Source organism: Rhizobium sp. KNZ14-9A (assembly GCF_056755015.1).
This window is the reverse complement of the sequence record NZ_JBPGXB010000004.1, coordinates 1-114,885: the sequence shown is the minus strand read 5'-3', so window position 1 is coordinate 114,885 and position 114,885 is coordinate 1. Positions and strand designations below refer to the sequence as shown.

Annotated in this window: 102 protein-coding genes and 2 pseudogenes (1 of these 104 only partly in view); 42 read left to right on the top strand and 62 right to left on the bottom strand. The window is 60.2% G+C overall.

Features of this window, described 5'->3' with window-relative positions; all coding sequences use genetic code 11:
• The 5 genes from ACR9ZQ_RS30980 to ACR9ZQ_RS30960 form a co-directional block, all read right to left on the bottom strand.
• Positions 1-1,755, bottom strand: the 5' portion of a protein-coding gene (locus ACR9ZQ_RS30980) for a xanthine dehydrogenase family protein molybdopterin-binding subunit (RefSeq protein ID WP_481429538.1). It extends 504 nt beyond the left edge of the window; only the first 1,755 of its 2,259 coding nucleotides appear in the window; the start codon lies at positions 1,753-1,755; the stop codon falls past the left edge of the window.
• Positions 1,752-2,240: a (2Fe-2S)-binding protein gene (locus ACR9ZQ_RS30975; protein WP_481429537.1), complete on the bottom strand. Its 489-nt coding sequence runs from the start codon at positions 2,238-2,240 to the stop codon at positions 1,752-1,754. Before ACR9ZQ_RS30975 ends, ACR9ZQ_RS30980 begins: the two co-directional genes overlap by 4 nt.
• Positions 2,237-3,541 carry a c-type cytochrome gene (locus ACR9ZQ_RS30970; RefSeq protein ID WP_481429536.1) on the bottom strand — a complete coding sequence of 435 codons (1,305 nt, stop codon included), beginning with the start codon at positions 3,539-3,541 and terminating at the stop codon, positions 2,237-2,239. The genes ACR9ZQ_RS30975 and ACR9ZQ_RS30970 overlap by 4 nt, the downstream gene beginning before the upstream one ends.
• 174 nt (positions 3,542-3,715) lie before the next feature.
• Entirely contained in the window at positions 3,716-4,930 is a 1,215-nt protein-coding gene (locus ACR9ZQ_RS30965; RefSeq protein WP_481429535.1) for an MFS transporter, read from the bottom strand.
• A complete protein-coding gene (locus ACR9ZQ_RS30960) occupies positions 4,927-5,787 on the bottom strand; it encodes an MBL fold metallo-hydrolase (RefSeq protein ID WP_481429534.1) in 861 nt (286 codons plus the stop codon). Before ACR9ZQ_RS30960 ends, ACR9ZQ_RS30965 begins: the two co-directional genes overlap by 4 nt.
• A gap of 182 nt (positions 5,788-5,969) precedes the next feature.
• Between ACR9ZQ_RS30960 and ACR9ZQ_RS30955 the strand changes: the two genes are divergently transcribed.
• Complete coding sequence (locus ACR9ZQ_RS30955; RefSeq protein ID WP_481429533.1) at positions 5,970-7,466, top strand: mechanosensitive ion channel family protein; 1,497 nt, start codon at positions 5,970-5,972, stop codon at positions 7,464-7,466.
• A gap of 159 nt (positions 7,467-7,625) precedes the next feature.
• Here ACR9ZQ_RS30955 and ACR9ZQ_RS30950 read toward each other — a convergent pair whose 3' ends face one another.
• The 14 genes from ACR9ZQ_RS30950 to ACR9ZQ_RS30885 all read right to left on the bottom strand — a co-directional run bounded on the left by ACR9ZQ_RS30950 (position 7,626) and on the right by ACR9ZQ_RS30885 (position 21,802).
• Positions 7,626-8,645 carry an XdhC family protein gene (locus ACR9ZQ_RS30950; protein ID WP_481429532.1) on the bottom strand — a complete coding sequence of 340 codons (1,020 nt, stop codon included), beginning with the start codon at positions 8,643-8,645 and terminating at the stop codon, positions 7,626-7,628.
• A gap of 150 nt (positions 8,646-8,795) precedes the next feature.
• A complete protein-coding gene (locus ACR9ZQ_RS30945; protein WP_481429531.1) occupies positions 8,796-9,335 on the bottom strand; it encodes a hypothetical protein in 540 nt (179 codons plus the stop codon).
• Between the two features lie 51 nt (positions 9,336-9,386).
• Positions 9,387-10,067, bottom strand: coding sequence for a YoaK family protein (locus ACR9ZQ_RS30940; protein ID WP_481429530.1), 681 nt, complete (start codon positions 10,065-10,067; stop codon positions 9,387-9,389).
• A 107-nt stretch (positions 10,068-10,174) separates the two neighbouring features.
• Positions 10,175-11,155, bottom strand: coding sequence for an alpha/beta fold hydrolase (locus tag ACR9ZQ_RS30935; RefSeq protein WP_481429529.1), 981 nt, complete (start codon positions 11,153-11,155; stop codon positions 10,175-10,177).
• A 119-nt stretch (positions 11,156-11,274) separates the two neighbouring features.
• A complete protein-coding gene (locus ACR9ZQ_RS30930) occupies positions 11,275-12,675 on the bottom strand; it encodes an alginate export family protein (protein ID WP_481429528.1) in 1,401 nt (466 codons plus the stop codon).
• Positions 12,676-12,730: 55 nt separating this feature from the next.
• On the bottom strand, positions 12,731-13,636 hold the full coding sequence (locus ACR9ZQ_RS30925) for a glyoxalase (RefSeq protein WP_481429527.1): 906 nt from the start codon (positions 13,634-13,636) through the stop codon (positions 12,731-12,733).
• Positions 13,637-13,640: 4 nt separating this feature from the next.
• Entirely contained in the window at positions 13,641-14,087 is a 447-nt protein-coding gene (locus tag ACR9ZQ_RS30920) for a DoxX family protein (RefSeq protein WP_481429526.1), read from the bottom strand.
• Positions 14,088-14,098: 11 nt separating this feature from the next.
• Positions 14,099-15,985, bottom strand: coding sequence for an amidohydrolase (locus tag ACR9ZQ_RS30915; RefSeq protein ID WP_481429525.1), 1,887 nt, complete (start codon positions 15,983-15,985; stop codon positions 14,099-14,101).
• Positions 15,986-16,013: 28 nt separating this feature from the next.
• Complete coding sequence (locus tag ACR9ZQ_RS30910) at positions 16,014-16,283, bottom strand: XapX domain-containing protein (RefSeq protein WP_007814401.1); 270 nt, start codon at positions 16,281-16,283, stop codon at positions 16,014-16,016.
• Between the two features lie 30 nt (positions 16,284-16,313).
• The gene (locus tag ACR9ZQ_RS30905; RefSeq protein WP_477924987.1) at positions 16,314-17,021 is read right to left on the bottom strand and encodes an alpha/beta hydrolase; all 708 of its coding nucleotides are present in this window, start codon (positions 17,019-17,021) and stop codon (positions 16,314-16,316) included.
• Positions 17,022-17,147: 126 nt separating this feature from the next.
• Positions 17,148-17,804, bottom strand: coding sequence for a hydrolase (locus ACR9ZQ_RS30900; protein ID WP_113324810.1), 657 nt, complete (start codon positions 17,802-17,804; stop codon positions 17,148-17,150).
• A 243-nt stretch (positions 17,805-18,047) separates the two neighbouring features.
• Entirely contained in the window at positions 18,048-18,944 is an 897-nt protein-coding gene (locus ACR9ZQ_RS30895; protein ID WP_481429524.1) for a helix-turn-helix domain-containing protein, read from the bottom strand.
• A 101-nt stretch (positions 18,945-19,045) separates the two neighbouring features.
• Positions 19,046-19,447, bottom strand: coding sequence for an AraC family transcriptional regulator (locus tag ACR9ZQ_RS30890; RefSeq protein ID WP_481429523.1), 402 nt, complete (start codon positions 19,445-19,447; stop codon positions 19,046-19,048).
• Between the two features lie 813 nt (positions 19,448-20,260).
• Positions 20,261-21,802, bottom strand: a complete 1,542-nt coding sequence (locus ACR9ZQ_RS30885; protein ID WP_481430950.1) for a Na+/H+ antiporter — start codon at positions 21,800-21,802, stop codon at positions 20,261-20,263.
• Positions 21,803-22,216: 414 nt separating this feature from the next.
• Here ACR9ZQ_RS30885 and ACR9ZQ_RS30880 point away from each other — a divergent pair, with 414 nt between their 5' ends.
• Positions 22,217-22,879, top strand: coding sequence for a hydrolase (locus ACR9ZQ_RS30880; protein ID WP_481429522.1), 663 nt, complete (start codon positions 22,217-22,219; stop codon positions 22,877-22,879).
• On the opposite strand, the gene ACR9ZQ_RS30875 is transcribed toward ACR9ZQ_RS30880, so the two are convergent.
• Complete coding sequence (locus ACR9ZQ_RS30875; protein ID WP_481429521.1) at positions 22,824-23,147, bottom strand: LysE family transporter; 324 nt, start codon at positions 23,145-23,147, stop codon at positions 22,824-22,826. The two genes, ACR9ZQ_RS30880 and ACR9ZQ_RS30875, sit on opposite strands and share 56 nt — an antisense overlap.
• Positions 23,148-23,700: 553 nt before the next feature.
• Here ACR9ZQ_RS30875 and ACR9ZQ_RS30870 point away from each other — a divergent pair.
• The 6 genes and pseudogenes from ACR9ZQ_RS30870 (at position 23,701) to ACR9ZQ_RS30845 (ending at position 28,668) form a co-directional block, all read left to right on the top strand.
• On the top strand, positions 23,701-24,303 hold the full coding sequence (locus ACR9ZQ_RS30870; RefSeq protein ID WP_481429520.1) for a tetratricopeptide repeat protein: 603 nt from the start codon (positions 23,701-23,703) through the stop codon (positions 24,301-24,303).
• Positions 24,304-24,398: 95 nt separating this feature from the next.
• Entirely contained in the window at positions 24,399-25,454 is a 1,056-nt protein-coding gene (locus ACR9ZQ_RS30865) for a sensor histidine kinase (protein WP_481429519.1), read from the top strand.
• A gap of 70 nt (positions 25,455-25,524) precedes the next feature.
• Complete coding sequence (locus ACR9ZQ_RS30860) at positions 25,525-25,914, top strand: response regulator (protein ID WP_481429518.1); 390 nt, start codon at positions 25,525-25,527, stop codon at positions 25,912-25,914.
• A 261-nt stretch (positions 25,915-26,175) separates the two neighbouring features.
• Positions 26,176-26,611: pseudogene (locus ACR9ZQ_RS30855) on the top strand (AI-2E family transporter); the annotation flags it as partial.
• Between the two features lie 86 nt (positions 26,612-26,697).
• Entirely contained in the window at positions 26,698-27,561 is an 864-nt protein-coding gene (locus tag ACR9ZQ_RS30850) for a transglutaminase family protein (protein ID WP_481429517.1), read from the top strand.
• Between the two features lie 423 nt (positions 27,562-27,984).
• Positions 27,985-28,668 carry an IS6 family transposase gene (locus ACR9ZQ_RS30845; RefSeq protein WP_481430949.1) on the top strand — a complete coding sequence of 228 codons (684 nt, stop codon included), beginning with the start codon at positions 27,985-27,987 and terminating at the stop codon, positions 28,666-28,668.
• Between the two features lie 52 nt (positions 28,669-28,720).
• Here the strand turns inward: ACR9ZQ_RS30845 and ACR9ZQ_RS30840 are convergent, their stop codons facing one another.
• The 3 genes from ACR9ZQ_RS30840 to ACR9ZQ_RS30830 are packed head-to-tail and all read right to left on the bottom strand — an operon-like array spanning position 28,721 to position 34,364.
• Entirely contained in the window at positions 28,721-31,822 is a 3,102-nt protein-coding gene (locus ACR9ZQ_RS30840) for an efflux RND transporter permease subunit (protein ID WP_481429516.1), read from the bottom strand.
• Positions 31,819-32,937 carry an efflux RND transporter periplasmic adaptor subunit gene (locus ACR9ZQ_RS30835; protein ID WP_481429515.1) on the bottom strand — a complete coding sequence of 373 codons (1,119 nt, stop codon included), beginning with the start codon at positions 32,935-32,937 and terminating at the stop codon, positions 31,819-31,821. Before ACR9ZQ_RS30835 ends, ACR9ZQ_RS30840 begins: the two co-directional genes overlap by 4 nt.
• Complete coding sequence (locus ACR9ZQ_RS30830; RefSeq protein ID WP_481429514.1) at positions 32,937-34,364, bottom strand: efflux transporter outer membrane subunit; 1,428 nt, start codon at positions 34,362-34,364, stop codon at positions 32,937-32,939. The genes ACR9ZQ_RS30835 and ACR9ZQ_RS30830 overlap by 1 nt, the downstream gene beginning before the upstream one ends.
• Before the next feature lie 147 nt (positions 34,365-34,511).
• Between ACR9ZQ_RS30830 and ACR9ZQ_RS30825 the strand changes: the two genes are divergently transcribed.
• The 3 genes from ACR9ZQ_RS30825 to ACR9ZQ_RS30815 all read left to right on the top strand — a co-directional run bounded on the left by ACR9ZQ_RS30825 (position 34,512) and on the right by ACR9ZQ_RS30815 (position 37,259).
• Entirely contained in the window at positions 34,512-35,198 is a 687-nt protein-coding gene (locus tag ACR9ZQ_RS30825; RefSeq protein ID WP_481430948.1) for a response regulator, read from the top strand.
• 2 nt (positions 35,199-35,200) lie between these two features.
• The gene (locus tag ACR9ZQ_RS30820) at positions 35,201-36,484 is read left to right on the top strand and encodes a HAMP domain-containing sensor histidine kinase (RefSeq protein WP_481429513.1); all 1,284 of its coding nucleotides are present in this window, start codon (positions 35,201-35,203) and stop codon (positions 36,482-36,484) included.
• Positions 36,485-36,548: 64 nt separating this feature from the next.
• A complete protein-coding gene (locus ACR9ZQ_RS30815) occupies positions 36,549-37,259 on the top strand; it encodes an IS6 family transposase (protein ID WP_481430947.1) in 711 nt (236 codons plus the stop codon).
• Positions 37,260-37,609: 350 nt separating this feature from the next.
• Here the strand turns inward: ACR9ZQ_RS30815 and ACR9ZQ_RS30810 are convergent, their stop codons facing one another.
• Positions 37,610-37,966, bottom strand: a complete 357-nt coding sequence (locus ACR9ZQ_RS30810) for a hypothetical protein (RefSeq protein ID WP_310381453.1) — start codon at positions 37,964-37,966, stop codon at positions 37,610-37,612.
• A gap of 567 nt (positions 37,967-38,533) precedes the next feature.
• Between ACR9ZQ_RS30810 and ACR9ZQ_RS30805 the strand changes: the two genes are divergently transcribed.
• The gene (locus ACR9ZQ_RS30805; protein ID WP_310381451.1) at positions 38,534-38,887 is read left to right on the top strand and encodes a hypothetical protein; all 354 of its coding nucleotides are present in this window, start codon (positions 38,534-38,536) and stop codon (positions 38,885-38,887) included.
• Positions 38,888-39,139: 252 nt separating this feature from the next.
• Here the strand turns inward: ACR9ZQ_RS30805 and ACR9ZQ_RS30800 are convergent, their stop codons facing one another.
• The 4 genes from ACR9ZQ_RS30800 to ACR9ZQ_RS30785 form a co-directional block, all read right to left on the bottom strand.
• Positions 39,140-39,364 (bottom strand): hypothetical protein, encoded by a 225-nt coding sequence (locus tag ACR9ZQ_RS30800; protein WP_481429512.1) that lies wholly within the window; start codon positions 39,362-39,364, stop codon positions 39,140-39,142.
• Between the two features lie 286 nt (positions 39,365-39,650).
• Entirely contained in the window at positions 39,651-41,033 is a 1,383-nt protein-coding gene (locus tag ACR9ZQ_RS30795) for an MFS transporter (RefSeq protein WP_481429511.1), read from the bottom strand.
• A 69-nt stretch (positions 41,034-41,102) separates the two neighbouring features.
• Entirely contained in the window at positions 41,103-42,626 is a 1,524-nt protein-coding gene (locus tag ACR9ZQ_RS30790) for an aldehyde dehydrogenase (RefSeq protein WP_481429510.1), read from the bottom strand.
• 13 nt (positions 42,627-42,639) lie between these two features.
• Positions 42,640-43,272, bottom strand: a complete 633-nt coding sequence (locus ACR9ZQ_RS30785; protein ID WP_481429509.1) for a GntR family transcriptional regulator — start codon at positions 43,270-43,272, stop codon at positions 42,640-42,642.
• 136 nt (positions 43,273-43,408) lie between these two features.
• Between ACR9ZQ_RS30785 and ACR9ZQ_RS30780 the strand changes: the two genes are divergently transcribed.
• Entirely contained in the window at positions 43,409-44,209 is an 801-nt protein-coding gene (locus tag ACR9ZQ_RS30780) for an alpha/beta fold hydrolase (protein ID WP_481429508.1), read from the top strand.
• A 475-nt stretch (positions 44,210-44,684) separates the two neighbouring features.
• Here the strand turns inward: ACR9ZQ_RS30780 and ACR9ZQ_RS30775 are convergent, their stop codons facing one another.
• From ACR9ZQ_RS30775 to ACR9ZQ_RS30725, 11 genes are all read right to left on the bottom strand, one after another.
• On the bottom strand, positions 44,685-44,900 hold the full coding sequence (locus ACR9ZQ_RS30775) for a hypothetical protein (protein ID WP_481429507.1): 216 nt from the start codon (positions 44,898-44,900) through the stop codon (positions 44,685-44,687).
• Between the two features lie 85 nt (positions 44,901-44,985).
• Positions 44,986-45,810, bottom strand: coding sequence for a hypothetical protein (locus ACR9ZQ_RS30770; RefSeq protein ID WP_481429506.1), 825 nt, complete (start codon positions 45,808-45,810; stop codon positions 44,986-44,988).
• Positions 45,811-46,016: 206 nt separating this feature from the next.
• The gene (locus ACR9ZQ_RS30765) at positions 46,017-46,901 is read right to left on the bottom strand and encodes an intradiol ring-cleavage dioxygenase (protein WP_310381438.1); all 885 of its coding nucleotides are present in this window, start codon (positions 46,899-46,901) and stop codon (positions 46,017-46,019) included.
• A gap of 7 nt (positions 46,902-46,908) precedes the next feature.
• On the bottom strand, positions 46,909-48,663 hold the full coding sequence (locus ACR9ZQ_RS30760; RefSeq protein WP_481429505.1) for an FAD-dependent oxidoreductase: 1,755 nt from the start codon (positions 48,661-48,663) through the stop codon (positions 46,909-46,911).
• Entirely contained in the window at positions 48,656-49,771 is a 1,116-nt protein-coding gene (locus tag ACR9ZQ_RS30755; RefSeq protein ID WP_481429504.1) for a branched-chain amino acid ABC transporter permease, read from the bottom strand. Before ACR9ZQ_RS30755 ends, ACR9ZQ_RS30760 begins: the two co-directional genes overlap by 8 nt.
• Positions 49,772-49,780: 9 nt before the next feature.
• On the bottom strand, positions 49,781-50,644 hold the full coding sequence (locus ACR9ZQ_RS30750; RefSeq protein ID WP_481429503.1) for a branched-chain amino acid ABC transporter permease: 864 nt from the start codon (positions 50,642-50,644) through the stop codon (positions 49,781-49,783).
• Positions 50,631-51,353, bottom strand: coding sequence for an ABC transporter ATP-binding protein (locus ACR9ZQ_RS30745; protein ID WP_481429502.1), 723 nt, complete (start codon positions 51,351-51,353; stop codon positions 50,631-50,633). The genes ACR9ZQ_RS30750 and ACR9ZQ_RS30745 overlap by 14 nt, the downstream gene beginning before the upstream one ends.
• Entirely contained in the window at positions 51,353-52,072 is a 720-nt protein-coding gene (locus ACR9ZQ_RS30740; RefSeq protein ID WP_481429501.1) for an ABC transporter ATP-binding protein, read from the bottom strand. Before ACR9ZQ_RS30740 ends, ACR9ZQ_RS30745 begins: the two co-directional genes overlap by 1 nt.
• A 51-nt stretch (positions 52,073-52,123) precedes the next feature.
• Positions 52,124-53,404 carry an ABC transporter substrate-binding protein gene (locus ACR9ZQ_RS30735; protein WP_481429500.1) on the bottom strand — a complete coding sequence of 427 codons (1,281 nt, stop codon included), beginning with the start codon at positions 53,402-53,404 and terminating at the stop codon, positions 52,124-52,126.
• A gap of 51 nt (positions 53,405-53,455) precedes the next feature.
• Positions 53,456-54,517, bottom strand: coding sequence for a maleylacetate reductase (locus ACR9ZQ_RS30730; protein WP_481429499.1), 1,062 nt, complete (start codon positions 54,515-54,517; stop codon positions 53,456-53,458).
• Positions 54,514-55,389 (bottom strand): dioxygenase family protein, encoded by an 876-nt coding sequence (locus ACR9ZQ_RS30725; RefSeq protein WP_439018378.1) that lies wholly within the window; start codon positions 55,387-55,389, stop codon positions 54,514-54,516. The genes ACR9ZQ_RS30730 and ACR9ZQ_RS30725 overlap by 4 nt, the downstream gene beginning before the upstream one ends.
• A gap of 98 nt (positions 55,390-55,487) precedes the next feature.
• On the opposite strand from ACR9ZQ_RS30725, the gene ACR9ZQ_RS30720 reads away from it, so the two are divergent.
• Both ACR9ZQ_RS30720 and ACR9ZQ_RS30715 read left to right on the top strand, forming a co-directional pair.
• A complete protein-coding gene (locus tag ACR9ZQ_RS30720) occupies positions 55,488-56,438 on the top strand; it encodes a LysR family transcriptional regulator (protein ID WP_310381419.1) in 951 nt (316 codons plus the stop codon).
• A 293-nt stretch (positions 56,439-56,731) separates the two neighbouring features.
• Positions 56,732-57,502 carry a class I SAM-dependent methyltransferase gene (locus ACR9ZQ_RS30715; RefSeq protein ID WP_481429498.1) on the top strand — a complete coding sequence of 257 codons (771 nt, stop codon included), beginning with the start codon at positions 56,732-56,734 and terminating at the stop codon, positions 57,500-57,502.
• 366 nt (positions 57,503-57,868) lie between these two features.
• Here ACR9ZQ_RS30715 and ACR9ZQ_RS30710 read toward each other — a convergent pair whose 3' ends face one another.
• Genes ACR9ZQ_RS30710 through ACR9ZQ_RS30695 form a run of 4 tightly spaced genes read right to left on the bottom strand, consistent with a single transcriptional unit; the run spans position 57,869 to position 62,930 of the window.
• A complete protein-coding gene (locus tag ACR9ZQ_RS30710; protein WP_481429497.1) occupies positions 57,869-59,398 on the bottom strand; it encodes an ABC transporter substrate-binding protein in 1,530 nt (509 codons plus the stop codon).
• 27 nt (positions 59,399-59,425) lie between these two features.
• The gene (locus ACR9ZQ_RS30705; RefSeq protein ID WP_310381410.1) at positions 59,426-60,253 is read right to left on the bottom strand and encodes an ABC transporter permease; all 828 of its coding nucleotides are present in this window, start codon (positions 60,251-60,253) and stop codon (positions 59,426-59,428) included.
• Positions 60,250-61,221 (bottom strand): ABC transporter permease, encoded by a 972-nt coding sequence (locus tag ACR9ZQ_RS30700; RefSeq protein WP_481429496.1) that lies wholly within the window; start codon positions 61,219-61,221, stop codon positions 60,250-60,252. Before ACR9ZQ_RS30700 ends, ACR9ZQ_RS30705 begins: the two co-directional genes overlap by 4 nt.
• A complete protein-coding gene (locus ACR9ZQ_RS30695; protein ID WP_481429495.1) occupies positions 61,221-62,930 on the bottom strand; it encodes an ABC transporter ATP-binding protein in 1,710 nt (569 codons plus the stop codon). Before ACR9ZQ_RS30695 ends, ACR9ZQ_RS30700 begins: the two co-directional genes overlap by 1 nt.
• A 275-nt stretch (positions 62,931-63,205) precedes the next feature.
• On the opposite strand from ACR9ZQ_RS30695, the gene ACR9ZQ_RS30690 reads away from it, so the two are divergent.
• From ACR9ZQ_RS30690 to ACR9ZQ_RS30660, 7 genes are all read left to right on the top strand, one after another.
• Positions 63,206-63,919: an SDR family NAD(P)-dependent oxidoreductase gene (locus ACR9ZQ_RS30690; protein WP_481429494.1), complete on the top strand. Its 714-nt coding sequence runs from the start codon at positions 63,206-63,208 to the stop codon at positions 63,917-63,919.
• A 22-nt stretch (positions 63,920-63,941) separates the two neighbouring features.
• Positions 63,942-65,255 carry an NAD(P)/FAD-dependent oxidoreductase gene (locus ACR9ZQ_RS30685; RefSeq protein WP_481429493.1) on the top strand — a complete coding sequence of 438 codons (1,314 nt, stop codon included), beginning with the start codon at positions 63,942-63,944 and terminating at the stop codon, positions 65,253-65,255.
• Positions 65,256-65,292: 37 nt separating this feature from the next.
• Entirely contained in the window at positions 65,293-67,347 is a 2,055-nt protein-coding gene (locus ACR9ZQ_RS30680; protein WP_481429492.1) for a hydantoinase/oxoprolinase family protein, read from the top strand.
• Positions 67,344-68,996, top strand: a complete 1,653-nt coding sequence (locus ACR9ZQ_RS30675) for a hydantoinase B/oxoprolinase family protein (RefSeq protein ID WP_481429491.1) — start codon at positions 67,344-67,346, stop codon at positions 68,994-68,996. Before ACR9ZQ_RS30680 ends, ACR9ZQ_RS30675 begins: the two co-directional genes overlap by 4 nt.
• A gap of 35 nt (positions 68,997-69,031) precedes the next feature.
• Positions 69,032-69,454 carry a RidA family protein gene (locus tag ACR9ZQ_RS30670; protein ID WP_047522366.1) on the top strand — a complete coding sequence of 141 codons (423 nt, stop codon included), beginning with the start codon at positions 69,032-69,034 and terminating at the stop codon, positions 69,452-69,454.
• A gap of 132 nt (positions 69,455-69,586) precedes the next feature.
• The gene (locus ACR9ZQ_RS30665; RefSeq protein ID WP_310381396.1) at positions 69,587-70,414 is read left to right on the top strand and encodes a DeoR/GlpR family DNA-binding transcription regulator; all 828 of its coding nucleotides are present in this window, start codon (positions 69,587-69,589) and stop codon (positions 70,412-70,414) included.
• 58 nt (positions 70,415-70,472) lie between these two features.
• Positions 70,473-71,549 carry a LacI family DNA-binding transcriptional regulator gene (locus tag ACR9ZQ_RS30660; protein ID WP_481429490.1) on the top strand — a complete coding sequence of 359 codons (1,077 nt, stop codon included), beginning with the start codon at positions 70,473-70,475 and terminating at the stop codon, positions 71,547-71,549.
• Positions 71,550-71,871: 322 nt separating this feature from the next.
• Here ACR9ZQ_RS30660 and ACR9ZQ_RS30655 read toward each other — a convergent pair whose 3' ends face one another.
• The 7 genes from ACR9ZQ_RS30655 to ACR9ZQ_RS30625 all read right to left on the bottom strand — a co-directional run bounded on the left by ACR9ZQ_RS30655 (position 71,872) and on the right by ACR9ZQ_RS30625 (position 79,103).
• Positions 71,872-72,315, bottom strand: a complete 444-nt coding sequence (locus ACR9ZQ_RS30655) for a YybH family protein (RefSeq protein WP_310381392.1) — start codon at positions 72,313-72,315, stop codon at positions 71,872-71,874.
• Positions 72,316-72,399: 84 nt separating this feature from the next.
• Complete coding sequence (locus ACR9ZQ_RS30650; protein ID WP_310381389.1) at positions 72,400-73,245, bottom strand: carbohydrate ABC transporter permease; 846 nt, start codon at positions 73,243-73,245, stop codon at positions 72,400-72,402.
• A gap of 6 nt (positions 73,246-73,251) precedes the next feature.
• Positions 73,252-74,190 (bottom strand): carbohydrate ABC transporter permease, encoded by a 939-nt coding sequence (locus tag ACR9ZQ_RS30645; RefSeq protein WP_310381387.1) that lies wholly within the window; start codon positions 74,188-74,190, stop codon positions 73,252-73,254.
• Positions 74,191-74,287: 97 nt separating this feature from the next.
• Entirely contained in the window at positions 74,288-75,541 is a 1,254-nt protein-coding gene (locus tag ACR9ZQ_RS30640; RefSeq protein ID WP_310381384.1) for an ABC transporter substrate-binding protein, read from the bottom strand.
• Between the two features lie 542 nt (positions 75,542-76,083).
• Positions 76,084-77,229, bottom strand: a complete 1,146-nt coding sequence (locus tag ACR9ZQ_RS30635) for an ABC transporter ATP-binding protein (protein WP_481429489.1) — start codon at positions 77,227-77,229, stop codon at positions 76,084-76,086.
• A 131-nt stretch (positions 77,230-77,360) separates the two neighbouring features.
• The gene (locus tag ACR9ZQ_RS30630) at positions 77,361-78,299 is read right to left on the bottom strand and encodes a PfkB family carbohydrate kinase (RefSeq protein WP_481429488.1); all 939 of its coding nucleotides are present in this window, start codon (positions 78,297-78,299) and stop codon (positions 77,361-77,363) included.
• A 3-nt stretch (positions 78,300-78,302) separates the two neighbouring features.
• Positions 78,303-79,103: a beta/alpha barrel domain-containing protein gene (locus tag ACR9ZQ_RS30625; RefSeq protein WP_310381376.1), complete on the bottom strand. Its 801-nt coding sequence runs from the start codon at positions 79,101-79,103 to the stop codon at positions 78,303-78,305.
• 232 nt (positions 79,104-79,335) lie between these two features.
• Between ACR9ZQ_RS30625 and ACR9ZQ_RS30620 the strand changes: the two genes are divergently transcribed.
• Complete coding sequence (locus ACR9ZQ_RS30620) at positions 79,336-80,097, top strand: DeoR/GlpR family DNA-binding transcription regulator (protein WP_037097941.1); 762 nt, start codon at positions 79,336-79,338, stop codon at positions 80,095-80,097.
• Between the two features lie 156 nt (positions 80,098-80,253).
• Positions 80,254-81,288, top strand: a complete 1,035-nt coding sequence (locus ACR9ZQ_RS30615; RefSeq protein ID WP_481429487.1) for a LacI family DNA-binding transcriptional regulator — start codon at positions 80,254-80,256, stop codon at positions 81,286-81,288.
• On the opposite strand, the gene ACR9ZQ_RS30610 is transcribed toward ACR9ZQ_RS30615, so the two are convergent.
• Both ACR9ZQ_RS30610 and ACR9ZQ_RS30605 read right to left on the bottom strand, forming a co-directional pair.
• Positions 81,276-82,229 (bottom strand): alpha/beta hydrolase, encoded by a 954-nt coding sequence (locus tag ACR9ZQ_RS30610; RefSeq protein WP_481429486.1) that lies wholly within the window; start codon positions 82,227-82,229, stop codon positions 81,276-81,278. The two genes, ACR9ZQ_RS30615 and ACR9ZQ_RS30610, sit on opposite strands and share 13 nt — an antisense overlap.
• Positions 82,230-82,238: 9 nt before the next feature.
• Entirely contained in the window at positions 82,239-83,387 is a 1,149-nt protein-coding gene (locus tag ACR9ZQ_RS30605) for a Gfo/Idh/MocA family protein (RefSeq protein WP_481429485.1), read from the bottom strand.
• A 252-nt stretch (positions 83,388-83,639) separates the two neighbouring features.
• Here ACR9ZQ_RS30605 and ACR9ZQ_RS30600 point away from each other — a divergent pair, with 252 nt between their 5' ends.
• From ACR9ZQ_RS30600 to ACR9ZQ_RS30575, 6 genes are read left to right on the top strand one after another with little or no spacing between them, the layout of a single operon-like run.
• On the top strand, positions 83,640-84,461 hold the full coding sequence (locus tag ACR9ZQ_RS30600; RefSeq protein WP_481429484.1) for a sugar phosphate isomerase/epimerase family protein: 822 nt from the start codon (positions 83,640-83,642) through the stop codon (positions 84,459-84,461).
• A gap of 10 nt (positions 84,462-84,471) precedes the next feature.
• On the top strand, positions 84,472-85,548 hold the full coding sequence (locus ACR9ZQ_RS30595) for a Gfo/Idh/MocA family protein (RefSeq protein ID WP_310381360.1): 1,077 nt from the start codon (positions 84,472-84,474) through the stop codon (positions 85,546-85,548).
• A complete protein-coding gene (locus ACR9ZQ_RS30590) occupies positions 85,548-86,369 on the top strand; it encodes a sugar phosphate isomerase/epimerase family protein (RefSeq protein ID WP_481429483.1) in 822 nt (273 codons plus the stop codon). The genes ACR9ZQ_RS30595 and ACR9ZQ_RS30590 overlap by 1 nt, the downstream gene beginning before the upstream one ends.
• Positions 86,366-87,199: an alpha/beta fold hydrolase gene (locus ACR9ZQ_RS30585; RefSeq protein ID WP_481429482.1), complete on the top strand. Its 834-nt coding sequence runs from the start codon at positions 86,366-86,368 to the stop codon at positions 87,197-87,199. Before ACR9ZQ_RS30590 ends, ACR9ZQ_RS30585 begins: the two co-directional genes overlap by 4 nt.
• Complete coding sequence (locus ACR9ZQ_RS30580) at positions 87,196-87,915, top strand: ribulose-phosphate 3-epimerase (RefSeq protein WP_481429481.1); 720 nt, start codon at positions 87,196-87,198, stop codon at positions 87,913-87,915. The genes ACR9ZQ_RS30585 and ACR9ZQ_RS30580 overlap by 4 nt, the downstream gene beginning before the upstream one ends.
• The gene (locus tag ACR9ZQ_RS30575; RefSeq protein WP_310381349.1) at positions 87,915-88,859 is read left to right on the top strand and encodes an ROK family protein; all 945 of its coding nucleotides are present in this window, start codon (positions 87,915-87,917) and stop codon (positions 88,857-88,859) included. Before ACR9ZQ_RS30580 ends, ACR9ZQ_RS30575 begins: the two co-directional genes overlap by 1 nt.
• 242 nt (positions 88,860-89,101) lie before the next feature.
• Here ACR9ZQ_RS30575 and ACR9ZQ_RS30570 read toward each other — a convergent pair.
• Positions 89,102-89,212, bottom strand: a pseudogene (locus tag ACR9ZQ_RS30570) (SAM-dependent methyltransferase); the annotation flags it as partial.
• Between the two features lie 663 nt (positions 89,213-89,875).
• Positions 89,876-90,361 carry a GFA family protein gene (locus ACR9ZQ_RS30565; RefSeq protein ID WP_310381346.1) on the bottom strand — a complete coding sequence of 162 codons (486 nt, stop codon included), beginning with the start codon at positions 90,359-90,361 and terminating at the stop codon, positions 89,876-89,878.
• Positions 90,362-90,769: 408 nt separating this feature from the next.
• Here ACR9ZQ_RS30565 and ACR9ZQ_RS30560 point away from each other — a divergent pair, with 408 nt between their 5' ends.
• Genes ACR9ZQ_RS30560 through ACR9ZQ_RS30535 form a run of 6 tightly spaced genes read left to right on the top strand, consistent with a single transcriptional unit; the run spans position 90,770 to position 97,123 of the window.
• Positions 90,770-91,948: an acyl-CoA dehydrogenase family protein gene (locus ACR9ZQ_RS30560; protein ID WP_481429480.1), complete on the top strand. Its 1,179-nt coding sequence runs from the start codon at positions 90,770-90,772 to the stop codon at positions 91,946-91,948.
• Positions 91,949-91,959: 11 nt separating this feature from the next.
• The gene (locus ACR9ZQ_RS30555) at positions 91,960-93,318 is read left to right on the top strand and encodes an LLM class flavin-dependent oxidoreductase (protein WP_481429479.1); all 1,359 of its coding nucleotides are present in this window, start codon (positions 91,960-91,962) and stop codon (positions 93,316-93,318) included.
• A gap of 10 nt (positions 93,319-93,328) precedes the next feature.
• Positions 93,329-93,670 (top strand): DUF3088 domain-containing protein, encoded by a 342-nt coding sequence (locus ACR9ZQ_RS30550; RefSeq protein ID WP_481429478.1) that lies wholly within the window; start codon positions 93,329-93,331, stop codon positions 93,668-93,670.
• Between the two features lie 12 nt (positions 93,671-93,682).
• Positions 93,683-94,915, top strand: a complete 1,233-nt coding sequence (locus tag ACR9ZQ_RS30545) for an acyl-CoA dehydrogenase family protein (RefSeq protein WP_481429477.1) — start codon at positions 93,683-93,685, stop codon at positions 94,913-94,915.
• Positions 94,912-96,237: an LLM class flavin-dependent oxidoreductase gene (locus ACR9ZQ_RS30540; RefSeq protein WP_481429476.1), complete on the top strand. Its 1,326-nt coding sequence runs from the start codon at positions 94,912-94,914 to the stop codon at positions 96,235-96,237. Before ACR9ZQ_RS30545 ends, ACR9ZQ_RS30540 begins: the two co-directional genes overlap by 4 nt.
• A 34-nt stretch (positions 96,238-96,271) precedes the next feature.
• Positions 96,272-97,123, top strand: coding sequence for an NADPH-dependent oxidoreductase (locus tag ACR9ZQ_RS30535; protein ID WP_481429475.1), 852 nt, complete (start codon positions 96,272-96,274; stop codon positions 97,121-97,123).
• 27 nt (positions 97,124-97,150) lie between these two features.
• Here the strand turns inward: ACR9ZQ_RS30535 and gcvA are convergent, their stop codons facing one another.
• Positions 97,151-98,161 carry a transcriptional regulator GcvA gene (gene gcvA / locus ACR9ZQ_RS30530; protein ID WP_113320719.1) on the bottom strand — a complete coding sequence of 337 codons (1,011 nt, stop codon included), beginning with the start codon at positions 98,159-98,161 and terminating at the stop codon, positions 97,151-97,153.
• 299 nt (positions 98,162-98,460) lie between these two features.
• Here gcvA and ACR9ZQ_RS30525 point away from each other — a divergent pair, with 299 nt between their 5' ends.
• The gene (locus ACR9ZQ_RS30525; protein ID WP_481429474.1) at positions 98,461-100,068 is read left to right on the top strand and encodes an ABC transporter substrate-binding protein; all 1,608 of its coding nucleotides are present in this window, start codon (positions 98,461-98,463) and stop codon (positions 100,066-100,068) included.
• A gap of 14 nt (positions 100,069-100,082) precedes the next feature.
• Positions 100,083-101,702: an ABC transporter substrate-binding protein gene (locus ACR9ZQ_RS30520; RefSeq protein ID WP_481429473.1), complete on the top strand. Its 1,620-nt coding sequence runs from the start codon at positions 100,083-100,085 to the stop codon at positions 101,700-101,702.
• A gap of 65 nt (positions 101,703-101,767) precedes the next feature.
• Here the strand turns inward: ACR9ZQ_RS30520 and ACR9ZQ_RS30515 are convergent, their stop codons facing one another.
• From ACR9ZQ_RS30515 to ACR9ZQ_RS30485, 7 genes are all read right to left on the bottom strand, one after another.
• The gene (locus ACR9ZQ_RS30515) at positions 101,768-103,186 is read right to left on the bottom strand and encodes an FAD/NAD(P)-binding protein (RefSeq protein ID WP_481429472.1); all 1,419 of its coding nucleotides are present in this window, start codon (positions 103,184-103,186) and stop codon (positions 101,768-101,770) included.
• Between the two features lie 131 nt (positions 103,187-103,317).
• Positions 103,318-104,562, bottom strand: coding sequence for an acyl-CoA dehydrogenase family protein (locus ACR9ZQ_RS30510; protein ID WP_481429471.1), 1,245 nt, complete (start codon positions 104,560-104,562; stop codon positions 103,318-103,320).
• Positions 104,563-104,634: 72 nt separating this feature from the next.
• Complete coding sequence (locus ACR9ZQ_RS30505) at positions 104,635-105,693, bottom strand: aldo/keto reductase (RefSeq protein WP_481429470.1); 1,059 nt, start codon at positions 105,691-105,693, stop codon at positions 104,635-104,637.
• Between the two features lie 12 nt (positions 105,694-105,705).
• A complete protein-coding gene (locus tag ACR9ZQ_RS30500) occupies positions 105,706-106,641 on the bottom strand; it encodes an ABC transporter ATP-binding protein (RefSeq protein ID WP_481429469.1) in 936 nt (311 codons plus the stop codon).
• Positions 106,619-107,614 (bottom strand): ABC transporter ATP-binding protein, encoded by a 996-nt coding sequence (locus tag ACR9ZQ_RS30495; RefSeq protein WP_481429468.1) that lies wholly within the window; start codon positions 107,612-107,614, stop codon positions 106,619-106,621. The genes ACR9ZQ_RS30500 and ACR9ZQ_RS30495 overlap by 23 nt, the downstream gene beginning before the upstream one ends.
• Positions 107,614-108,618, bottom strand: coding sequence for an ABC transporter permease (locus ACR9ZQ_RS30490; RefSeq protein WP_310381308.1), 1,005 nt, complete (start codon positions 108,616-108,618; stop codon positions 107,614-107,616). Before ACR9ZQ_RS30490 ends, ACR9ZQ_RS30495 begins: the two co-directional genes overlap by 1 nt.
• A complete protein-coding gene (locus ACR9ZQ_RS30485; protein ID WP_113320712.1) occupies positions 108,615-109,604 on the bottom strand; it encodes an ABC transporter permease in 990 nt (329 codons plus the stop codon). The genes ACR9ZQ_RS30490 and ACR9ZQ_RS30485 overlap by 4 nt, the downstream gene beginning before the upstream one ends.
• Before the next feature lie 281 nt (positions 109,605-109,885).
• Between ACR9ZQ_RS30485 and ACR9ZQ_RS30480 the strand changes: the two genes are divergently transcribed.
• From ACR9ZQ_RS30480 to ACR9ZQ_RS30465, 4 genes are all read left to right on the top strand, one after another.
• The gene (locus ACR9ZQ_RS30480; protein ID WP_439018415.1) at positions 109,886-111,490 is read left to right on the top strand and encodes an ABC transporter substrate-binding protein; all 1,605 of its coding nucleotides are present in this window, start codon (positions 109,886-109,888) and stop codon (positions 111,488-111,490) included.
• A gap of 27 nt (positions 111,491-111,517) precedes the next feature.
• Positions 111,518-112,696 (top strand): LLM class flavin-dependent oxidoreductase, encoded by a 1,179-nt coding sequence (locus tag ACR9ZQ_RS30475; protein ID WP_481429467.1) that lies wholly within the window; start codon positions 111,518-111,520, stop codon positions 112,694-112,696.
• A gap of 13 nt (positions 112,697-112,709) precedes the next feature.
• Positions 112,710-113,747: an ABC transporter substrate-binding protein gene (locus ACR9ZQ_RS30470; RefSeq protein WP_481429466.1), complete on the top strand. Its 1,038-nt coding sequence runs from the start codon at positions 112,710-112,712 to the stop codon at positions 113,745-113,747.
• Between the two features lie 12 nt (positions 113,748-113,759).
• On the top strand, positions 113,760-114,885 hold a 1,126-nt coding region (locus ACR9ZQ_RS30465; RefSeq protein ID WP_481429465.1), incomplete at its 3' end, for an acyl-CoA dehydrogenase family protein.

Sequence of the window (114,885 nt, the reverse complement as noted above, 5' to 3'; positions counted from 1 at the left end):
CGCATCGGTCGCCGTTTGAATGACCTGGCGCGCCCGGAGGTCAGCCATATGATTCAGTCGAAGATCGAGCGGATCGATATTGCCGGCAAGTGCCAGCTCGTCGAACATGCTTTCGATCGAGAAGACGTTGAGGTGTGCTCCGAGCGAACGCAATGCCGAGACCCTGATCGGCATGTCCTTGATGAAGTGATAGAGGACATTCATGTTCGGCAGGTCGTAGAGCGGATTGGAATTGCGGCTTCCGTCTCCTTCCGGCATCGGGATCTCCTTGCCTTCGGGCTGCGGAAAGCCGGGAACGATCTGGTTGCCGACAAGAACACCGCCGGCGCCGACCGGTCGATTGTTATGCGGGTTGCTCCAGACATCGTACTTCCAAGCCACGATGCGGTTGGAGGCATCAAGACCGGCTTCGACCTCGGTGACCATGCCCGGACCGAGCGGCTCCCAACCGAACTCCTGTTCTCGCATCCACTGCAATCGCACCGGTCGGCCGGGAACCGTCATGGCGATATAGGCAGCCTCGGCGGCGACGTCATCCGCGCCATTCTGGCCATAGCAGCCGGAGCCTTCGACGTGGATCGCGCGGATTTTCTCAATGGGCCGGCCGAGCAGTTCGGCCGCGACGCGGCGCACGTCATAGGTCCCCTGGCTATGGGTCCAGATGATCAAGAGATCGTCCTCGAGTAGGGCGATTGCGCAGGAGGGGCCGATCGAGCCGTGACTGATCCATCGACGCGTGTAGCGCGCCGACAGCGTCTTGAGGGGCACAGCGGTGGGATGGGCGACATCGAGAATAACGATGTCGCGGGCCGGAAGTGCCTTCAGCGTGTCCGTAACGCTGCCGGTCGGAAACGGCGCCCCTGCCGGCTCGTAGTCGGATGCCTGGAGCCTGCGCATCAGTTTGATCGCGTCCCATTCCTTCTCGGCGACGATGGCCGCGAAATCGCCGTTCTGCACAAACTTGACCACCTTCGGCATCGCCTCGATCTCGGCTGCCGGTGGCAGCTTCAGCCGCGTCCTCTCGCTCGGGCCGCGCAGCAGACGGGCATGCAGCATGCCGGGCAAGCGCATATCGTGAAGGAAAGCCTGTCCGCCGGTCGTCTTGGCGGGAATGTCGAGCCGCGGCAGGTTCGTGCCCATCGTCCGGAACTCAGATTTCTTGCGAAGCGGCGCATGAGCAATCGCCTCGATATGCAATGAGAGCGCGGCTGCGACCTCACCATAGGAAACCACCCGGCCATCCGGCACAGCAATTTGTCCATTCCCGATCGTCGAGAGCTTCTCGGGCTCGACCTGTAACTTTTCCGCCGCCTTCCGCAGGAGCACCATCCGTACATTGGCCGCCGCGTTGCGGATTGCCGTTCCACTATCCTGCATTGAATGGCTGCCCGCCGTCAGTCCCTCGTCGGGCGTGCGCGCGGTATCGACCGTCACCATCGTGACCGAGGCCGGCGGCAGATCGAGTTCTTCCGCCGCGACCTGCAACAATGCAGTCCTGATGCCCTGGCCGAGCTCGGCCTTACCGGTGAAGACGGTCGCATGGCCCTTTTCGTCGAGCTGGATCCACGAATCGAGATAGGGCCAGTTTTTCAGGCTGCCGGGAAGATCGGGAGCGACGGTCGCGGGTCCTGCTCCTCCTTCGCCACCACCGGCGAGCTGGGCGAAGACCGGAGGCGTCAGTGCGAATGCAACGGCTATGCCGCTTGCACTGAGGAAGGAGCGTCTGGTCAGCCCGGGATTTTGAACAGCGTTCATTGCGAGCCTCCCGCCACAGAAGCGAGGGAAAGCTCGCGGCTGGCGCGATGCACCGCCCTCAATATTCTGGCGTGCGTTCCGCAACGGCAGAGATTGGGTTGCATGTGCACGCGAATCTCCGCCTCGGTCGGCGACGGGTTCCGATCGAGCAGAGCCTGGGCACGCATGATCATGCCGGCGATGCAATAGCCGCACTGTGCAGCCTGTTCGTCCTGGAAGGCTTTCTGGATGACATTCGGCTTTTCGACCGTGCCGAGCCCCTCGATGGTGCGCACCTTCCGGCCCGCAAGCAGGCCAATGGGCGTCAGACAGGAGAAGATAGGCTTGCCATCGACATGCACGGTGCAGGCGCCGCATTGCCCAAGACCGCATCCATATTTGGCACCGCTCAGCTCGAGCTCGTCACGGAGCACGTAGAGAAGCGGCGTATCCGGATCGGCTTCCGCCTCGTGACCTTCACCATTGACGTTGATCGAAATGGTCATTCCGCATTCTCCTTGCGTATATCGCCGACCACGGCTTCCAGGTTTGGCCATGCCGGCTTGTCGGTGAAGCGCGCACGGGCATAAGCGAGCAGGTCGGCAAGCTGGCGGTCAGTCATGGTGTCGGAAAAGGACGGCATATACGCACCTTTTTCCCCTGGCGGCGCGATCCCCTGCAGTAGCGTCTGCACGGCGTTCCTCGGATCATCGGCTCTGAGGTCGGATGCGGATGAAAGAAGCGGCCGACCGTTGACGTTCATCGGCGCACCTGGTGCGTGACAGCCGGAGCAGGCGCCTTCGAAGAGAAGATCGGCCTCTGGATGCGCGGCAGCGGCGGTTGAATGGCTCTCATTCCCCGCCACAACGGCGACTGCGGACGGAGTGGCCTCCCCAGATGGATGCATCCGGGAATCGACGTAGACGGCGATCGCCCTGACATCGGCATCGTTGAGGCGGGAGAGACCTTCGGCGACAGGCCCCATCGGGCCGCCGGCTGCGCTGTGTCCACGATCGGACCCTGTCTTCAGGTAGGCGAAAAGGGAATCCACATTCCAGAGCGCAGCGGAGGGATTCGTTTCGTCGAGGGCGGGCGCGTTCCAGCCCTCTGCAACGCCGCCGGCAAATTCACGCCCCCTCTCCTCGCCGCCGGCGAGATTGCGTGGCGTGTGACAGCCGCCGCAATGGGCAAGTCCATCCACCAGATATTTGCCCCGGTTCCATTCGGCGTTCTCGTTCGCCTGGCGTTCGAACTGTGTCTGCCGTAGGAAAAACAGCTTCCAGCCGGCGAGCAGCGGCCGGAATCCGAGGCCCGGAAGCAACTGGTTATCGGGAGCCTGCTGGGAGACAGGCTGGCGGGTCATCAGAAATGCGTAGATTGCTGCCAGGTCGTCGTCGTTGACATGGGTAAAGTGCTCGTAGGGCAAAGCCGGATAGAGATGGCTTCCATCCTGGGCGACACCTTGCCTCATGGCGCGGCTGAACGCGGCGAGCGACCAGGTGCCGATGCCCGTCTTCTCGTCAGGGGTGATGTTGTTCGAGAACAGGGTGCCGAACGGCGTCGGCAAAGCGCGCGCGCCAGCGAAAGGCGCGCCATTCGGCGCCGTGTGGCAGACGATGCAATCGCCGACGGTAGCGAGCTGCTCGCCCTTTTCGACGAGACTGCGATCGAAACTCGAAGGGGATGGACGCGCGATTTCGGGAATTGCCGGCTCGTAGGCGATCCCGGCGGCAAGCCCCAGCCCTGCAACGACGGCGATAGATGCGAACGCGGCTCCGATTGCCAGATGTCGCTTCGAAAGTTTCATGTGGAGTGCTTCGCTTTTGTAAACGTTGCGTTTATCTCGCGCGTCGGCCTCGGATGCGTCTTGTCGCGACGACCGGCTTTTTGGATAAATCGACTGACCCTCAAGGCTTTCGCCTATCTGAAGACGGCAAGGCGAACCTTGCGGTTCGCCTTGCTTCGTATCCACAGGGAAGAGTCAGTGCGTCCCTGCCTTACGCGCCTTGCGGCCGGCGACGGCGCTTCTGACTGCATCGAGAAGGAGCGTCACCAATGCCAGCGTTGCGACCGTCGCCACTCCAATATCCACTGCGGACGAAAGGCTCGCCCATGTCGCGATCTTGCCCAGCAACAGTGCCACGACGGCCTGGGCCAGGTAAGCAACGAGGAACAGCGCCGAGAGCGTGGCGCCTCTGTGCGTCACGGGCGCCGAGGCGTTGATCAGCGAAAGTCCCCCGAGGAGGAGCAGGCTGTAGGCCATTCCGCTGCCGATCTGGGCAACGGTAAAGAAGACAAGCGAGTGAAGAACCGCGGCGAGCGCCAGCAACCCGGAGGAAACAATGGCGATGGCACTGCCCGCGAGCATGATCCTGCTCGGCTTGGCGCCTCGTGCCGGCACGGTGGCGATGGCGGAAGAAATCGCGAAGAGCGCGATGGTGCCGCCGTTGACGAGAGCGTTTTGGGAGGCAATGACGTCCCGCGCCACCTGCGCACCAAGAGAAAGCGTCATAGCGCCGAGCACATATGAGGCCGTTACCGCTGCAGTCGCCGTCACGAAAGTCGCAAACAGCCCATTGGGAATGGCGGGAGTCCTCGGCCGCCAACGGCCAGGCGGCCGCGACGCCGTGTGGTTCGGGAGCATCCAGGTCGCAACGATAAGCGCGGCAAGGACGGCGACCAGAACGGCGAAGTTCAGTCGCGTCGGCAGCGGCGCATATTCGATCAGCGCACCGCCGACAAGGGCCGCGCCGATCATGCCGAAGGCCTGGGCAGCAGCCGTCGCGCTCGCCGCCTGTGCCGTCCGGCCCGGCGCGCTGAACTCGACCACGGCAGCGGCCGATGGCCCGGCAGCTAAACCGACACCAACACCCATGAAGGCCCTGCCGATGAATATCCAATCCACATCGGGCGCGAGCGCGAAGATCAGCGTGCCGGCGAGTGAAGCCGCAAGACCGAGCAGCATCGCTTCCCTTCGCCCGATATAATCGGACACATTGCCGAAAGCCACGAGCATGAGGACGACGAAGACCGGATAGACGGCGAAGATCGCCGTCGTCGTGAATGTCGTCAGATGCCATTCCTGCGCATAGAGCGGATAGGTCAGCGCCGGAGCGGCGCTGGTCCAGATGGTATGGGCGACGACCGCTGTGGCCGTCAGGAAGCTCGCTTGTCTTTCGAAAACCTTGCGGCTCATGACTGGGCCTCCGTCACAGGGCGCAGCCTGAAGCTATCGCCCTCCTTGCGGACGGTCCCGACGCCGGGATAGGCCCAGTGATAGCCGAGCAGCACGGCGTTCTCCCGCAAGGCCTGCTCGAGCAATGCCCGACGCGTCGTCCTTGCGTGCGCCGGATCCATGTCGAAGCCGAAGCTCCAGTCGGGGTGCTCGAAGGAAACGATGTGGCTGGCGGTGGCGTCGACGGTAATGATCAGCGGGACCTCACCATCGACGACAATCGAGATATGGCCTGCCGTGTGTCCAGGTGTCGAAAGGACCCTGAGGCCGGGAACGACTTCGTCTCCGTCTTCGACGAAGGTCACCCGATCGGCGATTGCCTGCAGATCGCGCCGGGCACCGGCGACAAAGGGCTGGACCGCCTCAGGCAAGGCATCTGCCTTTTCACCCATCCAGAAGTCCCACTCCGCGCGGGTGATATAATAGCGCGCATTCGGAAAACGCTGCGAACCGTCATCGCGCAGCATGCCCCAGATATGATCGGGGTGGGCGTGCGAGATGATGATCTTCGTCACATCGCCGGCCTTGACGCCGACGGCGTTGAGGTTCGTTTCGAGTTGCCCTTCGCTCGGTTGGAAACGGGCGCCCGCGCCGACATCAACGAGAATGACGTCATTGGAGGTGACAATGAGCGGAATATTGGATTGGGCATCGGCAATGTTGTCGGCGCCGTCCATCCGGGCGACAACGTCTGCCCGCTGGTTGTCGGAGGCTTCAGGGGCGAAGATTTCGCCGGCGAGCGCGATCGGGCCGTCGGAGAGCACCGTGATATCAAAAAGACCATGCTTGAAGGTGTGGAATGCAACTGGCGTGTTCATTGCCGAACTCCTATGTTTCGATGAACAAGATGTCGGCGAATTCGCTTGAGATTGAAATTGTCTACGTGGACTATGCATTGTTCACTATTAATGAACGATATCCTGCTAAACTTCGTTGAAATCGCCAAGACGCCATTCGAGAAATGGTGCTAGCAACAGTCGGCTGCTGGTTGGGCCTTCCGATGCAATTTCTTCTTGATCCGATTACGCAATTTCTGGTTCTCATCATCGTCCTCACGGTGGCGTATTGGCTGCTGCCCAGGCATAGGGCGGTCCGCTTTGCTATCGATGTCGCCTTCTTCATCGCGTTGACGGCTATCCTGCTGTCGACCGGCGTCGCGCCCTACTCCGCGGCGATCTCTTCGCCCGACCTGCGGTACCGTTTGTTCTACGGTCTCGCAAAAGCGATCTGGTGGCTCGGCGGGGCGATGATGCTCGTCAGCTGCATCAAGCTGTTCCTGATCTTCGAGCGACGCCCTCGCGAAGCGCGGTTCGTCCAGGACCTGATTGCCGGGATCATCTATGTCGGGGCTGCCCTTTCCATCGTGGCTTATGTGTTTGGCGTGCCTGTCGGCACGCTGATCGCGACCTCGGGTGTCTTTGCTATCGTCCTCGGTCTCGCGCTGCAAAATACGCTTTCCGATGTCTTTTCCGGATTTGCCCTCAATCTTGGCCGCTCTTACAGCGTCGGCAACTGGATCATTCTCGAAAACGGCGTCCAGGGTCGTGTTATCGAGACTAACTGGCGTGCGACCCACCTCTCCAACGCCACGAACGACCTCGTCGTCGTTCCGAACAGCGCGCTCGCAAAATCACAGTTGGTCAATCTCAACAGCCCCGACGAGACCCATGGCATCACCATGTCGATCAAGCTCGTCCCGACGCGGCCGCCGGCGACCATGGCGAGATTACTCGAGACGGTTACGCTGGCGAGCAATCATATCATGCGTGTTCCAGACCCCCTGGTCTCGATCGTCCGCCTCGCCAAGGAGACCATAGAGTTCGAGTTGGCCTTTCGCATTCGCGACATATCCGAGACGACAGTGGCAAAGAATGAAATCTACGATCTGGTATATCGGCACATGCTGGCGGCTGGTATCCCGCTCGCATCTGATGTCCCGTTCAGTGTCACGCCCGCATTCGAGTCTCCAATCGTTCCCGGACAAGAGTCCGAGACGCCACTGCAGCTCATGACGATACTGCCGCTTTTTACTTCCCTCACCGACAGGGAGCGCGAAACGCTCGCGAAAGCTGCTGTCCGGCGCAGCTACGCAAGAGGGGCGGAAATCATCGCCCAAGGAGAGCGCTCGCCGGCATTGATGCTTGTTGAAAGCGGCGTAGTGCAAGTCGTCCGGCAAGAGAACGGTCGGGACGTCGAGCTCAACCGACTTTCGCCTGGTGATATTTTCGGCGAACGCGGCCTCCTGATCGGCGCCGAAGAGCCCGGTCGTATCGTTGCACTGACGCCGGTCATTACCCGCGAGATCGGAAAAGACCAGCTCTGCGAGGTCCTGCAGGAGCGTCCGGTTCTGGCTGAAGATATCGGCGCAACGCTCGTCGACAGGCTCGAACAGGAGAAGCGGCTGCGCGGAGACAAAAGCGTGCCCCCGCAACATGCGCAGACATTGGCAAACCGCATCCGCCACATCTTTGATCTGTCGCATTCAACGACAGTGTGACCGAAGAGGAACAGGTCGGACCGCGTGCGTTTCCGATCACGAACGCTGGTCGCCGGTCCACATCGAAATCCACGAAATCAACCGCGGATCGAAGCGCCGGACGCTGGAGCAAGAAGTGAGGCGAATGCCCAGGTGAGCGGCGATGGCTTTTCCATCGTGTCAAATTCCACATGCGCGCCCCTCAAAGGACTGCCATGCCTCGATCGCAAGTGAGGAAACGGACCACTCGGTCGGGCGCTCATCGCGAACCAACCGAAACCTCGGGATCTGCGCTGCCTGCTCCGCGGCCATGACTTGCGATAGGATGGATAGCGCGACGTCGGAAGCAGACTTGGCGCCCGAAACAAGGCCTGCCGGGGCTTTCAAACGGCTCAGCTGCCTTTCGCCGACACCCGTGTTGCGCAGCATAGAAGCGCGCTTTTCCGCCGTTCGCCGGCTTCCCATGGCACCGACGTAGAAGGCATCCGTCGCCAGCGCACCCGCGATCAGCCGTTCCTCCCAATCATGGTCGTGAAAGAGGAAGGCAATCGCGGTTCGTTCGTCGATCGCAATTGTTGGTGCGGAGCGGCTCATCGTCAACGTGGTGATGCGATCTGGCGGAAGGCAGGAATGCTCTGCCGTGGCAAGATCGTTGGTCAGCAGATGAACGTCAAAGCCCGAAAAGGATGCGAGGCGACCAAGCGAAGCGGCCGCAGCCCCTGCCCCGGCGACGACGAGCCGGCGTTGCGGATAATATTCCACCGCGGCAGATTGGGCCGGCGCGTCAGGCAACCCGAGTTCCATGCGCGCCGGAACACGGGCCGAAAGCCTGATGTCGATGGCCGCGAAGGAGGAGGCTTCCTGTGTCACGTCAAAAAAGAGATCGACTGCAGAACCACATGGTAACTGCAGATCAAAATAGCGCGATCCCTTGCCGTAGCGCACGATCCTGTTCTGCCCAACGTGGAGCGTATCGAGCGCTTCCGAGACGATTGCGCGCTCCAGGCAGCCCCCCGATACGTAGCCCGCCCATTCCCCGGTTTCCGCGACCGCCATCTGGGCGCCGAGCGGACGGGGAGAGGAACCATCGATCGACAGTAGCGTAATGATGGCCACCCGACGGCCCTGCGCCGCCTTCTCCGCGGCGAATCCTATGACATAATCATCGAATTTGCAGCGTTCACTGCTGAATGCCTGCATGGGATCCTCCGAGAGCCAAGATGCGCAAGTCGGTGGCGCATCTCCCGGCTGCGGTTGTTCAGGCGTTGGTGTTGCGGAGTATCTCGAAGAGGAACCACACCCGTCGCTCGCCCTCGTCGACTATTACCGTCTTGTGGAACGAGGAGTTTGTTAAGCAGCGATCGCGTGCTTTTCCCTCGCGCGTTGCGCTATACTCTCGGCGAACAGGGGTGTCTCGCCCTTGTTGTGATTGGAAGATGCTTCCGAACGAGCCTTCGCCGCGTCGGCGAAATTGATATGATTTTTCTCGCAATAGGCCAGAAACACGTCGGTGGCATATGCCCGTACATGGTTCGTGTACTCGCAATGTCCAGCTTCGATCGGCTTGACGCTGAGCTCCCAGATCACCTGCACCGTGGTGCGACCATGGGCTGTCATGACATCCGAGATAGAGACCATCTTGCAATAATTGGGCTCAGCGACCTCGGCGACATAGTGCTGGATCACCAGGCTCCCGCCGATCGTTTCCACATTGATCGACATCCGACGACCATCGTCGGTCCAGGTGGCGCCGGCGGCGATGTGGTCGGGGGAGCAACGCTGATATTCTGCATCGGGCAAGTTGAACAGCCAATCAGCAATATCGACCTTGTCGGCGCCAACATCGATGACGTGGCTGTAGCTTGAATCGGACATCTGACGATCAGACATTTTATTCTCCTGCGGGTTCGACATGTGGTGCGTTTTCTTGGTGCGTACCAATCAATCGCCTTCGGGCGTTTCAACATGTGCAACGAGTGCCAGGGCCGCCAGGATGGCAGGGACGACAAAACTCCAGACGGGCGAAAGAATGAACGCCAGCGCCGCGATGGCACAGCCCAAGGCGAAGACGACAACGGCGAGCACCATCCGCTTCAGACGTGAGTAGGCTGCAGCCGTGCTCTCCGAATGCCCGCCCGTGACGATATCGGCAAGGTCGAGCATGATCTGGGTCGTCGTTCCGGTCATCAGGGTCGATGGCGGAGACTTCGCCAGATGAACGCGATGAATGCCGTTCTGCACCGCCATAGCGGCAACAAGGACCATGCCGATCGCGAAGGCCCGGGAACTGTTCGGATCGCCGAAGGGACCGTAAGTCAATGCGATCGCCGCGGCGACCACGAGCAGAATCAGCTTAACGGCGAGAAGAGGACGCAGGACCGGTTGGCCGCTCCGCTGCAGCGCCAGCCCGACGATTCGCGCGGCGAATACGACGACACAGAAGACCGGAAGTGCGAGGAGCTTGGACAGGGTGCCCCCCGTGCCTAGCGCTATCGCTGCGCCCAAGGTCACGAAGTTGCCGGTTACGTGGGCGGTGAACAGCCCTCCGAGCGCCAGGAAGCCGACAGTATCGACATATCCCCCGTTGAAGCTGAGGAGAAGAGGAAGCGGAACGGCTTTCATTAACGGAGCTCCTGGAGACCTTGGTAAAGTGCCCGGGCGCGTCGGGCACTGCTTTCGTGGCGGCCTGCCGCCGGCTTGGAGCTTGGCGGCAGGCGGGACCGTGCTCGTTAGGCCTTGATGAAGGCGAGCAGGTCCGGATTGATGACGTCGGCGTGGACCGTCAACATGCCGTGTGGGTAGCCGTTGTAGACCTTCAGCGTGCCGTTCTTGAGGAGCTTGACGGAAAGCTCGGCGGAATCGGCGATCGGAACGACCTGGTCGTCGTCGCCGTGCAGGACAAGGGTTGGGACCGTAATCTTCTTGAGATCCTCAGTCTGATCGGTTTCGGAGAAGGCCTTGATGCCGTCATAGTGGGCCTTGGCGCTGCCCATCATGCCCTGGCGCCACCAATTCTGGATCACGCCCTGATAGACAGTCGCGCCCTCACGATTAAAGCCATAGAACGGGCCGGTGGGGAAGTCGACGAAGAGCTGCGCACGGTTGTCGGCGACCGCCTTGCGGATGCCGTCGAAGACTTCCATCGGCAGACCGCCTGGATTGGTTTCCGTCTTCAGCATCAGCGGGGGAACGGCGCTGACCATAACCGCCTTGGCGACGCGGCCCTGGGGCTGGCCGAACTTGGCGACGTATCGAGCGACTTCGCCGCCGCCGGTCGAGTGGCCGATATGGACGGCGTTCTTGAGGTTCAGGTGTTCGAAAACCGCGGATGCATCGGCTGCATAATGATCCATGTCGTGACCGTCGCTGACCTGCGAGGAGCGGCCGTGACCACGGCGATCATGAGCGACGACGCGATAACCGTGCTGAACGAAGAACAGCATCTGCGCGTCCCAATCGTCCGAAGACAGCGGCCAGCCATGATGGAAAACGATCGGCTGGGCGTCCTTCGGACCCCAATCCTTGTAAAAGATCTGTACGCCGTCTTTGGTTTCGACGAAGCCGGTGGTCATGGGCGGTATTCCTTCAATCTTTGTCGGGGTGGTAGTGGAAAAGGCAAGAGATGGCATTGCTATCGCAGCGGAAAGGGTTGCGCCGGCCAGCAATGTTTGTCTGCGGGAAAACATGATCTCGATCGGGTTGTCAGACATCTTGGTAACCTTTGGGGTGGACGTTGATTTCATAGCCTGTGAAGGGCTGACACCTCTTGTCCGATACTCGTCCTATTTGGACAAAGCTTGGGTTACGCCGGCCCGCGCCCGCAAGCCGGTCACCAGACGAAGTTCAATTGAGCTCCAAGGTAATTGCCGTCATGGCCGCCGGCATTGCGGATGGCATCGCCGACCTCATAGTGAACGGCCTCGACGGCGCCTGTCAGATTTACGCTGAAGGCGTAGTCGAGTCTGACCTGCCCGTAAGCCCCGGACCACGCGCCGCCGCGACCCGCCGTTCCTGCGAGAGCCTGATTGGGCTGGACGTAAATCGCGTCCGCTGTAGTTTGCCGCCACTGGAGACCGACCGCCGCCATAAGCGTCATCTTATCCGTCGGCTTCACTGTGATCGAAGGTTTGAGGTGTATGAGGTTTGCATAGCCGGTGTAGCCGGCGAGCGTAAAATAATAGCCGTTTGGAAAGAGAGGATTGAAGGTTCCGACAGTGCCGTCGCCGGCATTGCGGTCTCCTGAAGCCATATCGAACTGCAGGCCCAGCCGAGGTGTCCAGGATGAACCGTCGAAAGTGTAGCCGGCGCGCGCACCGATCGCCCAGGCACGGATATCCTTGTCGCCGACGGAACCTAGCTGCCCCATCCCCTCGATATCCCAATCGAGGCCATTCGAATTGCCGGCGAACCGAGTATCGAAGATATGCCGGTCTTCGTCTCCCGATCCGTCCAGATAATGCGCTTCATGTTTCTGATAGAGCGAGTAGTAGGCAGAAAGTTCGTTGGCTCCCAGGACCTGCCGTTCCACGCGCAAAGTGCTGAAGCGGAAGTCTCCATTCGACGTATCGTCGAACGCCTCGTTGTTGCTATATTGGACTGGCTGGCTGGCGAAACCGATGAAGCGCCACGGGCCCGTTTCCCAATCTGCCCACACTGCATCAAAGGACTGTCGCACATTCGGCCCGTCGCGTGAGGAGACGAATCGCTGCAGGTCGAAAGCAAAATCCTGCCGACCGATGCGCGCCTTGAAAGTCCCTGCATCGAAATCATGTGAGTAAGAGACGAACGCCAGTCGCAGATCCACCTTGTCGGCATCCGTTGGGCCGACCGATCTTTTCCAGAATGCTCGATCATCTTCGAACTGGGTGAATATCTGCCAGTCTTCGAAGAGATGCAGATCGATGTGGAACTGAGCCCGCTGAATCAAATAGCTATCGCCCTCGACACCGCCGATTCCGAAGCCCGGAGTGTGGTTGGTCTCGAATCGCTCGCGGAGGTTCGCCCCGAATGACACGTAAGTACCGGGATCGGAAATGGACAGCGGGACATATTTCAGGCCATCGAGCGGCTGCGTCCTGAGCGCTGGATCGGCCAAAGGAGACCAATCCTCTTGCCAGCGGTTGCTCTTGATCGCCGGCCGCTTGGCAGGTGCCGACATGTCGGCAGCACTTGCCGCCGTCGCCGACAGAGTCAGCAGGACGGCGGTTGAAACTAGGTAACGTTCCATCATTTACGCTCCCCGTTAGGACCGAGCGACCGCGCTCGACGCGGCCGCAACATCGTCGTCAGGGCTTGGCACCGGAATGAATCTCCGCAACATAGCCGCCCGGAAATTCCACCATGGCGGCCCGACGGTCGCCTGATTGATAGGGTTCAACGAGGATCTTCGCGCCGCTGTCCTTCGCCTTCTGAAGAGTGCCCTCGAGATCGACGACCTCATAACCGGTCATTTCATGCCCGTAGGGGACGGGCAGGTGCCCATCGGTGACAAGGGCGGTCATCTTCCCGAAGACGGATTCGATGCGGATACGGCGGAATGTATCGTCCGGACGGCCGATCTCGACTCCCGGTGCCTTTTTTTCGTCGGAGACCACGGTGCCCTTCGAGAAGGCAACGAAATCCTTGACGAAAGCGGATACAGCGTCGGGCGAGACATAGACACGGTTTTCCGGAACGGTCTCGAAGGCGGCGTAGTTCGGCTTAGTCGAGTGCCAGTAAAGCTGCATGTTTACCCCGCCCGGCCATTGGATGACGGTGTCACGGCCGATCGGATCGGGAAAGCTCTGGACGATGACGCTGGCGCCGGCGGCACGGGCTGCGGCAAGCGCCTTGTCCATGTCGGTCACCAGATAACCTGTCCGCTCAAAGCCGAAAGGATAGGGGATCGGCGTCTTGAAGCCGAATAGGGATACCGTGCCGACTGGAGTCTGCAGGAGCTGCGATGTCGTGCTGCTCGGCGTCGGCGTCACGGTCGCAACGACTTGCTTGGTGCTGGTTCCGCCGAAGGTCGCAAGGAAACTCTGGACGAAGGCATCCACCTTGTCGGGATCCACATAGACATGCGTCGTGTCGTATTGCGCACCGACGCCGAATTGAGATTTAGCAGCGCGGGCGGCGGCAGGGCTCGACGCGAGCGGAAGGGCTGCGAGTACGGCAAGCAACCCGATAGTACGGAGTGAGCGGGATATCATATCGTCAAACCTTCGTTTTCAAGACAAAACGGGAATTCAGATCGAGCCAGGCGACCAGAAGGAAGCCGCCGACAAGGCCCAGATGTTCGAAGAAGGAATTGGCGGCCATGAAGCGCTCCATTCCATCAGGCAATTCCCAGAAACGCAGGGCGAGGAAGGTGGCCATCAGTGTGAAGCCACCGAGGGCGAGTGCGCCCAGCCAACGGAAAAAGCCGGTCAGAATCATGAGTGAGGCGGCAAGCTCCAGGATGATGACGAATACCGCAAAGAGCGGGGCAGGCGAGAGGCCGAAATGCGTCATCTCACCGATCGCGGCCGGAAAGTCCGTGAGCTTGTTGAGGCCGCCCTGCAGATAGGCGGCGCAGAGGCCGAGGTAGGCGATGAACCGCATGAAGGCGGCGCCGAAAAGAGGGCGGGCGAGGGACGCAAATCGGATTTCAAGGGCATGCATGGCATCGATCCTCAGACGGCCCAGCAGGCGCAGCCGAGCGCACCCCAGAAGCTCTTGAGATCGGAGACCGGTGCCTTCGAACCCCAGGCATTGGCGTGGGCATGGCCGTGGACATTGCAATCATTGGCGCAGCCGCAGGCGGAAATCAGCTGGCGGTGCAACGAGTTCTTGCCGGCGCCCTCAGGCTCACCCCAGGCGGCATATCCACCGAAGGCGCGTACCGGCGACCAGTCGGGCATGGCGGGCGGAACCGGGTTATCATCGAGCTCGGCGAAGTGGCCCGCGCCATAGACGATCTTGCCGCCGACCATGGTCAGCTCCGACGTAAGGAAGGATATTTCCTCTTCGGCGCAGGCAAAGAAATCCTTGTCCGGCACGATGAGATCGGCGAACTGGCCTTTCTCGATGCGGCCCTTCTTGCCTTCCTCGTTGGAGAACCAGGTGACGTTTTCGGTCCACATGCGCAGCGCCGTTTCGCGGTCCAGGCAGTTCCGGCGCGGATAGATCGCCATGCCGCCGACGGTGCGGCCCGTGATCATCCAGGAGAGCGACACCCAGGGATTATAGGAGGCAACGCGGGTGGCATCGGTGCCGGCGGAAACCTTGACGCCTTTTTCCAGCATGCGGGCGACGGGTGGGGTGGCCTCGGCAGCCCCCACGCCGTAGCGCTCGACGAAATATTCGCCCTGATAGGCCATGCGGTGCTGCACGGCGATGCCGCCGCCGAGTGCGGCGATACGGTCGATCGACTGCTCGGAAATCGTCTCTGCATGGTCGAAGAACCAGTTGAGGCCTTCGAGCGGGATATCCTGATTGACTTTCTCGAAGACGTCGAGCGCGCGGCTGATCGTCTCGTCATAGGTGGCGTGCAGGCGCCAGGGCCAGCGGTTTTCGGCGAGTACGCGCACGACCTCTTCCAGCTCGCCTTCCATTTCCGGCGGCATATCGGGGCGCGGCTGGCGGAAATCCTCGAAATCGGCAGCGGAAAAGACCAGCATTTCGCCGGCGCCGTTATGGCGGAAGTAATCTGTGCCCTGCTTGTATTTCACCGAAGCCGTCCAGTTCAGGAAGTCTTCCTTCTCCTGCTTGGGCTTCTGGGTGAAGAGATTATAGGCGAGGCGGACGGTCATCTGGCCGTCATCGGCAAGCTTCTGGATGACGGCATAGTCATCAGGATAGTTCTGGAAGCCGCCGCCGGCATCGATGACGCCTGTTACGCCGAGGCGGTTCAGCTCGCGCATGAAGTGGCGGGTGGAATTGACCTGATAGTCGAAGGGCAGTTTCGGACCCTTGGCGAGCGTCGAATAGAGAATGCCGGCATTCGGTTTGGCAAGCAGCAGGCCGGTCGGGTTGCCTTGGGCATCGCGGGTGATCTCGCCACCGGGCGGGTTTGGCGTGTCCTTGGTATAGCCGACGGCGCGAAGGGCTGCGCCATTCAGCAGGGCACGATCATAGAGATGCAGGATGAAGACCGGGGTGTCGGGCGCAACCGCGTTGATCTCGTCGATGGTCGGCAGGCGCTTCTCGGTGAACTGATGCTCGGTGAAACCGCCGACGATTCGCACCCATTGCGGTGCAGGTGTGATCGCCACCTGGCGCTTCAACATGTTCATCGCGTCTGCGAGCGAGCGCACGCCATCCCAGCGCAGCTCCATGTTGAAGTTCAGACCGCCTCTGATGACGTGCGTGTGGTTATCGATCAGGCCCGGAAGAACACGTTTGCCTTTGAGATCGACCACCTTGGTGTCCGGCCCCTTGAGCGCCATGATCTCGGCACCGTGGCCGACGGCGAGGAACCTGCCGTCCTTGACGGCGACGGCGCTGGCGGTCGGATTGGAGCGGTCGAGCGTGGTGATCAGCCCGTGATGCAGGATGAGGTCGGCGGTTGCGTTTTCCATAATCTTCGTCCTCGAGCGAGAGCAGGTATCAGACCTTGTCGGAAGGCTTGATGTCGGCGGGATTTGTGCCCTTGGGCAAATGGCCGAACATGTGTGGCTTGATCTGATGCAGCCACGAGACTGCGGCCGGCTCTTTGTTGATAATCGTCTTGGCGAAGGGAATGATCTGTTCGCCGACAAGGATGCCCAGCAGACCGACAAGCGCGATCACAGGAGGAGCCGGCGAACGGACGTTCAGGAGGCTGTAGACAATGCCGACGAGAAGGCCGGCGCCGAGGGAGAGGAGGTAGATTTTCATGGAAGTTGTCCTTTCTGATCTATTCGACGATTAAAGCCCGGTCGCCTCGGAAACCGCCTCAAGGATGACGGAGACGATCGCCTCCGGTTGCGAAATCAATGACATGTGGCTGGCTTTGATCTCGGTCGTACGAGCATTAAGCTTCTTCGCCAATTCCCGCTGGAGCTCCACGCTGACTGCCCGGTCTTCACTCGAAATCACGTACCAGTTCTTGCGGTCCGTCCAGGCGGCCTTGGTCACCTTGTCGGAGAAAGTGCCTGCACCGAGCGGCGGCTGGGTGGCCGCAAGGACTCGTGCATCCTCTTCCGGCAGATCCTGCGCTACCGCGTTGATCCAGCCGTTTGCGCTCATCATGTAGCTGCCGCTGCGGTCAGGACTGACCTCGCTAAGACCTGGAGGGGCGGGATGGGCAGCAACCTGGTCTCCGGTCGATTGGCCGGCGTCCGGTGCGAAGGCCGCGACAAAGACCAGAGCCTTGACCTTCGGGTCGTTGCCTGCTTCCGTGATGACGGTTCCTCCCCAGCTGTGGCCGGCGAGAATGACAGGCCCGTCAATCTCGTTCAGCACATGGCGGGTTGCCTCGACATCCGCCAACAGAGATGTCGTTGGATTTTGCACGGCGACGACGGAAACGCCCTGCTTCAGCAAAAGGGAAATAACTGATCTCCAGCTCGATGCGTCCGCCCATGCCCCATGCACGAGAACGACGGTCGTATTGTTCGATGGTGAGGCGGTCACGATGAGCTCCGTGCGCATGACTGAATGGGAATGGCCGGTGCCGTGGCGCGAGCGAAGTGCGCCACGGGAAAAAGACCGAAGAATTGGTCGCTGCAAAGCACTGCGTGCCGGCAGCCAGTTCGCCCCTCAATGACCTTCGGACGCGCCGAACATCGTCTTGGCGTAGATGATGCCGAGGCCGTAGGCGCCGCCGAACTTCTTGGCGATACCGGTGGTCATGTCGTAGGTCTCGGTCCGTGCCCAGTCGCGCTGAAGCTCGAGCAAATACTGGAGAGACGTCATCGGCTGTCCGCCGGCCTGAACGATGCGATCCATTGCCCGGTTATGCGCTTCGTCGGAAACGTCGCCGCAGGCATCGGCCAGGACGAAGACTTCAAAACCCTGTTCGATGGCCGACAGCGCCGGGCCGACGATGCAGACACCGGTCCACAGGCCGGAAAGCACGATGCGCTTCTTGCCGATGCGATTGATCTCCTCGATGACGGCTGCATCTTCCCAGGTGTTCATCGACGTGCGGTCGAACAGCTTCTGACCGGGAAACGCATCGGTGATTTCGGAGAACATCGGGCCGGAGAAGCTCTTTTCGGCAACCGTGGTCAGAATGGTGGAAACGCCGAAACCCTTGGCGCCATGGGCGACGAGAGCGGCATTGTTCCGGAGATTGACAGCATCGATGCTCTTCGTCGCAAAAGACATCTGCGACTGAAAATCGATCATGATCAGCGTATGATCCTTCGGCGTGAGAAGCTTCGAGCCCGGCGTCGGTGTCGCGTTTACAGTCATTGTGTTTCCTCAAAAGCGTTGAGCTGACGGTGCGTCGGCAGTCAGCTAAATTGCGTTGACGGGACGGATCATGCCCGCTGCCGACGCAACCTTCTTGTCGCTAAAAAGGATGGTTTGGATGTTCGAACTGTCTCGGCGGCTGGACCTCACACAGGAACCGAAATGAAGACGAGCCCTGCTCCGAGACGAGATCTGACGGGAAAACTTCGCGAAAGCGCGAGCTTCGGGCCGGCCGCGATTTTATTAAGTCTTATCGCCGAGTTTCAAGCGCTTCCGCCGACGCCAGTTGCCAGGGGGCTCTCCCGCAATATCCGAAAACACTCGCGTGAGATGGCTCTGATCGGCGAAACCGCACGTCGTGGCGACCTCTTGGATCGAAAGGTCAGCAAGCAGAAGATCTTTGGCCTTTGAAACTCGATACTCCATGACCCAACGGTATGGTGTCCGGCCGAATGTCTCCTTGAACGCCCTGTTAAAGTAACTGCGGGACAGGCTGCAGAGTTGGGCGAGTTCGGTGATCGAGACCTGCGTGAGGGCGTTCGCAACCAGGAACTCGAGCACCCTTTTTTCCTGCCATGGCGCCAAAACGCCATTCCTGCTCGTCGGAAAATACTGGCTGGCATAGGTGTGGGTCAGATGCGTCAACAGAACCAGGCTAATTTGCTCAAAGAACAATTGGTTGGCCTCATGTCGGTTGACGAGATAAGGCAAGACGGCCTGAGCAAGGCCAAGAATGACGTCGTCCCTAGTACCGGGCCTACAATCGAACCCGTCGAATTGCGGGCGGCCTATGTCCTCCAGGAAAGTGCGCACGAAAGAGAGCGGGATATTGAATCGCAGATTATCGAATGGCGAGAGATGATGGCACTGCCATTCATTTCTGAGGTCGGTGATAGCGATCGCACCTTTCGGATGCCCGCCTTCGAAAATGAGCTCGTCGTTTTTCCAAAGGCGGTGCATTCTGAAATCGGTCAACTGAGTGATGACGGAGACTGCCTCCTCGCGTTTGCTCGGTGGAGCGATCGGAAGATCGTCCTTGTCGTAGCACAGACGGGTGATCGTGATAGCCGACGCTTTTATCGTCCATTGACCAGGAACAGGCGTTCGAAGCGCACTACCGCCTTCCAATTCTCTCTTCAATGTCCACTCCGCCAAACCCACCCGTACCAGCCTCAACGCTACGCTGTTTTATGGTAGATTCCAACGATTTTTTTACGAAACAGCTTTCGACTTGGTTTCAATCAATGAAGCCGGCCAGTACGCCAGACAGCCGGCGTCATGCCTGTCTCGCGGGAGAAGACCTTCGTGAAATGACTTTGATCGACAAAGCCGCAGGCGTCGGCGATCGCCTTCAACGGGAGGCTGCTGTCGCGAAGAAGATCTTTAGCGGCATCCACCCGCGCGTGCATGAGCCAGCGATGGGGCGTAACTCCGGTCACCTTCTTAAAACTCTGCGAGAAATGATTGGCAGAAAGACCCGCGGCCGCGGCAATGTCTGCCACGCACAATTCGCGGGCAAGGTTGTTCCTCATAAACTCTTTCGCCAAAGTTTCACGGTTGTAGGGCAGGATCGTTTCGTCGCTGCCAGCCTCCGTCTTACCGATGGGGTCCTCGATCAGATGTGAGCAGATCGCGATTGCCAAGTGCTTCAGGAGCGCCTCCCATGAACCGGTCTCTCGACCAAAGAGGGAAATGACGATGTCGGCGAGATTGCTTAAAACCGGATCCCTCTCACCCCGTCGACACCGCAGCTCGAGTATCGAACTTGCCCTAGACAGGTCCCCGACCTCCTCTATGAGGGCCTTTGGCAACAAGAAGGTAACCGAATGAAGGTCCGCGTATAAGACGATCGACGCTCCTTCGGAAAGGTCGACAAGGCAAACCGATCCCCGCTCGAACTTGTGGGGCAATGTCCTGGTCCCGTCCGGGAGGATGTCGCAATGATGAGCCTCCTTGGTGTACACCATCAGGAAATAGGCGTCGCAAACGGGAAGGGAAACGATCGGCCTCTCACCGTCGGTGACATCCTTTGCGATTCTCGTGACGCAAATAGATGAAGCCCTGACAGGCACCGCATTGAGCGACGCGGCTTCGGGAAGGCCGAAATACGGGCCGAGCGTTTTCAGTTGAATATGGTCCAGCTCAATCCCCTCCCTCCAAGATGCCTCCGCGCTTTAGCATCCATGAGAACATTCCGACTCCGGCAGACCATATAATTCTGCTGAACAGCTGCGCAACGCCTATTCGCGTGAAAATAGGTTTCAATCGCAATGAGAAACCAGTGTCACGGCAATCATTCCATTTATCTTGGACCATCCTACGGCTACAACCGAAAAGATCCGAACGCGAAAAGTTGGTCTGAGGGAGGATTGAGTTTCAGCTTGCGGCACGATGTCGGCTCCACAGGCGCCAGCGGCGCAAACAGCAAACACATGAGCCATTTGAAACGCGGCGGATCACAGTCTGTTCTCCGCAGCGATCTCTTGCAGGTCGAGTTCGTGTTCGAGGTCCCGCATGACGCGGTCGTGGATTTCGCCGGCCCTGTGCATCCGCAGGATTTCGGCCCGACCGGCCTGAAGCACCTCGAGAACAGCCTTGAAGTGGTCAGCTTTAATGCTCTCATGCGTGTCACGGTCAGCTTCATACTGGGCGGCAACCTCGGCTCGATGCCGGTACTGTTCGAGCAGCCGGGGATGCCGCTCGATGCCATGCTCCTTCCGTGAGCACTCTTGGATCGCACGATATTGAGCTTCCGCTACGCGCCTCCAGGCGGAGGCCTCATTTTCACGCAATTGCTGTTCTTCGTCGGGGCTGGCCAAGTCGAGTAGGGCGGCGAGCGGGGCCAAAGTCGAGCCCTGAACCAGAACCGTGACGATGATCACGGCGAACGCGGCAATAAGGACGAGGTCCCTCCCCGGCATCTGTTCCGGAAGGGACAATGCGCCTGTCAGCGTCACCACGCCGCGCATACCGGCCCAACTGATGATCGTCGCAGTCGCAAATGAAAAAGGCCTTTTGCGCCTGCTGCCTCGCCATAACAGGACGCGCTTCAGTGTGCCGGTTCCGAGCAGCCAAACGAAGCGTGCGATGATCACGGTCAAAACCACCGCCGAGATCGGAATAGTGACATCGCCGATGCCGTGCCCGCCTTCGGAAACGCGATCGAGAACACCCTGAAGAGAAAGGCCGACGAGAATGAAAAGCAAGGACTCCGACAGAAAGACCAGCGCCTTCCAGAACGCTTGCGCTCGCACCCGGGTCGAGGCCGAAAAGCTCTCATGCTGGTGGAACCCCAGAATGAGACCCGTCGTAACCGTCGACAGAACGCCCGAACTATCGAGGCGCTCGGCGCCGGTGTATGAAATTGCGGCGAGCAGAAGCGTTGCCGTAATGATCAGCTCGCTATCACGCAGCCTGCGGATGACCCAAACACCTATCCAGCCGACGACAAGACCGACGACTACCCCTCCGGCCGTCACCCAGGCGAAGGAGCCGATCGCTTCGGGAATACTGAAGCTGCCGGTCAAGGCGGCTGCGACGGCGAAGCGTAACAGGACGAGGCCGCTGGCGTCGTTGACCAGACTCTCCCCTTCGAGAAGCGCCGAAATCCGGGTTGGAAGGTGGAGCCTCTCGAGAACCGCTCCCGCGGCAACGGTGTCAGGCGGTGAGACGATTGCGCCCAATGAAAAGCCCACTGCCCATGGCAACTGAGGCAATAACAGGTGGAATACGACCCCCACGATCAATGTCGTGAATACGACCGCTCCCAGCGCCAGGGAGGCGATCTCCGCGAAGTGCTTTTTGAATTCGTGCCAGACTGTGAAATAGGCTCCGCTCATGAGGAGCGGCGGCAGGAAGATCAGCATGACCATTTCCGGATCGATCCTGATCGTAGGAACGCCAGGCGTGACTGCAAGGACGACGCCACCGACAATGAGAGCGGCAGCCGGCGGCAGACGCAAACGCCGTGCGACCAGTTCAAGCACTATCGTTGCCATCAAGAGGAGGACGAGAAATTCATATGTCGATTCAGCTGACATTTCGTTCGGAACTTGCTTTGCTTCGGTTCTTGTATTGCGCCGGAAAACAGCCGAATGGTCTCGGCCAGGTTACATCGCATCTGCTACTATTTACCGAGAAGCCGTCCTTTGGATTGGATGATAATACTGCGGTTGGAAATTCTGACCGATAAGCGGCCGGCCCAGCAAAAGGACGCATGCCCTGCCCGGCGGAACAATCCTTCTCGATTGGGCGCCCACGGTTCGAGACGCGATCGAATCCGCTGTGAGGTTGGCACGAACGCGGTCGAGAAGTGGGAAGATGATACTCCAAACGGCCATAGTGCGATCCAAGAAGCCGGGCGACGGATCAACTAGCCTCTTCCCATTCAAGAACGGAGAATTGGAGCCCCTATGGCTAACTTGCCTTTGACTACACCGCATGACTGCGCGCTTCTTTTGATCGATCAGCAGGCTGGCCTCGCCTTCGGGGTCGAGTCGATCGCTCGTCAAGCCCTCCTTGGAAACGTTGTGGCGCTGGCGAAGACAGCGAAACTGTTCGAGCTGCCGATCATCGCCTCGACATCCGCCTCAACCGTCTACAGCGGCCCAATCATGCCGGCGATCCAGGCCGCGATCGGAGACGTGAGATCGATCGAGCGCCGGAACATGAATCTTTGGGAAGATGAGGCCGCACGAGTCGCCGTCGTCACCTCCAGCCGTAAGCGTCTCCTTGTTTCCGGCCTTCTTACCGAGGCGTGCGTTTCCTTTCCGGTTCTGTCCGCCCTCGCAGAGGGCTATGATGTTTCTGTCGTCGCGGACGCCTGTGGTGGGCTGACGTCGGAAAGTCATGCTCTTGCATTGCGGCGAATGGAGGCGGCCGGAGCAACGATGACGTCCTGGATTCAGGTCCTCCTCGAGCTTCAGCGAGACTGGACAAGACATGAAACCTATGCCGGAGCGAGAGGCATTGTTGAAGCCCACGCCGGCGGCTACGGTATTGGACTCTCATACGCTCGCGCTATGATTCATCCGCCGCAGGCCGAACTACCGCCGGCAATACCCAGATCGCCCTGAACGACATCCCGGCGAAATAGATCAGCGCGACAAGACCACCCCAGGATAGAATGGTGGACAGACAATCTGCTGACCGGAAGGACGAGGATCCGAGAAAGACAGCCGCCGAGACCAAGACGACATAGCTACCCAGAACCAGCGAGGCGACCGTCACGATACGACCCCGGGCGATCCCCTCCCGCAGCAGCATGAGATTGTTGGGACCCACGGATACGATCGAAGTAGCCCCCATTGCCAAGCCGACATGCAGCGCGCTCATGTCGATCATCTTTCGATTCCCCTAGTCAGATGAAGTTGCAGGGCCTCGGGAGATTGCTTGACGATGCAAGTTTCGATTTCGAAACCCTGAAACCGTGAAATCGGCCGCAAGGGAGGGTTTTCGAACCCAAGGTCGGTGCGTAGATGATCGGTCAAAGAGGATACGATCCGCGATGAGTGCTGTTGGTGCGAGCGACGAAACTTTCTTGCCAGCGCCGTTAGAAGGGAACGGCAGATCACTCCAGGATGCAGACTTGGATAGGTGCGAAACGTCAATACGATATCCGACATATCAATCTCCAGCGATCAAGCTCTTCGATGCTGAAAGTATTCAGCCGCGCAGGTTCGCCGTCCTGTAGTGTCAGCGATATTGCGATGATATTTTTCTGAAAGAGCGCCGTTCCACAGTGACCTTAGGACGCCTGCCACGAACGCTTTGTTTCGACGTGACACTGTCAAGTCCGTTTCGTATCATTCCGCCCGGGGCACGACGTGAACAGGACGACATGCGAGCATGGCGGCAGACGACCGCGCCGACGGGCAGCCTTCAGAGCTACGCACATATGATCAAAGGCATCGCCCTCATCCGACAACATGGCGACGGCTTCATCGAGGCGGGAAGGATCGAGTTGCTGCAGGCGGCAAGCATTGATCCCGACTCCGGGCTGATACAAGCCTATCTTGCCCTTGCCGAGGCAATGATCGCGCGCTACCGGCCAGGCGAAATTCAGGCGCTGCGTGCGGCGCGGGAACGCGCCGTCCATGCGACCGCACCGGCCCCGGACGAAGCCCGATGCTACCGGACACTCGCAATCATTCTCAGCTATCTGCGGGAGTTCTCCGCCGCGGAGGCGCAATATGAACGGGCGATCCAATTGAACCCCTACGATGCAGATACACTCGCCCAACCCGGATTCATGCATGCAATGAGGGGTCACCCTGACGAGGCACTCGAGCTGATGGCCCGCGCCGTCCAGCTCAACCCGTTCCACCCCGGTTGGTATCATTCCGATCGCAGTGCTCCGCTGTACATGCTGGGGCGCTATCGAGAAGCGGCGGAAGAGCTCGAGCGATTGCCGCATCTGACGGCATGGCATTCAGCCCGCGTTGCGGCGAGCTATGCCATGCCGATTAAGTGTGGTGTTGATCCGTGGTCAGCATGCTAGTGTATTTTAGAGCGTCAGTTTAAGGTTTCTGTTGGCGACGTTCCTGCCGAGTGATGGCTCGCTGCGCGAGTTTTCGGCCCATGAGGGCCATTTCCATGTCAAAAGAAGAACCGATTGTCCATTTCGAGGCCGCGAGTACGCTTGCCGTGGTGGTCTCGTCGAACGAGCCGTTGCTTTTCCTGTCGGCGGACCAGAAGATTATTGCAGCCAGCACATCGTTCTGCCGCACCTTCGAGATCGATCCAGCGACAATTCCCGGCAGAGCGCTCAGTGGGCTCGGAAACGGCGAATGGGCAATGCCGAAGCTTGCATCGCTCCTGAAGGCGACAGCGTCCGGGAGTGCAAGGATCGAAGCCTACGAGATCGGCCTCAAACGGCCCGACCGGAAGACACGTCAGTTGATCGTCAACGCGCAGGTTCTGGACGACGGCGACAAGGACCATATCCGGTTGCTGGTGGCCATCACCGACGTGACTGACGCGCGTGCCGAAGCGAAACTGAAAGACGATCTCGTCCGGGAGAAAGCAATCCTCATTCAGGAAGTCCAGCACCGGGTCGCAAACAGCCTTCAGATCATTGCGAGCGTTCTCATGCAGAGTGCCCGTCGGGTGCAGTCCGAGGAAGCGCGCGGACATCTTCACAACGCCCATAGCCGGGTCATGTCGATCGCGGCCGTACAGCGACAGCTCTCAACATCACCTGGCGGCATCGTCGGACTCCGCAGCTACTTCACGCAACTTTGCGAAAGCCTCGGCGCATCGATGATTGCCGATGAGGACCGGCTCTCGATTTCGGTGACAGTCGATGACAGCGCCGTCGACGCGGACGTTTCCATAAGCCTGGGACTGATCGTGACGGAATTGGTGATCAACGCCCTCAAGCACGCCTTTCAGAAGCAGGAAACTGGCAGGATCGTAATCGATTATCACTCGACAGGCACTGACTGGACCCTCACCGTCACCGACAACGGCGTCGGCATGGCCGCCGGTAGCGATGCACCCAAGCCCGGCCTCGGCACCGGCATCGTCGAGGCGCTTGCCAGGAATCTGCAGGGCGAAATACAGTTGAGCGATGCCAGCCCTGGAACCACCGTGACAATCAGTCATCGCGGCAACGCCGACCGTCGAACCAGAATTCCGGCGGCGGCATAGGAACTTATCTCTCACTGAAACGCTAATCCAAGCCAGGGCTTTCCCGGCTCATACAAAAACCGAGTGACATATGTTTAATGGCAAGGCGGTCGTCCTGGTGGTCGAAGACAGCGCGATCATTCGAATGGGCGCCGTCGACCTGGTCCAATCTGCAGGCTACGAGGCGCTTGAAGCAAGCAATGCCGACGAGGCAATTCGTATCCTGGAGTCCAGAGCCGACGTCGACCTGGTGTTCACCGACGTACAGATGCCGGGAACGATGGACGGCATCAAGCTATCCCACTACATCCGCAATCGATGGCCGCCAGTGAAGTTGATCGTTGCTTCCGGCAAGGCAATACTCGAAGAGAGCAATCTTCCTGAGGGAAGCCGGTTCTTCTCAAAGCCTTACAGCAATCATGCCATCGCAGACGCAATGGCAGATCTGCTTTCGGGCGACTTTAGTATTCCCGCCGCATAAGGAGCCGCCTCAGCTGTCCTGTGCTAAATTCTCTTGTATAGCTGGTAGGAAAAGAGACCGGCCAGGAATAAGGCAGATATGTCGATTCAGCGTACGAGCTTTTACGTCCTTCCGGCGGTTGTGACGATCGCGTTCATCTGGCTGCTTATCCCCTATTACTCCGCTGTCTTCTGGGCCGTTATCCTGGCGATCATCTTCTTTCCCCTTCACAAGCGACTGGAGCGTTTGTTAGGGGGCCGCCACAGCATTGCCGCCCCATCGGTGGCATTCTGGGCTCTGGGGATTGAGGCCGCCTTGCCGTGGGGTGTGACAATGACCTTCCTGTCGATGCTGCCTGCAGTTGGAGTGGCACTCGTATGGGCTCCGGCAGCCATCTGGCTGGTCCTCACGGGGGCCGGCTGAAAGCAGCAATCCTGGTCCTGATCGGCATATTCGTAATCGGGCTCTTCGACGATTTGCTGCGTGTGCCGTTGGTCGGCAAGGGAACGCGGCTGCCCGACTATGTCGTGCTGATCTCGACCGTCGGCGGCATCTCCCTGTTCGGCACCAATGGTTTCGTCATCGGCCCGTTGATTGCCGCCTTGTTTATCGGGCATGGTCGATTTTTGCCGAGCAGCAGAATGCCGCGAGGTCGAGGTCCAAAGTCTTGAATGAGAATTCAGCGCCTTCCCGGCACTTTAATGCAGGACGGAAGTGACGAATTGCAGGCGATGAACGAGCGAGCCTGTCTGATAGATGCGGTGGTTCGTTCCCGCGCAGACGCCCAGAGAACCGGAAACAATCATGGCACAAATTCGCATCCACCACCGCACGATCTATCATTATCGTTATGCGGTGAATCTCAGCCCTCACCGGCTGATGCTGAGGCCGCGCGAGGGCAGAGATCTCCGGCTGCTTTCGCATGAAGTGTCGACAACGCCACAAGCCCAGATCAGTTGGGCGACCGATGTATTCGGCAACGCGGTTGCCACCGCGGTTTTCAGCGAAATGACCGATATCCTGACCGTCGACAGCGTCGCCTTGGTCGACCTCACCGCTGCCGCATGGCCGGTCTTTGCTATTGCAGGCTCCGCCATTACCTTTCCATTCCGCTATTCGGATGAGGAATGGACCGATCTCGGCGCGCTGACGGCTCGTCAGTTTGCCGACCCGTTCCAGCAACTTCAGCGGTGGGCACAGGGATTTGTCGCAAGCAATTCGACGGACACGCTGTCGCTTCTCAAGGACATAAGTGCGGGAGTGTCTTCATCGATCTCCTATCAAAGCCGTGAGGCGGAAGGCACACAGACGCCGACCCAAACTCTGGAACGTGGTTGGGGATCATGCCGTGACTTCGCGGTGCTGTTTGTTGAAACTGTTCGTTGCCTGGGCTTTGGAGCGCGCATCGTGTCGGGATACCTGTTCAATCCCGATCGAATATTGCTTGGTTCGCGGGATCAGGGCTCGACCCATGCCTGGGTCGAGGTATTCGTACCCGGTGCTGGATGGATTACGTTCGATCCGACCAATCGCAGCATGGGCGGGGCCAATCTCATCCCTGTCGCCGTCACTCGCGATATCGCGCAATCCGTTCCCGTCGCCGGCAGCTTCGTCGGTGCGTCCGATGCCTTCATATCGATGGACGTGGAGGTCGAGGTATCCACGTGAGTCTCGGCAGGCCCACGAGGATTTTAGTCGTCCAGCCATTCGCATGGATCACGACTTGACGGGATTCTCGTCATCACCACCGCGCTCACCGCACGTGCGGATCCCGATCGCGAATGACCGATTGAAAGTCAAGGAATGACCAATTGAAATCAACATGGCGACTGATTGAAACCTGAGCCTAATAAAGGTGGCACGTCAGGTTGCGGCACGAGGGCGGCGAGAGGCCACATGGGCACTGCTGAACCTTCGCTGATTGGTCACCGGAACTGATCTAGCTGATCCTCACGGAGGGATATCCCAAGAGCGAAGCGAAAGCAAATTGTGCATATCTTTATCACGCCGCCAAGCCGGCCGGCTTCTAACAACCGGAGGGGTGATGTCACGTTGTTGGTGGCTTAACGGCTGATGGCTAACCCCTCGCGTATGAACTCATCGATCGTCAGCTACGAGAACCACCGTTTTCCTCCGCAGATCATTGCCCATGCGGTTTGGCTTTATTTCCGATTCCCGTTGAGCTTGAGGCTGGTCGAGGAGATGCTTCTGGAACGTGGCATCGTCGTCTCTTACGAAACGATCCGTCGATGGGGCCGCAAGTTCGGGGCGGCCTACTTAAAGCAGTTGCGAAGAAAGAAGCCGTCGCGAAAGGTGGTGATTTCCATTGGCGGCAGGAAACACTGGCTTTGGCGAGCCGTCGACCAGGACGGCGGCGTTCTCGACGAAATCGTACAGGCTCGCCGCGACACGAGGGCTGCCAAGCGATTACTGGTCAGGCTGTTGAAGAAGCAAGGCCTTGCACCAAAGCGGATCGTCACCGACAAACTTCGCTCGTATGGAGCGGCAAAGCGGGATGTGATGCCGACAGTCGAGCATCGATCGCACAAGGGGCTGAACAATCGGGCGGAAAATTCCCATCTGCCTCTGGGAAAACGGGAACGCGTGATGCAGAGCTTCCGATCCGTAGGTGGCCTGCAGCTATTTATGTCGGTGTTTTCAGCGGTCAGAAATCATTTCGTCCCTCCGCGCCAAAAGAACTCCGCGCTCGCCACTCACCTTCATCGGATCCGCGCAATGGCGCAGTGGAAAGCCGTGACCGGCGCAGCTGCGTGAGTTCATTGGAAAACGCCTTGGCGCACTTCGATGAACCAACGTGACATCGCCCTCAAACCTCCTTCTTGCGGAACTCAATATTGCCCTGAGCTCCAACGGATTTTTCCCTGAGTCCAAATGCCGACTTGAGGCAATTCAGCACATCGTCCAGAAATGTAAACACCACCGGGATGACGAGCAGGCTGAGGACGGTTGAGGTAATCAGGCCTCCGATCACGACGACGCCCATGGGTTGGCGGAAGCTAGGGTCGCCGGAGACAAGGCTGAGGGCGGCGGGGAGCATGCCGCCCGCCATGGCGATGGTGGTCATGACGATCGGTCTTGCCCGCTTGTGGCAGGCATCGACAAGCGCGTCGTAGCGCGACATGCCGGCACGGCGCGCCTCAATCGCATATTCCACCAGCAGAATGGAGTTTTTCGAGACGATACCCATCAACAGCAACAGGCCGATGACCGCTGGCATGGAGAAACTCGTTCCCCCCAGCACCAGAGGCAGCATGGCGCCGCCGAAGGCAAGTGGCAGGGCCATCAGGATGGTGACCGGCTGAAGGAAATCGTGGAAGAGCAGGACCAGCACGGCATAGACACAGAAAATCCCAATGGCCATGGCCACGCCGAAGCTGCTGAACAACTCGCTCTGCCGTTTCAATTCCCCCTGCTCCACGAATTTTACCCCCTGCGGCAGGTTCTGGTAGCTCGGCAGCTTTTCAGCCTCCGCCAAGACTTCCGAGAGGCTTCTGCCATTGAGTTCGACGGTAAGCGAGACATTGCGTGAGCGGTCCAGCCGGTCGATTTCGCTTGGGCTGGAACCCATGGTAATATTGGCAATAGCACCGAGCGCGACATTGCCGTCCCTTCCCTCCACCGGGATCAGGGATATGGCATCCAGAGACAGCCGGTTGACCGTATCAAGCATGACGCGGACAGGCACCTGCCGCTCCGGCAGGTTGAGTTTTGACAGCGCCTCGTCATAGGCGCCAGACGTTGCCACACGTACGGCCTCGGCGATGGCTTTGGACGTTACCCCCAGGGAAGCGGCCTCGGCCAGATCGGGTTTAATGGTAATTTCAGGTGCCTGCATTGCGGCTGACGATGTGACGTTGCCGATGCCTTGCAAGCTACGCAGATCGGCCTCGAGGCTGGAGGCCGCCTTCTCCAGAAGATCGGAATCGTCGCCCGCAAGCGTCAGTGTCAGCTGGGTACCGTTACCGCCTGACCCGATCTCGATGCGTACACCGGGCAGTTGTTCCAGAGCCTTGCGCAAATTGGCCTCGATCTGGGACTGTTTGATATACCGATCATCGATGGGTGTCAGGTTGACGACGATGGTGGCGCTATCCGTGCTTGCCGTGGAAGTGCTGTTCATGCCCCCCGTCGATGCCGTGCCGGTTGCCTGAAATACCGAGGTCACATGGTCGACACCTGCAATGATAGTGGAAGCCTTTCGCGCGGCTTCGTCCGTCGATTCGATGGTCGAGCCTGAAGGCGTGGTCAGCGTCACCTGCGTTTGCGCATTGTCGGATGCCGGGAAAAAGCCCGTCGACAAATGGCTTAGCAGCAAGATCGTGAAACCCATGAAAACGGCGGTGCCGAGCACGGGTATCCAGCGACGCCGCAGCGCGCCTTTGACGAGCCAGAGATAGGCCTGCATGACCCGCCCGTCCTCATCATGAGCTTTGCCGGTCGCCTTCATCAGGTAGGCCGCCATCATCGGCGTCACCAGACGTGCAACGAGAAGGGAGGCGAGAACGGCAACGGAGGCCGTGATCCCGAATTGCTTGAAGATGATGCCCGGAATGCCGCCCATGAATGCCGTGGGCAGAAATACCGCGACGAGCGTGAAGGTGGTGGCAATGACCGCCAGGCCGATCTCATCCGCCGCTTCCATGGCTGCATCATAGGGGCTTTTGCCCATATTGAGATGGCGCTCGATATTTTCGATTTCCACGATTGCATCGTCGACGAGAATGCCGACGACCAGCGAAAGCGCCAGAAGTGTGATCGTGTTGAGACTGTAGCCTAGCAGATACATGACGAGAAACGTCGGAATGATGGAAAGCGGCAGGGCCACGGCAGCCAGAAGCGTCGCGCGCCAATCGCGAAGGAAAAGCCAGACCACCAGAATTGCGATGATCGCCCCCTCATAGACCATGTGCATCGAAGATTCGTAGTTCTGCTCCGTCGGAACGACGGTATTATAGGCCTCCTCGATCGTCACCTGCGGGTTGGCGGCGGCGAATGTCTTGATGGCTTCGCGAACACGGTCGGTCACGGCGGTATCGGAATATCCTTTGGAGCGCTTGATTTGCGCGGCAATCACCGGCTTGCCATTGAGATAGGCAAGCGATGTCAGGTCGCTGTGAGTATCGGTCACGGTGGCGACCTCGTCCAGCCGAACCCAGCTTCCCTTGGACAGCGGAATGGGCAGAGCGCGTATCTGATCGGCGCTTTTGGCAGCCGCCAGCGTGCGAACCGACTGGCTTTCGCCGCCAATGCGCCCTTTGCCGCCCGAGAGATCGGATTGCACCGCCTCGACCTGACTGTTGACGTCATTGGCCGTGAGACCCAGACCATCCAGCAGATCAGCGTTCAACGCCACCCGGATCTCTCTATCGACGCCGCCCAGCCTGCCGACTTCTCCAACGCCATCCACCGCCATCAAAGCACGCGACATGTCGTTGTCGATGAACCATGACAGCTCCGCGTCGTCCAGCTTGTCGGAATGAACCACATAGGTGATGAGCGGTGACGAATTGAGGGACTGTTTTGAAACGGTCGGCGCGTTCATATCCTGCGGCAGATCGGGTTGCACTTGGTCAACCGCGTTTTTCACCTCATCCAGCGCGACCTGCGTATCTTTGCCGACCTTGAAGGCAACGGAAATGCTGACCGAACCATCGGTGATCGTCGTCGTCACGGAATCGAGCTGCGTCAGACCCGTCAGCTCATCTTCGATCTTGCGTGCGACTTCCGTTTCCAGCTGGGACGCTGCGGCGCCATCCAGCGACGCTGATATCTCGATGGTCGGCAGATCCATATCGGGGAAATTCTGCACATCGAGGCGGTTGAAAGCCCAGAGACCGCAGGCGGTCAAAAGCGCAAAAAGCAGGATCGGCGGAACCGGATTGCGGATGGACCAGGAGGAAAAATTCATTTCGCGGCCTGCCCATCGGCAACTTCGGCTGCCTCTATGACCCGCACAACGGAGCCATCCGCCAGAAATGCACCGCCCGATGCGACGATGCTATTAGTCTTGTCGATACCCGAGAGAATTTCGACACGATCCCCCTGCCGCCGCCCGGTATCGACACGTTTTCGCAGGACCGTGTTCTGCTGAGACGGGTTCATGATGAAGACATAGGAAAAGCCGTCTCTGAGCGTCACTGCCGACGTGGGAACCGTGAGGGCTTCGGTCTGGGCGAACTCGAAATGACCACTGACCAGAACGCCGGTCTTGGGTTGCGGCATACCTGCGTCCGGATGCAGCGCGACATAAACGATCACCCGCCCATTATCCGTGGATGAGGTGGGCGATATCAATCGCACCTCGCCATGAACATCGCCCGCAGGCGTGGAAATGACGGCTTTCGTCCCCTCCTTCACGTCGGCCAGACGTTTGACCGGCAATTCCGCGTTCCACTCAACGCGGTCTTGGCGGATCAGCCGGAACAACTCGTCGCCGGTGACGACCTTCCCCAAGGAGGCAGAGCGGCTTGAAATCACGCCATCATCGATCGCGTAAACCTTGGTCCGGTCCAGCGTCAGTTGCGCAGAAGCAAGTGATGCGCGCGCGGACGCGAGTTCTGCCTTGGCGGTGCGCTCAGTGATGAGATATTGCGTCGTCTGTTGGTTCGATAAAGCGCCCGAACCCGTCAATCCGCGGGCGCGGTCTGCATCTGCAACGGCCTGATCGAGCTCAGCCTGAGCTTTTTCAACGGCGGCCTTTTGTTGATCGAGTTCCGCCTGCGCTGTTTTGGGGTCGAACTGAACGAGAAGGTCGCCCTTCTTCACGGAAGAGCCGACATCGGCATTGACTGCAGTGATCCTCAGCCCGCTGACTTCGGCGGAGATGACCGCCTCCTGCCATGCCGCAAGCCGTCCGCTTGCAGGGATGGTCACCGGCCAAGACAAAAGCTCCGGCTTGGTGATGTTGACGCTCAGCGCCGCCGCGCGGGTTGTCGCCTGGCTGTCCCCACCGCGAACATCGGCACTCAGGGCAAAAGCGATTGCAACTGCAATTGCAGCAGGAATGAAAACATATTTTTGCATCAGCGTGTTCCATTGAGGGAAGCAACCGCAACATCGGCTTTCGCAGCCCAGCCGCCGCCAAGAGCTTTGTAGAGAGCAATCCAGTACTGGACCGCGTCGCGCCTGACTTCGATGAGGCTGATGGCGGCGGATTGCGCAGACCGGCGGGCCTCCTCGCGGTCGAGAATGCTGGCGCCGCCGGATTTCCATTTCTGATCGATAGACCGGAAATAGCTCTGGTAATTGTCTGCGGCAGACTTGGCATCATCGATGCGTTTCAGCGCCGTATTGACATGCACAAGCGCTGTCTCGACCTCGGAGACCGCACTCAGGACGCCATCCTTGTAACTCGCCACCGCAACATCGTAATCCGCGACCGCACTTCTGACCGCCGCCCGCCTCGATCCCCCATCAAGCAAGGGAATGGAGAGGGCCGGACCGAAGGACCATGGCACTGATCTGCCGGTAATGGCGGATTGACTGATGGAAATCGAACCGCTCAGGCTGAGGCTGGGACACATATCCGCCTTGGCTGCACCGACATCCGCAATCGTCGCGACAACCTCGGTTTCCAGCTGATTGATATCGGGCCGTTGCCGCAGGGCCTCTGCCGGTACCGAATTGATGCGCAGCTGGGACGGTTGCGGAATGCGGCTCGACCCGTGATCGAGAAGTTTTCTGACAGCAGCCTCGTCACCACCCGTCAGCTGAACGATGGATTTGAGGAGAATTTCGCAGTCCCCGCGCTGGGAAGTGAGGCTCGACGATGAGGATGCGGCACTGGCGCGGGCAAGCGCCAGATCGGCCGTCGATGTGAAACCCGACTGCGCAGACTTTTCGGTCACCCGGACCGTTTCTTTTTGAGATGCGAGTTCATCGCTGTAAAGCCGCTCCAGCTGTCGGCACGCGCGATACTGGACGTAGTAATCGCCGACTTCAGCGGCGACAGACACGCGCGCATCATGCCACGACCAGACCTTGCCCTCGGCTCTCGACGCCGCAGCCTGCACCTGTTTCTTGGTTTTTCCGAATAGATCGAGTTCCCACGAGGCATCGAGCCCGCCGCTTTTGGTGGCTCCCGCCGCAAGCCTGTTGAGATCGTCACCCTTGTTGCTCTCGCGCGTGGCGGATGCAGAGCCATCGAGTGACGGGAAAAGGCCTGCCTTTGTGCTGTCGAGGGTCGCCCGCGCCTTATCGATATTGGCCACCGCTTCCTGGATGGACGGGTTGCCCTGCTCCGCCATTCTCAGCAAGGCGTCCAGAGAACCATCCTTGAAGGTTGCCCACCAGGCCAGGAGATCGCTGGAGTTGCCGCCATGGGGCAAGGTCGCGTGCCAGTGGGCAGCAACGACGGAAGCCACAGGTTTCAGCTCGCCGAGACTCGTGCAGCCGGTCAGCAGCACCACTGTCGCAAAAACCGAGAAGGGATGAAAAACCGTAACGCGCATAGGACCCGGACTGCCTGAAAATGCTTAAGTCCGTACTTTAGGGATCGCGATGTTAATGTCGGTCAAGAATGCGTAAAGATATGTAAAAGCGCTGTATTAGCAGATGGTAAGCCTTAAAGGTCGTCCATCTACACGATGGACGACACCATGACCCAGGTTCTTTTGATCGATGACGACACGGAACTCACCAATCTTCTTGGTGAATATCTGACCGAGGAAGGTTTTGTTGTCGAAGCCACCGCCGACGGCAGGATTGGTGTCGTCAAGGCCTTGTCGCGATCAACGGATCTGATCGTTCTGGACATCATGATGCCGCGCATGAATGGCATCGAGGTTCTGCGCAAAATCCGGCAGGTCAGCGATGTGCCAGTGTTGATGCTGTCAGCTCGAGGCGATGATGTCGATCGTATTTCGGGGCTCAACCTGGGAGCCGATGACTACGTGTCCAAGCCATGTTCGCCGGGGGAGCTGGCCGCGCGCATCCGCGCCATTCTGCGTCGGTCAGGCCGGAGCGAACGCGATGGATCGGTGGAGGAAATCAAAACCGGCGACCTCGTTCTTTATCCGTCGAAACGAACCGCGGAATGGCGCGGTAAGCCGCTGGAACTGACCGGTACGGAGTTCAGCCTGCTGGAAGTGCTTGCGCGCTCGGCCGGTCAGCTCGTTTCCAAGCAGGAGATCTCTCTTCGCGCCTTTGGCAAACCTTTGACCGCCTTCGACAGACGCATCGACGTGCATATCAGCAGTATCCGTCAAAAACTGGGAACCCGGGCAGACGAACAACCCTGGATACAGGCCGTGAGAGGCCGTGGCTATCAATTGCTGGAAGGCTAGAAATGCGTCGCCTGTTCTGGAAATTCTTCACAGTCGTGTGGCTCGCAATGGCAGGCTCCATCGCGTTCCTGTTTACGATCAGTACCTTGTTCCAATCGCCTTTCGATGAAGAACTTAACCACCGCGAACGTGTGTTTGCGATGGAGACAACATCGCAGCTTTTGCAATCCAACGGTCCGGACGCAGCAATTGCATTGATTGCGGCGATAAAGAGAGCAAAGGGGGACATGGCCATCAGCATCAATGCAATCGGCCCAGCCATCGACTGTGTAACACCGGTGGACAGCGAATTCCTCCAGCATGCCGTAGCGAACGGGAATTGCTATCGCATCGAGATTGTGGGTTCCGCGCAGGGCGTGATTTCGAAGACATGGCCGCGCACCGTGCCGTGGCTGGCCGCCCTTCTTGCCGCGGCCGCGGCCGCCTACTGGCTCGCACGCTATTTTATAAGCCCTGTCGAGCAGCTTCGTTACGGACTTCGCGCCTTGGCAAATGGACAGCTCGACGTTCGCATCGCCCATACGATCGGCGGCAAGCGGGACGAAATCACTTCGCTCGCCCACGACCTCGACGTCACAGCCGCTCGTTTGCAGGAGCTTCAAAAGACGCAACAGCAACTGTTCCACGATGTCTCGCACGAGCTTCGCTCGCCTCTGTCCAGGCTCCAGGCCGCAATCGGGGTTCTGCAACAAAATCCGGCGCGACTGACTGCCATGATCGAGCGCATGGGGCGTGAAGTGGAACGTCTCGACGAATTGGTCGGAGAAATCCTAACGCTGGCCAGACTCTCCGAACCCGGCACCCCGCGCTTCGAAAGGCAGACACTCGATGTCATCGACCTCATCCGCGAGATCGTGGAGGACGCAAGCTTCGAAGGGCAAGCCCGTGAGGTCAAAGTCACCTACCAGGGCGTCGAGACATTCGTCGCGTCAGTGAATGGCGAGTTGATCTATCGAGCGCTGGAAAACGTGATCCGCAATGCGATTACGCATACCCAAGTTGGAACATCGGTCCTCGTCGCTTCCGAGGTCAGAGGCACCGATCTGTTACTTTCCATCCAGGACGAAGGCCTCGGCGTGCCAGAATCCGAACTCGAAACCATCTTCCAGCCCTTCTCCCAAAGCTCCACCGTCACCACCCGCTCCGGCTTCGGCCTAGGCCTCGCCATCACCCGCCGCGCCGCCGAATGGCATGGCGGCGGCGCAACAGCGACCAATGGTCCGTCTGGCGGATTACGCGTGGAAATTAAGATATCGCGAGCGCTAGCGACTAATTTGACAGGATGATGTCCCAGGGAGTTCTCGGTATTGCCAAGTTGTTTGACTTGTCTGCGTGGGCTATTCGAGCCGGATGAATATCCCGTGCCAAATGCCGCGCCTGAAAGGCTTTCGCTTTGCCCGTGAAATCATCGCCTATGCGGTATGGGCTTATCATCGCTTCGCGCTCAGCACCGCCGACGTGGAAGACCTGCTTGCCGAACGCGGTGTCATTGTCAGCCGGGAAGCAATCCGGCTTTGGGTCAATCGCTTCGGGCGGCATTTTGCAGTTTGTGTCCGGCGAGATCGACCTGCGCCTCGCGATAAATGGCACATCGACGAGGTCGTGATCACGATCCGTGGCAAAAAGCATTGGCTATGGCGGGCCATCGACGCGGACGGCCATGTGCTCGACATCCTGGTTCAGCCATGTCGAAATGCGAAGGCCGCAAGGCGTTTCCTGCGCGGCCTGGTTGCTCGGTTCGGCATGCCAAGGGTTGTCGTTACGGACAAACTCCGCAGCTACATCAAGCCGATCCGAACCCTCGCGGCAGGCGCCGAGCATCGGGCGCACAAAGGACTCAATAATGCGGTCGAAGTCTCGCACAGGCCGACACGAAAGCGGGAGAAGATAGTCGGCCGGTTCAAGTCACCGCGGCAAGCACAGAGGTTTCTCGCTGCCCACGACCAGATCAATCTGATCTTCCGGCCCCGCCGCCACAAAATCAACGCCGCGTCTTGCCGTCACGCCAGGGCGGATGCGTTTGCCCTCTGGCATGACTACACCGCAGAAATGACCGCCTGAGTTCGGTCCAGTTGGTCGCGCGCAACTTGCTTCAAACAACTTGGCGATACCCGTCTGAGGCGTCGTCCAGTTTATGGAACTATTTGCCGACGGCAGCAATCTCAGGTCCCAAAAGGCGAAAGATCTGAGCCTTGACCTTTTTATCTCACCTAAATCCCCAAGAGCACGAGCACGCAGGTGTGCCCCCATGGAAAGCGAACTGACAAGTTGGGCCCATTCTGGCAGCCGGGCAGACGGGAACATTAGTCTAAAATACCTGAATAACCATTCTCCGGTATCGGTAGAGATTTCCGCTGCCCGGCTGGTCCTGCAGCATGGACTGACGATCATTGTCCATGCTGTGAGGCGTCTTAGCGTACGAAGAAGGTAACGCTGCCGTCGGCGGCCTGTTCGGCGTCAACGATATTGTCGACTTTTACATCGTCCTGATTCAGCTTGCGAACAAGATCCTTGTTTTCGCTGATCGAGGCTAGGATCGCGCGCAACTGGTTGTCCGTGCGGCCCGGTGCGGAGAGGCCGCGGGTCTCATGTTCCGGATCGTTGTCCCAGTTTCCGACGTAACGAACATTGAAGTCGGAATTGAAGGAACGAAGGGTCTGGGCAATTTCGGGGGCTGTGTTCATCGCGATGCTTTCGGCACGGCTGACGCCGGCCAGAGCCAGAGATGCAAAGGCTGCAACAAAGGCAATCTTGAATCTGCTGTTCATCTTAATTCTCCTTTAGGGTTGATCTACCTCAATCATGGTCGGCAATCGATGGTGGGGGTGACCATCAACTACCGGCCGTCTTGGGCAGCGGTCAGACGATCGCCCGAAAATGGCAGTTCGAAAATCAGACGCCTGTTCAGGCTTGTTCAGACCTATGTCTAGGTGGATTTCCAACATTTGCCATGACTGTGACAAACTTGGGTTGCACGTGCCGAGCGACGATCAGCGAAAGCAACGAAGCCGATCTCGTCCATTCCCCATGCCGCACGGTTCCTCGTCGGCAGCGCCCATGGCCGCCTGCTGCAAGGGCACCTGTGCCACTGGTTACACGGAGCGGTGCGACTGAAGGCTGGGTTCGTCACCCGATAATGGAGAATTTTCGCGAGCGTTGAGAATCAGTTTGCGAACGCCTTGCCTTGGAAGAATTCGGCAATTCGAAATTATTCCATATCTTTCTCGCGATCAGTTGTGACCAAGATATGATCTATCCGCGGCTAGGAGAGGCCAATTTCACTGCACATATATTTCTTGCGGTTCACGACAGACCGCTTTGCAAGGAATAAGACTATGGTTATGTTTCGTAAGATCATCTCGGCGGGCCTTGTTACGCTAACACTGGCTGCTGCTTCTATTGCAGCAACCACACCTGCCCTCGCTCACGAAGGCGGTGGCCACGGCGGTGCCGGTTTCTCGGCTGGTGGCGGCCACTTCAGCGGCGGAAATTTCGCCGGGCGCGGCTTCGGAGGACATCAATTTGGCGGCCCAGGCCATTTTGACGGACAACGCGACGGTCGCTTCGCCTTCCATGATAGAAATCGTCTGTTCTTCGGCGATGATGACGACTACTATCCGGATTACTGCCAGCCGGAATGGCGCCTCAACCGGTATGGCCATCGCGTGCTGGTGGAAGTCTGCTCCTGATGAGGGTTGCATCGGCCCCTGCCGGCGAGCGGCAAACGATCTTCGAAGCGCCGCTCGCGCATCTGCATGCCACATCGTCCCGCCGGGCTGCGATCACACTGACCTGCCAGGACGAGGAGGCCTCATCTGGTGCTCGATGGATTGCTGACCAGACCCAGCCGGAGCAGAGGATGCCAACAGGTCAAAGGTGATTTTGATTCCGGAGCATAATAAGCTGAACGATTTTCGTGTCGAAGATCGTGACATAAAAATTCAATACCAGTGGTTCCGGCAGTCCACGCTTGTTGAATCACCATCGACTTCCACCGTCAGATTCGAATTGTTGTAACTGGTAACTTCGCGCAGGACAAAAAGTGTCAGATTCTCCGCGATAATGTCGCGCATCGCCCGGGCGACAATCTCTGGTTTTCCGGAATATTCGGACAGCTGGTCGTTGACCAGGGCGTCCTCTGCAAAACAGCAGACAAGCCCTTCCAAGTCCGCTGCGTTGACTGCCTTGACGAACGTCCGACCGGATAGGGAAGCGGCGGCGTCCGGCTTGGAAGAACCTCTAGGAGTCGGTTCAACCCACCGGCTGTGCCTCCGTCCGTTGACATGTTATGCTATTGAGAAGAAGTGCGAATCCGACGAAAGCGTCAGATGGTCTCCCAACACGGGCAGCGCCCTAGCCGTAAAAGATGCGGCCCAAATGTTGAGCCGGCAGGATTTTGAACTGGAACAAGCGAAACGGACAGACCGCATCTGCCCGGCGATGGAAATGATATCAGCTTGGCGTTTGTCTCCCGAGGGGAACGCGCTCGACAGCGCGATCGGTTTCGGGCTGCGTTAGTTCCTCCAGGCGCCTTGCCTTCGGTTCGATGCCGAAAACAGCCACGACGATGATCTGAAGCGCCAGTAGGCCGATCATCATGACGAGCACACCGGATACTCCATGCGACTGGAAAAGCGAGACGACGATGAAGGGCGTTACGATGGTGGCTCCTCGCCCCAGGGTCTGGCATATCCCGGAAGCGCGCAGGCGCACCTCTGTCGGAAACAGCTCGGGGATATAGATGCCGAAGAGCAGTGCGACCAGAATATAGATCGGCACGGTCAGCGCAAAACCGACAACCGGCAACCAGACGGGGTCGGATACTTGCGGGTAGATGATGCCGAAGACGATCGCGAGCAGGGATGCACCGATAATCGTCGGTTTGCGGCCCCATGCGTCCGAGGTAAGGGCGCCGATCGCCGAGCCGACAGGAGCGCCCAGACCCATGAGAAGAGCAAAGCCGAAGGATTTCGCCGTGCTAAGGCCCTGGCTGACGAAGAACGTGGGAAGCCAGGTCACGAAGCCGTAAAGCAGTGTGTTCACCACTACCAGCGTAACGCATCCGACGAACATGCGCGACAGCATCGGCGGCCGGAAGAGCGCCGACATCTCGACGCGCGGCAGGACCGCCGCCGGGCTTGGAGGTGGCAGCGGCCGGCCCTCTGAAATCTCGGCCTCGATCCTGGATACGAGCTCCTCCGCTTCACCTGTCCTACCGACCGATTCCAGCCACCGCGGGGATTCCGGCAGCTTTTTACGCATGTACCAGATAGCGAGCGCGGCGACGCCGCCAATGACGAACATCGTTCGCCAGCCGAAGAGCGGAATGATCAGATAGCCCAGAAGCGCGGCGGCGGGCAGTCCTGTTACGACGAAGACCGCCATCAGTCCGAGCCAGCGTCCGCGCGTGCGCGACGGCACGAATTCTGTCATTGTCGAATAGCCGACGACATTTTCCGCGCCCAATCCGACGCCGATCAGGAAGCGGAGGAAGATCAGCACGTTCATGGTTGGAGCAAAAGCCGCGGCGATCGAGGCCAAGCCGAAGAGAAGCAGGTTGATCTGATAGGTGAAGCGTCGTCCATAGCGGTCTCCGAGGAAACCCGTCGCGAATGCGCCAAGCATCATCCCGACAAAGGTTGCGGAAACGAAAAAGGCATTCTGGCCGAGAGTCGAAAATCCGCTTGCAAGCGTCGCTCCAAGCACGGTCGCGGCAAGGTAGATGTCGAAGCCATCGAGGAACATACCGATCCCGATGAGCCACATGATGCGATAGTGGAACATACCGGTGGGCAGCCGATCGAGGCGCCCACCTGCATTGACGATGGTCGACATTATCTCCTCCTGAGATCAATCGTGGGTCGCGAGGCGGAGAATTCCTCCGCTACCGCCTCGCGCTATCCGTCAGTTCAGACGGGTTTGCGTTGCGGTGGCGCTGTACCAGTCGAAGGGCTTGTCTACGGTTGCCACCATGACGCTCTTGACGTTGAAGTGGTCGTTGAAGCTTTCCAGCCCGAACTCACGGCCGATGCCGCTTTCGCCGACACCTCCCCAGGGAGATGCCGGATCCAGGCGGTGGTGGTCGTTGACCCAGACAATCCCAGCCTTCACGCCAGCGGCGACGCGGTGTGCGCGGGCAACATCGCGGGTGCGGATTGCAGCTCCGAGGCCGAAGGGCGAATCATTGGCGAGGCGCAGCGCCTCCGCTTCATCCTTGAAGGGCGTGACGCTGGTGAATGGCCCGAATACCTCTTCCTGAAAGACGCGCATATCCGCTTTGACGTCGGCAAACACGGTCGGCTGGACGAAATAGCCGCCTTCAAATCCCGGTACGTTTGCGACGTCGCCGCCCGCGACCGCACGGGCTCCGGCTTCGCGGCCGAGCTGGGAATAAGTCAGGACGCGCTCGCGTTGTCTGGCCGAAATAACGGGGCCAAGCTGGGTCTCAGGATCGAAGGGGTTTCCGATCCGGAGGGAGCGCGCCTTGGCGGCAAGTTTTTCGACAAAGGCATCGTAGATCGATTCCTGGACGAGATGCCGGCTGCCGCACACGCATGTCTGGCCCGCCCCGATGAAGGCGCTAAAGGCGGCATAATTCACTGCCTGATCGACGTCGAAGTCGTCAAACACCATGACGGCCGTCTTGCCGCCAAGCTCCAGCGTCTGATGCGCGAACACTTTCGCTGCGGCGCTGCCTGCAATCCGGCCTGCTTCCGTGCCGCCGGTCAGCACGAGCTTGTTGATGTCGGGGTGCTCTGCCAGGAATCGGCCGGCTTCGGGGCCGTAGCCAAGGACGACGTTGAACACACCTTTGGGGAGGCCGGCCTCAACGAAGATCTCCGCAAGTTTCAAGGTGGTCAGCGGGGTATATTCCGACGGCTTCACGACGGTCGTGCATCCAGATGCCAAAACCGCGGCAAGTGACTTGCACATGATCATCAGCGGATGGTTGAACGGCGTGCAGTTGGCGACGACGCCGATCGGCGTGCGCAGCGTGTAGTTGAGATAGGACCCTTCGACCGGAATGACATCATCGCGGCGGGCAATTGCAAGGCCAGCAAAGTAGCGGAAGAAATCCGGAAGCCGCGAGAGTTGCGCCCGCGTCTCATTGAGCGGCCTGCCGTTATTCAGCGTCTCCAGGCGGTACAGGGTCTCAAGGTTAGCCTCAAAAGCATCGGCCAGTCTGTTGACGAGGCGGGCCCGCGCGCGAATATCCATTCCACCCCATTCGCGGCCTTCGAAAGCTGCACGGGCACTCTTCATCGCACGATCGATATCGGCAGGTGTCGAGTTCGGGATGCGCGCGATCACCATTCCGGTCGCCGGGTTGCGGACATCGATGAAGGTGCCGTTGCCAGCTTCGATTTCCTTGCCATCTACGAAATTACCGTGGGTCTTCACGGCAGGATCACGGGTCGTCTGGTTCATGGGTTTTCTCCAATCAAGACCTGACAGCGCTCCGCCCGAGGGCGGATAGGACACGCGTCTGGCCATCAATCACATGGGCACTGATAAGTTTGCGCGCGGCGCGGACATCGCGCCGCTGCACGGCCTCGATGATAGCGCCGTGTTCACCAACGAGCTTTTGCGGATCTCGTCCCTTGATGGCGCTGACGGAAAGGCGGACCAGGCGGTCGGCCTGATCAAGAACGTCCCTGATGGCGGCCTCCATCCGGCTATTGCCGGAGGCTGCGGCGAGCGCATCATGAAAAGCTCTGTTGTAATCGATAAAATCCTCTTCAGGCCCGATGGATCGAAAACGATCGAGGGCAGACAGTGTCTGATCGTCAGCGCTCTCGATCGCAGCCGCGACACATGCGGGCTCCAGCGCAAGGCGGAACTGGAAGAGATCCCGGACATCCTTCATCGAAATCGGATTGACCTGATAGCCTTGGCGCGGCTGCACAGTCACCAGCCGATCTTGCTGCAATCGCAATAATGCTTCCCGGATCGGCTGTCGGCTGACCTCATAACGGGCAGCGAGATCCTGTTCGCGGATCTCCTCGCCCGGCATCAAGCGGCAGGTCAAGATTTCGGTGCGAAGCGCGTCGTAGATATTTTCTCTGAGCAGCAAGTTCGTATCTCGCCTCTGGCATAAGCGCATTTCGTGATATTTCACAAGACGAGTCTTACACCTGAAAAATAAGGATTTGCAATACACGAAAATGGGATTTATGAAATATCACGGCAGACGCATTTGTGGATTTGTGATGGACAAGAAAATGAACCTTTACGTGGCCGGTCGCGGACAGCCGCTGATCCTGCTTCATTCGCTGCTGTCCGACCGTGAAAGTTTCGATAGGATAATGCCCGCGCTCACTGCGCATTATCGAGTGATCGTCCCCGATCTTCCAGGTTTTGGCGGATCGCCCGCGAGTTTGGAAGGTTTTGACGAAACCGCGGATCGTATCGCAAGCCTGATCGAAGCATTTGCGGCGAATGGGGAAGCTGCCCTGATCGGAAATGGTTTCGGCGCATTCGTGGCGCTCCAGACTGCGATCAAGCATCCTGCGCTAGTATCCCGTCTTGTTTTGATAGGCTGTGGGGCAAGATTTTCGGACGAGGGCAGGGAGGCGTTTCGAAAGATGGCGGCGGCCGCGTCAGCGGCCGGGCTTGCCGCGATTGCCGAAACCGCGATGAACAGATTGTTTGCCGCCGAATTTCAAGAAAGCCATCCTGATCTCATGCAGGATCGTCGCCAGGCGTTTCTCCGCACGAATGTGGGTGTTTTTTGCGAGGCCTGCGACGCACTCGCTTCGCTTGATCTGTCGGCCAGCGTTTCGGCGGTGCGCTGCCCGACACTGGTCATTGTCGGAGATGAAGATCGGGCAACACCACCAGAGATGGCCTATGATCTGATCGGACGGCTTCGCGATGCCAGATTATCCATACTCAAGGGCTGTGCGCATGTACCGCCACTGCAAGCGCCCGACGAGGTTATCGCCCTACTTGATCAATTTCTCGCAGCCCCTGTTTCTGCCCACCCAAAGACGATCTCACTCGATCGGTAGGAAGGGTTTCTTCGTGTCGCTGGCTGGGTTTTACAAAATTCGACTGTGAATTGGCGCCGAAGGTTGACCCCATTACCGTATCTGCGTAAGGCTTTGATTTACATATACGAAATGGAAATCGAACGGGTCACGGTCGGCGCCGATGATGACCCTACCCGGTTTGCGAATTTGCATGCAAAGTTATGCACCTGTTGCCTTTTGGCTGGGGGCCAACCTTCGGCGCTCATTCACAAATTCCGCGATCGGTTCCCAGAATACGTTGACCTGGGTGTCCGGCTGTTAGGCAATTTCTGTGAACATGGGCGAGATGGTGGATTAAAGACGCCCGCTGGCTGTGACTGCCCGTAAACGGTCGTGGCTGCACCAGCCTAGCGAAGTCCATAGAAAGCCCCAAGGGTATTGCTCCGCAACCTGCCGCGACTGACCGTCGGTACCTGCGGCGTTTGTCGAGAGGGGAGTGCGAGGAGCCATAGTCCTACGTTCCGAAAACGAGAGTGGAAAGCGTCCAGAAGAGGATGCCGACTTGCCCCCGGATCGAGGGCCAGCCGACGGTAGACCTCATGAGCTTGCGGTAGAAATACAAGAGAAAAGGCCGGGGCAGCGGCGCCTGCGCCTGATGGATTTCCGTTAGCACCAGCGCGATCCGGCTTCTCAATCGCCACAGCACATGCCGCAAACCTGATATCTTCATGAGCCACCTCCCCCCAAGACTTATCGCCACACACCCTTGCTCGCAGCGCGTCGAGAATTCCGGCATACCCATTCTTTCGCTACGCCTAGTCGGTGTGACGGGCTGTAAGGTACAAAGCCTCTTCTTCTTCCGTCTCCTGCTGCCAGCCCGACGTCTCTTGAGTCACCCTGTAGACGGGATCAGCATCATACCCGCGAATAACGATGGGTTGCCGTTCCTTGATCTTTCCGATGGTAGGATCCCAGTTTGAAACGTGTGTCTTGATCTTGTCTGGTCCAAGCACGGCGAAGCCGTCGGGAAACACCGCGCCGCCATTTTCCTTGGCTCGCTCAATCAAGCTCGGCTCCATGGGGGCAAGAGCTGCGAGAGGATCAATTTCCGACCGTTCCGCGCTAAACGCCTTGAATACCGTCTCTGCGACATTGAGTTCGAGCGCGAATTCGTTGACCAACGGCCAACCTGCCCAATCGTATTCAGCAAACACATCGGCATTCGGACCTGCCCAGAAACGAGAACCGAGGTAGGGCGAAGGAAAACCCAGAAGCCATTTCCGGTCCAACCAGTCAGTGAGCAGTCCGATCTCGGGGGAAAGCCAACGCCCGGCGCGCGCCGCGGATGCTATACGAGGACCGAACATCAGAGTCATCACCGTCTGATAGTTGCCGAGCCTCACCAGTCGGGGGTCGCTGGAACCTTCACCCGGTCCCGGGTCGGCCGAAACCGCAGTGTGATTGACATGCAGCTCAGCCTTGCTGGGCGATTTCATCCAGGAGCCGATCGAAAAAACATGCGACGCAAAGCTGCCGCCGATCTCGGCGCCCAGATGCGGTGACACCTGGTCGGTATAGCCTCTCTCGACGATGCCTATGAAAGCCGACCGATGGGTACCTTGCGTGGCCTTGGACTCCAACACCTATCACTAAACCATCAGTTCCGGTGGCGGCGTGTCATCGTCCTGACTTCAAAAATCGCGTTTGTGTGTTCTAAACAGCCGCAGGTCTAATCCTCGCAATCTGAGCAATTTGCCGATGCGATTTACACAACGAGCGGCCGCTCAGTTTGGTCTAGGGAACGCTTTTGACCAAATTGCCGCGACCAGTGAGGACCTGTCCCAACCTAAGACTTAGCTGGCGCCAGCACGAAATCGTGCTCGACCTGCCAGAATTTTCCCTCGAAGCCGAGCTCTCTGGCTCGAGCGGGATCCTCGGTCAACTTGAATTCCGCAAGAAGGCTCTCCTTCACGCCAAACACTGCGTCCGAATGGATGTAGGGATCGTTGGGATCAAAGATGTGCGTGACAAGCGTTTCGAACCCCGCCGCCTTGATGATGTAATGCAGATGCGCTGGCCTGTAAGGGTGCCGGCCGAGCGCGCCCAACATCTGTCCGACCGGCCCGTCATCGGGGATCGGATAATATTTGGGCTTGACCGCGCGGAACCAATAGCGCCCGTCCTCTCCCGTTCGGAAGACGCCGCGCAGGTTGAAATCCGGCTGGATACCTTGCTGCTGCACGTCATAGAAACCTTCGTCATTGGCCTGCCAGACATCGAGGGCGGCATTGGCGACCGGCTCGCCATCGGTACCCAGGATGCGGCCGCCGATGACCATATCCTCGCCCTTGTGGTCGAGGCAGATATTGGCACCCATCGGCAGTTCCGGCGCATCCGCGACATGGAACGGTCCGAGTACCGTGCTCTCCGAGGCGCCGGTGGGTTTGCGGTTGTTGATCGCATCGACCAACATCGAAACGCCTAGCACATCCGACAGCAGGATGAATTCCTGCCGCCAGTCGGTACAGGTGTGGCCGGTACGCGTGAGGAAAAGGATCGCATCCATCCATTCCTCCTGCGTCGGTTCCAGTTCCTTCACCGCCTCGTGGAGCTTGCGGGTGACCACCTCCATGATCACCTTCAACCGCTCGCTCTTTGCCCCGCCATTGCGGCTGATGACGACGTCGACGGAATTCTCTTCGGTGAAATAACCGTTTTCTTCAGCACCCATGATGACCTCACCGATCCAGGATTATTTTCAGGACGTGGCTCAGTTCGACTTCCGGTTCGGAGGCCGCCGCATGCGAACGCCAGGCGACATGGTGGTCGGGACGAACGAGCAAGGCGCCGGAATCGCTGATCTCGCGAGCGCGCGCCCAGTCTCCCGTCAGATCCTGCCAGGCCTGCCGGGGACCAATCTTATGGACGGCGATCGGCACGCCGAATTCCTTCGACAGCGCCTTTGCCGCTGAGACCCAGCCGTCGCCGCCGATTCCGGTCAGGATCGTGAAATGGCCATGACCGGTGAGATCGAGGCTTGAAACCTTTTCGCCCTGCGCCCCGAACAGCCAGACATGCGGCAGCCTTGCACCAGGCCATGTCGTCGGCTGGCAATGAAGTTCGGCGTCCTTTTCGAAGGCAGGCTCCGGTTGGCCGTCCTTGACGACTGCCATCGATGCATAGCGATGGTTCATTTCGACACCATGGGCGTCGAATTCATAGACCTTGTAGGCAATGGCATCGCGGATGGCGGCGCGCTGGCGCTCGGCGGCCTCGCCGTCATCGCAACGCGCGTCCATGTTCTGCTGCATCTTCACCGGATCGACTGAGTCGAGCAGGCCAAGCGCCTTGAAGATCGGGCCGAATTCCTCGATCGACTTGTTGGCGCGGGTGACGATCTGCTTGGCGATGGGTCCGCGCTCGGCCTGATAGCTGTCGAGAAGACCCATTCCCGCCTGCCCTCTGATCACCATGGCAAGCTTCCAGGCGAGGTTGAACCCGTCCTGGATCGATGTGTTGGAACCGAGGCCGTTCGATGGCGGGTGTCGGTGCACAGCGTCGCCCATGCAGAAGACCCGGCCGCTCGACAGGGTCGTCGCATACATATTGTTGACCGTCCAGGTGGAAACCGACTTGATCTTCGGCTCAAGCTCGGGAACGCCGACCAGTTCACGCACGACCTTGGTGGCAAGGGCGTTGTCGACGGCAGGCGCCGGCTGGTTGATGTCGTAACCCCAGACGATCAGCCACTCATTCCACGGCCGCACCATGCGCACGAGACCCATGCCGATGCCGCCGACATCGGCACCCGGCTGCAGAACCCAGTAAAGCACGGAGGGGCGATGGGCGACATAGCGCGACAGATCCGCCTCGAAGAGGATATTCATCGAACCGGCCACACCCATCCGGCCCTCGAAGGTCAGGCCGGCATGTTCGGCGACCTTCGAATTGCCGCCGTCTGCGCCGACGAGGAATTTCGAACGGATCGTCACTTCCTTCCCCGTCAGGCGATCGAGGCATGTCGTCGTGACGCCGTCAGCATCCTGGACATGGCTCAGATATTCGGTCGACATGCGCGACTGGGCGCCGCGCGAGCAGGCCGTCTTGAAGAGGAGCGGCTCCATATAGGTCTGCGGCAGGTCGTTCATCCGCCCCGGCGAGGACAGGATATGTTCGGCGCGCGACAGCGGATGATTGCCCCAGCTCTGCATGCGGCCGATTTCCTCGCCGGCGACCGCCGTGCAGAAGACGTTTTGCCCCATCAGGTCCTGTTCGGTCGCAAACAGATAGGCCTCGTCTTCCACATCACGGCCGAGATCGCGCAGAACCTCCATCGTGCGCTGGTTGGTGATATGCGCGCGCGGCGTATTGGCGAGCCAGCGATAGCGATTGATCACGAGCGGCTCCAGACCGTAGCTCGCCAGCAATGCGGCAGTCGCCGAGCCCGCAGGTCCCGTTCCTATGATCAAGACGTCGGTGGTGATATCAGCCATTCGGCCCTCCCTTTTCATTTGGTAGAACAGGTCCGCCCCTGAGCAGGCGGCGAACCGGAAAGAGTTCCCAACCGGCGCGGTCGGATATCAGCCCCCAGAGCCCCCGGGGCGCAAACAGCATGGTGACGATGGCAAGCGCCCCGAGCGCCAGAAGGTACCAGGAGCCGTAGGCCGAAAAGGCGTTCTGCAGGAAAAAGAAGACCAGCACGCCAAGGATCGGCCCTTCGATCGTGCCTATCCCACCGATAACGGTGATGAAGATGACATAGGCCGTCCAGTCGGTCAGCGAGAAGGCGGCATCAGGCGATATCCGCCCCTTCTGGAGATAGATGAGCGCGCCGATGATGCCGGTGATGAAGGCCGTAAACAGATAGATCATCGTCTTCAGCCGGCGTGCATCGACGCCGAGTGCACGCGCAGCCGTCTCGTTGTCGCGCACCGCCGCAAGCCCGAGGCCCTGGCGGCTGCGCAACAGCTTGTAGACGGTCGCAATCGTTGCGGCCGCGACGATCAGCGCAAGCCAGAAGGACAGGGCATCGGCTGCCGCGGCCGCCCGCATGCCGAACCAGTCTTCAAGCAGGGAGATGCCGAGCATGTCGCGGGTCGCATCCCGCGGCAGCGACGTGCCGGTACCACCGCCGAGCGCCTTCCATTGGGCAAGCAGCAGTCGTCCGACTTCGGCGATAACCCAGGTGCCGATCGCAAAATACGGGCCGTAGAGGCGAAAGGCGAAGAAAGCGGTCGGCAGGGCAATCACCATGGCGGCGACGCCGGCAAGCGGGATGGCGAGGATCGGATCGAGCCCGGCCAGAATGACGAGGCCGAAGAGAGCATAGGCGCCGCAGCCGACAAAGAGCTGCTGGCCGACCGAAATCAGCCCCGCATAGCCGGCAAGCAGGTTCCAGCTCTGCGCCAGGGTCAGCATCGTCAGGATGAAGAACAGATCCTGCACCACGCCGCGTGACAGGAAAAGCGGTGCTGCCGCAAGGCCGGCGAGCACAACCAGGCAGACCAGCGAAAAGATCTGGGACAGCCGCGTGCCTGTTTCGATCCTCCAATCCGGGGATGCTTGACTATCGGTTGTCATGGTTTCCAAACCCGTGGTCATGGCGCGGCCTCAATCGACAGCGCGCGGAAAGAGGCCGCGCGGCCGCAGGAGCAGAACGATCAGGAAGGCGATATGCCCGGCAAGGATCTGCCATTCCGGATTGATGGCGGCCCCGATCGTCTGCGCAAGCCCGAGGATGACGCCGCCGGCAAGCGTGCCCCAGAGCGATCCGAGACCGCCGATGATCACGGCTTCGAAAGCATAGATCAGCCGCGCCGGCCCGGCCGTCGGATCGAAATTCGCCCGCATGCCGAGATAGAGTGCGGCAACGGTCACGATCATCATCGCCAGTCCCGTGGCGATCGCAAAGATCGAATTCGGACGGATGCCCATCAGGCCGGCGGTGACCACATCGTCCGAGGTGGCGCGGAAAGCGCGCCCGAGTGCGGTGCGATAGATGAGCTGATTCAGAGCGACAATCACCACGACAGCCGAACCGAAAGTCAGAAGCGGCATCAGTCCGGCATTGATGCTGCCCAGTTGCAGCGAAGCAGTCTCAAGCGATCCGGCGGAAATCCTTCTGCTGTCGGCAGTGAAGACCTCCAGAAGACCATTCTGGATGACGATGGACAGGCCGAAGGTCACAAGCAGTGGCGGCAAGACATCCTTTCCGAGCGTGCGGTTGAGAAGGTGGTACTGCAGCAGCCAGCCGATCGCAAACATCAAGGGCGCCGCAATCAGCGCCGCAATGAATAGATCGAGGCCGAGCGACGAAACGAGAAGCAGGATCAAAAATGCTGCCAGCACGATAAGGTCGCCATGGGCAAGATTGACAAGCCGCATGATGCCGAACACCAGACTGAGGCCGGCCGCAAACAGGGCATAGAGCCCGCCGAGCAACACGCCCTGAAGAAGCGTATCAAGCCAGTTCATCGCTCTCCGCTCCAAAATAGGCTGCATGGATCTGGGTCCGATCAAGTTCGGCCGGGCGCCCGCTCAGGGTGATCCGTCCCTCCATCATGCAATAGACGCGATCGGCGACCTTCAGGGCCTGGGCGATATCCTGCTCGACGACGACGATCGCCATCCCGGATGCGCGAATGCGGCTGAAGGCTGCGTAGATATCCTTGATGACGACGGGCGCCAGACCGAGGCTGAGCTCGTCGCAGAGCAAGATCTCGGGGTTCGACATCAGGGCACGGCCGATTGCCACCATCTGCTGCTGGCCGCCCGAAAGCGCAGTCGCCGGATTGCTGTGCCTTTCCTTCAGGATCGGAAACAGCGTGTAGACGCTTTGCAGCGACCAAGGCCCGGATCGCTTGCAGCCGTAGCTGCCGACCTGCAGATTTTCTTCCACCGTCAGCGAGGCAAAGAGCTTGCGCCCTTCCGGCACGAGAGCGATGCCGCGGCGCACGACATCAAAAGAAGGCATTGCACCGATTGCCTCGCCCCGATGCAGGACCATATCCGCCCGGTTGGCAATCACACCTGCAATCGAGCGCATCAGCGTCGACTTGCCTGCCCCGTTGGCGCCGATGACGGCAATCGTCTCGCCAGCATCGAGATCAATGTCGATGCCGAAAACGGCCTGGAAGTCGCCGTAAAATGCCGTCAGGCCACGGGTTTCAAGAAGGCTTGCCATCAGACCTCCATGCCGAGATAGATGGCGCGCACCTCGTCCGAAGCCATGATCGCTTCCGGCGCACCGATACCGACGACCCGCCCGAAATTGAGGACCAGGATGCGCTCGGCGACAGCGGTCAGCGCGTGCAGCACATGCTCGATCCAGATGATGGTCATGCCGCGTTGATGAACGCGCCTGATCGTCGCCACCAATTGCCGGCACTCGCCCTCCGTCAGGCCACCGGCGATTTCGTCGAGGAGCAGGAGCTTCGGCCGAGTGGCAAGCGCGCGGGCAAGCTCCAGCCGCTTGCGCTCCAGAAGGGTCAGCGATGCCGCCTGTCTGTTGGCCTTGGCGATCAGGCCGGTCTCGACCAGGATGTCGGCGCAGAAACCGGCGACATCGGCTTCGCTCGCCCGTGTGCCGAAAGCGCCTGCGACGAGCAGGTTTTCATAGACGGTCAGACGCTCGAAGGGCTGCGGGATCTGGAAGGTGCGACCCATGCCGGCAAGGCAGCGCTGCATCGGCGGCGTATGGGTAACGTCCCGGCCGTCGAAGCGGATTGCCCCGCCCGCAACGGACAAATTGCCGTTGATCAGGTTGAAGAGCGTGGATTTGCCGGCACCGTTCGGCCCGATGACGCCGAGCGCCTCGCCCGGCTCGACCGAAAAGCTGATACCCTCGGCAACGACGAGCGCGCCGAAGGATTTCGAGACAGAATTGAGTTCCAGGATGGGCATCGGCCAATCTCCGCAAAGATCCGCCCGGCCGCAAAGCCGGGCGGATGTGCCTTACGCCAGCGCTTCGAGCTTGCCGCCGAGCGGCACGTTCGGGGCAAGGCCGTTTTCGACGACGATGAGATCGTAACCGCCGCCCGACTTCAGCCGCCACTGGCCGCCGACCAGCGGCGTCTTGGCGACGTTCTTCTGTGCGAAGAGCGGAAGTTTCTCATTGCCCCAGGCAATCGGTCCGACAAGCGTGTCGAGCTTGGTCTCGCCGATCGCTTTCGCGACCGTATCACCGTCGCTGACATCGCCGGCGCGCTTCATGACATCGACGGCAAGCTCGAACAGTGCATGGGCAAAGCCGATCGGCTGCGTCCAGGGACGGCCGGTGGATTTCGTGAAGGCATCGGCGACGGCAGCCGTCGTCTCGCCCGTCAGTGACGATTTGAACGGATGGCTTGGTGTCCACCAGACTTCCGTCGACAGATTGTGGCCGGCATTGCCGAGCGCCTCAACCGTCTGCGGGAAGAGCAGCGCCTTGCCGATCGAGGCGATCTTCGGCTTCAGGCCCTGCTGCTTGGCCTGGTTCCAAAAGGTGGTGAGATCCGGCGGGATCATCACGCCGGTCAGAATATCCGTGCCGGCCTGCTTGAAGGCGTTGATCTGCGCCGAGAAATCGTCCGTCAGGTTCTGATAGCGCCCCGTGTCCGTCAGCCCATAGCCGAGCTTTTCAAGCACCGGCGGGAAGCCGACGACCTTGTCGCCCCAGGCATTGCCGTCCCCGTCATTCGGAAAGAGCCCGCCGATCTTCTTGTTGGTTTCGATCTGTCCCCACATGCCGGTGAAGACAGCAATGATATCCTCCAGGCCCCAGAAGAAATGATAGGCATAGTCGAAGGGCTTCCAGGAAGCAGGATCGCCCGGATTGCCCTGCTGGCCGATGAACCAGGGCTGCCAGGGCGCGACCGTGGAAATGCAGGGCATGCCCTCACCTTCGCAGGTCGTCGAGACCGGATTGGTCGTTTCCGGCGTCGAGGAAACCAGCATCAGGTTGATCTGGTCATCGACGATCAGCTCCTTGGCGACTTCGGCAGCGCGGTTCGGATTGGACTGGCTGTCCTTGACCACAACCTCATAGTTGAGGCCGAGCTTCTTGGTCGTCGCCAGGAAGGCATCGATGACGAACTTGTCGGCCTCTCCGAAGGCTGCAAGCGGACCGGTCTGGGGGCTGACATAGCCAAGCTTGATTGCCGCCGTCTGACCGATTGCCGGCGCGGCAAGGCTGGATGCGGCAAGCGCGGCTCCGCCGGCTGCCGTCGTCCTCAGAAAATCGCGTCTCGTAAACATATGTCCTCCCATTGTCCTCTCCTCCCAAAGAGTGCGTAGTCAGGCAGACGATCAATCTGCTGGTCGGCGGCCATCCCAGGCCTCCTGCAAAAGTGCCCTGATCGAACCCCGGTCAATCGGGCGCGGGTTCCAGTAAGGATTTTCAACGGCAATCGACGCCGCACGGTCGAGATCGGCCTCGGTCAGCCCGAATTCCTTGAGCGTCAACGGCGCGCCAATCGACTTGGCAAAATCCCACAGGCCGCCACCGATCGAGCCTCCGAAGAGATTGGCAGCTGGGGCAAGTTCTGCCGCTGCCGCCCTCGCGTTGAATGCAGCCGTATGCGGCAGCATCACCGCATGGGTTTCGGCATGCGGGGTGTCGAAGGAGCCGCCGAGCGTGTGGCAGATCTTGTGATGCAGCGCCATGCCGACCGTGCCAAGCACCGTGCCGCAGAGCCACGCGCCATAGAGCGCTTCATTTCGGGCATCGGCATCGTCAGGTGCTGTTACGATTTTTGGCAGGCTTCTGGAAAAAGCGCGCAGCCCCTCGAGCGCCATCAGGGTCGAAATAGGATTACGATCACGTGCATAAAGGCCTTCGACGGCATGCGCCATGGCGTTGAGGCCGCTCGTCACACTCATCGAAACCGGTAGCCCCAGGGTCAAGGCCGGGTCGTAGATGACGATTTCCGGCAGGATCCGTGCATCGCGCACGGTCGTTTTCCGACCGCCTTCCGTCTGGCCAAGAATGGGCGTGACCTCGGAACCGGCATAGGTGGTCGGCACGACGATCTGCAGAAGGTCGGTGCGATAGGCAATCGCCTTGCCGAGGCCGGTCGTCGATCCTCCACCGAGCGAGACCACGCAATCCGCCTCGGTTTCGGCCACCATTTTCATCGCGGCCTCGGTCACGTCGACCGGCGTATGCATGGTAGCGCCGGCAAAAACACCGCAGGCAAGAGAGCCGATTTCGGTTGCCAACGCCTCCGCATCCGCCTTTTGATGAGGCGTTGCAAGGACGAGCGCCCGCTTGCAGCCGGCCGTCACAATCCATTCTCCAACCTTGCTCCTGCTGCCGTCGCCGAAGACAATCCGGGCCGGACTGCCGGCATAGGAAAACGCGTCGATCATGCCGCCCTCCCCGGTTTTGCCCGGACCATGACGAAGATAAGCTCCACCGCCTTTGCACCATGTCCGTCGACCTCGACGGGATCGAAAGAGGTGATGAGTTCGGGCCGCACGCCAAACAGCGCGTCTTCGTGCAGGTGCGGGTCGCTTGCGTCATAAACGTGCGTCGTAATCGTCTCGAAGCCCTTTGCACGCACGACGAAATGCAGATGCGCCGGCCGGCGCAAGGGATAACCGGCCGCAGACAGCAGCCGACCGACTGGACCGTCGGCCGGCACGCCGTAGCCGGACGGAACAATAGAGCGATAGGAAAAGCACCCCTCTACATCGGTTCTGAACAGGCCCCGCAGATTATGTTCGGGCTGGAGATCCGGTTGCTGGTTCTCGTAGAAGCCCTCTGCATTGGCCTGCCAGGTCACGACCTCAGCGCCTGCGACGGGCAGACCGTCGAGATCCTGGACGCGAACCGACACCATAAGCGGTTCGCCGATGCCGTCGAGCGAGATCGACGACGCCGAGGCACGTGCAGGCGCATCGGCGCGGAAGAAGGGGCCGCGGATGGTATTGGGGGTTGCCCCCTTCGGCCGGCGCGAATTGATGTCTTCGATAAGTGCCGAAGCGCCGATCAGGTCGGACAGAAGGACCCATTCCTGCCGGCGCTCGTCCGAAGCGTGACCGACCTCCGTCAGGAAAGCGATGAACCTTCGCCACTCGTCCTGGGTCGGCCGAAATTGCTTGATGAGGTCGTGCGCATGGGTCACGGCAGCTGCGAGCAACTCGACTAGCCTGGCGTCCCTGTCGGCAGAAAAACGCTCAGCGAAGGCTTCAGACGATGTCGCCTCGCTGAATGTGAGCGGTTGAGAGCGCCCCGCCATGCCAATCCTCCCCGACTTGCTCTGCGACGTGTGGGGAGAATAGCAGGCAGAGCCACATCGATTGATGATTTTGTTGAGAGATAATATAACGGATCGTTATGAAGATCGATGAGCGTCACCTGATCCAGCTCGCCGCCGTCGTCAAGACCGGCGGCGTTACCGAAGGCGCGGCTTTGCTGGGACTTGCACAACCTGCCGTCTCGCGCACCTTGTCCATGTTGGAAAAGCGCCTGGGCGAGCCGCTTTTCGTCAGGGGCCGTCGGCCCCTGCAGCCGACAGCCTTTGGCCTGGCGCTCGCCGAGCATGGTTTCGTCATGCTGGCGGCCTCCCGCAAGGCCTCCGATCTCGTCGAGAGTTTCAGGGTCGGCAAGAGTGGCGTCGTGCGCGTCGGCGGCACGCCTTTTTTCATGGATGGGCTGATTGCCGGAATCTGTGCGGAGTTTCAGTCGAGCCATCCCGATGTGCGCATCGACCAGAGCTACGGCTACTTCCCGGATCTCAGGGCAGCGCTGAAAGCCGACCAGATCGATCTCGCTATCTGCCCGATCGATATTCTCGATGAAGGCTCGGGGCTTGAGTTTCAACAGATTCTTCCCGGCCGCAACGTTGTCGCCTGCCGGGTCACGCACCCCCTGCTCTTGAAGCGGCGGCCGCAGCCGAGCCATCTTCTCGAATATCCCTGGGTCGCGCCGCCACCGGGTAGTCCCTTGCTTGCGGATTTGCGCGCGCTGCTTCTTTCATTCGGTGCAACCGAGCTCAAGATCCGCTATTCGGGCGGTTCGCTGATGGCGGTGATCAACTATCTGAAGACCGCCGATGCACTGACAATCATGCCCCATAGTGTCGTCTTTGCGCAACGCAAGGACAAATCGATCACGGCATTGCCAATCACGATTCCGCATCCCGAGCGGGCGCTAGCGATCCTCAGCCGTGTTGATGCGCCGCGCTCTCCCGCCGTCGACCAGTTTGCCACATTTGTCCGCTCCGGTTTCGAAAACTTGCGCCACCTCATCAAACGCCACGAAGAAGCGGTCGTTTGGGGTCTTTGATATGCCAGCCTCTCGATCGCTGAGGACTGTTGACGGCATTTCCGTGACGAGACATGGCATAGCCGGCTGAACGAGATCAAAGTGCCGCCTCCCGTCGTTCACGGCAACGATCCAGTTTTCCCCGTCGAGCGCGGCAAGTCACTCGCGTGAGCTGTGGCGGACGCGAAGTTCGCGAAGATCGAAGGCGACGGCCATGAAATTCATCCCGAGGATTGGGAAACGATCATTTCTGCTATCGACGAACATGACGAACTCTCGTCAGGTGACCGAGGCAAAACCACGTGAGGATGGACATGTTGGATCGTGCTGACTTCTATGATGCAGAATTAAAGCGGCACAATGGGCATTTGCGTGCCGCCGCCTCCGTTGGAATACGTGACCGTGTGCTCGATATCGGTTGCGGGGCAGGACAAACGACGCGTGAGGCCGCCCGCGTCGCGGTGGAAGGCGAGGCGATCGGCGTGGATACTTCCACAGAGATGCTTGAGGTTGCGCGCCGCCGTTCCAACGAAGCGGGATTGCGAAACATTGCCTTTGAGCAGGGTGACGCCCAGCACCACGCATTTCTGGCTGCGGGCTTCGACCTCTGCATCAGCCGGTTTGGCGTCATGTTCTTTGCCGATCCGGCGGCAGCGTTTGCCAATGTAGCCCGCGCGATGCGTCCGGGCGCGCGCCTTGTATGGATGGTGTGGCAGAGCCAGGAGCGCAACGGTTGGTCTGGTGCCATCAGGCAAGCCTTGGCTCCGGGAATTGCGATTTCCGCACAGGCTTCCACGCCGTTTTCGCTTGGCGATCCCACCATCGCTGCAGAACTTCTCAAGACGGCCGGCTTTGTTTCGATCGATTTTATCGACGTGCGAGAACCAGTTTTCTACGGACCGGACGTCGATACGGCCTTTGACGCGCTCGTCGAGCTCTATCTTGTGAAGGACGCGCTGTCGCAAACCGGTGAAGCGCCCGACAAGGCGCTGCAGCGGCTGCGTGATCTGCTGGAGGCATATATGACCAAGGAGGGCGTACTCTTTGAGTCGCGCGCGTGGATCATTACAGCTCGCAGGGTATAAATCGGACGAGGAGATCTCCTCCTCAACATGCGTTTCGGTGGGCACTCGGTGTCGCCGATGAAGCTGTTGTACTCATGCTCCGTGTGGCGCGAGACCTTCTCCCGTCGTTGCGGCACCCGCGCATGCGATCGCGAGCGGCCGTATCCTGATGGCCCACAACAGATCGCTGATCGAAGGCAAGGGAGACGATGACGGTGCAGGCAAAACCTCGTCGAACGCGCCGGCCCGGAGATGCTCAGAAGGTTGCGAGCTTATATGATGGGTTAGAACAAGGCGCGCTTCGGCACGCGATCGACGTCTGGATGGATCCGATGCGCGGCGAGGAGACGAGGCTACCGGACACCTTTGCGTCCGGTAGCCTCGTGTTCATTCGACTTTGGTGTTCTCGATGCTGAGACCCGACTGGAATGTCAGGAAGCCGGGCATGTTCGTAAAACCGGTTACACCCTTCCTGACGGCGTAGTTCTGTTCGCGCCACATGAAGTAGACGAGCGGCGACAATTCGAGCGCTCTATCGACGAAGGCATCATAGACTTTCGCTCTCTCGTCCTTGTCGATGGTTGCCCTGCCCTTGTCGAGCAACTCGTTGATCTGCGGATCGTTGAAGTAGGGGGAATTGTTGGTTCGCACGAGCTTGTCCCCGCCGTAGTAGTAATTGCTTAGCCAGTCGGCGTCGGTAATCTCGCCGAGGCTGCCGAGTACGGTAAAATCGTAGTCTGCAGCAGTTGCCTTGGCCATGCGACTTGCCCAGTCCGGCAGGTCGAGCTTCACCTTGATGCCGATTTTTGCAAGCTCCGACTGAATGGCGATCGCCGTATTCTGATGGAAGCTATATTGCGATGACGCGAGCAGTCGCGCCTCAAAGCCGTTCGGATATCCCGCCTTGGCAAGCAGTGCCTTGGCCTTCTCAATGTCATGCGAGAAATAGTTCGCCTTGGCTTCGGAATAGCCCATATAGCCCTTCGGAATGGCGATGCCGTAAATCGGGCTGCCCAGGCCATTGAAGGCGGTATTGATGATCACGCTGCGATCAACCGCATAGGCGATTGCCTGGCGAACTTCCGGCTTTGAAAACGGCTCGAATTTTGTATTGAACTGCAGTCCCATGAACGGGCCGGTGTTCCGCAAGAGCTCGGTATCGGGTCCCTTTTCAAGATCGGCAGCGTCCTTGGCCGGAACATAGTCGATGATATCGACGTCGCCCGATTTCAGTGCGTTCACCCGCGTATTCTCGTCGCTGTAGAAGACGTAGTGGACCTCGTCCAAATCCGGTTTGCCGGGCTTGTAGTAACCGTCGTATTTTTTGACGACGATCTCTCGCCCGCGCGTCCAGCCGGCGAATTTGAAGGGGCCGGCGCCGATCGGCGAGGCGGTCGGATTATCGGCATTCTTTGCGAGCCACGCCGCCGGCACAATGACGGATTCCGGCAGCGCAAGATAGTCGACGAGCGCAACCGATGGGCTCGAAAGGGTCAGCTTCACGGTCTTTTCATCCGGCGTTTCGATCTTGGAAATGATAGAAAGCTCGTTGCGGAAGGCGGCTTTTCCCTTAGGGTCGAGAATTCTCTCCAGAGAGGCTTTCACATCGGCAGCGGTTACGGGAGAACCATCATGAAAGGTGGCCTTTCGCAGATGGAAGGTGAATTCCTTTGCGTCGGGGCTGATATCGTAGCTTTCGGCAAGTTCCGGTGTGATCTTTCCGTCGACACCATAATTTACAAGTCCGCGATGGATCGCCAGCTTGACGGTGCGGCCGGATGTACCGGGCTGGATGACTGTGTCGAGGGTCGACGGCTCTCCCGAAAGGCCGAAGTAAAGGGTGCCGCCTGCGAGCGCACTCGTCGCGGTCAGACCCAGAAGGCTCGCAGCGAGAGCCATTTGGAGAATTCTCTTCATGATGTTCCCTTTCTTTGTTGAAGATTGTCAGTTTTCGCGAAGTCTCGGATCGAGATGGTCGCGAAGCGCATCGCCGAGGACGTTGATGGCGAGAACGGTGAGCGCGAGGCACACGGAGGGCCAGACCACATACATCGGATTCTGGCTGAGATAGCCGCGCGCCGTGCCGATCATCTGCCCCCATGATGGTTCGGGCGGCACGATGCCGAGACCGAGAAAACTCAGGCCGGATTCGAGCAGGATCGCCGCTGCGATCGTCAATGTTGCCTGAACGACCAGTGGCGACAGAATATTGGGCAAGATCGCTCGCAAGACGACGCGAAGGTAGCGCGCGCCCATGGCGTGCTCGGCTTCCACGAATTCCTGCCTGATCACCTGGAGGGTCGCCGATTGCGCAACGCGCGCGAACTGCGGGATGAAGATGATGCCAATGACCACACTGAGGCTGACGACACCACTGCGCCAGAAACCGACGGCGAGCAAGGCAAGCAGGATTGCCGGGAAACTCAGCATGATATCGACGCCACGCATGACGAAGAAGGCGAGCACCGGCCGGCTGTAGGCGCCGACAATACCACAGGCCGTGCCACCTATGGCGGCGATGATGGTGGAGATGACCGCTACCAGGATCGTCGGACGGATGCCGACAAGGAGACGCGATAGGATATCTCGGCCGAACTCGTCGGTGCCGAGCAGGTATTGCGTCGAACTCGCCTGGTTGACCGCGTTCTGGTTGATGGCGAGCGGATCGTGCGGGGCGAGAATGGGCCCCGCCAGTGCAATCGCGAGAACCACCGTCACGACAAGCAGACTGGAGGCAACGAGCGGTCGGCGAAAAAGAAAGGTCGTCTTCATGCGCGTTTCCGGCGGATGCGTGGATCGAGCAGGCTGTAGAGGATGTCGACGCACAGATTGATCAGGATGAACAGTGCCGCAATGGTCAGGATGCTTCCTTGGACCAGGGGATAGTTGCGGTTCGAAACGGCCGTGACGAGAAGAGTGCTCAATCCCGGCCAGTTGAAGAGGGCCTCGACCAGGACTGTGCCACCCATCAGGTTGCCAAGTTGCAGACCGATGATCGTGACGATCGGGATCGCCGCATTGCGAAGGACGTGAAGCCAGATCACGCGGCGTTCGCGCATTCCCCTCGCCCGCAGAGACCGCACAAAATCACGACCCAGGATCTCCAACATCGAAGAACGCGTCATGCGAGCGATCGAAGCGGCGAGCCCGAGGCCGAGAGTAACTGCCGGTAAGGTCAGCTTCTGAAAATGCAAGAACGCATTTCGGGAAATGTCGGTGTAGCCGCTCGAAGGCAGCCATCCGAGCTGGAGGCTCAGCAGCAGAATAAGAAGCGACCCGAGAATATAGACAGGCACTGAAATGCCGAGTGTCGAGAGCGACGTCAAAAGACCGTCGAGAAAACGTCCGCGTCGCAGGGCGGCCGCAATGCCGACCGGCACACCGATGATGGCGGCAAGGACGATCGCAGCACTGGCAAGCTCGATGGTCTTGGGAAGGCTGGAGGTCACGTACTCGACGACGGGAACGCCATCGAGAGAGTTGCCGAGATCGCCGGTCGCGGCATTGCCGAGCCATTTGAGATATTGGGAGAGGACGGGCTGGTCGAGACCCAGCTGCTGACGCATCGCAGCAACTGTTTCCGGAGAGGGGTTGCTCTCCGGCCCCAGCAGCAACAGAACCGGATCGCCCGGCATGATGTACATGATGGAAAATACGAGGGTCGCGATGACCCATAGCTGGACGAGCGCCGTAATGAGCCTTGATCCCAGCGTGATGACAAATGTCGATAGGGTCTCCATCAACGCGCCTCCAGAGCGGTTAGCTGCGCCGTGCCGATCTTCGGCACGGCGCTGAGAAGCGTACGGGTGTATTCAGCCTTGGGATTGTCGAAGACGTCTGCGGCAGGGCCGGTTTCGACGATCTTGCCCTTCTGCATCACTGCGATCGTGTCGCTGACGTGGCGCACGACCGACATGTCATGCGAGATGAACAGGTAAGTCAGGTCGAATTCGTCCTGCAGATCCTGCAGCAGGTTGAGGACTTGCGCCTGAACGGACACATCGAGCGCCGAGACGGCCTCGTCGCAAATCAAAAGCTTCGGGTTGAGGGCAAGAGCGCGGGCGATGACAATGCGCTGACGTTGGCCACCCGAGAACTCGTGCGGATAGCGGCGCATGGCGTTGCGGGGCAAACCGACGGCGTCGAGAAGCTTCGCGACCGTTGCCTCACGATCGCGTCCTTTCTCGTGGATGTCGATCGGCGCGGCGACAAGGTCGGTCACCGTCTGTCGCGGATTGAGGGAGCCATAAGGGTTCTGGAACACCAGGGCGAAGTCGCGACGCGCTGCACGCAATCGATCGCGGTCAAGCGAGACGAGATCGCGACCCTCAAATTCGATGGAGCCGCTGTCCGGTTCCATCAAACGCATGACGAGCCGAGACAAGGTCGATTTTCCGCAGCCCGATTCACCGACAAGACCGAGCGTCGAGCGGGCCGGGATTGCGAGACTGACGTCGTCGACGGCTCTAAATGCCTGCGGCGCTGAAAGGGCGCTCTCACGAGTCCAGAAGGTCTTTGTCAGGTTCTGGATGTTGAGTAGCGTCGCGCCTTCCGGCTCCGACGCAGGTCGCGCCTTAAGCGCCGATCGGGCCTCGACGATACTTGAGATCGCACCGCGCTCATCCCTGCCAATCACGGGCAGACGGCTCTTCGGTGCGGAGACAGACGGCATCGAGGCGATCAGCGCCTTGGTGTAGGCGCTGCGCGGCGACACAAAGAGATCGCTTGTGGTGACCTCCTCCATGAGATCACCTCGGTAGATGACGGCAACGCGGTCAGCGACCTCGTAGATGACCCCGAGATCATGCGTGATGAGCAGAATGGCGGCGCCGATTTCCTGGTTGAGGCTGCGCAGCAGACCGAGCACTTGCTTCTGTACGGTAACGTCAAGGGCTGTGGTCGGTTCATCGGCGATGATGACATCCGGCTTGCAGGCGACCGCCATGGCGATCATGACACGCTGGCACTGTCCGCCCGAGAGTTCGTGAGGATAGGAGCGCATGCAGCGCGCCGGATCAGAAATCCCCACTCGGGCCAGCAGATCGCGGGCCCGTTCCCCGGCCTGCCGGCGGTTCACGCGCTCATGTAGCAGGATCGCCTCAATGATCTGGCTTCCACAGGAAAACACCGGGTCGAGTGACGCCATCGGATCCTGAAAGATCATCGAGATGCGCTTGCCGCGCAGCTTTCGCAGAACGTCGGGCCTGGCTGTCAGCAAATTCGCGCCGGCGAAGTCGACACGTCCGCTCGTCACGACCGCATTGCGCGGCAGCAGGCCCATCGCAGCCAGCGACAGGATGGTTTTCCCGCTGCCGCTTTCGCCGACGAGGCCCAGAATTTCACCGGATGTCAGCGATAGTGACACGCCGTTGACCGCGGCGCGCAGGCCCTCGCCCGTCTTGAAGGCGACGGAAAGATTGTTGATTCTCAGAATTTCCCTACCCGGCATACCGCGATCCGATCTGCGATTTCTGCCCTCCATTGCCGGAGAGCCCGTTCCCGTAGTTTTTGAGCGCTTATGCGCATATTTTGAATTATTAAGGCACAAAGCGCCAAACTCCGTCAAGCATACGTTTGTATTTTGGGAGAAACTTTTCCTTGGTGGGAGTTTTTGAAGCTTTTTTGAGATTTCTACCAAATTCCAGCTTGTCAGAAATGAAAAGCCCGCTTACCGTCAATGCAAACGAATGCGCGGCCGGGCAGTCACGTCAGGGGGAATGGACAATGACACCAGAACATCACTCACGCGTGGCGCTGATTTCAGGGGCGAGCCGTGGCATTGGGCTCGCAATCGCCCGCGAACTCGTCCAACATGGTTATCGGCTCAGCCTCGGCGCCCGCGACGTCAAAGCGCTGGAGGCGCAGCTCGGCCCGGAAAATGATCGGCTGCACTATGCACATTTCGATGCCTACGATCCGGTAACGTCTGAGCAATGGGTGGCTGCTGCTGCCGCGAAATTTCAAAGGATTGACGCTCTCGTCAACAATGCCGGCCTCGGTGAGCGCGTGTCGCTCATGGACGATAACGACGAGGCGCTCGACCGGCTCTGGGCCGTCAATGTAAAGGCGCCACTGCGCCTCACCCGTCTTTGCATGCCCCACCTCGAAGCGACGGGCGCCGGACGTATCATCAACGTCGCTTCGCTGTCTGGAAAGCGGGTCAGAAACGCCTTCGTCGGCTACAACATGACCAAGTTCGCGCTGATGGGGCTGACCCATACGACACGCCATGTCGCCTGGGAAAAGGGCGTGCGGGCAACGGCGATCTGCCCGAGCTTCGTGCGCACCGAAATGAGCGCCTACACGAACAAGGTCACGCCCGATGAGATGATCCAGCCGGAAACCCTGGCCTCGCTCGTGCGCACCGCGATCGAGCTTCCCAACAATGCAGCAATGGCTGAGATGCTGGTGAATTGCCGGCTCGAAGACATGCTCTGATCAATGCCCGCGAGATAGAACTATGTCACGTATTATTCCCGACGCCGTCCCCTCCGCGCAGGCCCTGCCGGCAAAGGTGGATGTCGTCGTCATCGGCGGCGGAATCGTTGGCGTCTCCACGGCGCTGGAGCTGGCCGAACGCGGTGTATCCGTTGCGGTTTGCGAAAAAGGTCTTATCGCGGGCGAACAGTCGGGTCGCAACTGGGGCTGGGTGCGGCAGATGGGGCGGGACCCCTCCGAACTGCCTCTCGCCATCGAAAGTCTTTCTCTGTGGAAGGGTATGAACGCGCGCACCGGCGAGGAAACCGGATTCCGGCAGACCGGCATCGCCTATCTTTGCCGCAACGCACGCCAGGAGGCTGAATACGAGGCCTGGCTGGTACATGCGCGCGATTTCGGCCTCGATTCCAGACTGCTGAGAAGCGAGGAATTGGGCCAGCACCTGCCCGGCATGACCGGAGGGTTCACTGCCGCCCTGCATACCTCCACCGACGGCCGTGCCGAACCGTTCAAGGCGGCTCCGGCGATTGCCCGTGGTGCCATCCGCGCAGGCGCCCACATGATCACCGGCTGCGCGGTCCGGTCCATCGAGCGCTCGGCAGGTGCTGTCAGCGGTGTGATCACCGAACGCGGACGTATCGCCTGCTCCTCGGTCGTCCTGGCCGGCGGCGCCTGGTCGCGGCTCTTCAGCGGGAATATGGGGATTGATTTTCCGCAGTTGAAGATCCTCGGTTCCGTGGCACGGGCCACTTCGGTCGACGGCGTGCCCGAGCTGCCGGTCGGCGCGGACAATTTCTCCTTCCGGCGACGGTTGGACGGCAGTTTTTCGATTGCCATGCGCAACGCCAATATAGCGCCCATCGTGCCCGACAGCTTCCGCCTGTTCGCCGATTTCGTGCCAACGCTTATTAAGAGCTGGCGCGAACTGAAACTTCGGGTGGGCAATCGGTTCATCGAAGAGTGGCGGACACCCAGCAACTGGGCTCCAGACGAGATCACGCCCTTCGAACAGGTGCGTATTCTCGATCCCGTGCCTTTCGAGCGCTTCAACCGGGAGGGCCTTGCACATCTGGTCAAGGCATTTCCGGCCTTTGCCGAGAGCCGGATCACGCAGAGCTGGGCCGGCTTGATCGACGTGACGCCGGACGCGGTTCCGGTCATCTCTCCGGTCGGCGGCATTCCCGGCTTCTTCATTTCCAGCGGCTTCTCCGGACATGGGTTCGGCATCGGTCCCGGTGCCGGAAAGCTGATGGCCGACATCGTCACCGGCGCGCGGCCCTGCGTTGATCCCGCGCCATTCCGTTTCGATCGTTTCAAGAAGACCAAGGCGGCCTGATCCGCTCGCTAAAACCTTGGCCACAGAGGGTGAAGACATGGCATTGAGAATTGGAGTTGATTCCGGAGGCACGTTCACCGACGTCTGCCTGTTCGACGACGAAACCGGCAAGCTCGACATCTGGAAGGTACCGTCGACACCCGACGATCCTTCACGCGGAATTGCAAGCGGCGTCTCGGAGGGGCTCGCGACCGTCGGCAGCACCGCAGCACATGTGGCCTTTCTCGGTCACGGAACCACCGTCGCCACGAACGCGCTGATCGAGCTGAAAGGCGTCGCAACCGGGCTGATCACCACCGATGGCTTCCGCGACCTGCTGGAGATCGGCCGCCAGAAGCGCCCCAGCCTCTACGACATGAATGCCGAGAAGCCGGAAACCCTCGTCAGCCGCGACCGCCGGCAGGAAGTTCCCGAACGTCTCAAATGCGATGGCTCAACGGATCGCTCGCTCGACGAGGAAAAGCTGCGCGCGGCCGTGCGCAAGCTCGCCGAGGAGGACGTCAAGGCAATCGCGGTTTGTTTCCTCTATGGCTTCTTAAACAGCGCCCACGAGCAGCGCGTGGTCGACATCCTCCGCGAAGAAATGCCTGATGTCTTCATCAGTGCCTCGCATCAGGTGGCACCGGAGTTTCGCGAATACGAGCGCATGTCAACGACGGTCGTGAATGCCTATCTCGGTCCGGTGATGCAACGCTATATCGACAGGCTCAAACTGCGCTTGAGCGAGCTCGGCGTGCCGGTCGCCCCGCAGCTGACCCAGTCGAACGGCGGCGTCATCGGCTTTGACATGGCCGCGCAGCTTCCGGTCCGCACCGTCCTTTCCGGCCCGAGCACCGGCGTCGTGGCGGCGCAGGCGGTCGGACGACTGGCCGGCTTCGACAATATCATCACCTTCGACGTCGGCGGAACGTCGAGCGACGTGGCGCTGCTGCAGGGCGGCATCTGCAAGCTCACCGGAGAGGCCAACGTGCATGGCTATCCGATCAAGGCGCCGATGCTGGACATCCATACCGTCGGGGCCGGCGGCGGCTCGATCGCATTTGTCGACAGCGGCGGCCTCTTGAAGGTCGGTCCGCGCTCGGCGGGGGCGGATCCCGGACCGGTCTGCTACGGACGCGGCAATACGGAGGCGACCGTCACCGATGCGAACATCGTCCTGCAGACCCTCAATCCCGTCGAAATCCTCGGCGGACGCATGAAGGTCCGGCGCGACCTCGCGATCGAGGCTGTGCAGCGCCTGGCCGATCAGCTCGGACTCGGCCTGATGGAGACGGCGCAGGGTATCATTTCAGTCGTCACGGCGAACATGGCAAAAGCGATCCGTCTGATCAGCGTGCAGCGCGGCCATGATCCGCGCGACTACGCGCTGATGGCATTCGGCGGCGCGGGGCCTCTTCACGCTGCTCGGCTCGCCAAGGAACTCGACATGAGCCGCATCATCGTGCCGCTCACGCCCGGCACGCTCTGCGCCCTTGGTCTGCTTTTGACCGATCTGCGTTCCGATTTCGCCATCTCTCGCCTGATGAAGGTCGATGAGAACGCAGTCGAGCCGATGATCAGCGGTTTCCAAGCGCTCGAGGCCCAGGCAGGAGCCTGGTTTGACCAGGAGGACACCGAGGCCGAGCGGCGTGTCGTCAATCGGACCGCCGACATGCGTTATGTCGGCCAGAACTATGAACTGCAGGTCTCTGTACCCGCGGGCACGGTGGGACCGGATACTCTTGCCGCCCTGGTCAAGGGATTTGAGCAGGCCCATCTGCAGCGCTTCGGTTTCATCGCCGAGGGCGAGGCGATCCAGATCGTGACGTTGCGGCTCGAGGCGGCCGGTGTCGTCAACAAGGCCGAGCTCGCCTCATTGCCGGATGCTGGCCCATCCTGTGACGGCGCCGTCATCGGCTCGCGGCAGGTCTATATGGACGAGGCCAAGGATTTCCTGCCCTGCCCTGTCTATGCCCGTGAAAAACTGAAACCAGGCAACCGCATTGCCGGTCCGGCAATCGTCGAGCAGATGGACACCACCACCGTCATCCTCCCGGACATGCAGGCGACGGTCGACCCCTATCTCAACCTCATTCTGGAGACACGGGCATGAGCAAGATCGACCCGATCACCGTGGAAGTCATCGGCAGCGCGCTGACATCGATCGTCGAGGAGATGGGCGAGGCGCTGGTGCGTGCCAGCTACTCGACCAACATCAAGGAGCGGCGCGATTGCTCGACCGCCCTCTTCGACCGGCACGGAAACACCCTGTGCCAGGCCGAGCACATTCCGATGCACCTCGGCAGCTTCATCGGTATCATCCCGCATATCAACAAGCGCTTCGCCGCCGACGATATCAAGCCGGGCGACGTGTTCATGGGCAACGACGCCTACGAGGGCGGCGCAACGCATCTGCCGGATATCGTGCTCGCAGAACCCATCTTTCATGGCGAGACGATGGTTGGATGGGCCGTCAATACCGCCCACCACGCCGACTTCGCCGACCGCGGCCACGCCCATATCTATCAGGAAGGTCTGCGCATCCCGCCCGTGCGACTCTATCGCCAGGGCCAGTTGCAGAAGGATCTGCAGGACATGTTCCTGCTGAACTGCCAGGTCCCGCACGAGCGGTTGTCGGACCTGCGCGCTCAGATGTCAGCCAACCGGCTTTGCGTCCAGCGCATGCAGGATCTCTGCACGAAATACGGCGCGGATCTCGTTCTGGCGGCCGGCGACGCCCTCCAGGACTATGCAGAGCGCAAGATGCGCGCCGGCATCGCCGCCATTCCCGACGGGGTCTACAGCTTCACGGACTACTTCGACAGCAACCAGTTCTCCGATATCATGGAGCTCAAGGTGGACATCACCATCAGTGGCGATGCGATGCACATCGCCTTCGATGCGCCGCCGCAGGTCCCCGCCGGGCTGAACGTCATTTACACGGCCCTGCTTGCGACCTGCTACTATGCCGTCAAGGCGGTCATCGACCCGACCATCCTGCCGAACGCCGGTCTGTCGCGGCCGATCAGCGTGGAGGCGCCACACGGATCGCTGCTCAACTGCAAGCACCCTGCAGCTGTCGACGGACGTATCGCCGCTTGCCAACGCGTTGCCGACCTTGTCCAGGGCGCACTGGCGAAAGCTTTGCCCGGCAGGGTAACGGCCGCAGGCAATGGTGCCTGCACCGGCGCTCTCTTCACTGGCACACGTGAAGATGGTTCGCTCTGGGTCTATCTCGAGACCATCGGCGGCGGCGGTGGGGCGCGTCCAACGGCAGACGGGCTGAGCGGCGTCCATGTCCATATGACGAATACCTCCAACCTTCCGGTCGAAGCACTCGAGCTGGAATATCCTCTGACGCTGCTGCGCTATGAACTCGTCAACGGCTCGGCCGGGGCCGGCACATGGCGCGGCGGCATGGGGCTGCGGCGCGTCTATCGCATCGAGGCCGATTGCCGGTTCAGCGTCGAGGGTGGACGGCTGTCAGTCTACCCCTGGGGACTTGAAGGCGGTCTGCAGGCTACCGGTTCGCATTTTGATTTCGGAAACGGCCAGCAGAACCTGCCGGGAACCGTGCAGTTGAAGGCGGGACAGGTGGTCGAGCTGGTGACCCCCGGCGGCGGCGGTTACGGCGAGCCCTCCGGCCGGTCCCTGGAGGCCATTCGCCGCGACGTCAAGGAAGAGCGCATCACGGCCGAATTTGCCGAACGGATCTACCGCCTCGGCGCCGAGCAAAAACCTCATCGGGCGGCAACCGCCTGATCGTTTAATCCCACATCAAAGGAAGGATCTTACCCGTGGTAAAGGTGACCAAAGTCAAATCCGGCAGCCTCTATGAGGAAAAGGAAAGCTATTCGCGCGTTGTCGCAGTCGACAACTGGGTGTTTGTGTCCAACACCGCCGGACGCAATTACAAGACCCGCGAGATGTCGACCGACCCGGTCGAACAGGCCAAGCAGTGCTTCCATAATATCGAGGGCGCCCTTGCGGCGGTTGGCGCAACTCTTGCCGACGTCGTGCGTTCGCGCGTCGTCATTCCGAACGTTGCCGATGCTCCCGCCGTTATGGCCTATGTCGGCGAAAAGTTCCGAGGCATCGACCCTTGCAGCACGGTCACCTGCCCGCCGCTCGGCGGTCCGGATTTCCGCGTTGAAATCGAGGTGACCGCCTACAAGGGCGTGGGCGCTGCCGGCTCGGAATATATCAACGTCACTCTGTAACGAGATCATCATCGGCCGCCCGGCGCGCTCGGGCGGTCGACCACTAGAGGTGGCGGTCGATCGCCCCTGCTTTCAGTTTCCCTGCTGTTTCTGTAAGGTCGCGCTCCATTGAGAAAGAAAGAGGGTCTGCTCTTGGCTGAGACGGAAACACCGCAATCGGAAGACTTTTTGCCCGCCGAGCGGCGCGAGAAAATCATGGAATGGTTTTCGTCAAACCAGGTCGCCTCGAGCCAGGATCTCGCCAAGCGCCTCAACACCTCGATCTCGACGATCCGCCGCGATCTCGATTTCCTCGCATCTCAGGGCGTGGTGAGAAGGACCCACGGGGGAGCTGTCCGTGTTCGCCGCAACACGACCTTCGAGCAGCTCGTCGATGAAGCCCGCCAGACGGCGGTCGAAGAAAAGCGCGCCATCGCGGTGGCGGCCGCAAAGCTCCTCCAGCCAGAGCAGAGCATCTTCATCGATTCGCGCTCAACCCTGCATCAATTCGCCTATGTCATCGCTGAACTGACAACGCCGCTGACGGTCGTAACGAACGACGTGCATGTCGCAGATGTCCTGGTGAACAAAGACCATATCAGGCTCGTGGTGCCTGGCGGGATCTGTCGCCCGGGGGCCTATTCCCTGCTTGGGGAAACGGCGATCAATTTCGTTCGCGAGCTGCGTTGCGATCATCTGTTCCTGTCTTCTCAGGCAGTCGACACGGAGTGCGCAAGCGACACGTCACTCGAACTGGTTCAGCTGCAACGCGCCATGATCGACGCGTCGGTTGAAACGACACTTTTGATCGATAGTAGCCGCTTCGGTAGCAGGGCGATTTATCGCACTACGCCCATCGAAAGGATCAACCGCATCATTACGGACGAGGGTCTCAATCCCGAGGAGCGGGCAAAATATGCTTCCGTCGTCGCGGACCTCGTCATCGCGCCCTACGTCGACGAGGTTGAGGAGCCTGAATGAGGTTGCAAGATGACCAGGGAGGCGTTCATTCCCTTTCAAACGGTAGCGCTGACCGCCCGTGACCCTACCAAAAACCAAAGGACAGGCGGCAAGAGCCAAGGCGAGCATCACGATCGTTGATATCGCCCGGCTCGCAGGCGTCAATCCATCCACTGTCAGTCGGGCCCTCTCGGGATCGCCCGCCGTGACCCCGCAAACGCGTGCGCGAATTGCAGAGATCGCCAGGGAAAGCGGTTACGTTGCGAACCATAATGCTCGCATGCTCCGATCCCGAAAAGCCAACCAGATCCTCGTCATTGTTCCAAACATTGCCGCTTTCTCCCATCCGGACGTCATACTGGGGATCGAGGAGGCGCTCGAAGAACACAATATCGGCGTCATCGTCGGGAGCACGAAAGGAAGCGAAGAAAGGGAAGTTGCACTCGCCCGGCAGCTGATTACCGGGGCCGCCGATGGCCTCATCCTTCTCAACGGCCGCCTGCCATCCGAGCTGGGAGAGCTTCCGCAATACACTCGCAGGATCGTCGCGATCTCCAGACCCGTCGCAAATCCGGCGATTGCCTTCGTCGGAATCGACAATGAAAAGGCGGCAATTGAGGCAACGCAGTATCTGCTTTCTCTCGGCCGCAACCGCATCCTACACATGGGGGGACCGGAGCAGAGCCCGATTTTCGCCGCCCGTGCGCAGGGCTATCGAAACGCGATGCGACAAGCCGGTCTCCATGAACACGGCGAGGTGCAACATCTCTGCTCGTTCGATATTTCCGCCGGGCGAGAGGCCATGCGGAGCATCCTTAGCAGACGACATCTGCCGGATGCCATCTTATGCGCCAGCGACGAACTTGCCTTCGGCGCAATCCAGGTGGCCAAGGAACACCGGATAGAGGTACCGGAACAAATCGCCTTCATCGGTTTCGACAATCATCCGGTCGGCGAAGCCTTCAATCCGGCATTGACCACGATTTCCGTGCCGCGCAGGCGGCTTGGATTTTTGGGAGCGCAGACTCTCCTGCGCCTGATTGAAGAGGACCGCGAAATTTCCGAGCCCCAGCTATTGCCCTACGAACTGCTCGTAAGAGCAAGCTGTGGCAACGGAACCAGTTCGAGTCCTGATCCGCGCCAATCAGCACGGTGATCAGGATAACGGCGCTATCCGCAACGGGACGCCGTTGCGCCACGATCGCGTGTTCCGGCTCCGGGCCGAACTCGCAAATAGTCGCCACCCTCGCAACTGACGGCCGTCCATCATTCCCCTTGTATGTTCAATTTGGACTGAGTGCTGGATGATTGGTGTGCGCTCCGGCGGGACCATCCGCCGGAGAGCGGACAGTCGGGGCCAGCGATGCCGGCGAGAAGGTGTCATCGCAGCTGTAAGCAATCCGGCCGCCTCCATCTCGTCCGGTCGCCTTCGCGCCGATCGGATGAAACTGGTGGAAAGGCACCCTGAAGCCGGTGTTTTAAGGTTTCAGATCGAGCAGCGCGAGGCCGCTTCCATCCATGGCGAAGGGCACGGAGGCATGCTGATGCGCCACCATCCAGCGGCCACCTTGCTTCACGAGGCCAAGGGTTTGGCGGTACCAAAGATCGACTTCGGTGCCGTCGGTCTTCGTTCCCGTCATATGCAACAAGCCACTCCAGAAAGCCACGTCTCCGCCAACCGTCAGCTTAGCATCGCGTATGTCGCTGCCGATTGGCCCTTCCCAGGTGTCGAACCAGGCCTGCAGGCCTGCCTCGTCATTGCCGTGATAAACGAGTGGTGGTGCTAGCGAAAACTCAACAGAATCGTCGGTTTCGTAGAACAATGCGCCTTTGGCGTCTTTTTCCCCGAGCGCGGTGGCACGCATCATCAGCATGGCGACAATCGTCTCTTCTTCGATATTCGCGTTGGTTTCTTTGCTCATCGGCCGCTCTCCTGTCCCGTTGTCCGGCAGAGGACGAACGGAGGAACGACAATCCGACATTGACGAAGCGAGATTCTCGCCTACTCAGCTCTTCACCGACCCGGCTGCCATGCCCGCTAGGAAGTAGCGTTGAGCAATCAGATACAGAACCAAAAGCGGGAGCGATCCCAGCACGCTCATCGCCATCATCTCGTTCCATTCGAAGGCATGTTGCCCCATAAGCAATTCGATACCGATCGGAACAGTCCGCATGTCCATCGACTTCGTCAAAGTCAGGGCGAAGAGGAATTCGTTCCATGCCAGCAGAAAGGTATAGACCGCCGTCGCGACAATGCCGGGTACAGACAGCGGGATGATCACACGCCATAGCGCCGTCCAGCTCGACCCGCCGTCGACAAGCACTGCCTCGTCGAGTTCCTTTGGCAGGGTATTGAGATAGCCCGTCATGAGAAGGATCGCATAAGGCAGGGTAAAGACCATGTAGGTCAAAATCAGCGCAAAATAGGTGTTGAAAATACCGAAGGCGACGACCATGCCGAAATAGGGGATCAAAAGCGTGATCGGCGGCACGGTCTGCGTGCTGATGATGAACACGTTCAGCGTTTTCTTGAGCCGGAATGAATACCGGCTGAAAGCATAGGCCGTCAGGATGGCGATCAGCACCGTCAGAACCGTTACCACTCCAGCGACGAGATAGCTGTTGATAAAGAAGCGAACCTTCGTTGGGTCGTTGAAGATCGAAAGATAGGCGACACTGGTGAATTGGTCGGGCAGCAGCCGCGGCGGCAGGGCAAAGATCTCGGTATTTGATTTCAAGGACGTGAAGAACATCCACAGGATCGGAAAACCCGCGAAGACTAGCCCGACCGCCAGCCCGAGATATGTCAGGAGGGTTGGCACTATGGTGCGACTGAGAGAGCGTTTTGCCATTGCCGGTCACCTGGCCTTCTGATGTTTGATGTAGAAATATGTGGCGCCCATCGAGATGATCAGAATGAAGATTGCGCTCGCCGACGCGCGCGAAAATTCATAACTCGAAAAAGCGAGTTTGTAGGTGTAGGTGCTGAGCACCTCGGTCGCGTAGATCGGACCGCCTCCCGTCGTCATCCACACGAGGGGAAAGACCTGCATCGTCCAGATGAAATCAAGCAAGGCGATGCTGATGATGATCGGCATCAATTGCGGGATCGTGATGTAGCGGAATTTCTGGAACTCATTGGCCCCGTCAATGCCGGCAGCCTCGTAGAGATCCTTGGGGATGCCCTGAAGGCCAGCGAGAAGGCTGACCATATAGAGCGGGTATCCCGCCCAGATATTCGCAAAGGTCAGCGCGTGCAGCGCGGTTCTCGTTGAAGAAAACCACTCGACCTTGAAGTCAATGATATGGAGCGTCATCAGAATGCTGTTGACGACGCCATTGGGGTCCAGGAGCAGCCGCCAGATGATCGCTATGATCACCGCCGTGAAGAGCCAGGGCAAAATGTAGAGAACCCGCAGAATGCTTCTGATCAACGGATCGACACGCTGGCTGTTGAGCAAAAGGGCGAAGGCCAGACCGATCAGAAGATGGAAGATGACGCTCATTATCGTGAAGTAGAGTGTCTGTCCGACCGACTGCCAGAAAACCGGATCTTTGAAGATCGTCACATAGTTCTGCAAACCGACGAAGGACGCGTCCTTCTTCGTGATCGCACCGTCCATCAGCGAATAGCGCAGGACAGTGAGCATGGGAAACAGCATCAGCAGGCAGAAAAGAAACGTCGCGGGTGCGACGTATAGATAGGGTAAAAGCCTCTTTCGCGTCTTGTAGGAAAGAATGCCGGGCCTTCGAACTTTAACACGCGTCCGGATCGATGTTTCTGTGGCGAGGCTCATGAGAGGTAATTTCTCCCTGGTCGTAACGCATTGCTTCGTCGCGGTGTAGCGGCAGCGTGATCGAAGTCTATCACGCTGCCGCTACCGTCTTGGGAGACTACTTGGCGAATTCGGCCAACCATTGCTTCTGCGTATTGGCGGCTGCCTCCTTTGCGCCTTGCTGACCGTCGAACATCTTTTGAACTTCGACGTTCATCTGGCGCATGAGATCTTCAGCCACCGGCAGTCCGACGAATTCGTTGGCGAGCTTCCCGCTCTGGAAGATTTTGAAGGCTTCTTCAAACAGCGGGTCTGACTTGGAGAAATCGGGTTTGGCGTGGATATTGCCCGGGAAGGCATTGGCGATCGACACGAGGCGGCTGTTCACCTCCGGGCTCATCAGATATTCGACGAGCTTCCAGGCTTCCGCCTTGTGCTCGCTTTTGTCGCTGATGCCGATACCCCAGGAAGCATAGGGCAGCCCGCGCTTGCCGGTGTAGCCGTCGACGGCTGGAAGGGCGGAGATGCCGAACTTCAGATTGGGATTTCGCTGGCGAATGAGATTGATGTGCGCCAACGAGTCGATCATCATCCCGACACGCCCGTTGACGAACTCTTCGACCTTGTCCTGTTCCTTCTTGGCAAAAATACCGGGCGAGATGACGCCGGCGTCCTGCAGCGACTTGATGTATTCAAGCGTGCCGACGACGGAGGCGTTTTCCAGATCGGGCTTGCCATCCTTCAGCATGGATGCTCCGGATGCCCAGACCCAGGACATCACGTCATTCTGGATGCCGCCGGGATTTTGCAGCGAAAGCGGTAGCACCCAACCGTATTGATTCTTGTCCGCATTGGTCATCTTCTTCGCGGCAGCGGCGAATTCGCTACGGTTTGTCGGCATCTTTTCGACGCCGGCCGCCTTTGCCAGATCGAGGTTGACAAAGACCGGGTAGACGAACGAGGCAAGCGGGAACATGACGCTTTGCCCGTTGACCTTGATAATATCGGCGATCTGGCTCTGATCATATTTGGCATCAGCCATCAGGCTGTCCATCGAGGCGATCGCGCCCTGCTTTGCCAGGCCGTTGACCCATGCGCCGTCGAGGCCGACGACATCGCTGAGTGTCCCGGACGCTGCGCCCACAACGATCTGATCATGGGTGGCGGAATAAGGACCGCTGACGAGCGTCACCTTGATGCCGGGGTTTTTGGCTTCAAAGTCGTCCATGATGCTGCGCAGAGCGCCGGCGGGCATTTCTGGTTCCCACCATTGGATGAACTCGAGATTGGTCTGAGCAAAGGCGCAGGTGGCGCATAGTGCCCAGGCGGCCACAGCCGACTGAGCCGCCATGATATATCTTCTGACGTTCATGTTTCCCTCCCTAGGAATGATATTTTTGCTCGATCCTCCCGATCGAGACCAAAGTAGGTTCCTTTAGGCATCTGGCTGTCAATGAAGAACTGCGATCGGAAAAAGTAAGAAGGCTCCAGGAGCGATAAAAATGACATTAAGCTGTTGATTTTTATGTGCTTTGTCTCCGGATTTCGAGACGTTTTTTTCTTTCTGTCATATTGCTCGTGTCGCATTTTTTCTTTACTTTCGTAAACAAATGAAAGCCGCGTCGCCCAAAGGAAAACAAATGAAAGGCTTGGCGATCTGGGAAAAGCAGGGTTCGGCAGGGTCGTTTGCGGCCCGCATCACAGTTTAAAGTAGCTCTCAGGTGCCAATGGCCGCCAAAAGAACCTGACCTGTGGCTGCAAAGTTGGAGGGTTACGAGACGGGCGTGGGATCCTGCGCTCTCGATACGGAACGCGCAAAGCCGGCCGGCGAAGATCGGCGAAGACTTGTCAACGATGAAGCAAGCAGGCGCTCTTGCGAGCGCCCTCCAACCAGGTCCGCCACCGCGGATCCTGCTAGATTGCCAGATGCGTCTGGGGATCGAAGAAGTGCAGTTTGGCCACATCGATCGCCAGGTTGGTCATTACGCCGGGCTGGACTGTGCTGGCGGCTTCGAACTTCGCCACGGCGTTTGCCGCACCGCTCAAGTCCTCGACGGCATCGGGGTCACCGGAGTCGATCCGCACTGCTTCGATCTTGAGATGAACGATCAGCTCCGAGCCCAGTTCCTCGATCGATTTTACAAGCGCCGGGATCGTCGCGTAGCGTGATCCCGATTCAAGACCGCTGTCGTAAAGGTCTTCCGGGCGAATGCCGAAGATGATCGTCTTGCCTTCGAACGCCGTCAGACCGGGAGACTGCTCGAATGCGGCCGTCGCGACCGGTATGGAAAAGGTCGACAGATCGATCCTGCCGTTCTGCAAGCGGCCCTCGAACAGATTCATGGACGGCGAGCCGATGAAACCCGCAACGAAGGCATTGACCGGCCGGCTATACAATGTCTTTGGCGTGTCGACCTGCTGAAGGACGCCGCCCTTCAGGACGGCAACCCGGTCGCCCATGGTCAAGGCTTCGGTCTGGTCGTGCGTCACATAGATCGTCGTCACGCCAAGCTGTCTTTGCAGGCTGACGATTTCGGCGCGCATTTGTACGCGTAGCTTGGCATCAAGGTTTGACAGGGGCTCGTCCATGAGAAAAGCTGCCGGTTCCCGCACCATGGCGCGTCCCATGGCGACCCGCTGGCGTTGGCCGCCGGAGAGCGCGGCCGGTTTGCTGTCGAGCAGCGTATGCAACTGAAGGGTCTTTGCTATTTCGTGGACCCGCTTCGTGCGCTCTTCCTTGCTCTTGCCCGCAAGTTTCATCGAGAAGGCAATATTTTCGAACACTGTCATATGCGGATAGAGCGCATAATTCTGAAAGACCATCGCTATATCCCGGTCCTTCGGCGCGAGATCCTCGACATTCTCTCCACCGATGCTCAGGGTCCCGCTGCTGATCTCCTCCAGCCCGGCGATCATGCGCAATGCCGTCGATTTTCCGCATCCCGAAGGGCCGACGAGGATGAGGAACTCGCCATCATTTATCATCAGGCTAAGATCCTTGATCGCGTGGAATTTGGTTCCAAAGGTCTTGCAAATCTTGTCCAGTACAACAACAGCCACGGCACTTCCTCCTTAGTATCATCGCCATCCAATCCTGAAGACAGCCCCTCCCGGCGCTGTTTCAGATCGAACCGAAACCGTCATCTGCGCAGTGCTAATCCGATCGTCCAGGGCACCAGTGTGATGAACTCTCAGTCTGGCGGCGCAATCGGTCTGGGCGCGGACGCATCTTCCCTCGCCAGCCACGCGAGACAGGCGCTTTGATCCGGCAGAGCCATGCGGCCACCCGGGCCTGTCACCGAGATCGCGGCTGCGGCAGTTGCATAAACGGCGCAGTCGACAGGCTGCTTTCCCTGTGTCAGCGCAAAAGCATAAGCGCCGTGAAAGCAATCTCCGGCGCCCGTCGTGTCGACCGCTTTGACCTCGTAGGCCGGAACATGCCACAAAACGGCGTCTCCCGTCTGCCTGATATAGGATCCTCGCTCACCGTCAGTCAGAACGACTGCGGTGCGCTCGTCAGACCAAAGCTTGTGCAGGATCAACGTCGGATCGGTTTCGCAGGAATAAGTCTGCGCAAATTTCAATGGCAATACGAGATGGTTGGACAGGCTCATCAATCGTTCGGTCGCAGGCCCGATCGTCCATTCAATGTCTGCCACCACCGCCAGACCCAGCTTGCGGGCGCGCGCAACGATCGTATCGGCGTGGGTGGCATAGCCGTCGATCAACAGCACCTGGGCTTGTGCAAGAGTGCTGTCGGCCAATGCCTCGGAGGTTCCGTGCGGCACATCATCGTCATAGGCGATAAACCTGTCGCCTTCAGGTCCGACCGTGATCACCGACCGTATTGGCCTGGCATCGGGGCGGCGCGGCGCAAAGGATATATCGACCCCATGCCGTTCAAGCTCGCGGGCGCTGATATCGCTAAGAGGCCGATCACTCAGCCAACCGATGAAACCAGCCCGTCCCCCCAGCTTTGCGACCGCAACAAGGGCCGTCGCGACATTGCCGCCGTGGTCCTGGGTGCGACTCGTCACCTTTCCCTTGCCGGCACTCAGCGGTCGATCGACATAGATGATATCGTCGATCGCCAGAGCCCCGAAGCCCAAAACCTGAAGGTTGTGTGTCACCCGTCAACCGCCCGCGGCAGCGAGCGCCTCTTGCGGCGCCATACCGCTGTGAATGACTAGCTTGAAGGCGCGCGCCGCCATCGTCGTATCGCCGTGTCCCCAAAGGTTTCGCCCCACCACGGCGCCCTTCGCTCCCGCCCGCAAGGCGTCGGCGGTCTGGGTCAGAGCCCCGAGCAGATTTTCCGTTTTCGGACCGCCCGCGATAACGATGGGAACCGGGCAAGTGGCCACGGTTTCTTGGAATGAACCGAAGTCCCCGGTGTATCCGACCTTGATCACGTCAACGCCTGTCTCAAACCCGATCCGCACGGCATAGGCGATTTCATCGGGAGTGAATACGATCTTGCCGCCGTTTGAATAGTCGCGGGGATAGACATGAGCAACGACCGGCATTTCAAAGCGAGCAGCGGCGTTGACAGTATCGGTAAGCCAGCGAATATATTCGCCTTCCGTATTGCCGCGCACCGGAATGGCAACGGCCAGAGCATCGGCACCGTAGCGCACCGCGTCCTCGGGGGTCGCGATCAACTGACGGATTCGATCGTCTGGCGTAAAGCAGCCGGCTTGAATGACCAGCGCCGCCTTGCCGGCATAGGCAGGCCACAAATGGCGCGCAGCCCCAGGCTGAATGCTGATATAGTCCGGCTCTCCGGCCATCACCCGCTTCAGTGCGCCCGGCAGATCCGCCAGGCCGCCCTCACGGACGTTGCCATAGCCAACGAAGTGGTCGACCGCACCACCGAACAAATGCCCCGACGGATGTGAAAACAGCCGTGACAGGCGAATTTTGGTTCCAAGGCCCATATCGATGCTGTCCCTTTACAAGTTTGATTTCGCGCTGAGACCCTAACTCGAAAATAAACGAATGTTCAATATTTCGATTTCTTTCGTTTTGATTTAAGATGACGGGAATGCGGGCTAGACACGTGCCGACATCGTCTGTTCTCGTGTTTTTTTGACCACAGTGGTTGCCGTGCATTTTCGATTTTCGAAAGCTCGGTGCCGTCACTTATTCGAAAGGAATTCGAGGTCACACATGCTTGCGGAACAACGGCGACATCAGATCATGCTGGAACTTCAGCGGACCGGCCAAGCGCGCACCACGCAGCTGGCGGAAAACTTCGGCGTCTCCGAGGTGACCATCAGATCCGATCTCGAAATTCTGGATGCCAAGAAGCAACTCATCAAAACGCATGGCGGCGCGATCGCATTGCCGGCCAGCTCGCCCGCGGCAGCCTTCGAAGAACGGATGAACCGCAATTTCGATGCCAAACGACGCATCGCGCAGATGGCGGCACGCCAGATCATCGACAACCAGTCCATTGTGTTCGACAGCGGCTCGACCCTGCTGCAGGTCGCCATGCAAATGCCCCCGGTCAATAACGTCGTGGTGGCCACAACCGCCATGAATATCGCGCAGCATCTGATGTATCGGCCGGGCCTGGACGTGCATATGATTGGCGGCCGGGTTTTTCCCAGCACCGTCAGCACGATCGTCTCGGATTCCGACAAGGCCGTGGGCGGTCTTGTCGCCCACCAGGCGTTCCTCAGCGCTCATGCCATCGATCACGCATTCGATGTCGTCGATGTCTCGGAAGACATTGCACGCACCAAACGCAATCTGGTCCGCATGGCGAGGCGCGTGATCCTCGTGGCGGATTCCAGCAAGTGGGATATTGGCGCCTCGTCCAAGGCATTTTCGCTTTCCCGGGTCGATCTGATCATCACAGACACCGGCATGCCGCACGGGATTCGCAGTCGGCTGGACAAGTTGGGAGTCGAAGTGCGCTATGTGTAGAGGCGGCTGCGCCGCCAATTGTGCTTTATGTAACAAAAAATTTTGCGCATGCGACATTGTCGGGCTACAAACGCAGTTCGAAAGCCTTCACACTGACCGCCTTTGCGATATCGGCTGACGCAGACGAGCCCTGGCGCAGTGCAACCAGAATTGCCAATGGACAAGATGACGATCAAAACCATGGACGATTTCGCCCGGTCCTGTGGCGTTTCTCGTCCAACGCTTTCTAGGTATTTCGATAACCCGAGCAGCGTAAAGCCGGGGACGCGCAAACGCATCGAGGAGGCGCTATCGGCATCGGACTACCGTCCTAATCTCTATGCGCGCAATCTCAATCGCAAGAGAACACGGAACATCGGCATTGTCGTGCCTGTCATCACAGATCCATTCTATGCCGAAATGGTCAACCGTCTGGAATTGCTCGTCCGTGGTGAAGGTTACTGGCCAATCGTCATTTCGTCCCATGGCTTGCCAGATCTTGAAGCCGAGGCTGTGAACACGCTTCTGTCCTTGAAGGCTGCCGGCGCGATCATCGCGCCTCTCGGTCTCTCTTCCGAGCCTGGCATCTTCGAAAAACTCCGGGAAAGCATTCCCATTGTCTATTTCGATACGTTCATCGAAGGCGACACGCCCTTCATTGGCAACAACAACGCCCAAAGCGTCGCGACAATTGTCGACTATCTCTGCCGATCGGGCGAGCCGCCTGCATATTTCGACATTCCGCATGTCAATCACAATTCCGGGGAGCGGCTGGCAAGCTATATCGCCACGATGGAGTCGCTCGGTTTCGAACCGGTCGTGTTTGGCGCCACCGAGAGCTACGGCTGGGATTTCGAACGTATGGGATATGAGCAGACCGACGCAATGATCGCGGCTGGAACGCTCCCGGGCAGGACGATTCTCTGCGCGAACGATCGCCTCGCCTTCGGCGCGATGGCAGCTGCCCACTCGCGCGGCCTTCGCGTCGGCCGCAGAAGCGATAGCGATCTTCGCATCGCCGCCCATGACGACCACCCTCTCAGCCGCTATACCTGCCCGCCGTTGACGACGATGGCGCAAGACTTCACCGCCATGGCGCGCAGCAGCGTCGACACATTGCTTTCGATGCTGGACGAAGACAATGACACCACGCAGGTCGTTGCACGAAAAATCATCCTCGACGGTACATTGGTGATGCGTCAGTCGGCGTGATCGACGAGGCTGCGCCATCCGGCAACCGCCTCTTCCACCGCCCGCCGCGCCGCCGCAATGTGCCGCCCCATGGAAACGAAGCCATGGATCTGGTCCTGCCAACGCCGCAGGGCTACAGGGACACCCGCCTCGGCAAGCCGGCGGGCATAGGCCTCGCCTTCGTCTGCGAGGATATCATGGCCCGCAATCGCGACGAAGGCCGGTGGCGCACCCGCCACATTGCCGACGCGCAGGGGAGAAACGCGCCAATCAGCGATATCAGCCGCATCGCGGATATAATGATCGCGGAACCAGCGCATCGTCGAGGCAGTCAAACCATATCCTTGTGAAAACCTGACATAGCTGTCGGTCGTCTGTCCGGCATCGGTGTTGGGATAGAGCAGAAGTTGCGCCGAGATTTTCTGGGCAACGCCATCCCGCGCGAGAAGTGACAGGACAGCGGCCAGATTGCCGCCAGCACTATCGCCGGCAACCGCGATCCGATCTGGATCTATACCGAGCGCGCTTGCCTGCTCCACCATATAGGCAAGCGCCGATATGCAGTCCTCCAGGCCCGCCGGGAACTTGTGCTCGGGCGCCAGCCGATAGTCCGGGCAAAATACGATGCAGGCTCCGATATTCGCAAACCACCGGCAGATCTCGTCATGGGAGTTGAGCGTGCCGACGACCCAGCCGCCACCGTGAAGGTAGAGAAGCGCCGGTGCATCCGCGTCTGGAGCGCCCGCGCCCCGATAGATCCTGAGCGGGATCGGGCCACCCGTCCCGGCAATTATTCTGTCCTCGATGGCCGCGACCGGCTCGCGATCGCCCTGCAATGTCGGGCAACCCCCGTCATAGGCAGCGCGCGCCTCGTTGACTGTCCCGCGCTCAAAGGGTGGCTGGTTTACGGCGCGACCGAGCGCCAGGACATGCACGGCGCCGGGATCCAATCGATCTTTCATCGCTTCACCTCAAGCAAGCAGGCTGCGGGCTTCATCTTCGCCAAGCAGCGGCGGTTGTGCGACTGCGCCCGCAATCGCAACCGCGCTCCCGGCCTCGCTGGATGCCAGGGTCGCTTCCATGATCTCGAGAACATGAAGGGCCAAATCGCCGGAGGCGCGCGGCGCCCTGCCCTCGCCAAGTGCGCGGACGAGATCGGCAACGCCCAGCATGCGATAATTGGCGCGGGCGGGAGCGCTGTACGGCCAGTTCAGGGCGCCATACAGTTCGCCCTCGCTTTCGAAATTCTTCCATTCGGCGCCGCGCTCGGAAAGCGAAACCGTTCCGCCGAACGTATCGGGATCGGGCAGGCGCAACGAACCTTCCGTGCCGTGCAGCTCGATTGGATGATTGGAGTGCCGGAAGACGTCCCACGACGCACCGAAATTCACCGTCGCGCCCGATTGAAACTCGAGAAGCGAGAGCACGTTGGTCGGCGTGCCCACTTTGAACGTCGTGTTCTTGAAGGGGCCATCAGCGGTGATCAGCCGTTCTTCCTGGCCTTTCGTCGCCATCGCCATGACGCTTTTCACCGGGCCGAGCAGATTGACCAGCATCGTCAGGTAATAGGGACCCATGTCGAACATCGGCCCACCACCGGGCTGATAATAGAATTGCGGATTGGGATGCCAATGTTCCATGCCGCGGCCGAACATGAAGGCGGTGCCGCTGACCGGGCGGCCGATCGCACCTGCATCCATCAGGCCTCGTGCACGCCGGCCGGCGGCGCCGAGGAATGTATCGGGAGCCGAACCCAACAGAAGACCGCGACCTCCGGCTTCCGCCACTAGCTTGCGGCCCTCGGCGGCCGACGTCGCGAGCGGCTTTTCGGTGAAGACGTGCTTGCCCGCAGAAAGCGCCGACATCGTCACGTCGAAATGGACGGCCGGGATGGTGAGGTTCAGGACAAGGTCGACTTCTGGGTCGGCCAGGAGCGCATCGACCGCCATCGCCCGGATGCCATATTCCTTCGCCCTCAGCGCCGACATGTCGGATGAGATGTCGGCACAGGCCCTCAATTCGGCTCCGGCAAACAGGGCGGCGTTACGCAGGTAGGTCATCGAGATATTGCCGCAGCCGATAACGCCGATGCCCAGCCTGGTTTCCGGATATGCTTTCATGAATTGGCCTCCCCACCAATTTCAGATGTTTAGCCCATCATCGATGGGCATCGCTGCCGCGACAATCGCTATAGAACATTTTATTTCTTGACGCGCGATAAATTTTTATAAACCATGCGGAAATAGCAATCCGACCGTCACACGCGGCTCGCCAGGGGACGTCGCCACTTCACCATCATGCCAAGAGCGCGGTCATACTGGTCCGGCGGCATATCAACGAAGGCCTAGGCAGGTCGAAGTCAAGGAATGGGCATGAGTATCAAAGACCTGAAAGTCGGCTGCCAGACATTCACCTGGGAAATGCTCGGGAGAAACTGGAATAGCGGCCCGGACTATTTGCTGGAAGCCATTGCGGAGGGCGGCTACGCGGGCATCGAGATTACCGACACGATGATCGGCCACTACGCAGATCGTCCCGATGATTTCGCCGCGAGCCTGAAGAAACATGGCCTGACACTCGTGTCTTTTGCGATGGGCTCCAAAACCGGCTTCACCGTCAGGCAAGAGCTCGAGAACGACCTCAGGACCACACAGCGCTGGATCGATTTCGCCGCCGCCTTTTCCGGCGCTCTCGTTTCGATCGGCTCGGCGACGGTTGTCTCCGAAGGACCACGGGAGGCGAAATTCGAAATCGCCGCTGAGTTCTACAATCGGGCCGGCGAACTGGGCAAGGCTTCCGGCGTGTATATTGCTGTGCATCCGAGCTCGCACCACAATACGCTGCTGTTCAACCGTGCCGATTATGACCGGATCTTCTCGCTTATCGACAGGAACCTCGTCGGCTGGGTGCCCGATACCGGCCATATTCTGCGCGGCCACGACGATATTCTGGATACGCTGCGAACCTATCAGGATCGTATCCGCTATCTGCACCTCAAGGACGTCGATGCAGACGGCAAATGGGCCATGCTTGGCAAAGGGGTCTGCGATACGCCCGCCGTTATCGACATCGTCGCTGCCGCGCCGCGCTTCAATGGCTGGCTGGTCTTGGAAGAAGAATCAGACACCGCCGCCGCCGATCCCGTGGCAGCCGTCCGGGCGAACCGTGAAACGATGCGCCGCTACGGCGCCTGAGGGAGAAGTCATGATCCGTAAGGAAGACCGTCGGCTGCGTGTGGGCGTGCTCGGCTGCGGCCCGATCGCACAGTTTGCCCATCTCGAATCCTGCGTGAAGGCAGGGAATGCCGATCTTTACGCCATCTGTGACGCAGCACCCGACCTGCTTGCGCGCATGGGTGCGACATACGAACCACAGAAAATGTATGCCGATTATGACGCGATGCTTGCCGATCCCGAGCTCGAAGCCGTCATCATCGCCACGTCGGACGCCTATCACGTGCCGATGTCGGTCAAGGCGCTCGATGCGGGAAAGCATGTGCTCTGCGAAAAACCGACGGGTATGACGATCGAGGAGGGCCGGGCGCTCGCCGACGCCGTCAAGCGCTCCGGCAAAGTGCTGCAGGTCGGTCACATGAAGCGGTTCGACCCGGCGCTGGAGGCTGCCCGGGCTTTTGTCCGTGACGATATCGGCGAGATCTTCGCGCTGAAAGCCTGGTACTGCGACTCCACCCACCGCTACACCAATACCGACGCGGTCCAGCCGCTGCCGATCACCAGCAAATTTGCCAGAAAACCTTCCGGAAATCCCAAGGCTGACCTGCGCCAGTATTTCATGCTGGCGCATGGCTCGCATCTCGTCGATACCGCCCGTTTCCTGTGTGGCGAGATCGTCGCGGTGCGAGCCCGCCTTCTCGAGCGTGCCGGCGCCTATTGCTGGTTCGTGGAGACCGAATTCGCCAATGGCGCGCTCGGTCATCTCGATCTGACGGTCGCGGTCCGCATGGACTGGCATGAGGGCTTCCAGCTCTATGGCGAAAACGGCTCGGTGATCGCCAAAACCTTCAATCCATGGTACCTCAGGGCGAGTGAAGTCGAGATCTTCCATGAAAAGGACGCGACGACCCGCAAGCCGCTGGGAGCCGACGGGCACTTCTTTCGCCGGCAACTGGAAGGGCTTGCCGATACCGTGCTGAACGGCGCGCCGATGCGCGGCGCTGATATAGAGGATGGCATTGCCTCCATCCGCGCCATGGTCGCCATCGCCCGCTCGGTCGAAACGGGCGAACGCGTCGCACTCGCAACCGTCACGGGATCGGTCTGATGCTGCTTGGCATCTTTGCAAAGACCTTCCCCGGCACCGATCCAGAGCACGTGCTCTCGGCCGTGCGTAACAGCGGATTTGCGACGACGCAGTTCAATCTCGCCTGCGTCGGCCTGCCGTCGATGCCGGATGCAGTGGCGCCGGAAACGATTACCGCGATACGGGCGGCATCTGAAGAGACCGGCGTTTCGCTCGCAGCACTATCGGGCACCTATAACATGGCCCATCCGGACAAATCCGTGCGAGAAAGGGGGCTCAAACAGCTTGGGGTGGTGATCGAAACGGCAGCGGCCCTGAAGATTCCGCTGGTGACGCTCTGCACCGGCAGCCGCCATGCCCAGGACCAATGGATGCATCATCCGGACAATGCGCTTCCGTCCGCCTGGGCCGATATGGCCGCCGAAATGGAAAAAGCGCTGGAACTTGCCGAGCGGTGCGACATCGATCTTGGCATTGAGCCGGAACAAGCAAACGTTGTCACGTCCGCTGCTGATGCCGTGCGGTTGATCCGAGAGATGGGTTCGAAGCGCCTGCGCATCGTGCTCGATCCGGCAAACCTCTTCGAGAAGGCGACACCGGCCGAAGTGTCCGAGATCGTCGCCAGGGCGATCGAACTCTCGGCCGGGCATGTGACGATGGCCCATGCGAAGGACCGCCATGCCGACGGCCGCTTCGCGACGGCAGGTCTGGGTATCGTCGATTTCCCCGCCTTCATCGACGGCCTACGCGCGACCGGTTTCAGCGGTGCGCTCGTCACGCACGGCCTTGCGGCGGAGCAGGCACCCGCCGTCGCCAGATTTCTTTCGGATCTGATCCGATGAAGGTGCAGATCACCCTCAGGCGAGACGATGCCGACCTTTCCATCCAAGACTTCGGGACCGGCAAAGCCTTGCTCTTTCAACACGGGCTCGGAGGCAATGAAGCGCAGGTCGCGCAGGTTTTCCCCGAAGGGTCAGGCTGGCGGCGGATTACAACCGAGTGCCGCGGACATGGCAGTTCGACGCTCGGAACGCAGCGCCCCTTCTCGATTGCGATGTTTGCAGCCGACGTCATCGCCGCGGCGGACGAAAAGGGAATAGACCGGTTCATCGCCGGCGGTATCTCTATGGGCGCAGCCATCGCGCTGCATCTGGCAAAAACACACCCCGAGCGGGTCATGGGTCTCATCCTGGTCCGCCCGGCCTGGTCCTTTGCCCGCGCGCCCGACAACCTCGCGCCGATCCGCGAGATCGCGGCTTTGCTTCGATCTCATCCACTTGCCGAAGGCGAGGCGCTTTTTGCCAAGTCGGCGACAGCGGAACGTCTGCGGGTGGAAGCGCCGGACAATCTTGCTTCCCTGCTCAGCTATTTCGAGCGCCCGGATGCGTTAGCCTTTGCCAACGTGCTTGATGACATCGCCTCGGATGGCACCGGCGTTTCGCGAGAAGACGCGGCAAAGCTTGCTATTCCCGCCCTCGTCCTCGGCAATCAGCAGGATGCCATTCACCCTCTCGCAGTCGCACGGTTGACGGCTGACGCGCTTCCAAATGCGCATTTCCTCGAAGTGCCGGCAAAGGCAGCGGATGCCGAAGCGCATTTCGCCGCGGTCCGAACGGTTATCCTGCAATTCCTCACCACCGAATTCAAACATCGGAGCGTCGCTCAGCCATGACATCGAAATCCCTCTCGGGCGGCGCCATCGCCGCATTGCCCCGCCATAGGCTGCTCGGCGAGTTTTCACTCTGGTCCGCAGATCTTGCAAATATGGAACGCGACCTTCACCGCATCGAACCCTATGTCGATCTCCACCATATCGACGTTGCCGACGCGCGCTTCACACCCGGCTTCCTGTTCTTTCCCGATTTCGTCGCCCGCATCGCCAAGCTGACGGCAAAACCGATCCATGTGCATCTAATGGTCGAGGCCGAGATTGTCGAGGAGCAGACACGCCAGTTCATCGAAGCGGGCGCCGATCTCGTCAGCGTTCATGCCGAGAACGGTGAAGCTAGCCTGCGCGCAGTGGCCCTCGCAAAGGAGCTTGGGGCCGAAGCCGGCGTCGTCCTGCGGCTGGAAACTCCGGTCGCCGAGGCAGAACCGTTCCTCGCCGAGGTCGCTTTCTTCACGCTGCTCGGGACCTCGATCGGCGTCAAGGGACAAAACCTTTCGGACAAAGCCTGCGATCGGCTTCGCGAAGCGCGCTCGCTGATGAAGCGTGCCGGACGTGAAAAGGAGATCGTTCTTGCGGCGGACGGCGGCATCCGCGAACAGACCGTTCCGCTGTTGCGGGCAGCAGGTGCCGAGACGGTCGTGCTCGGATCGCTGGCGTTCGGCGACACGAATCTGCCGCAGCGTATCGCCTGGCTGCATGCTCTGGAGACCCGGCCCTGATGAGCAGAATTGCGCTTGCATTCGATCTGGGTGGAACGGAGTTGCGCGCTGCACTGGTTGGCGACGGCGGCAAATTGCTGGCTTTCGCATCCGTGCCGACGCGCGCCAGGGATGGACCGGATGCCGTTATCGAGCAGATCACAATGCTTGCCGAGAAAACCTGCTCGCAACGTCCCGACGCCAGGCCGCTCGGTATCGGCATCGGAGCGCCCGGCCCGCTCGATCCGGTCGCGGGCATCCTTACAGCACCGCCGACGCTCTCGGGCTGGCGTGAAGTCCCCCTCGCGCGCCTTCTTCAGGACCGCTTGAACCTGCCTGTCCGATTGGAGAACGATGCGAACGCCGCCGCTCTCGGCGAATGGCGTTTCGGCGCCGGCCGCGGCGCGGCCTCGCTGGTGTTCGTCACCGTGTCCACCGGCATCGGCGGCGGGGTGATCTCCGACGGCCGGATCGTGCATGGGCGCCGCGGGCTCGCAGGCGAAATCGGCCATATGACCATCACCAGCGAGAGCGAACGATGCCTTTGCGGGGCGGTGGGCTGCTTCGAGGCGGTGGCGTCGGGCACGGCACTCGGCCGGCGTGCGACGGCTCTGACAAAACCGGGCGACGGTTCGGCGCTGCGAACGCTGTCCCACGACGGCGAGGTGACGGGCCGACACGTTGTCGAGGCTGCGCGCGGGGGTGACGAAGCAGCCCTTGCGCTAATTGACAGGGAAGCCCGCTGGCTCGGCATCGGCTTTACCAATCTGCTCCATCTCTACTCGCCCGACATGATCGTCATGGGCGGTGGAATTTCCCACGGCTACGATCTCCTTCGCAAACCGATCGAGGGAACCATTCAGGAGCGGGCGATGCCCGCTTATCGCGATGTGCCGGTCGTGCCGGCACAACTCGGAAGGCATGCCGGCTTGATCGGTGCCGCAAGCCTGATCTTTCTCAATTGAGAGGTTCCGAAATCTACTGTTTCCGTTACCCTGCAGGACGAGAGCCGAGAGTTGACTTAGACTGTGGTAAATGCAGCGCAAGCTGCGACAGCACGCCTTCCCTAACAATTCGCTGCCATCGACGTGCTCGCTGTCGTTTGGCAGTTAACTGCTAGACTTCGGTCTGAACGATATCAAATAGTTGTATCGGCATATGAATTGAGAATGGGCATTTAACTTGAGAGTCACGTGCGAAGTTTGGCGAGCTCGATGCCCGCCCTGATCGCTGCTGTCTTGCGGCATGCAAACAGTGCATCGACCACGAGTTCAGGCGACACTACGCCAGTATGGGCGTCCTCAACAATTGTTTCCATGGTATCCCCAGAGCCTCGACCGATCTTGCTGGCAGCGCCAGCCGCAGAAATAATGCGTATATCCGCATATTCGACAATACCTACCGCACTAACCCTATCGGGTGCTCGCCTCCGTGGCCGAGTTGTCCTGCCGGCCTCCGCCGACGTTATTCGAGTTGCTCTTTCTCGCCTGCAGACTGCAAATCGAGCATCGGGAATTCGCGTCAGACGAGAGGGTGAGGAAGGGCAGGAGCTTCAGCGTCAGCGTTGCGCGGCGGAAGCAGGAGCGACTGCCCAACGACCTCGTGTTCCGCTTCCGGATCTGACCCGCCACACGTCGCCATTGTCGCAACAGACGACCGGCCATCTCCAGCGCAACTGGAAGCGCGCCCCTGAACATCGATACCGCGAACCGCCGCCATGTTCACTTGACGCGAAATAGCCTTGTCGAATGCCGCAAAAATCGGTCCCATTCTGTGCCGGGCGCACGTGAAGGCGACGCTATCTTGTCGTCAGATGTTGCAAATCAACCAGACGGCTGCCGTTTTAGGCCCTCAATGTCGGCGTTGAAGTGGCGCGTGCTGGGGAAGAGTTTCGCCGTCGTCGCGAAAGAAGTGCGTGAAGTTGCAACAGCGCTCGGCGGTGGTCGCGTCACACTATTATTCGCTCACACTAAACCGGACACTAGACAGTCGGAGGCCAGATATCCGTTTCATGGTCTGGATGCTGATGGTTGGTGCTCGTGATCCGGTGCAGCATCTGAGGGTTGTCGGCGTAAGTCGGTCGGTCGCCGGGTACCTGTACGAGCCCAGAATACCAAGATACACGACTCTCGTTACCGTACTGATTTTCGGGCGGCGCACGGTTAGGCTCGTCGAGCGTACCGACAAGAACACCGATGTCCTCGCCATCAGGATAGTCGAATGTCAGCGGGGTGCCGCAGTCGCAGCAGTATCCGCGGCGCCCGACATCCGAACTGCGGAAATAGCTGACTGCACCGCGTGTTACGCGAAATGCCGTCTTCATTACGGGGCAGATGATCGCGAAGGGGCCGCCTACTGCCTTCTGGCACATTCGGCAGTGACATATGTGAACATTCTGCGGTTGCTGATCGAGCGAATATCGGACGGCACCACATTGGCAGCCTCCCGTCAGAACGATGGTTTGCATAATGTCTTCCACTGACTAAGTTTCGGAAATCGGCGACGTCCAGGACTCCTGCGGGCACATGCTTCAAAGTCGGTCCTTGCGAGATAGTATCCCGCGAAGAAGGTCCACATCAAGCAACGTCCCTGGCGCCTGTGGCGCCATAGACTTCATCGTTGATGAAGCTTGCTTCCTGCGACGCGCGAGCAGGACAAAAACAAGCGCCAGCGGGTGGCGCTCATCAGTCAGGCGACTGAGCCGTATCAGGACTCGGAGCAGGCCGAGACTTGTAATCCGATTATGCGCTGGTTCCGGAAAGAATTTCTTTCCCGAACCCCAAATTCATTTGTCTGGACTTGCCCCGAGCATCGGTCGACGGTCGGCGCCATAGACGCCGCCAGAACTCCTGGCGCCGTGATGTGCAGAGGCTATATGTCGTTCGAATTTGACGTTGATGATCCGCTCCTAGCAAAGGCTGCCGAGTTGCGGGCGGCGTTCCACCGGGATGCGGTCGATCGGGACAAGCAAGGGGGAAGACCTGTTGAGCAGATCAGGCTCCTGAAGGAAAGCGGCCTGCCGTCGGCGCAAATCGCGAAAGCCTATGGTGGGCAGGGGGCTCCCTGGCTGACGATCCTTCGCATCGTGCGGGAATTCGCCAAGACCGACGGGTCGCTCGCACATCTCTTCGGTTACCATCATCTGCCTCTGAACCTCATCCTCTTTCGGGGTTCGAATCCCCAGAAGGATAGGTGGCTGAGCGGATCGGCTGCCGGCAACTGGATCTGGAGCAATTCCGGCAATGCCATGTCGAAGACCTCGACAGGCGAAAAGACCAAAGGCGGCTGGACGATCAACGGCAGCCGTCCCTTTTCCTCGGGCTCGCACATTGCCGACTATATTCAGATATCCTGGGAAAATTCATCCGGCGAACGCCTGACCGCGGCGGTCCCCGCGGATCATCAGCGCATCGTGATTGCGGATGACTGGGATGGCATCGGCCAGCGGCAAACCGGCAGCGGCACCGTCCATTTCCGCGATCTTTACATCGACGACGATGAGGTGATCAGCGCGCCTTCTGTGCCACTGACGCCTTACGCGTCCCTCACCTCGCTTCTTCAGCAGAGCGTACTTCTCAACGTGTTCGTCGGCAGCGCCCAGGGCATCCTGGAAGAGGGGCGCGACTATACGGTAACATCATCCCGACCGTGGATCTATTCGGGCGTGGAACGACACATCGACGACCCCTGGATCAAACGCCAATATGGCGAACTCTATATCCGCACGCTTGCGGCCGCAGAGCTTGCCGACAAGGCTGCCCGCAGCCTCGATGACGCCTATGCGCAAGGACCCTCCCTGAGCCACGCCGATCGTGGTGCTGCCGCCATCGATATCGCCACGGCCAATCTTTATGCGGGCGAGGTCGGCCTTGCCGTGTCGAGCGAGGTCTTCGAGGTCATGGGCGCGCGTTCCGCCACGCAGGCCAACGGCTTCGACCGTTTCTGGCGCAATGTGCGGACCCACACGCTGCACAATCCTGCCGAATACAAGAAGCGCACGGTCGGCGCCTTTCTGCTGACGGGCGAGTTCCCCGTGCCGGCCATCTACCGCTGAAAGGATATTCCATGGCAAGACGCAAGGACCAGATCAAGCTCGGTGCCTTCCTGCTTTTCACCGGCCACCATGTCGCCGCCTGGCGCCATCCGCACGCCTCTGTCGGCACGGAATTCGAAAATTATCTCGAACTTGCACGCCTTGCCGAGGCTGCGAAATTCGATGCCATCTTCTTTGCCGATGGCGTGGCAGCACGGTTGAAAGACGTCGAAGCGGCAAGCCGCAAGGCCCATAGTGGCATTTATCCGTTCGAACCGATCACGTTGCTCTCGGCGCTTTCCTCCGTCACCCGCAATATCGGCCTGATCGCCACCGCCTCGACGAGCTTTTCCGATCCGTTCAATCTGGCACGGCAGTTTGCGTCCCTCGACCGGTTGAGCGGCGGGCGGGCCGGCTGGAACCTCGTCACATCTTCCGATCCGGACGCCGCCTATAATTTCGGGCATGACGCGCAGATCCTGCATGCCGACCGTTACGAGCGCGCCGAGGAATTCGCCGATGTCGTCCTCGGCCTCTGGGACAGCTTTGAAGACGACGCCTTCATTCGCGACAGGCAATCGGGACGCTATTTCGATCCTCACAAGCTCCACAGGCTCGATCACAGTGGCAAGCACTTCAAGGTGCGCGGCCCCCTCAACATCCCGCGCTCACCGCAGGGGCGGCCAGTCCTGGTTCAGGCGGGAGCCTCCGAGCCCGGCAAGGAGCTTGCCGCGCGTACCGCGGAAGCCATATTCGCCGCCCAGATCACCCTTGAGGAAGCGGTCGCTTTCTACGCCGATGTCAAAGGCCGGCTTGCCAAATTCGGCCGTTCACATGACGACCTGAAAATCCTGCCGGGCATTTTCCCTGTTGTCGGCAGAACAGAATCCGAAGCGCAGGAAAAGTTCGAATCCCTGCAGGCGCTCATTCAGCCCGAAGTCGGACTGAACCTGATCTCCCAGCTCTCCGGTGTCGATCTATCCGCCTATCCGCTCGATGGGCTGGTGCCCGACGATCCGCCGGCCACCAATGCCGGTAAAAGCCGACAGGCTCTCGTCCTTGATCTCGCCCGACGCGAAAATCTGACGATCCGCCAGCTCTATCTGCGCATCGCCGGCGCCCGCGGCCACTGGCAGGTGGTCGGCACGCCGGTCCAGATCGCCGATGTGCTCGAAGAGCGTTTCGAAAATTACGGGGCCGACGGCTTCAACATCATGGCGCCGCTGATGCCGGGCGGGCTTGCCGACTTCATCGAGCTCGTCGTTCCGGAGCTGCGCCGCCGAGGCCTCTTTCGCACTGAATACGAAGGCGCGACGCTGCGCGAGAATCTGGGTCTCAAGCGCCCGGCAAACCGCTTCGCAGATGCCGGCAATGCTGCGGCGGCCGAATAGGGAGAAACCAATGAGCCACGACAAGCTTTATCTCATCGAACCGGGTTTTTCCGATCCCAACAAGCCGGGCGTCAGTTTCGTCTGCCCCTATTGCAACGCTATCGAGGGACTGCTGGCGTCCTTCCCCGATCTTGCAGGCAAGATCGAGGTGGAGCGGGTTGCCTTTCCCCGGCCGCGCGCAAACGTGATTGCTGCCGTCGGCGAGGAACATCAGTCGTTGCCCGTGCTTGTTCTCGCCGAGAACGCACCGGCTGATGCTGAACACTGGAATGGCGTGCGTTTCGTCAACAAGACCGATCGCATCCTCGAACTGCTTGCCGAGCGCCATGGCTTCCCGCGGCTTCATAACTGAAGGAAGAACACCGTGACCGTAAAGCCTGGAACGTTCGAGCCAAATCAACCAGAGCCGACACCAAATCTGCCTGCCCTCTTTGAGGCGGATCGAGACAATCCCTATCTCGCCAAGGCGGCCGAACTCACGGAGATCTTTGCTCACGATGCTGTCGAACGCGACCAGCTCGGCGGCCGACCCTGCGAACAGATCAGGCTTCTGAAGGAGAGCGGCCTCGTCAATCTGCTGATCCCGAAGGAATTCGGCGGTGAGGGGCAGCCCTATTCGACCGCGCTCAGGGTTCTGCGTGAATTTTCCAAGGTCGATGGTTCGCTCGGTCATCTCTACGGCTATCATTTCGGCCCGCTGCAGAACGCGGCGACGGCTGGCGACAAGCGCTCACATGAGATCTTGCGTCGCTCAGCGGATGGCCGCTGGTTCTGGGGTAATACGACCAACAGTTTTTCGAAGAGCCTGTTCGGCCGAAAGACCGCCGGTGGTGTCATCCTGAACGGCTTTCGCCCCTTCGCCTCCGGCTCGCATGTCGCCGACTATCTCATGGTCGCCTGGGAAGACGAGGAAACCAACCAGCGCAGCTTTGCCTACATTCCGGCCAATCGTCCGGGGATCACCATCGCCGACGACTGGGACGGTATCGGCCAACGGCAGACAGGCAGCGGTAGAGTCTTCTACAAGGATGTCGGGATCGACGGTGACGAAATCCTGGCGGAGCGCCCGCGCGACCCGATCGCGCTTCTGGCGCCCCAGCAGCAGCAGAGCGTGCTCCTCAACGTCTTTGTCGGCACCGCCCAGGGCGCGCTCACAGCAGCCCGCGACTATACGGTCACGAAATCACGGCCCTGGATCTATTCCGGCGTCGAGCGACACGTCGACGATCCCTGGATCAAGCGGCAATATGGTGAGCTCTGGACGAAGGTGCAGGCTGCGACCGCGCTTGCCGACCGGGCAGCTCAGGCCCTGGACGCCGCCTATGCCAAAGGCGCTGCGCTGACGGCGGACGAGCGCGGCCAGGCAGCGATTGCAGTTGCTTCCGCCAACGTGCTGGCCGGCAAGGTGGCGCTCGAGGTCACAAGCGAGATCTTCGAGGTCATGGGCGCGCGGTCGGCGGTGCGCGCCCATGGTTTCGACCGGTTCTGGCGCAATGTGCGCATCCATACGCTGCACAATCCGGCCGAATACAAGACACGCAATGTCGGGACGTGGTTCCTGACGGGCGACTATCCTGAACCCGGGATATTCCAATGAGCGGGCGTGAGCTTCATCTCAACATCAATATCCTGCATTCGGGCTTCTCGCCTGCGGCTTGGCGGATGGAAGGCAGCGATCCTCGCGCCTCCTTCGATATCAATCACTACATCAATGTCGCCAGGATCGCCGAACGCGGCACGTTCGATGCCGTCTTCCTCGCCGACCAGGCGGCGATCTCGGACCGGGTGGACTTCCGGCCGCTGACCTCGCTCGAGCCAACGATCGTGCTTGCGCTGGTCGCCGCCAACACACAGCATATAGGGCTCATCGCCACCGCCTCGACGACCTATAACGAACCCTACAATATCGCCCGTCGCTTTGCGACGCTTGACCATGCGAGCGCCGGCCGGGCCGGCTGGAACATCGTCACCAGCGTCGACCTGTCGCAGAGCCGCAATTTCGGCCTCGAAAAGCCGGTCGCCCATTCCAGCCGCTACGAGCGCGCCGGCGAATTTACCGCCGTCGTCAAGGCGCTGTGGGACAGCTGGGAGGAAGATGCCTTTATCGGCGATGTCGCGACAGGCCGTTTCGTCGATCCGACACGTGTCCATGCGATCGCCCATCGCGGCAAGCATTTCCAGGTGCACGGGCCGCACAATATTCCACGCCCGCCTCAGGGCCATCCGGTTCTCGTCCAGGCCGGCGGCTCGAACGATGGAAGAGAGCTTGCGTCCGAACATGCCGAAGCCGTTTTCTCCGCCTCGCAATCCTTCGAAGAGGCGCTCGATTATGCCGGCGACCTGCGCCGGCGTGCTGCCCGCTTCGGCAGGCCGGCCGACAGCATCCTCGTGCTTGCCGGCCTCGCGACGATCATCGGCAGTACCGAGATCGAGGCCAAACGCCGGCAGGAAGAGCTGCGCGAGCTGATACCGCTCGAATATAGTCTCGCTCGACTTGCGGGCGTGCTGCAGCTCGACGCCAAGAACCTCGACCTCGACGCGCCGCTACCGGACGACATTCCGCTGCCGCCCGATGGTGGCCATACTTTCTTCCGCGCCACGCTGGCGCTCGCCAAACGGGAGGGGCTCAGCGTGCGCGGCCTGATCCGCGCCTTGAACGGAGGCACTGGCCATCGCACCATTGTCGGCACGCCACAGGACGTTGCCGACGACATCGAACGCTGGTTTGTCGCCGGTGCGGCAGATGGCTTCAACCTGATGCCGGACGTATTGCCGCACGGGCTTGAGGTCTTTGTCGACGAGGTCGTGCCGATCTTGCGCAAGCGCGGACTGTTCCGACAAGCCTATAGCGGCCGGACGCTTCGCGAGCATCTCGGTCTCGCCCGCCCGACCAATCCTTATGCGGCCGCGGCAGAATAGCGACCGACAATGACAGCAGGCAGGGGAAATCGATATGACGCCATCAACAGCAACAGAAAGAAACGTCGGCAACGACAGGCTGAAGGCGCTTGCCGGCGAGCGTTACCGCAATAAGCAGCAGCTTTCGGGCGATTGGACCGAAACCATCGAGACGATCCTCTCACATCGGAGCGTGCGTCACTATCTGCAGGACCCGGTACCGGCGGAGGCAATCGAGCTTGCCGTTGCCGCCGCCCAGTCAGCGCCGAGTTCCTCGAACCTGCAAGCCTGGAGCGTGGTTGCCGTTGAGGACGTCGAACGTCGCGGACGTTTGAATGCGGTTGCCGGCAATCAGCGCCAGATCGCCCAGGCCCCGCTTCTGCTTGTCTGGCTCGCCGATCTTGCCCGACCGCGCAAGATTGCAACGGAGCGCGGCGCGACGGGCGAAGGTCTTGACTACGTGGAAAGCTTTCTTCTTGGCGTGATCGACGCGGCACTCGCCGCCCAGAACGCCGTCGTCGCCCTGGAATCTCTTGGCCTCGGCACCTGCTATATCGGTGCGATCCGCAACGATCCGGAAACGGTCGCCCGCGAACTCGCCCTGCCCGATGGTGTCTTTCCCGTTTTTGGCCTGACGGTCGGTTATCCCGATCCGGCGGTGCCCGCCGGCGTCAAGCCACGCCTGCCGCAGACAAGCGTCGTGCACCGCGAGCGCTATCAAGATGGCGCACCGGCCGATGATCTCGCCGGTTACAATTATATTCTCAGAACCTTCCAGACCGAACAGACCATGCCTCTGATCGACTGGACCGATCAGGTTCGCAATCGCATCGGCACGGTCGAGGCGCTCAGGGGCCGCCATGTACTTGGCGAGGTGGCGCGCAAACTGGGGTTCCGGCTGAAATAGGCCGTCCCGGCCTGCCTCTGCACGATCTCACTCGGCGGCGATCATATCGAAATCGGATCGAGGGCTACGGGACGAGGCGACCTCAATCGTCTGCGCGGCGCGCGCCTCGGCAAGCAGCCAGTTGCGGAAGAGATCGACCCGCATCAGCCGCGCCTTGTGGGTGGATGTGACGAAAAAATAGGAATAGCCGACCGCCTGCGGACTGCCGAGGGGGCAGACGAGCCGGCCACTGCGGATCTCGGCTTCCGCGAGCCGGATCTTGCCGAGACCGAGCCCCTGGCCGGCGACAGCCGCGTCGAGCACAAGCGAGGACTGGTTCAATCGGAAGCCGCCGCGCGACGGGCGATAGGAAAGTCCCTCGGCGCGCAGCCAGGCATGCCAGTCCGGGCAGGCATGGTCATGCTCAGCCCCTTCTTCATGAAGAAGCGGCACGTCTTCGATCGCCTCCGGTCGCTCCCACAATCCGTGGTGGTCGGCAAATTGCGGACTGCAGACTGGCACGACCGCCTCTGAGAAGAGATGATCGACCGCGAGGCCGGGATAGGCGCCGCTGCCGAAGCGGATCACGCAGTCGGCGTCGCTCGCGTCGAGGTCCGTCAGATCGGTCGAGGCTTCGACCAGGACCTGCAGGCCGGGGGCTGCGCGGCGAAGCGCATCGAGCCGCGGGATCAGCCATTTGCTGGCGAAGGACGGTGCGACGGACACCCGGATCGGCTGCTCGTGATCGCTCGTCGCAAACTGCGTCATGGCCGAAAGAACGGCGTCGAAGGCATCGGTCAGACCCGGCATCAGGGCGTGGCCTGCCGGTGTCAGCTGCAGCTGGCCGCGCACCCGGTTGAACAGCGGCTGGCCAAGGTAGTTTTCCAGGAGCCTGATCTGCTGGCCGACGGCAGCCGAGGTGACGTGCAGCTCTTCGGCGGCACGGATGAAATTGAGATGACGCGCCGTCGCGACGAAGGCGCGCAGCGACGTCAGCGGCGGCAGACGGGCAAGCGTCGGATTGATGGTCTTCCTGCGGTGGGGCGCGAGCGTGTTCATGAGCTGATTGCACCACAAACCGACCAGACAAGACGAGAACCCACTTTGCGCCGATAGCGAGGCCGGAAACATTTCCTTGCGCGTGATCACCCTTGCCGGAGAAGCAAAAACTAAAATCGAAAAATTGTCTACTAAAAGACTAGATTATTACGGCCCCGGCACGCCTGCCGATTTGCGCGAAGCTTTGCTTTCGGGCGCTGCTAGAAAAACATTCTTCTCGATTTCCCCTCCCCGGACCGATCATGCGCGCTCACCAAGGCGTGGGCCTCGGCAGGCCGAAACGGACACAGGGGGTCGTTATGGATATCAACAGACGTCAGCTCAATCAGCTCTTCGCGTTCGCAGCGCTCAGTGCGGTCGTGCCCATCGGCCGCTTTGCCGAGGCGGCGGAGCCTGTCGCCGGCGGTACGCTCAACCTGCTCGTCCAGCCGGAGCCGCCCACACTCGTCACCCTTGCACATACGGCAGGCCCGACCACACGCGTCTCCGGCAAGGTCACGGAAGGATTGCTGGCTTACGGGCTGGACTTCAAGCCGATCCCGCAGCTTGCGACCGCCTGGCACGTCAGCGACGACGGGCTGGAATACCGTTTCGAACTCAGGCAGGGCGTCAAGTGGCATGACGGAAAACCCTTTACCGCCGAGGATGTCGCCTTCTCCATCCTGGCGCTCAAGGAGGTGCATCCGCGCGGCCGGGCCACCTTCTCCAGTGTCAAGGAAGTGGCAACACCGGCCCCCCATACCGCAATCATCCGTCTGTCGAAGCCGGCGCCTTATCTCATCGGCGCCTTGCAGGCGAGTGAATCGCCGATCGTACCCAAGCATGTCTACGAGGGCGCCACCGATCTTGCCGGACACGCAAATGGTCGCGCCCCGATCGGCACCGGTCCTTTCATCTTCCGCGAATGGGCGGTCGGCAGCCATGTGATCCTGGATCGCAATCCCGACTATTGGGACCAGGGCAAGCCCTATCTCGACCGCATCGTCGTCAAGTTCATTCCCGATGCCAGCGCCAGACTTGCAGCACTTGAGACCGGCGAAGTCGATATTGCTCCCGATACGCCGGTGTCGCTGAGCGAAATCGACCGGCTGAAAGCCTCGCCCACGCTTGCCGTCGACGATCGCGGCAACGATTATTCGCCGACCGTCTACCGCATCGAGTTCAACCTGCAGAACGAGTATTTCAAGCATGACAAGGTCCGCCAGGCCGTGGCCCATGCGATCGACCGGCAGACTGTCGCCAATATCGCCTTCTACGGCTATGCGGTCGCAGCGCCGAGCCCGATCAGCCCCTTCCTCAAGGCTTTCTATAATCCTGACGTCCCGGTCTATACCCATGATCCGGCAAGGGCCGAACAGCTTCTCGACGAAGCAGGCTTCCCGCGCGGGCCAGACGGTGTGCGCTTCGAGGTGCCGCACGATGTGATGCCCTATGGCGACACCTATACTCGTATCGGTGACTATCTGCGCGATGCGCTGTCCAAGATCGGCGTCAAGGTGACGCTGCGCGGACAGGATGTGCCGACCTGGCTGAAGCGCGTCTACACCGACGGCGATTTCGCCTTCGTCACCAACGGCATGGGCAATACGTTCGATCCGACCATCGGCGTGCAGCGTCTCTACTGGTCGAAGAACTTCAAGAAGGGCGTGCCCTTCTCGAACGGCTCGGGCTACAACAATCCGGAAATCGACGCGATCTTCGAACAGGCTGCGGTCGAGAACGACAGGGCCAAACGCGTCGAACTCTTCAACCGCATGCAGGTGATCATCGCCCGCGATCTGCCCGATATCACGCTCGTCTCCTTCCGGCAGCTGACGATCTTCAACAAGAAGGTCCAGGACCATACGGTGGTTGCCGACGGTCTCTCGGGCAGCCTCTCCTCCGCCTATCTCCTCAAGAACGCCTGACAGGGACGATCCTCATGAGCATCAATCGTCGCACTTTCAACCAGCTGCTGCTTTTATCCACCGCCAGCACGCTCGTGCCCTCGTTCGGCCTCAAGGCCGCAGAAGACAAGCCGAAGCCGGGCGGAACGCTGAACTTTATCGTCGAGCCCGAACCGCCGACAATCCTGGCGCTGGCGCACACCGCCGGCGGCACGCAGAAGGTCAGTCCGAAGATCACCGAGGGGCTGTTGACCTATGATTTCGACCTGACCCCGAAACCGCAGCTTGCGACCGAATGGTCGATATCCGACGACGGCTTGAGCTACACGTTCAAGCTGCGTCCTGATGTCAAATGGCATGATGGCAAACCCTTCACCGCCGATGACGTCGCCTATTCGATCGAACTCTTAAAGCAGGTCCATCCGCGCGGGCGCGGCACCTTCGCCAATGTCGTCAAGGTCGAGACACCTGATCCGCTGACAGCGGTGATCCGCCTGTCGAAGCCCGCGCCCTACCTGCTCAGCGCTCTCTATGCGGCGGAATCGCCGATCGTGCCGAAGCATATCTACGACAATGTCGCGATCGCCGACGTGCCGCTCAACAAGAACGGCAGCGCACCGATCGGCACCGGCCCCTTCGTCTTCAAGGAATGGACGCGCGGCTCGCATATCATCCTGGAGCGCAATGCTGATTATTGGGATGCAGGCAAACCCTATCTCGACCAGATCGTCATCCGCTTCGTGCCCGATGGAGCAGCAAGAGCAGCAGGCTTCGAGACCGGCGAATTCGATATCGGCGGCGACAATCCGATCCCGCTCAGCGATCTCGAGCGCATCAAGGCGCTGCCGAATATCAACGTCGATTCCCGCGGCTACGAAACCAAGGGCGATCAGACCCAGCTCATCTTCAATCTCGACAACGAATGTCTGAAGGATGTCAGGGTTCGCCGCGCCATCGCCCACGCGATCGATCTCGACGTCATCCTCAACACAGTCTGGTACGGTTACGGCCATATCTCGCCGACACCGATCAGTACCTTCCTGTCACGCTACCACGACGGCTCGATCAAGCCCTACGCCTACGATCTTGCGGCAGCCGAACAGCTTCTCGACGAGGCCGGCTACAAGCGCGGCGCCGACGGCACGCGCTTTGCCCTCAGGCTCACCCACAATTCCTACAATGAAGGCTTCAAGCGGGTCATCGAATATCTGAAACAGAATCTCACCCGTATCGGCATTACCGCGACGATCGATTCCTACGATTTCTCGACCTATATCCAGAAGGTCTATACCGAACGCGTCTTCGATGTGACGGCCGAATATCTCGGCAACCAGTTCGATCCGACGCTCGGCGTCCAACGCATCTACTGGTCGAAGAACTTCAAGCTCGGCCTGCCCTTTTCCAATGCGGCACATTACGCCAATCCGGAGGTCGACCGGCTGCTGGAGGCGGCATCGGTCGAAATCGACGAGCAGAAGCGAAGACAAGAATTCAACGATTTCCAGAGGATCATCGCCGACGAGGTTCCGGTGGTCAATCTGATCGCGCTGGAAAATGTCACGGTCTTCAACAAGCGGGTGAAGAACCACACGATCGGCGCCGAAGGCGTCCAGGCCAATTTCGCCGAGGTCTATATCAAGGACGGCGAAGGCTGACGGTTCGGGGGCGCATCTGACGATGCGCCCCCGATCGCTTTCCGATCTGTCGAATAAATGTTTGCTTAAGAGGCGGCGCGGGCCGGCGTGAATTTCGCGAGGATGCGGTCGGCAAGCGCGATCGCCTGCGTGCGCTGCTCGGTGATCGAGCTCGATTCCCAGGCGACACCGCGCAACGGATGGCCGATGGCGCTCAAGTTGCGGTGAACGCGCCCTTCCTCATTGATGAGGTCGCCTTCAGGGGTGGCGTCGATGCCGAAGCCGGTCGAATGCGGGCGCACCTCGCCGCTTGAAAGAAGCTGGCGAACAAACGGATCAGAGATTTGCCGCCAGTCGTGCAGCTGATGTCCACGGCAATCGATCACACCGCCGAACACGGTATCCTCGAGGCCGGCCGCCGTCTTCAGGGTTGCTGCGATACCGTTTTCATCAGGCCTTAGCGCCAGCAGGCGGGCCGTCTCTGCGACGAGCCGTCCCTGCGACCGCGCTTCTTCGACGCTGCGGTGGCTTTCCGGCGCGGATCGATGCGCCGTCACGTCCCAGAAGGCCCTCAGATGACGCGCAAAGCGCAGTCTTTCCCGATCCTCTGCGTTTTGCCAGAGCGGCAGGACGTGGTGGCGAATGGCAAGCGGCAGCCCCTGCCAGTCCCCACCGGCGGCGGCAAGCCGGCGCCGTTCCGCCTTGACGCGCGCAAGCAGGCCCCGCGCCGTCGAAGGAAGCGGCCCCTCGGCGAGAAAGTCACGGGCCGGCTCGGCATTCCTGCGACCCTCGACGAACTGGCCCCGCCGCGAAATCACCCGGTAGCGTCCACGAAACCCCCTCGCCTCCATGCTCGCGATCGCATCAACCATGGAGAGACTGGCACCGATGATGAGGATATCGGAACTGTCGCTCAACCGGTCGAGCGCTGCCGTGTTCCAGGGATTTTCGGCAAAGCGCGGATGTCCCGCCACAGCTGCCTCGGCAGGGCGCAGATCGGGCTGGAATACCCCGAGCGCCAGTACGGCCTCGTCCGCTTCCAAGACAGTGCCGCCCGTGGTCGCGACACGGACCCGGTGTGGCGATGATGACAGATGTGCCGCCGACGAACGGACGTGCTGCAGGCTCGATCCGGAGCGTGCCTGTGCAACCGCGCGCGTCAGTTCGTCGCGCACATAGGTGCCGTAAAGATGGCGCGGCGGGCTGCTTGCGGCAACGTCTGCGGGCGGCTGCCAGCCGTTGGCGGGGCCGTTTTCGGCAAGCCAGCGGGCCAGATGGCCCATGTCTTCGGGATAAAGCGAAAAGATCTCGGCCGGTCCGTTGACGAGATGGGCGGGATCGCTGGTGCTATAGGCAACGCCGCGCCCAAGCTCGGCACGCGGCTCGATGATGGTGATCGACAGCGCGACCGTGGTCTGGTCGAGCAGTTTGAGCGCGGTTAGCGCGCCGGCAAACCCGCCGCCGATAATGATGACGGAATGGCCTGGCTTTGGATCGAAATGCATGAGACCTCCCTCCCCGTTACGCAGATCCGGGGGACGACAGCAAGAAAGGCGCAAAGATCTCCTGCCGACGCGGCGGCCGGAGATCCGGATGACCCCGGGCGATAGATGGAAGCGACGCGACGGGCTGGGTTCTAGAAGACCTTGCCTTCTTCCAGATGCGTCGTCGTTCCGTTGATGTAGAAATCGCCGACCACACGCGCCTTGTGTAGAAGCGGATTATGGTTGAGCACAGTGCGGATATTGCGCCAGTGGCGGTCAAGGTTGAGATGCCTCGATGTCGCCGAGCCACCGCCGAGCTCGAAGACGTTGGTTGCGGCAGAAAGCGCGATCTGAGAGGCGACGATCTGCGTGCGCGCCGTCGTCAGGGCGCTTTCGACAAGAGCCGCTTCCAGTCGTTCCGGATCGCCTGCTCCGAACGCCGCGACGGAACGGTCAAGCGCGCGGGCCGCCTCGCGGATCAGCGTATCGACAGCAAAGGAGCCGCTGGCGATCTCACCCAGAATTTTCTGGACAAAGGGGTCGGCATTGGCCGTCTCGGCCGCACTATGGGCAGCCGAACGCGCCTGTCTGCGCACGTAATCGGTGCCTTCGGCCACCGCACCGCGCACCGCGCCGGCCATGGAAGCGGCAAGGTGGAGCTGGCGCAGGGTCGATGTATGGCGCCCGACAAGCGAATTGAGGCCGCGCGTGGAAATCTCATGGGCCAGGACCTCGACGTCCTCGAGCAGCACGCCGCCGCTTGCGGTCAGCCGTTGGCCCATGCCGTCCCAGTCATCGAGAATGGTGATGCCTTTGCGGTCGACCGGCAAGAGAACGCTGACGAGCTGGTCCTCGTCATTTTTCGCGCTGAAGGAAGCGAAATCGGAAAAGGCAGTGCCCGTCGCATACCATTTGCGGCCATTGAGGCGATAGCTGTCGCCGGATTTTGAAAGCCTGGTCGTCACCTCGCCGGGCCGCTTGGTGCCCTGTTCCGTATGAGCGCCGCCGAACAGCTTGCCGGCAAGCACTCTGGCAAGCTGTGTGCGATCGAGCGCTGTATTCGGATTGAGAATGAGGCTCTCGGTGAAATTGAAATGGCTGCGAAGCGCATGCGCGACATTGGAATCGGCCGCACCGATCGCCATGATCGTTTCGATATAGTCGAGGACACTGCCGCCAGGCCCGCCGAGCGAGGCGGGGATGCGCAGCGCTCCGAGACCGGCCTCCTTGAACAGGCGGAAAGCCTCAAACGGAAGCTCGCGATCGAGATCGCGCCGTGCCGCTTCCTTGCCGATTTCGGCTGCGAGCGCCGGTACCGTCGAAAGCAGGGCGGCAAGATCGGAATCGGGCGTTGATCCACCTGCAGATAACAGCACGGAAGAGGTCGGAATGGCCATGGTCAAGCTTTCAACGGCGGATTTTTGCAGAATGGGGAGGATCCACGCGAGAGCGGATCCTCCCCAACGGCCTCAGGCGACGGCGCGCGTCAGCGACACGACATTGTCGGTCCCACCTTCGCTGAGGCGCGGAACGCGCCCTTCGACCGGATGGCTTGGATCGTTGAAGCCCGGCGTCGACGGATGACCGGCCGTCACCAGCCTGTCGACCAGGGCCTCGTCCTCGGCATCGAGCTTGACGTCGAGCGCGCGGATATAGCTGTCCCAATGCTCTTCGGTGCGCGGACCGGTGATGGCGGCCGAGATCAGCTTGTTGTTCAACACCCAGGCGAGCGCGAACTCGGTCGGCGTAGTGCCCTTGCGGTTGGCATGGGCAGCGATCTCCTTGGCGATCGCAATCGATTCCGGACGCCATTCGGTTTCGAGGATGCGCTTGTCGCCACGGCCTGCACGCGTATCGGCACCCGGCTCCTTGCCCGGCTCATATTTGCCGGTCAGCACGCCGCGGGCGAGCGGCGAATAGGAGACAACGCCGAGGCCGTAAGAGTGGGCGGCCGGCAGCTGTTCGGCTTCGGCCGTGCGGTTGACGATGTTGTAGAGTGGCTGGCTTGCGACCGGCCGATCGATGCCGAGCTGATCGGCAAGATGAGCGATCTCGGCGATGCGCCAGCCGCGGAAATTCGAGACTCCGAAATAGCGAAGCTTGCCCGCGCGGATAAGGTCGGCAATGGCGCGCACCGGCTCTTCGAGCGGCGCGTCGAAGACGGCGCGGTGGAAATAAAGAATGTCGATATAGTCGGTGTTCAGCCGGCGCAGCGAATTCTCCACCGTCTCGATCACCCATTTGCGCGAGTGGCCGCCGAGGTTCGGGCCCTTGGTGTGCGAGTTGACGAACTTGGTCGCCAATACCCAGTGATCGCGGCTTGACTTGATGCCACGGCCCACGACCTCTTCCGACTTGCCGTCGTGATAGACGTCGGCCGTGTCGATGAAGTTGATCCCCTGCTCGCGTGCCTTGTCGATAATGCGGAAGGCGACCTCATCGGGCGTCGGCCCGCCGAACATCATGGTTCCAAGGCTGAGCGGTGACACTTTGAGCGCGCTGCGCCCGAGGTAGCGATAATCGACCATTTCATTCTCCATTCATTGAGCGTGGTGGCAGGCGACGGCATGGCCAGCGCCGAACTGGCGGAAGGCCGGATCCTCGGCCCGGCAGATATCGGTGGCAAGCGGACAGCGCGTGTTGAAGCGACAGCCGGACGGTGGATTGTGCGGACTTGGCAGGTCGCCGGTGATCGGGGCGGCTTGCTTGCGGCGCGACGGGTCGGGCACGGCGGCAAGCAGGGCCCGCGTATAGGGATGTTTGGCGCCGCTCCAGAGGTCGGCAGTCGAGGCGCTTTCGACGATGCGCCCGAGATACATGACGAGCACCCGGTCGGCAAAATAACGAACGACGGACAGATCGTGCGAGATGAAAAGATAGGAAAGCGACAGCTCCGTCTTCATCTCGACCAGCAGGTTGAGGATCTGAGCCTGGATTGACAGGTCAAGTGCCGAGACCGGTTCATCGCAGATGACGAGCTCGGGCTGCAAGATCAGCGCCCGGGCAATGCCAATGCGCTGTCGCTGACCGCCGGAAAATTCGTGCGGATAGCGCTCGAGGGAATCGCGCGGCAGGCCGACATGCTCGACCATTCCCGCAGCGATCGCATCACGCTTCCTGCGATCGCCGATGCCGTGCACGGCAAGCGGCGCCGTCAATATCGTGCGGATGGTCTGGCGCGGATTGAGCGAAGCGAAGGGGTCTTGGAAGATCATCTGGATGCTGCGGCGGATCGACTGCAGCTCCCTGTTCGACATGGCCGTAACATCGCGGCCGCGAAAGTGGACCTGCCCGGAAGACGGCGTGACGAGACGCGTCAGTGACTTGCCAAGCGTCGACTTGCCGCAACCGGATTCGCCGACGAGCGCAACCGTCTCGCCCTCGCCGATTTCCAGTGACACGCCGTCGACGGCACGCACCGTGCCGGCGCTGCCTGGATAATGGGTGGAGAGCCTATCGACCGACAGGAGCGACATGAGCGACCTCCGCATGGACTGAAACATAGGGGCAGGCGACTTCGCGGCCCGCCGAGATGGAAAACAGCGTCGGCACCGCCTGGGCGCAGGCGGGACGGGCGACCGGACAGCGCGGGCGGAAGGAGCAGCCCTTCTCGCCGGCGGCCGAGACGATGGAGCCCGGAATTTCGGCAAGCGGCCCATCGCGATAATGATAATCAGCCGTCAGCCGCGGCGAGGCAGCCAGGAGGCCGCGCGTATAGGGGTGATAGGGCGTATCAAAGACCGGACCGGGCAGCCCCTCCTCGATCTTGCGGCCGGCATACATGACGACGACGCGATCAGCCCATTGCGCCACGATGCCGAGATCGTGCGTGATCAGGATGACGGCCATGTTCAGCTTGGCGCGCAGATTGTCGAGAAGCTGCAGGACTTGCGCCTGGATGGTCACGTCGAGCGCGGTCGTCGCCTCGTCGGCGATCAGAAGTTTCGGATTGCAGGCAACGGCAATCGCGATCATCACGCGCTGGCGCATGCCGCCCGACAGCTGATGGGGATAGTCATCGATGCGTCTGGCCGGCTCCGGAATACTGACGAGGTCCAGAAGCTCGATCGCCCGGGCACGCGCCTGGCGGCGGCTCAGATCCTCATGGATCCGCAGCACCTCGATGATCTGGTCACCGATCGACAGGACCGGATTGAGCGAGGTCATCGGCTCCTGGAAGATCATCGCGATGTCGCGCCCGCGAATCCGGCGCAGCTGCCGTTCCGACAGCGCCAGCAGACTGCGACCGTCAAACAGGATTTCGCCACCCGGCCGGGCGTGCCGTGGCAGGAGCCCCATCAGGGCAAGGGCTGTCAGCGATTTTCCGGAGCCGGATTCACCAACGATCGCCAGCATCTCTCCCGGATTGGCGTTGAAGCTTACGCCCTTCACCGGCTCTGCGGTCGCAAAGCGGACGAAGAGATCGCGGACTTCGAGAAGATGGCTCATCAGCGTTCCTCCGAAAAGCGCGGATTGAGCGCATCGTTGAGCCCATCACCCAGAAGATTGAGTGCCAGTACGGTAAAGACGATCGCGAGACCCGGCAGGGCTGTCAGGTACCAAGCGGTGCGGATCACGTCCCGGCCGGCACCGATCATCGATCCCCAGGAGACGCGATTGGGATCGCCAAGCCCCATGAAGGACAGCGCCGACTCCATCAGGATGGCGCTTGCGACCATAACCGAGGAGGTGACGATCAGCGGCGGCAGGGCGTTCGGCAGGATTTCGCGGAAGATGATGCGTGCATGGCCGAAGCCGAGGCTTCGAGCGGCCAGCACATAGTCCTTCTCGCGGATGGCGCGGAACTCGGCCCGTGTCAGGCGCGCCACCGTCGGCCAGCTGACGATGGCAATCGCGATCGTGACGGTCGAGGTCGTCGGCTGAGCGATGGCGACCAGGACGACGAGCAAGACGAAGCTCGGGATCGTCTGGAAGATCTCGATGAATTTCACCAGGAGATCATCGACGATCCCGCCGAAATATCCCGCCATCGCGCCGATCGTGATGCCGGCGGAAAGCCCGAGGGCGGTCGCAGCGATACCGACCGTAAGCGAAATGCGCGCCCCGTGGAGGATGCCTGCGAGCACATCGCGTCCCATCGAATCCGTACCGAGCGGATAGGACGGATTTTGGCCCGGCCAGAGGAACGGTCGCGCCACCATCTCCATCGGATCGCCGGGATAAAAGACGGGAGCAAGAAGGGCAGCGAGTGCGGTGGCGATCAGGAACAGGACGCCGAACAATGCGGTGGGATTGGACAGAAAAACCTTGAGCTCACGCCGCAGACCGCGCCAGGCAATACCGGGTACGGCGGCGGCGCGCACGTCGGGCGCATGGATATGCGTCCAGCGCGGCTCGGCGGGTTTCTGGGGCAGCGGCCGCGAGGCGTCGCTGTCGTGCTCGGCCAGATCGATTGCGCTGCCGGCATAGGTATGAAGCTTCTGACTGGTCATCGGCTGGCTCCGATTCTGGGATCAATCCATGCCTGCAGCAGATCGACGGCCGCGTTGGCGACGATCACAAGGAAGGAGGACAAGAGCAAGATGCCGAGCAGCACGGAAAAATCGCGGGCCATCACGGCTTCGAAGGCAAGCCGGCCGAGCCCCGGCCAACTATAGACGGTCTCGACCACGACGGCTCCGCCAAGCATGCCCCCGAAATGCATGCCGGCCATTGTCGTGATCGGGATCAGCGCATTGCGCAGCACGTGACGCGTGGTCAGGAAGAAGGGCGACACGCCCTTGGCGCGGGCGGTGCGGACGAAATCCTGCGACTTGACCTCCAGCATCGCCGCGCGTGTCAGTCGCGCATAGATTGCCAGATAGAAGAGGGAGAGCGAGGTTGCCGGCAACACCATGTAGCGGATCCGGTCGAGGAGCGCCGGAAGCCCGGTCAGCCGCGATCCGATCGTGCTGTCGCCGCCGCTCGGCAGCCAGCCGAGCTTGACCGAGAAAAACAGGATCAGCATCAGGCCGATCCAGAAGCCGGGGATTGAGTAAAACAGCAGCGAGACGACCGAGATCACCCGGTCGGCAAGCCTGCCGGAAAAGCTTGCCATCAGCGCGCCGAGCAGCAGACCAACGGCAATGGCGATCAGCAGCGCGGCCAGCATCAGCGTCAGTGTTCCAGGCAGCCGCTGGCCGATGAGATCGGCAACCGGCATTCCGTAGCGCGGCGAAAAACCGAGGCTGAAATGCGCCAGGTTGTCCAGGTAGTTGGCGAGCTGGACGAGAAGAGGGTTGTCGAGCCCGAAGCGCTGGCGCAGAGCCGCCATTGTTTCCTCCGTGGCCGAACCGGATTCTGCCGCCATCACGTCGGCCGCATCGCCCGGTGCGAGCTTGAGCAGGAAGAAACTCAATATGACGATGCCGAGCATGGTCGGCACGGCCTGAATGACGGTCTTTCTGATCGTGCGGGCGACCCGCTTGAGTGCCGACATGGATTTCCACCTCGCGTCGCCGGAAGAATTCATCGTGCTGCGTTGCGATAGTAGTTGACTAAATCTGTGGGTTTTGTCAAATCCATATTAGTAAATAATTCCAAGAAGAGATCGAATATCGAAGTCTTTTGAAATTATTTAACGTCACTGAGATTTAGATAAGAATTTCCTACCGAAGCAGCTCCGGAATTGGGTAAAAAACTCTACTGCGGCGCCGAAGTATGGAAAGGCGAACCCAGGACGCCTGGCAACGGGCACGCACAATCATTGAGGGACCGACCATGCCAGCATTTCCTGCCCCGACACGCCGCAATTTCCTTCTTGCTTCCGTTGCGCTCACCGTGGCGTCGGCGACACGCCTGCCGGCCTTTGCGGCCCCTGTGCGTGGCGGCACAGCGACGCTGCTCCTGTCGGCCGAGCCGCCGGTGCTGACGACGATTGCCAACACTGCCTTCAATTCCGTCTACGTCTCGCCGAAGGTGATCGAAGGCCTTCTGACCTATGATTTCGAGCTGAACCCGCAGCCGCTCCTGGCCAAGGAATGGTCGGTGAGCCCGGATGGGCTCGCCTACACATTCCACCTGCGCGAGAGCGTAAAATGGCATGACGGCCAGACCTTCACATCGGCCGACGTCGCTTTCTCGATCAAGACGCTGAAGGAGGTTCATCCGCGTGGCCGCAACACGTTCCTCAACCTCGTCGACGTCGAAACGCCGGATCCGCTGACTGCGATCCTGAAACTCTCCAAGCCGGCTCCCTACCTCATCACTGCGCTTGCCTCCTCCGAGACGCCGATCGTTCCACGCCATATCTATGAAGGAACGAAGGTCGCGGAAAACCCGGCCAACCTTGCACCGATCGGCACCGGCCCCTTCAAGTTCAAGGAATGGGTTCGCGGCAGCCACCTCGTCTATGAGCGCAATCCTGAATACTGGGATCAACCGCGCCCCTATCTCGACCAGCTCATCGTCCGCTTCATTCCCGATGCAGCGGCGCGCTCCATCGCGATCGAAACCGGCGAAATCGATCTTGCGCCCTCGACGCCCGTTCCTCTCAGCGACCTTGAACGTCTGAAGGAGGTCCCCGGTATCGCCTTCGAGCAGCGCGGCTATCAGTATGCGAACGGCGTCAGCCGCATCGAGTTCAACCTCGAACGTCCCTTCTTCAAGGACATTCGCGTCCGCCAGGCCTTCGCCCATGTGATCGACCGCAAGGTGATCCTCAACACCATCAACTACGGCTATGGCGCGGCCATTCCCGGTCCGATCAATCCCAATCTTGCCAAATGGTATGATGGCGATCTGAAGACCTATCCGATCGATCTTGCTGCCGCCGAAAAGCTGCTCGACGAGGCCGGCTATCCGCGTGGCAGCGACGGCGTGCGCATCCGCATCAATCTCGACTATGTGCCGAGCGGAGAAACCTATCCGCGCGGTTCGGAATATATCCGCCAGGCGCTCGCCAAGGTCGGTGTCGATGCGACCGTCCGCAGCCAGGACTTCGCCACCTATACCAAACGCATCTATACCGACCGCGATTTCGATTTCGCCTTCGAGGGCATGAGCAACCTCTTCGATCCGACCGTCGGCGTCCAACGTCTCTACTGGAGCAAGAACTTCAAGCCGGGCGTGCCCTTCTCCAACGGCTCCGCCTACAGCAATCCTAAGGTCGATGCGCTTTTGGAGGCTGCGGCGATCGAGGTCGATGCGAAAAAACGTGTCGATCAGTGGCGCGAGATCCAACAAATTCTCGTCGAGGACCTACCGGCGATCGACATAGCCAGCCAGCCGGAGCTGACCATCTACAACAAGCGCATCGCCGACCACACGGTCGGTGGCGAAGGCGTTTCGGGCAGCCTCGCCTACGCCTATGTGGTGGCAGCCTAGGCAGGCAGAAAGAGAAACAGATCCGTCATGTCCATCCAACATCCTCCCGGCTCCATCGTCGGCCTGCCGAAATTTTCCGCCCCCACCGATTTTGCCGTAAGCCCGCTCTCGCAGGCGCTCAAACAGCCGGTACTGCTCGGCCTTTTCCTGCCGATCCAGGCCGGTGGCTGGACGCAATCGACGCTTGAGCGGTCGACCGACTGGCGCTTCGACTACAACAAGGCGCTCACGTTAAGGGCCGAGGAACTCGGCTTCGATCTCGTCTTCGCCCTGTCGCAATGGCTGCCGAAGGGCGGCTATGGCGGCGTCTTCAACGGCCAGGCCCTCGACAGTTTCGTATCAACGGCAGCCCTTGCCGGGCTCACGAAGAAAATCATGCTGATCTCCACCATGCATGTCCTCTACGGTCCGTGGCATCCGCTGCATCTTGCCAAATTCGGCGCCACACTCGACCACATCACCGGCGGCCGTTGGGGCATCAATGTCGTGACCGGCCACCGCGCGGTCGAGCACGAAATGTTCGGCTGGCCGCGCATCGAACATGACAGGCGTTACGAGCTGGCGGCCGAATTCCTCGAGGTCGTGCAGCGCCTCTGGAGCGACACGGAGAACTATTCCTTCGAGGGCGAAAGCAGCTGGAAACTCGGCGGCGGCTTCGTGACGCCGAAGCCCAATTTCGGCCGACCGATCCTCGTCAATGCCACGGGTTCGGATGCCGGCATCGCCTTTGCGGCCCGCTATTCGGACATCGTCTTCATCACCAGCCCGACGGGGGCCGATATCGACAGCGCGCTGCAGTCGCTGCCCGCCCATACCAAGAGGGTCAAGGATGCGGCCAAGGATGTCGGACGCACGGTGCGCACGCTGCTCAATCCGATGGTCATCTGCCGGCCGACAGAAAAAGAGGCCTGGGAGCTTGCCGACAGGATCGTCGCCCATGGCGACCAGCGCTCGCCGCAGGGGTTTTCGTCGCTAAACTCCGACGCCCGGGCCTGGAAAGGCCGCGATCCCCAGGATCCCTACCGCTTCGTCGGCGGCAATATCCGCGTCATCGGCTCGCCTGAAAGCGTGGTCGACCAGTTTCTGAAATTGAAGGCAGCCGGCGTCGACGGTCTGCAGCTCAGCTTCTTCGATTTCCGTGACGACCTCGAATTCTTCGGCAGCGACGTGCTGCCGCTGATGAAGCAGGCCGGCCTGCGCCACTGAGAAAGGGACAACCATGACCAGCAATGCCATTTCCGAAATCTGGTACACGCGCTGCCCGGTGCCGACACCGGTTGGCCTTGCCGCCCAACTCGGCTACCTGGAGGAAGGCTTCCGCAAGGAAGGTGTGACACTTAAATCGATCATCGACTCGCCGGACCGCGCCATCCGCCAGAGCCATTTCAACCATACGCTGGACTGGTCCTTCCGCCATGGCGGCAATGTGCCGCCAATCCGCGCCCGCTCGGAAGGCCGCAAGACCCGGCTCGTCGGCATCACCTGGACCGACGAGTTTCAAGCGATCATCACCCTGCCCCAGACCGGGATCAAACACACCAAGGACCTGAAGGGGCGTCGTTTCGGCATTGCCCGCCGGCCGGAAGGTATCGTCGACTTCATGCGCGCCACGGCCTTGAAAGGTCTGCAGTCGGCCCTTTTGCTCGAAGGTCTTGCGCTTGGCGATGTGGAGATCATCGACATCGCACTTGCCGATTCCGTGCTTGCCACCCAGGAGGGACCATCGCTATTCGGTCTAAAGCGTCGTCAGGCCTATGGCGAGGAGATCGCAGCCCTCCTCCGTGCTGAGGTGGATGCGATCTATGTGAAGGGTACAGCCGGTATCAGCGTCGCCAATCTGATCGGTGCCGTTCAGGTCGTTGAATTCGGTTTTCACCCTGACCCGAAGATCCGCATCAATTCCGGTTCGCCGCGCGTCCTCACCGTGGACGAACTGCTTGCGGACGAGCGACCCGATCTTGTTTACCGGCTCCTGGAGGCGATCTACAAGGCGTCCGACTGGGCCGAAGCCCATCCCGACGAAACCCGCCGCTTCGTTGCGCGCGAGGCAGGCGCCACCGAGGAGCAGGTACTGGCGGCAAACGGGGCGGAGATCCACCGCCATCTCGGCTTCGGCCTGGAGCCCGGGTTGGTCGAAGCGGTCGGCCACTACAAGGATTTCCTGCGCGACTTTGGTTTCCTCGCTGCCGACTTCGATATCGCCGATTGGGTCGACCGCCGTCATATCGACGGCTTTGATGCCCGCGCTGTCGCCTGACAGGAGATAAGCATGCTGCAGGAAACGATCGACCCCATCGACAGAGCACGAGGGCTTGCTAAGGATTTCGCGGTAGACGCTCATCATTTCGACGCGAGCGGCGAATTTCCTTTCGAGAACTTCGCCCGGCTTTACGAGGCAGGCCTGCTCGGCTTGATGACGGCGCCAGAGCACGGCGGCTATGGCGGGGGGCTTGCGGATGCGCAGGCTGTGATCAGCGAGATCGCCCGCGGCGAACCCTCCACGGCGCTGGTGCTCGCCATGCACTACAATAGCCACTACAGCCTGCGGCGGTTCGGAAAATGGCCGAGCCATCTCGCCGAGCGGGTGCTTCTTGCCAACCGGCTCGGCCCGGCCCTGATCAACGCCGCCCAGGCCGAGCCGCGTATCGGCTCTCCGGCCCATGGCGCCTTGCCGGAGACGATTGCAAGGCGGGTCGGCGACAGCTGGCGGATTACCGGTCGCAAGACCTATGTGACCGGCATTCCGATCCTCAAATGGGTATCGCTTCTGGCCCTGACCGACGAGCCCGAGCCACGACTTGCCTCCTTCCTCGTGCCGACCGACAGCCCCGGTTTGACGATCGAGAAGACCTGGAACGCCGCCGGCATGCACGCGACCGCCAGTGACGACATCATTCTTGATGATGTCGCGATCCCCCTCGAAGACGTTATCGAGGCGCAGCCTGCTTCGGAGCCGATAAGGCGGGAGGAGCACGCGACGGCCTTCTTCTTTTCGCTGATCGGCGCCGTCTATCACGGCGTGGCGCTGTCGGCGCGTGACAGGGTGATCTCCTTCTCGGCGCATCATGCGCCTGCAAGCCTCGGCGCACCGATTTCAACCGTGCCCCGCATCCAGGATGGTCTCGGCGAGATCGAGGTTCGCCTGTCGACGAATGCCAGGCTGCTGCGTTCGCTCGGCGAAGACGTCGATGCCGGAAGGCCGGTCGGGATCGACGGCATGGCGGTGCGCCATGTGGTGATCGACAACGCGGTTGCGGTGACAAGCCTGGCGCTCGATCTTGCCGGTAATCCCGGGCTCAACAGGGATTTCGGACTCGAACGTCAGCATCGCGATGCGATCACCGGCCGCTCGCACGCGCCGCAAAACCACATGGTCAGGGTGATCGCCGCCAAAA

Excerpts from the sequence above, each read along its gene's own strand:
- ACR9ZQ_RS30945 (WP_481429531.1), bottom strand. The coding sequence starts at position 9,335 with ATGTCTGATCGTCAGATGTCCGATTCAAGCTACAGCCACGTCATCGAT.
- ACR9ZQ_RS30475 (WP_481429467.1), top strand. The coding sequence starts at position 111,518 with ATGTCCATCCAACATCCTCCCGGCTCCATCGTCGGCCTGCCGAAATTT.
- ACR9ZQ_RS30540 (WP_481429476.1), top strand. The coding sequence starts at position 94,912 with ATGAGCGGGCGTGAGCTTCATCTCAACATCAATATCCTGCATTCGGGC.
- ACR9ZQ_RS30595 (WP_310381360.1), top strand. The coding sequence starts at position 84,472 with ATGATCCGTAAGGAAGACCGTCGGCTGCGTGTGGGCGTGCTCGGCTGC.
- ACR9ZQ_RS30535 (WP_481429475.1), top strand. The coding sequence starts at position 96,272 with ATGACGCCATCAACAGCAACAGAAAGAAACGTCGGCAACGACAGGCTG.
- ACR9ZQ_RS30520 (WP_481429473.1), top strand. The coding sequence starts at position 100,083 with ATGAGCATCAATCGTCGCACTTTCAACCAGCTGCTGCTTTTATCCACC.
- ACR9ZQ_RS30840 (WP_481429516.1), bottom strand. The coding sequence starts at position 31,822 with ATGAATTTTTCCTCCTGGTCCATCCGCAATCCGGTTCCGCCGATCCTG.
- ACR9ZQ_RS30815 (WP_481430947.1), top strand. The coding sequence starts at position 36,549 with ATGAATATCCCGTGCCAAATGCCGCGCCTGAAAGGCTTTCGCTTTGCC.
- ACR9ZQ_RS30880 (WP_481429522.1), top strand. The coding sequence starts at position 22,217 with ATGGCTAACTTGCCTTTGACTACACCGCATGACTGCGCGCTTCTTTTG.
- ACR9ZQ_RS30615 (WP_481429487.1), top strand. The coding sequence starts at position 80,254 with ATGGACAAGATGACGATCAAAACCATGGACGATTTCGCCCGGTCCTGT.
- ACR9ZQ_RS30735 (WP_481429500.1), bottom strand. The coding sequence starts at position 53,404 with ATGTTTACGAGACGCGATTTTCTGAGGACGACGGCAGCCGGCGGAGCC.
- ACR9ZQ_RS30875 (WP_481429521.1), bottom strand. The coding sequence starts at position 23,147 with ATGATCGACATGAGCGCGCTGCATGTCGGCTTGGCAATGGGGGCTACT.
- ACR9ZQ_RS30490 (WP_310381308.1), bottom strand. The coding sequence starts at position 108,618 with ATGACCAGTCAGAAGCTTCATACCTATGCCGGCAGCGCAATCGATCTG.
- ACR9ZQ_RS30650 (WP_310381389.1), bottom strand. The coding sequence starts at position 73,245 with ATGGCAAAACGCTCTCTCAGTCGCACCATAGTGCCAACCCTCCTGACA.
- ACR9ZQ_RS30845 (WP_481430949.1), top strand. The coding sequence starts at position 27,985 with ATGAACTCATCGATCGTCAGCTACGAGAACCACCGTTTTCCTCCGCAG.
- ACR9ZQ_RS30565 (WP_310381346.1), bottom strand. The coding sequence starts at position 90,361 with ATGCAAACCATCGTTCTGACGGGAGGCTGCCAATGTGGTGCCGTCCGA.
- ACR9ZQ_RS30510 (WP_481429471.1), bottom strand. The coding sequence starts at position 104,562 with ATGGCCATTCCGACCTCTTCCGTGCTGTTATCTGCAGGTGGATCAACG.
- ACR9ZQ_RS30485 (WP_113320712.1), bottom strand. The coding sequence starts at position 109,604 with ATGTCGGCACTCAAGCGGGTCGCCCGCACGATCAGAAAGACCGTCATT.
- ACR9ZQ_RS30505 (WP_481429470.1), bottom strand. The coding sequence starts at position 105,693 with ATGGTCGATTATCGCTACCTCGGGCGCAGCGCGCTCAAAGTGTCACCG.
- ACR9ZQ_RS30585 (WP_481429482.1), top strand. The coding sequence starts at position 86,366 with ATGAAGGTGCAGATCACCCTCAGGCGAGACGATGCCGACCTTTCCATC.
- ACR9ZQ_RS30915 (WP_481429525.1), bottom strand. The coding sequence starts at position 15,985 with ATGGAAAACGCAACCGCCGACCTCATCCTGCATCACGGGCTGATCACC.
- ACR9ZQ_RS30730 (WP_481429499.1), bottom strand. The coding sequence starts at position 54,517 with ATGATCGACGCGTTTTCCTATGCCGGCAGTCCGGCCCGGATTGTCTTC.
- ACR9ZQ_RS30960 (WP_481429534.1), bottom strand. The coding sequence starts at position 5,787 with ATGAACACGCCAGTTGCATTCCACACCTTCAAGCATGGTCTTTTTGAT.
- ACR9ZQ_RS30775 (WP_481429507.1), bottom strand. The coding sequence starts at position 44,900 with ATGAAGATATCAGGTTTGCGGCATGTGCTGTGGCGATTGAGAAGCCGG.
- ACR9ZQ_RS30965 (WP_481429535.1), bottom strand. The coding sequence starts at position 4,930 with ATGAGCCGCAAGGTTTTCGAAAGACAAGCGAGCTTCCTGACGGCCACA.
- ACR9ZQ_RS30930 (WP_481429528.1), bottom strand. The coding sequence starts at position 12,675 with ATGATGGAACGTTACCTAGTTTCAACCGCCGTCCTGCTGACTCTGTCG.
- ACR9ZQ_RS30675 (WP_481429491.1), top strand. The coding sequence starts at position 67,344 with ATGAGCAAGATCGACCCGATCACCGTGGAAGTCATCGGCAGCGCGCTG.
- ACR9ZQ_RS30920 (WP_481429526.1), bottom strand. The coding sequence starts at position 14,087 with ATGCATGCCCTTGAAATCCGATTTGCGTCCCTCGCCCGCCCTCTTTTC.
- ACR9ZQ_RS30605 (WP_481429485.1), bottom strand. The coding sequence starts at position 83,387 with ATGAAAGCATATCCGGAAACCAGGCTGGGCATCGGCGTTATCGGCTGC.
- ACR9ZQ_RS30645 (WP_310381387.1), bottom strand. The coding sequence starts at position 74,190 with ATGAGCCTCGCCACAGAAACATCGATCCGGACGCGTGTTAAAGTTCGA.
- ACR9ZQ_RS30885 (WP_481430950.1), bottom strand. The coding sequence starts at position 21,802 with ATGGCAACGATAGTGCTTGAACTGGTCGCACGGCGTTTGCGTCTGCCG.
- ACR9ZQ_RS30780 (WP_481429508.1), top strand. The coding sequence starts at position 43,409 with ATGGACAAGAAAATGAACCTTTACGTGGCCGGTCGCGGACAGCCGCTG.
- ACR9ZQ_RS30925 (WP_481429527.1), bottom strand. The coding sequence starts at position 13,636 with ATGATATCCCGCTCACTCCGTACTATCGGGTTGCTTGCCGTACTCGCA.
- ACR9ZQ_RS30975 (WP_481429537.1), bottom strand. The coding sequence starts at position 2,240 with ATGACCATTTCGATCAACGTCAATGGTGAAGGTCACGAGGCGGAAGCC.
- ACR9ZQ_RS30820 (WP_481429513.1), top strand. The coding sequence starts at position 35,201 with ATGCGTCGCCTGTTCTGGAAATTCTTCACAGTCGTGTGGCTCGCAATG.
- ACR9ZQ_RS30500 (WP_481429469.1), bottom strand. The coding sequence starts at position 106,641 with ATGTCGCTCCTGTCGGTCGATAGGCTCTCCACCCATTATCCAGGCAGC.
- ACR9ZQ_RS30790 (WP_481429510.1), bottom strand. The coding sequence starts at position 42,626 with ATGAACCAGACGACCCGTGATCCTGCCGTGAAGACCCACGGTAATTTC.
- ACR9ZQ_RS30870 (WP_481429520.1), top strand. The coding sequence starts at position 23,701 with ATGATCAAAGGCATCGCCCTCATCCGACAACATGGCGACGGCTTCATC.
- ACR9ZQ_RS30685 (WP_481429493.1), top strand. The coding sequence starts at position 63,942 with ATGTCACGTATTATTCCCGACGCCGTCCCCTCCGCGCAGGCCCTGCCG.
- ACR9ZQ_RS30935 (WP_481429529.1), bottom strand. The coding sequence starts at position 11,155 with ATGTCTGACAACCCGATCGAGATCATGTTTTCCCGCAGACAAACATTG.
- ACR9ZQ_RS30470 (WP_481429466.1), top strand. The coding sequence starts at position 112,710 with ATGACCAGCAATGCCATTTCCGAAATCTGGTACACGCGCTGCCCGGTG.
- ACR9ZQ_RS30690 (WP_481429494.1), top strand. The coding sequence starts at position 63,206 with ATGACACCAGAACATCACTCACGCGTGGCGCTGATTTCAGGGGCGAGC.
- ACR9ZQ_RS30910 (WP_007814401.1), bottom strand. The coding sequence starts at position 16,283 with ATGAAAATCTACCTCCTCTCCCTCGGCGCCGGCCTTCTCGTCGGCATT.
- ACR9ZQ_RS30830 (WP_481429514.1), bottom strand. The coding sequence starts at position 34,364 with ATGCGCGTTACGGTTTTTCATCCCTTCTCGGTTTTTGCGACAGTGGTG.
- ACR9ZQ_RS30640 (WP_310381384.1), bottom strand. The coding sequence starts at position 75,541 with ATGAACGTCAGAAGATATATCATGGCGGCTCAGTCGGCTGTGGCCGCC.
- ACR9ZQ_RS30765 (WP_310381438.1), bottom strand. The coding sequence starts at position 46,901 with ATGGGTGCTGAAGAAAACGGTTATTTCACCGAAGAGAATTCCGTCGAC.
- ACR9ZQ_RS30680 (WP_481429492.1), top strand. The coding sequence starts at position 65,293 with ATGGCATTGAGAATTGGAGTTGATTCCGGAGGCACGTTCACCGACGTC.
- ACR9ZQ_RS30695 (WP_481429495.1), bottom strand. The coding sequence starts at position 62,930 with ATGCCGGGTAGGGAAATTCTGAGAATCAACAATCTTTCCGTCGCCTTC.
- ACR9ZQ_RS30805 (WP_310381451.1), top strand. The coding sequence starts at position 38,534 with ATGGTTATGTTTCGTAAGATCATCTCGGCGGGCCTTGTTACGCTAACA.
- ACR9ZQ_RS30580 (WP_481429481.1), top strand. The coding sequence starts at position 87,196 with ATGACATCGAAATCCCTCTCGGGCGGCGCCATCGCCGCATTGCCCCGC.
- ACR9ZQ_RS30715 (WP_481429498.1), top strand. The coding sequence starts at position 56,732 with ATGTTGGATCGTGCTGACTTCTATGATGCAGAATTAAAGCGGCACAAT.
- ACR9ZQ_RS30590 (WP_481429483.1), top strand. The coding sequence starts at position 85,548 with ATGCTGCTTGGCATCTTTGCAAAGACCTTCCCCGGCACCGATCCAGAG.
- ACR9ZQ_RS30810 (WP_310381453.1), bottom strand. The coding sequence starts at position 37,966 with ATGAACAGCAGATTCAAGATTGCCTTTGTTGCAGCCTTTGCATCTCTG.
- ACR9ZQ_RS30725 (WP_439018378.1), bottom strand. The coding sequence starts at position 55,389 with ATGGCGGGGCGCTCTCAACCGCTCACATTCAGCGAGGCGACATCGTCT.
- ACR9ZQ_RS30480 (WP_439018415.1), top strand. The coding sequence starts at position 109,886 with ATGCCAGCATTTCCTGCCCCGACACGCCGCAATTTCCTTCTTGCTTCC.
- ACR9ZQ_RS30795 (WP_481429511.1), bottom strand. The coding sequence starts at position 41,033 with ATGTCGACCATCGTCAATGCAGGTGGGCGCCTCGATCGGCTGCCCACC.
- ACR9ZQ_RS30655 (WP_310381392.1), bottom strand. The coding sequence starts at position 72,315 with ATGAGCAAAGAAACCAACGCGAATATCGAAGAAGAGACGATTGTCGCC.
- ACR9ZQ_RS30760 (WP_481429505.1), bottom strand. The coding sequence starts at position 48,663 with ATGGCTGATATCACCACCGACGTCTTGATCATAGGAACGGGACCTGCG.
- ACR9ZQ_RS30825 (WP_481430948.1), top strand. The coding sequence starts at position 34,512 with ATGACCCAGGTTCTTTTGATCGATGACGACACGGAACTCACCAATCTT.
- ACR9ZQ_RS30515 (WP_481429472.1), bottom strand. The coding sequence starts at position 103,186 with ATGCATTTCGATCCAAAGCCAGGCCATTCCGTCATCATTATCGGCGGC.
- ACR9ZQ_RS30950 (WP_481429532.1), bottom strand. The coding sequence starts at position 8,645 with ATGCAGGCATTCAGCAGTGAACGCTGCAAATTCGATGATTATGTCATA.
- ACR9ZQ_RS30720 (WP_310381419.1), top strand. The coding sequence starts at position 55,488 with ATGAAGATCGATGAGCGTCACCTGATCCAGCTCGCCGCCGTCGTCAAG.
- ACR9ZQ_RS30525 (WP_481429474.1), top strand. The coding sequence starts at position 98,461 with ATGGATATCAACAGACGTCAGCTCAATCAGCTCTTCGCGTTCGCAGCG.
- ACR9ZQ_RS30970 (WP_481429536.1), bottom strand. The coding sequence starts at position 3,541 with ATGAAACTTTCGAAGCGACATCTGGCAATCGGAGCCGCGTTCGCATCT.
- ACR9ZQ_RS30865 (WP_481429519.1), top strand. The coding sequence starts at position 24,399 with ATGTCAAAAGAAGAACCGATTGTCCATTTCGAGGCCGCGAGTACGCTT.
- ACR9ZQ_RS30750 (WP_481429503.1), bottom strand. The coding sequence starts at position 50,644 with ATGAACTGGCTTGATACGCTTCTTCAGGGCGTGTTGCTCGGCGGGCTC.
- ACR9ZQ_RS30900 (WP_113324810.1), bottom strand. The coding sequence starts at position 17,804 with ATGACTGTAAACGCGACACCGACGCCGGGCTCGAAGCTTCTCACGCCG.
- ACR9ZQ_RS30610 (WP_481429486.1), bottom strand. The coding sequence starts at position 82,229 with ATGAAAGATCGATTGGATCCCGGCGCCGTGCATGTCCTGGCGCTCGGT.
- ACR9ZQ_RS30575 (WP_310381349.1), top strand. The coding sequence starts at position 87,915 with ATGAGCAGAATTGCGCTTGCATTCGATCTGGGTGGAACGGAGTTGCGC.
- ACR9ZQ_RS30755 (WP_481429504.1), bottom strand. The coding sequence starts at position 49,771 with ATGACCACGGGTTTGGAAACCATGACAACCGATAGTCAAGCATCCCCG.
- ACR9ZQ_RS30860 (WP_481429518.1), top strand. The coding sequence starts at position 25,525 with ATGTTTAATGGCAAGGCGGTCGTCCTGGTGGTCGAAGACAGCGCGATC.
- ACR9ZQ_RS30955 (WP_481429533.1), top strand. The coding sequence starts at position 5,970 with ATGCAATTTCTTCTTGATCCGATTACGCAATTTCTGGTTCTCATCATC.
- ACR9ZQ_RS30600 (WP_481429484.1), top strand. The coding sequence starts at position 83,640 with ATGAGTATCAAAGACCTGAAAGTCGGCTGCCAGACATTCACCTGGGAA.
- ACR9ZQ_RS30555 (WP_481429479.1), top strand. The coding sequence starts at position 91,960 with ATGGCAAGACGCAAGGACCAGATCAAGCTCGGTGCCTTCCTGCTTTTC.
- ACR9ZQ_RS30740 (WP_481429501.1), bottom strand. The coding sequence starts at position 52,072 with ATGCCCATCCTGGAACTCAATTCTGTCTCGAAATCCTTCGGCGCGCTC.
- ACR9ZQ_RS30940 (WP_481429530.1), bottom strand. The coding sequence starts at position 10,067 with ATGAAAGCCGTTCCGCTTCCTCTTCTCCTCAGCTTCAACGGGGGATAT.
- gcvA (WP_113320719.1), bottom strand. The coding sequence starts at position 98,161 with ATGAACACGCTCGCGCCCCACCGCAGGAAGACCATCAATCCGACGCTT.
- ACR9ZQ_RS30835 (WP_481429515.1), bottom strand. The coding sequence starts at position 32,937 with ATGCAAAAATATGTTTTCATTCCTGCTGCAATTGCAGTTGCAATCGCT.
- ACR9ZQ_RS30550 (WP_481429478.1), top strand. The coding sequence starts at position 93,329 with ATGAGCCACGACAAGCTTTATCTCATCGAACCGGGTTTTTCCGATCCC.
- ACR9ZQ_RS30710 (WP_481429497.1), bottom strand. The coding sequence starts at position 59,398 with ATGAAGAGAATTCTCCAAATGGCTCTCGCTGCGAGCCTTCTGGGTCTG.
- ACR9ZQ_RS30625 (WP_310381376.1), bottom strand. The coding sequence starts at position 79,103 with ATGGGCCTTGGAACCAAAATTCGCCTGTCACGGCTGTTTTCACATCCG.
- ACR9ZQ_RS30620 (WP_037097941.1), top strand. The coding sequence starts at position 79,336 with ATGCTTGCGGAACAACGGCGACATCAGATCATGCTGGAACTTCAGCGG.
- ACR9ZQ_RS30495 (WP_481429468.1), bottom strand. The coding sequence starts at position 107,614 with ATGAGCCATCTTCTCGAAGTCCGCGATCTCTTCGTCCGCTTTGCGACC.
- ACR9ZQ_RS30850 (WP_481429517.1), top strand. The coding sequence starts at position 26,698 with ATGGCACAAATTCGCATCCACCACCGCACGATCTATCATTATCGTTAT.
- ACR9ZQ_RS30705 (WP_310381410.1), bottom strand. The coding sequence starts at position 60,253 with ATGAAGACGACCTTTCTTTTTCGCCGACCGCTCGTTGCCTCCAGTCTG.
- ACR9ZQ_RS30700 (WP_481429496.1), bottom strand. The coding sequence starts at position 61,221 with ATGGAGACCCTATCGACATTTGTCATCACGCTGGGATCAAGGCTCATT.
- ACR9ZQ_RS30560 (WP_481429480.1), top strand. The coding sequence starts at position 90,770 with ATGTCGTTCGAATTTGACGTTGATGATCCGCTCCTAGCAAAGGCTGCC.
- ACR9ZQ_RS30745 (WP_481429502.1), bottom strand. The coding sequence starts at position 51,353 with ATGGCAAGCCTTCTTGAAACCCGTGGCCTGACGGCATTTTACGGCGAC.